99 protein-coding genes, 6 tRNA genes, 3 rRNA genes, 4 pseudogenes and 1 CRISPR repeat array (2 of these 113 cut by a window edge) are annotated in these 115,343 nt (G+C 43.2%); of the genes and pseudogenes, 37 read left to right on the top strand and 75 right to left on the bottom strand.

Features of this window, described 5'->3' with window-relative positions:
• Positions 1-706, bottom strand: the 5' portion of a protein-coding gene (locus tag J5X96_RS05750) for a DMT family transporter (RefSeq protein WP_209362194.1). The gene continues 158 nt to the left of window position 1, outside the view; only the first 706 of its 864 coding nucleotides appear in the window; its start codon is at positions 704-706; the stop codon falls past the left edge of the window.
• A gap of 9 nt (positions 707-715) precedes the next feature.
• Positions 716-1,432 carry a TIGR01621 family pseudouridine synthase gene (locus tag J5X96_RS05745; protein ID WP_209362192.1) on the bottom strand — a complete coding sequence of 239 codons (717 nt, stop codon included), beginning with the start codon at positions 1,430-1,432 and terminating at the stop codon, positions 716-718.
• A 133-nt stretch (positions 1,433-1,565) separates the two neighbouring features.
• On the opposite strand from J5X96_RS05745, the gene J5X96_RS05740 reads away from it, so the two are divergent.
• The 8 genes from J5X96_RS05740 (at position 1,566) to J5X96_RS05705 (ending at position 10,287) form a co-directional block, all read left to right on the top strand.
• A complete protein-coding gene (locus tag J5X96_RS05740) occupies positions 1,566-2,474 on the top strand; it encodes a lysine exporter LysO family protein (protein ID WP_209364779.1) in 909 nt (302 codons plus the stop codon).
• A gap of 15 nt (positions 2,475-2,489) precedes the next feature.
• The gene (gene cls / locus J5X96_RS05735; protein WP_209362190.1) at positions 2,490-3,947 is read left to right on the top strand and encodes a cardiolipin synthase; all 1,458 of its coding nucleotides are present in this window, start codon (positions 2,490-2,492) and stop codon (positions 3,945-3,947) included.
• Between the two features lie 89 nt (positions 3,948-4,036).
• Positions 4,037-4,723, top strand: coding sequence for a carbonate dehydratase (gene can / locus J5X96_RS05730; protein WP_021615355.1), 687 nt, complete (start codon positions 4,037-4,039; stop codon positions 4,721-4,723).
• A gap of 152 nt (positions 4,724-4,875) precedes the next feature.
• Positions 4,876-6,564 carry an ABC transporter substrate-binding protein gene (locus J5X96_RS05725; RefSeq protein WP_209362189.1) on the top strand — a complete coding sequence of 563 codons (1,689 nt, stop codon included), beginning with the start codon at positions 4,876-4,878 and terminating at the stop codon, positions 6,562-6,564.
• Positions 6,564-7,529 (top strand): ABC transporter permease subunit, encoded by a 966-nt coding sequence (locus J5X96_RS05720; protein WP_209362187.1) that lies wholly within the window; start codon positions 6,564-6,566, stop codon positions 7,527-7,529. Before J5X96_RS05725 ends, J5X96_RS05720 begins: the two co-directional genes overlap by 1 nt.
• Positions 7,519-8,406, top strand: coding sequence for an ABC transporter permease subunit (locus J5X96_RS05715; protein WP_209362185.1), 888 nt, complete (start codon positions 7,519-7,521; stop codon positions 8,404-8,406). Before J5X96_RS05720 ends, J5X96_RS05715 begins: the two co-directional genes overlap by 11 nt.
• A gap of 6 nt (positions 8,407-8,412) precedes the next feature.
• Complete coding sequence (locus J5X96_RS05710; protein ID WP_209362183.1) at positions 8,413-9,465, top strand: oligopeptide/dipeptide ABC transporter ATP-binding protein; 1,053 nt, start codon at positions 8,413-8,415, stop codon at positions 9,463-9,465.
• A 9-nt stretch (positions 9,466-9,474) separates the two neighbouring features.
• Positions 9,475-10,287, top strand: a complete 813-nt coding sequence (locus J5X96_RS05705) for an ATP-binding cassette domain-containing protein (protein ID WP_209362181.1) — start codon at positions 9,475-9,477, stop codon at positions 10,285-10,287.
• A 96-nt stretch (positions 10,288-10,383) separates the two neighbouring features.
• On the opposite strand, the gene rsmI is transcribed toward J5X96_RS05705, so the two are convergent.
• Positions 10,384-11,232 (bottom strand): 16S rRNA (cytidine(1402)-2'-O)-methyltransferase, encoded by an 849-nt coding sequence (gene rsmI, locus J5X96_RS05700; protein WP_209362179.1) that lies wholly within the window; start codon positions 11,230-11,232, stop codon positions 10,384-10,386.
• Between the two features lie 74 nt (positions 11,233-11,306).
• Between rsmI and J5X96_RS05695 the strand changes: the two genes are divergently transcribed.
• From J5X96_RS05695 to dolP, 4 genes are all read left to right on the top strand, one after another.
• Complete coding sequence (locus tag J5X96_RS05695) at positions 11,307-13,025, top strand: penicillin-binding protein activator (RefSeq protein ID WP_209362178.1); 1,719 nt, start codon at positions 11,307-11,309, stop codon at positions 13,023-13,025.
• 9 nt (positions 13,026-13,034) lie between these two features.
• Positions 13,035-13,394 carry a YraN family protein gene (locus J5X96_RS05690; RefSeq protein ID WP_209362177.1) on the top strand — a complete coding sequence of 120 codons (360 nt, stop codon included), beginning with the start codon at positions 13,035-13,037 and terminating at the stop codon, positions 13,392-13,394.
• Positions 13,395-13,399: 5 nt separating this feature from the next.
• Entirely contained in the window at positions 13,400-13,984 is a 585-nt protein-coding gene (locus tag J5X96_RS05685; RefSeq protein WP_021615364.1) for an SIS domain-containing protein, read from the top strand.
• A gap of 66 nt (positions 13,985-14,050) precedes the next feature.
• On the top strand, positions 14,051-14,638 hold the full coding sequence (dolP, locus tag J5X96_RS05680) for a division/outer membrane stress-associated lipid-binding lipoprotein (RefSeq protein ID WP_209362176.1): 588 nt from the start codon (positions 14,051-14,053) through the stop codon (positions 14,636-14,638).
• Between the two features lie 376 nt (positions 14,639-15,014).
• Here dolP and folK read toward each other — a convergent pair whose 3' ends face one another.
• The 3 genes from folK to dksA form a co-directional block, all read right to left on the bottom strand.
• Complete coding sequence (gene folK, locus J5X96_RS05675; RefSeq protein ID WP_209362175.1) at positions 15,015-15,521, bottom strand: 2-amino-4-hydroxy-6-hydroxymethyldihydropteridine diphosphokinase; 507 nt, start codon at positions 15,519-15,521, stop codon at positions 15,015-15,017.
• Positions 15,514-16,968, bottom strand: a complete 1,455-nt coding sequence (gene pcnB / locus J5X96_RS05670) for a polynucleotide adenylyltransferase PcnB (RefSeq protein WP_209362173.1) — start codon at positions 16,966-16,968, stop codon at positions 15,514-15,516. The genes folK and pcnB overlap by 8 nt, the downstream gene beginning before the upstream one ends.
• 110 nt (positions 16,969-17,078) lie before the next feature.
• Positions 17,079-17,516: an RNA polymerase-binding protein DksA gene (gene dksA, locus J5X96_RS05665; protein ID WP_021615370.1), complete on the bottom strand. Its 438-nt coding sequence runs from the start codon at positions 17,514-17,516 to the stop codon at positions 17,079-17,081.
• A 299-nt stretch (positions 17,517-17,815) separates the two neighbouring features.
• Between dksA and J5X96_RS05660 the strand changes: the two genes are divergently transcribed.
• From J5X96_RS05660 to J5X96_RS05625, 8 genes are all read left to right on the top strand, one after another.
• Positions 17,816-20,245: a DNA internalization-related competence protein ComEC/Rec2 gene (locus J5X96_RS05660; RefSeq protein WP_209362171.1), complete on the top strand. Its 2,430-nt coding sequence runs from the start codon at positions 17,816-17,818 to the stop codon at positions 20,243-20,245.
• A gap of 41 nt (positions 20,246-20,286) precedes the next feature.
• Complete coding sequence (gene msbA, locus J5X96_RS05655) at positions 20,287-22,038, top strand: lipid A ABC transporter ATP-binding protein/permease MsbA (protein ID WP_209364778.1); 1,752 nt, start codon at positions 20,287-20,289, stop codon at positions 22,036-22,038.
• 18 nt (positions 22,039-22,056) lie between these two features.
• The gene (gene lpxK / locus J5X96_RS05650; protein ID WP_209362169.1) at positions 22,057-23,037 is read left to right on the top strand and encodes a tetraacyldisaccharide 4'-kinase; all 981 of its coding nucleotides are present in this window, start codon (positions 22,057-22,059) and stop codon (positions 23,035-23,037) included.
• 6 nt (positions 23,038-23,043) lie between these two features.
• A complete protein-coding gene (locus tag J5X96_RS05645) occupies positions 23,044-23,223 on the top strand; it encodes a Trm112 family protein (RefSeq protein ID WP_209362168.1) in 180 nt (59 codons plus the stop codon).
• Position 23,224: 1 nt separating this feature from the next.
• On the top strand, positions 23,225-23,998 hold the full coding sequence (gene kdsB / locus J5X96_RS05640; protein WP_209362166.1) for a 3-deoxy-manno-octulosonate cytidylyltransferase: 774 nt from the start codon (positions 23,225-23,227) through the stop codon (positions 23,996-23,998).
• Between the two features lie 220 nt (positions 23,999-24,218).
• Complete coding sequence (gene uvrC / locus J5X96_RS05635; protein WP_209364777.1) at positions 24,219-26,048, top strand: excinuclease ABC subunit UvrC; 1,830 nt, start codon at positions 24,219-24,221, stop codon at positions 26,046-26,048.
• A gap of 85 nt (positions 26,049-26,133) precedes the next feature.
• Positions 26,134-26,607, top strand: coding sequence for a transcriptional regulator ArgR (argR, locus tag J5X96_RS05630; RefSeq protein ID WP_209362164.1), 474 nt, complete (start codon positions 26,134-26,136; stop codon positions 26,605-26,607).
• Between the two features lie 6 nt (positions 26,608-26,613).
• Positions 26,614-27,504 (top strand): TIGR01777 family oxidoreductase, encoded by an 891-nt coding sequence (locus tag J5X96_RS05625; protein WP_209362163.1) that lies wholly within the window; start codon positions 26,614-26,616, stop codon positions 27,502-27,504.
• 810 nt (positions 27,505-28,314) lie between these two features.
• On the opposite strand, the gene J5X96_RS05620 is transcribed toward J5X96_RS05625, so the two are convergent.
• The 5 genes from J5X96_RS05620 to greA all read right to left on the bottom strand — a co-directional run bounded on the left by J5X96_RS05620 (position 28,315) and on the right by greA (position 32,525).
• The gene (locus tag J5X96_RS05620; RefSeq protein ID WP_209362161.1) at positions 28,315-28,827 is read right to left on the bottom strand and encodes an NlpC/P60 family protein; all 513 of its coding nucleotides are present in this window, start codon (positions 28,825-28,827) and stop codon (positions 28,315-28,317) included.
• Between the two features lie 174 nt (positions 28,828-29,001).
• Entirely contained in the window at positions 29,002-29,856 is an 855-nt protein-coding gene (kdsA, locus tag J5X96_RS05615; protein ID WP_209362159.1) for a 3-deoxy-8-phosphooctulonate synthase, read from the bottom strand.
• Between the two features lie 9 nt (positions 29,857-29,865).
• Positions 29,866-30,765 (bottom strand): peptide chain release factor N(5)-glutamine methyltransferase, encoded by a 900-nt coding sequence (prmC, locus tag J5X96_RS05610; RefSeq protein ID WP_209362157.1) that lies wholly within the window; start codon positions 30,763-30,765, stop codon positions 29,866-29,868.
• 44 nt (positions 30,766-30,809) lie between these two features.
• Positions 30,810-31,892, bottom strand: a complete 1,083-nt coding sequence (gene prfA, locus J5X96_RS05605) for a peptide chain release factor 1 (RefSeq protein ID WP_209362155.1) — start codon at positions 31,890-31,892, stop codon at positions 30,810-30,812.
• A 156-nt stretch (positions 31,893-32,048) separates the two neighbouring features.
• Entirely contained in the window at positions 32,049-32,525 is a 477-nt protein-coding gene (gene greA / locus J5X96_RS05600) for a transcription elongation factor GreA (protein WP_209362153.1), read from the bottom strand.
• Between the two features lie 152 nt (positions 32,526-32,677).
• Here greA and dacB point away from each other — a divergent pair, with 152 nt between their 5' ends.
• Positions 32,678-34,120 carry a serine-type D-Ala-D-Ala carboxypeptidase gene (gene dacB / locus J5X96_RS05595; RefSeq protein ID WP_209362151.1) on the top strand — a complete coding sequence of 481 codons (1,443 nt, stop codon included), beginning with the start codon at positions 32,678-32,680 and terminating at the stop codon, positions 34,118-34,120.
• Here dacB and J5X96_RS05590 read toward each other — a convergent pair.
• Positions 34,111-34,272 (bottom strand): hypothetical protein, encoded by a 162-nt coding sequence (locus J5X96_RS05590; RefSeq protein ID WP_209362149.1) that lies wholly within the window; start codon positions 34,270-34,272, stop codon positions 34,111-34,113. The genes dacB and J5X96_RS05590 overlap by 10 nt on opposite strands.
• Before the next feature lie 81 nt (positions 34,273-34,353).
• Between J5X96_RS05590 and guaA the strand changes: the two genes are divergently transcribed.
• On the top strand, positions 34,354-35,913 hold the full coding sequence (gene guaA / locus J5X96_RS05585) for a glutamine-hydrolyzing GMP synthase (protein WP_209364776.1): 1,560 nt from the start codon (positions 34,354-34,356) through the stop codon (positions 35,911-35,913).
• A 315-nt stretch (positions 35,914-36,228) separates the two neighbouring features.
• A pseudogene (locus J5X96_RS09745) lies at positions 36,229-36,387 on the top strand (IS200/IS605 family transposase); the annotation flags it as partial.
• Positions 36,388-36,566: 179 nt separating this feature from the next.
• On the opposite strand, the gene J5X96_RS05580 reads toward J5X96_RS09745, so the two are convergent.
• Entirely contained in the window at positions 36,567-37,145 is a 579-nt protein-coding gene (locus J5X96_RS05580; RefSeq protein ID WP_209362147.1) for an NAD(P)H-dependent oxidoreductase, read from the bottom strand.
• A 151-nt stretch (positions 37,146-37,296) separates the two neighbouring features.
• Between J5X96_RS05580 and J5X96_RS05575 the strand changes: the two genes are divergently transcribed.
• Entirely contained in the window at positions 37,297-37,506 is a 210-nt protein-coding gene (locus tag J5X96_RS05575) for a hypothetical protein (protein ID WP_209362145.1), read from the top strand.
• Between the two features lie 102 nt (positions 37,507-37,608).
• On the opposite strand, the gene J5X96_RS05570 is transcribed toward J5X96_RS05575, so the two are convergent.
• The 9 genes from J5X96_RS05570 to dnaQ all read right to left on the bottom strand — a co-directional run bounded on the left by J5X96_RS05570 (position 37,609) and on the right by dnaQ (position 43,036).
• Positions 37,609-38,289, bottom strand: a complete 681-nt coding sequence (locus tag J5X96_RS05570) for a hypothetical protein (protein WP_209362143.1) — start codon at positions 38,287-38,289, stop codon at positions 37,609-37,611.
• Between the two features lie 362 nt (positions 38,290-38,651).
• Positions 38,652-39,134: a hypothetical protein gene (locus J5X96_RS05565; RefSeq protein WP_209362142.1), complete on the bottom strand. Its 483-nt coding sequence runs from the start codon at positions 39,132-39,134 to the stop codon at positions 38,652-38,654.
• Between the two features lie 7 nt (positions 39,135-39,141).
• Positions 39,142-39,393: a hypothetical protein gene (locus tag J5X96_RS05560; protein WP_209362140.1), complete on the bottom strand. Its 252-nt coding sequence runs from the start codon at positions 39,391-39,393 to the stop codon at positions 39,142-39,144.
• Positions 39,394-39,409: 16 nt separating this feature from the next.
• Complete coding sequence (locus J5X96_RS05555) at positions 39,410-39,865, bottom strand: hypothetical protein (RefSeq protein WP_209362138.1); 456 nt, start codon at positions 39,863-39,865, stop codon at positions 39,410-39,412.
• Positions 39,866-40,211: 346 nt separating this feature from the next.
• Positions 40,212-40,892, bottom strand: coding sequence for a hypothetical protein (locus tag J5X96_RS05550; RefSeq protein WP_209362136.1), 681 nt, complete (start codon positions 40,890-40,892; stop codon positions 40,212-40,214).
• A gap of 275 nt (positions 40,893-41,167) precedes the next feature.
• Entirely contained in the window at positions 41,168-41,713 is a 546-nt protein-coding gene (locus tag J5X96_RS05545; RefSeq protein WP_209362134.1) for a hypothetical protein, read from the bottom strand.
• A gap of 288 nt (positions 41,714-42,001) precedes the next feature.
• Positions 42,002-42,078: transfer RNA gene (locus tag J5X96_RS05540), tRNA-Asp, on the bottom strand.
• Between the two features lie 22 nt (positions 42,079-42,100).
• Positions 42,101-42,177 (bottom strand) — tRNA-Asp (locus J5X96_RS05535).
• A gap of 94 nt (positions 42,178-42,271) precedes the next feature.
• Positions 42,272-43,036: a DNA polymerase III subunit epsilon gene (dnaQ, locus tag J5X96_RS05530; RefSeq protein WP_209362133.1), complete on the bottom strand. Its 765-nt coding sequence runs from the start codon at positions 43,034-43,036 to the stop codon at positions 42,272-42,274.
• A 67-nt stretch (positions 43,037-43,103) separates the two neighbouring features.
• Here dnaQ and rnhA point away from each other — a divergent pair, with 67 nt between their 5' ends.
• Positions 43,104-43,580, top strand: coding sequence for a ribonuclease HI (rnhA, locus tag J5X96_RS05525; RefSeq protein WP_209362131.1), 477 nt, complete (start codon positions 43,104-43,106; stop codon positions 43,578-43,580).
• Here rnhA and uvrD read toward each other — a convergent pair.
• Complete coding sequence (uvrD, locus tag J5X96_RS05520; protein ID WP_209362129.1) at positions 43,577-45,751, bottom strand: DNA helicase II; 2,175 nt, start codon at positions 45,749-45,751, stop codon at positions 43,577-43,579. The genes rnhA and uvrD overlap by 4 nt on opposite strands.
• A 232-nt stretch (positions 45,752-45,983) precedes the next feature.
• Here uvrD and rbfA point away from each other — a divergent pair, with 232 nt between their 5' ends.
• Both rbfA and truB read left to right on the top strand, forming a co-directional pair.
• Positions 45,984-46,370, top strand: a complete 387-nt coding sequence (gene rbfA / locus J5X96_RS05515) for a 30S ribosome-binding factor RbfA (protein ID WP_005700694.1) — start codon at positions 45,984-45,986, stop codon at positions 46,368-46,370.
• Entirely contained in the window at positions 46,370-47,287 is a 918-nt protein-coding gene (truB, locus tag J5X96_RS05510; protein WP_209362127.1) for a tRNA pseudouridine(55) synthase TruB, read from the top strand. The genes rbfA and truB overlap by 1 nt, the downstream gene beginning before the upstream one ends.
• Before the next feature lie 66 nt (positions 47,288-47,353).
• On the opposite strand, the gene J5X96_RS09815 is transcribed toward truB, so the two are convergent.
• The 4 genes from J5X96_RS09815 to J5X96_RS05495 form a co-directional block, all read right to left on the bottom strand.
• On the bottom strand, positions 47,354-47,476 hold the full coding sequence (locus tag J5X96_RS09815; RefSeq protein ID WP_256436773.1) for a hypothetical protein: 123 nt from the start codon (positions 47,474-47,476) through the stop codon (positions 47,354-47,356).
• Positions 47,477-47,546: 70 nt separating this feature from the next.
• Positions 47,547-48,230: a hypothetical protein gene (locus tag J5X96_RS05505; RefSeq protein ID WP_209362125.1), complete on the bottom strand. Its 684-nt coding sequence runs from the start codon at positions 48,228-48,230 to the stop codon at positions 47,547-47,549.
• Between the two features lie 106 nt (positions 48,231-48,336).
• Entirely contained in the window at positions 48,337-49,917 is a 1,581-nt protein-coding gene (locus J5X96_RS05500; protein WP_209362123.1) for a peptide ABC transporter substrate-binding protein, read from the bottom strand.
• A gap of 29 nt (positions 49,918-49,946) precedes the next feature.
• On the bottom strand, positions 49,947-50,312 hold the full coding sequence (locus J5X96_RS05495) for a YbaN family protein (RefSeq protein WP_209362121.1): 366 nt from the start codon (positions 50,310-50,312) through the stop codon (positions 49,947-49,949).
• Between the two features lie 138 nt (positions 50,313-50,450).
• On the opposite strand from J5X96_RS05495, the gene prlC reads away from it, so the two are divergent.
• Positions 50,451-52,490 carry an oligopeptidase A gene (prlC, locus tag J5X96_RS05490; RefSeq protein WP_209362119.1) on the top strand — a complete coding sequence of 680 codons (2,040 nt, stop codon included), beginning with the start codon at positions 50,451-50,453 and terminating at the stop codon, positions 52,488-52,490.
• Positions 52,491-52,619: 129 nt separating this feature from the next.
• Here the strand turns inward: prlC and dcuC are convergent, their stop codons facing one another.
• From dcuC to wecA, 18 genes and pseudogenes are all read right to left on the bottom strand, one after another.
• Positions 52,620-53,978 carry an anaerobic C4-dicarboxylate transporter DcuC gene (gene dcuC, locus J5X96_RS05485; RefSeq protein ID WP_209362117.1) on the bottom strand — a complete coding sequence of 453 codons (1,359 nt, stop codon included), beginning with the start codon at positions 53,976-53,978 and terminating at the stop codon, positions 52,620-52,622.
• Positions 53,979-54,148: 170 nt separating this feature from the next.
• Complete coding sequence (locus J5X96_RS05480; RefSeq protein ID WP_209362115.1) at positions 54,149-55,522, bottom strand: nucleobase:cation symporter-2 family protein; 1,374 nt, start codon at positions 55,520-55,522, stop codon at positions 54,149-54,151.
• A gap of 355 nt (positions 55,523-55,877) precedes the next feature.
• Positions 55,878-57,041: a CRISPR direct-repeat array (repeat unit 16 nt; unit sequence GTTTCAACACACAGCC).
• A 190-nt stretch (positions 57,042-57,231) separates the two neighbouring features.
• Positions 57,232-57,525: a CRISPR-associated endonuclease Cas2 gene (cas2, locus tag J5X96_RS05475; RefSeq protein WP_003685729.1), complete on the bottom strand. Its 294-nt coding sequence runs from the start codon at positions 57,523-57,525 to the stop codon at positions 57,232-57,234.
• A gap of 74 nt (positions 57,526-57,599) precedes the next feature.
• Positions 57,600-58,613 carry a type I-C CRISPR-associated endonuclease Cas1c gene (gene cas1c, locus J5X96_RS05470; protein WP_209362113.1) on the bottom strand — a complete coding sequence of 338 codons (1,014 nt, stop codon included), beginning with the start codon at positions 58,611-58,613 and terminating at the stop codon, positions 57,600-57,602.
• Positions 58,614-58,910: 297 nt separating this feature from the next.
• Positions 58,911-59,690, bottom strand: coding sequence for a hypothetical protein (locus J5X96_RS05465; RefSeq protein WP_209362111.1), 780 nt, complete (start codon positions 59,688-59,690; stop codon positions 58,911-58,913).
• A 21-nt stretch (positions 59,691-59,711) separates the two neighbouring features.
• On the bottom strand, positions 59,712-60,365 hold the full coding sequence (gene cas4, locus J5X96_RS05460; protein ID WP_209362105.1) for a CRISPR-associated protein Cas4: 654 nt from the start codon (positions 60,363-60,365) through the stop codon (positions 59,712-59,714).
• Positions 60,366-60,378: 13 nt separating this feature from the next.
• Positions 60,379-61,218 (bottom strand): type I-C CRISPR-associated protein Cas7/Csd2, encoded by an 840-nt coding sequence (gene cas7c / locus J5X96_RS05455; protein ID WP_209362103.1) that lies wholly within the window; start codon positions 61,216-61,218, stop codon positions 60,379-60,381.
• A 21-nt stretch (positions 61,219-61,239) separates the two neighbouring features.
• Positions 61,240-63,273, bottom strand: a pseudogene (gene cas8c / locus J5X96_RS05450) (type I-C CRISPR-associated protein Cas8c/Csd1).
• Between the two features lie 5 nt (positions 63,274-63,278).
• Entirely contained in the window at positions 63,279-64,001 is a 723-nt protein-coding gene (cas5c, locus tag J5X96_RS05445; RefSeq protein WP_209362101.1) for a type I-C CRISPR-associated protein Cas5c, read from the bottom strand.
• Positions 64,002-64,008: 7 nt separating this feature from the next.
• On the bottom strand, positions 64,009-66,483 hold the full coding sequence (gene cas3, locus J5X96_RS05440) for a CRISPR-associated helicase Cas3' (protein WP_209362099.1): 2,475 nt from the start codon (positions 66,481-66,483) through the stop codon (positions 64,009-64,011).
• Positions 66,484-66,660: 177 nt separating this feature from the next.
• Positions 66,661-66,776: ribosomal RNA gene (rrf, locus tag J5X96_RS05435) — 5S ribosomal RNA — on the bottom strand.
• Between the two features lie 172 nt (positions 66,777-66,948).
• Positions 66,949-69,845: ribosomal RNA gene (locus J5X96_RS05430) — 23S ribosomal RNA — on the bottom strand.
• 250 nt (positions 69,846-70,095) lie between these two features.
• A tRNA-Glu gene (locus tag J5X96_RS05425) sits at positions 70,096-70,171 on the bottom strand.
• A gap of 105 nt (positions 70,172-70,276) precedes the next feature.
• A 16S ribosomal RNA gene (locus tag J5X96_RS05420) occupies positions 70,277-71,816 on the bottom strand.
• The 16S, 23S and 5S rRNA genes sit together here with 4 tRNA genes alongside, the layout of an rRNA operon.
• A gap of 186 nt (positions 71,817-72,002) precedes the next feature.
• Positions 72,003-72,079 (bottom strand) — tRNA-Pro (locus J5X96_RS05415).
• A gap of 1 nt (position 72,080) precedes the next feature.
• Positions 72,081-72,156, bottom strand: a tRNA-His gene (locus J5X96_RS05410).
• Between the two features lie 30 nt (positions 72,157-72,186).
• A tRNA-Arg gene (locus J5X96_RS05405) sits at positions 72,187-72,263 on the bottom strand.
• Positions 72,264-72,429: 166 nt separating this feature from the next.
• Positions 72,430-73,503 (bottom strand): UDP-N-acetylglucosamine--undecaprenyl-phosphate N-acetylglucosaminephosphotransferase, encoded by a 1,074-nt coding sequence (gene wecA / locus J5X96_RS05400; protein ID WP_209362097.1) that lies wholly within the window; start codon positions 73,501-73,503, stop codon positions 72,430-72,432.
• A 125-nt stretch (positions 73,504-73,628) separates the two neighbouring features.
• Between wecA and hemL the strand changes: the two genes are divergently transcribed.
• Positions 73,629-74,912, top strand: coding sequence for a glutamate-1-semialdehyde 2,1-aminomutase (gene hemL / locus J5X96_RS05395; RefSeq protein ID WP_209362095.1), 1,284 nt, complete (start codon positions 73,629-73,631; stop codon positions 74,910-74,912).
• A 134-nt stretch (positions 74,913-75,046) separates the two neighbouring features.
• Here the strand turns inward: hemL and J5X96_RS05390 are convergent, their stop codons facing one another.
• From J5X96_RS05390 to map, 6 genes and pseudogenes are all read right to left on the bottom strand, one after another.
• On the bottom strand, positions 75,047-76,966 hold the full coding sequence (locus J5X96_RS05390) for a BCCT family transporter (RefSeq protein WP_209362093.1): 1,920 nt from the start codon (positions 76,964-76,966) through the stop codon (positions 75,047-75,049).
• Positions 76,967-77,030: 64 nt separating this feature from the next.
• Complete coding sequence (locus J5X96_RS05385; RefSeq protein ID WP_209362091.1) at positions 77,031-79,058, bottom strand: BCCT family transporter; 2,028 nt, start codon at positions 79,056-79,058, stop codon at positions 77,031-77,033.
• Positions 79,059-79,323: 265 nt separating this feature from the next.
• Entirely contained in the window at positions 79,324-79,974 is a 651-nt protein-coding gene (locus tag J5X96_RS05380) for an IS3 family transposase (RefSeq protein WP_209362089.1), read from the bottom strand.
• Positions 79,964-80,322: pseudogene (locus J5X96_RS05375) on the bottom strand (transposase). The gene J5X96_RS05380 and the pseudogene J5X96_RS05375 overlap by 11 nt, the downstream one beginning before the upstream one ends.
• A gap of 61 nt (positions 80,323-80,383) precedes the next feature.
• Positions 80,384-82,975, bottom strand: coding sequence for a bifunctional uridylyltransferase/uridylyl-removing protein GlnD (gene glnD / locus J5X96_RS05370; RefSeq protein WP_209362087.1), 2,592 nt, complete (start codon positions 82,973-82,975; stop codon positions 80,384-80,386).
• A gap of 65 nt (positions 82,976-83,040) precedes the next feature.
• Positions 83,041-83,844, bottom strand: coding sequence for a type I methionyl aminopeptidase (gene map / locus J5X96_RS05365; RefSeq protein WP_111296998.1), 804 nt, complete (start codon positions 83,842-83,844; stop codon positions 83,041-83,043).
• A 136-nt stretch (positions 83,845-83,980) separates the two neighbouring features.
• Here map and erpA point away from each other — a divergent pair, with 136 nt between their 5' ends.
• The 3 genes from erpA to mrcB are packed head-to-tail and all read left to right on the top strand — an operon-like array spanning position 83,981 to position 87,074.
• On the top strand, positions 83,981-84,322 hold the full coding sequence (erpA, locus tag J5X96_RS05360) for an iron-sulfur cluster insertion protein ErpA (protein ID WP_021616501.1): 342 nt from the start codon (positions 83,981-83,983) through the stop codon (positions 84,320-84,322).
• Between the two features lies 1 nt (position 84,323).
• The gene (locus J5X96_RS05355) at positions 84,324-84,686 is read left to right on the top strand and encodes a YacL family protein (RefSeq protein ID WP_209362085.1); all 363 of its coding nucleotides are present in this window, start codon (positions 84,324-84,326) and stop codon (positions 84,684-84,686) included.
• A 30-nt stretch (positions 84,687-84,716) separates the two neighbouring features.
• Positions 84,717-87,074 carry a penicillin-binding protein 1B gene (gene mrcB / locus J5X96_RS05350; protein WP_209362083.1) on the top strand — a complete coding sequence of 786 codons (2,358 nt, stop codon included), beginning with the start codon at positions 84,717-84,719 and terminating at the stop codon, positions 87,072-87,074.
• A gap of 132 nt (positions 87,075-87,206) precedes the next feature.
• Here mrcB and J5X96_RS05345 read toward each other — a convergent pair whose 3' ends face one another.
• Positions 87,207-87,458: a YcgL domain-containing protein gene (locus tag J5X96_RS05345; RefSeq protein WP_209362081.1), complete on the bottom strand. Its 252-nt coding sequence runs from the start codon at positions 87,456-87,458 to the stop codon at positions 87,207-87,209.
• A gap of 86 nt (positions 87,459-87,544) precedes the next feature.
• On the opposite strand from J5X96_RS05345, the gene minC reads away from it, so the two are divergent.
• A complete protein-coding gene (gene minC / locus J5X96_RS05340; protein WP_209362079.1) occupies positions 87,545-88,207 on the top strand; it encodes a septum site-determining protein MinC in 663 nt (220 codons plus the stop codon).
• Here the strand turns inward: minC and J5X96_RS05335 are convergent, their stop codons facing one another.
• From J5X96_RS05335 to J5X96_RS05290, 10 genes are all read right to left on the bottom strand, one after another.
• Positions 88,208-88,771, bottom strand: a complete 564-nt coding sequence (locus J5X96_RS05335; RefSeq protein WP_209362077.1) for a molecular chaperone — start codon at positions 88,769-88,771, stop codon at positions 88,208-88,210.
• Entirely contained in the window at positions 88,750-89,382 is a 633-nt protein-coding gene (locus J5X96_RS05330; protein ID WP_209362076.1) for an NAD(P)H-dependent oxidoreductase, read from the bottom strand. Before J5X96_RS05330 ends, J5X96_RS05335 begins: the two co-directional genes overlap by 22 nt.
• A gap of 49 nt (positions 89,383-89,431) precedes the next feature.
• The gene (locus tag J5X96_RS05325; protein ID WP_021616494.1) at positions 89,432-89,695 is read right to left on the bottom strand and encodes an NfeD family protein; all 264 of its coding nucleotides are present in this window, start codon (positions 89,693-89,695) and stop codon (positions 89,432-89,434) included.
• Between the two features lie 14 nt (positions 89,696-89,709).
• The gene (locus J5X96_RS05320; protein WP_245193442.1) at positions 89,710-90,720 is read right to left on the bottom strand and encodes a CAP domain-containing protein; all 1,011 of its coding nucleotides are present in this window, start codon (positions 90,718-90,720) and stop codon (positions 89,710-89,712) included.
• 27 nt (positions 90,721-90,747) lie between these two features.
• The gene (locus J5X96_RS05315; RefSeq protein ID WP_209362074.1) at positions 90,748-91,482 is read right to left on the bottom strand and encodes an ABC transporter ATP-binding protein; all 735 of its coding nucleotides are present in this window, start codon (positions 91,480-91,482) and stop codon (positions 90,748-90,750) included.
• A gap of 4 nt (positions 91,483-91,486) precedes the next feature.
• Entirely contained in the window at positions 91,487-92,464 is a 978-nt protein-coding gene (locus J5X96_RS05310) for an iron ABC transporter permease (RefSeq protein ID WP_209362072.1), read from the bottom strand.
• Between the two features lie 259 nt (positions 92,465-92,723).
• Positions 92,724-93,530 (bottom strand): helical backbone metal receptor, encoded by an 807-nt coding sequence (locus J5X96_RS05305; protein WP_209362070.1) that lies wholly within the window; start codon positions 93,528-93,530, stop codon positions 92,724-92,726.
• Between the two features lie 66 nt (positions 93,531-93,596).
• Positions 93,597-95,525, bottom strand: coding sequence for a TonB-dependent siderophore receptor (locus tag J5X96_RS05300; protein WP_209362068.1), 1,929 nt, complete (start codon positions 95,523-95,525; stop codon positions 93,597-93,599).
• An 88-nt stretch (positions 95,526-95,613) separates the two neighbouring features.
• Positions 95,614-96,558, bottom strand: a complete 945-nt coding sequence (locus tag J5X96_RS05295; RefSeq protein ID WP_209362066.1) for a 2-hydroxyacid dehydrogenase — start codon at positions 96,556-96,558, stop codon at positions 95,614-95,616.
• A gap of 152 nt (positions 96,559-96,710) precedes the next feature.
• On the bottom strand, positions 96,711-97,277 hold the full coding sequence (locus J5X96_RS05290) for an anthranilate synthase component II (RefSeq protein ID WP_209362065.1): 567 nt from the start codon (positions 97,275-97,277) through the stop codon (positions 96,711-96,713).
• Between the two features lie 94 nt (positions 97,278-97,371).
• On the opposite strand from J5X96_RS05290, the gene J5X96_RS05285 reads away from it, so the two are divergent.
• Complete coding sequence (locus tag J5X96_RS05285; RefSeq protein WP_209362063.1) at positions 97,372-98,364, top strand: aminodeoxychorismate synthase component I; 993 nt, start codon at positions 97,372-97,374, stop codon at positions 98,362-98,364.
• A 2-nt stretch (positions 98,365-98,366) separates the two neighbouring features.
• The gene (locus J5X96_RS05280) at positions 98,367-98,954 is read left to right on the top strand and encodes an aminotransferase class IV family protein (protein ID WP_209362062.1); all 588 of its coding nucleotides are present in this window, start codon (positions 98,367-98,369) and stop codon (positions 98,952-98,954) included.
• Between the two features lie 369 nt (positions 98,955-99,323).
• On the opposite strand, the gene hldE is transcribed toward J5X96_RS05280, so the two are convergent.
• On the bottom strand, positions 99,324-100,754 hold the full coding sequence (gene hldE / locus J5X96_RS05275) for a bifunctional D-glycero-beta-D-manno-heptose-7-phosphate kinase/D-glycero-beta-D-manno-heptose 1-phosphate adenylyltransferase HldE (protein ID WP_209362061.1): 1,431 nt from the start codon (positions 100,752-100,754) through the stop codon (positions 99,324-99,326).
• 116 nt (positions 100,755-100,870) lie between these two features.
• On the opposite strand from hldE, the gene J5X96_RS05270 reads away from it, so the two are divergent.
• Positions 100,871-101,803 (top strand): Kdo(2)-lipid IV(A) acyltransferase, encoded by a 933-nt coding sequence (locus J5X96_RS05270; protein WP_209362060.1) that lies wholly within the window; start codon positions 100,871-100,873, stop codon positions 101,801-101,803.
• A gap of 95 nt (positions 101,804-101,898) precedes the next feature.
• On the opposite strand, the gene J5X96_RS05265 is transcribed toward J5X96_RS05270, so the two are convergent.
• The 3 genes from J5X96_RS05265 to fdnG are packed head-to-tail and all read right to left on the bottom strand — an operon-like array spanning position 101,899 to position 106,625.
• A complete protein-coding gene (locus tag J5X96_RS05265; RefSeq protein WP_033002614.1) occupies positions 101,899-102,615 on the bottom strand; it encodes a formate dehydrogenase subunit gamma in 717 nt (238 codons plus the stop codon).
• On the bottom strand, positions 102,608-103,540 hold the full coding sequence (gene fdxH, locus J5X96_RS05260; protein WP_021616427.1) for a formate dehydrogenase subunit beta: 933 nt from the start codon (positions 103,538-103,540) through the stop codon (positions 102,608-102,610). The genes J5X96_RS05265 and fdxH overlap by 8 nt, the downstream gene beginning before the upstream one ends.
• A 1-nt stretch (position 103,541) precedes the next feature.
• Positions 103,542-106,625, bottom strand: coding sequence for a formate dehydrogenase-N subunit alpha (gene fdnG / locus J5X96_RS05255; protein WP_245193441.1), 3,084 nt, complete (start codon positions 106,623-106,625; stop codon positions 103,542-103,544).
• A 275-nt stretch (positions 106,626-106,900) separates the two neighbouring features.
• On the opposite strand from fdnG, the gene fdhD reads away from it, so the two are divergent.
• The gene (gene fdhD, locus J5X96_RS05245; RefSeq protein WP_371812560.1) at positions 106,901-107,710 is read left to right on the top strand and encodes a formate dehydrogenase accessory sulfurtransferase FdhD; all 810 of its coding nucleotides are present in this window, start codon (positions 106,901-106,903) and stop codon (positions 107,708-107,710) included.
• Positions 107,711-107,834: 124 nt separating this feature from the next.
• Here the strand turns inward: fdhD and J5X96_RS05240 are convergent.
• From J5X96_RS05240 to ung, 9 genes and pseudogenes are all read right to left on the bottom strand, one after another.
• A pseudogene (locus J5X96_RS05240) lies at positions 107,835-107,994 on the bottom strand (IS200/IS605 family transposase); the annotation flags it as partial.
• A gap of 304 nt (positions 107,995-108,298) precedes the next feature.
• Positions 108,299-109,234 carry a malate dehydrogenase gene (gene mdh, locus J5X96_RS05235; RefSeq protein WP_021616423.1) on the bottom strand — a complete coding sequence of 312 codons (936 nt, stop codon included), beginning with the start codon at positions 109,232-109,234 and terminating at the stop codon, positions 108,299-108,301.
• Positions 109,235-109,375: 141 nt separating this feature from the next.
• On the bottom strand, positions 109,376-110,713 hold the full coding sequence (locus tag J5X96_RS05230) for a replication-associated recombination protein A (RefSeq protein WP_209362055.1): 1,338 nt from the start codon (positions 110,711-110,713) through the stop codon (positions 109,376-109,378).
• A 12-nt stretch (positions 110,714-110,725) separates the two neighbouring features.
• Complete coding sequence (lolA, locus tag J5X96_RS05225) at positions 110,726-111,343, bottom strand: outer membrane lipoprotein chaperone LolA (protein ID WP_209362053.1); 618 nt, start codon at positions 111,341-111,343, stop codon at positions 110,726-110,728.
• Positions 111,344-111,564: 221 nt separating this feature from the next.
• Positions 111,565-112,530 (bottom strand): 6-phosphofructokinase, encoded by a 966-nt coding sequence (pfkA, locus tag J5X96_RS05220; RefSeq protein WP_209362051.1) that lies wholly within the window; start codon positions 112,528-112,530, stop codon positions 111,565-111,567.
• Positions 112,531-112,580: 50 nt separating this feature from the next.
• Positions 112,581-113,501: a cation diffusion facilitator family transporter gene (locus J5X96_RS05215; RefSeq protein WP_209362048.1), complete on the bottom strand. Its 921-nt coding sequence runs from the start codon at positions 113,499-113,501 to the stop codon at positions 112,581-112,583.
• The gene (locus tag J5X96_RS05210; RefSeq protein ID WP_209364774.1) at positions 113,501-114,061 is read right to left on the bottom strand and encodes a hypothetical protein; all 561 of its coding nucleotides are present in this window, start codon (positions 114,059-114,061) and stop codon (positions 113,501-113,503) included. The genes J5X96_RS05215 and J5X96_RS05210 overlap by 1 nt, the downstream gene beginning before the upstream one ends.
• Positions 114,062-114,066: 5 nt before the next feature.
• On the bottom strand, positions 114,067-114,843 hold the full coding sequence (gene yaaA, locus J5X96_RS05205) for a peroxide stress protein YaaA (RefSeq protein WP_209362046.1): 777 nt from the start codon (positions 114,841-114,843) through the stop codon (positions 114,067-114,069).
• Between the two features lie 31 nt (positions 114,844-114,874).
• On the bottom strand, positions 114,875-115,343 hold the 3' portion of the coding sequence (gene ung, locus J5X96_RS05200) for a uracil-DNA glycosylase (protein ID WP_209362044.1). 200 nt of this gene lie beyond the right edge of the window; only the last 469 of its 669 coding nucleotides appear in the window; its start codon lies off the right edge, out of view — the gene reads right to left on this strand; the stop codon is at positions 114,875-114,877.

The following is a 115,343-nucleotide window of genomic DNA, read 5'->3' as shown; positions in this document are numbered from 1 at the left end:
CATATTTGAAAGCTCGGGTCAGCAATAATTGGAATATGAGTCCGAAACCGCCTACCAATAATAAAAACACAAACCCCTGTGTGGAAGGCATTATCCATTGTGTGGCAAAAAATAACGGTAACAAAAGAGAACCCAATAAATGAAAGTAAAACACGATATTTTTCGGCGAATTATGCTTGTTAAGCTCTTGCAGGCTGATAAATGCCATGGCGGCGAGAAATGCCGCGCCCAAGGCATAACCGATGTATTGTAGTTCAAAATGCTTGGAAGAATCCGTCAGCATGATAATGGAGACGCCCGCAAAACCAAGGAAGCTACACGCCAGCACTTTTAGCGGGGTTCTTGTTCGTAACACAAACAACAATAAAGGGACGAATAACGCCGAGGTATTCATCAATAACACGGCGATAGAAATCGGTAAGTATTTGATGGCGTAAAATGTCAGCAACATACTGGCAATACCTGCCAGGTTACGCATAACAAGAAACGGCCATTGACTGAGCTCGACCTTAAAATCACCGTCACGAATCATAAACGGCAATAAAAAAATAAAGCCGATCAAAAAGCGGGAAAATAAAATTTCGCTGGATGGCAATTCGTCGGAAGCATATTTTACAAAAACGCCCATTAAAGCGATGCTGATATAAGCCAACACCATACAAATAATGGCTTTTTGATATGAAGTGGCAGTGAGTTTTTTCGACATGAAGACGTCCTAGTGATGATGGCTTAAAAGTGCGGGCAGATTTTCAACCGTTTTTTCCTTATTGGTATGAAAAACGGTTTCGATAGTTGCCCAAAAACGTTGAAAAAACTCACCGCACTTTTGTCTCTCTTGAAATTCGGGGCTGGTACTAATTTGAACCGCCTCTCCGAAATAGTCAAATGATAATTGATAGGCGTGCAAATAGGTGCGGTCCGCCACCTCTCCGCCATATAATTCGTCACCTAAAATCGGACTCCCCAAACTTTTCATAGCAACGCGAATCTGATGGGTTTTACCGGTTTTGGGATACAGAATGAATAAACGCAAATTCGGTGCCAAGCTGTGCGACATAAAATCGGTAATGGCAGGATTTTCTTTGCTTTGACACAATTTCCACGCACCACGACGGGCTTTTTGCATATCGCCGCTGATTCTGCCCTGCTTTTTCTTCGGTTTTTGGGTGGATAGCGCTAAATAGGTTTTCTGAATCTGATGTTCGGCAAATTTACGCGACAATGTCGCTGCGGCTTTTTCATTTAATGCTAAGATCAACAAGCCGGACGTCACTTTATCCAAACGATGCACCAACCAAACTTGCGACACACCTAATTGCTGCGCCACAAGCTGAGTTAACCCCACATCGGCATGATCTTTATGTACGCTTATTCCGTTAGGTTTATTTATTACAATAAAATCAGGATGTTGGAATACGATTTGAAATGTCATGACAGAAAAACCTCAAGCAATGATGCGCTGAATTATACCATGAAAGCAACGGCGGAAACCGCCTGCAATTAGGTAAGGCCACAGAAAAGTGCTATACTTTGTGCACTATGCCTGTTTCATGCTGTCGTCAATTATGTTGGAAAGTTTGCTCATTATTTTAGTGCCGATGCTTATCGGTTACGCCTTTAAAATCAAAAATACAAAAATATTACAACAATTTGGCAAAATCACCATGCTACTGTTGTATATGATCTTGTTCATTATGGGCGTGTCCCTTGGGCAATTAGATAATTTGGCACAACAACTGCCGCAAATTGGGATTTACGCGCTAACATTTATTGTTTTTATTCAAGGGCTAACCTTTCTTGGGTTATTTCTCTATGACAAGCTGTTCCCCCAGCCTTTAGCTAAAACAACAGATAAAATGCCCTCTCGTTGGCGGATTGTGTTAGATTCGTTGAAATTATGCTTAGTGGTGCTTATTGGGTTCTTTATCGGGCTATGGGGCAAAGGTTGGGTGAGCCTGCCGTTTGGCTCCAGCACTTATGTGTTAGTCGTGTTAATTTTTTGCGTCGGCATCCAATTACGCAATAACGGTATTTCTATTCGTGCTGTCTTTTTTAATCGGCGTGGCATGATAACCGGTGCCATTTTTGTTTTCACGTCGCTCCTTGGTGGTATTATCGGCGCGCAAGTACTAAATGTGCCTGTCGTGCAAGGGCTTGCGGTTTCTTCAGGGTTAGGCTGGTATTCGCTTTCCAGTGTCACCTTAAACAACGCATGGGGACCAATTTGGGGTAGTATTGCGTTTTTTAATGATTTATCCCGTGAATTGATCAGTTTATTTATTGTGCCGTTATTTATGCAACATTATCGCTCTACCGCCATCGGCTACACCGGTGCCACCGCCATTGATTGCACGTTGCCGATCATTCAAAAAGCCGGTGGCGTGGAAGTGTTGCCATTGGCGTTTAGTTTTGGCTTTATTACCAATATTGCACCACCTGTTTTATTGGTCTTTTTTACCTCGGTTCCTTTATAGGGTTTTCATTTTTTTATGACAATTGAACAAATTCTCGCTTATATCATCCCCATTTTCGTTTGGATGATAACCATCACCATCACCTTACGCTTAGTAATAAAAAAACAATCTGTCCCGACCATGCTCTCGTGGTTGATTGTCATTTATGTGTTTCCTGTGGTGGGCATTATCGCCTATTTAATTTTTGGTGAAATCAATCTCGGCAAACATCGGGCTGCCATGTTTGAGCAACTCAAGCCTAAATACATGGATTGGTTCAAACACCTTTCTCATTGCGATAATTTGATCAATACGCAAACCAACCTGCTCTACCGCCCGATTTTTGATCTTGCCAATCAACGCCTTGGCATACCTTGCATTTTGGGCAACGAATTGCATATTTTGGATACGCCCGAAAGCATTATGCGAAGCATCATTGATGACATCAATCAGGCAGAAAAATCCATCAATATGGTGTTTTATATTTGGTCTGCTCAAGGCTTGGTGAATGAGGTCACACAGGCATTAATCAACGCTCGACAACGTGGCGTGGCTATTCATATTTTGTTGGATTCAGTAGGTAGCCGTGCTTTCTTAAAAAGCGCCGAATGTCAAGTCATGCGTGATAATGGCATTGAAGTGACGGAAACCTTGCACGTCAATTTATTCCGTATGTTCTTTAATCGTATTGATTTACGTCAGCATCGCAAAATTATTGTGATCGATAACCAAATTTCTTACACCGGCAGCATGAACATGGTGGATCCGAAATTCTTCAAAAAAGACAGCAACGTCGGTGAATGGATCGACATTATGGTGCGCATTAACGGCCCAGTATCTGCAGTATTAAACGGTTTACACGCATGGGACTGGGAAATTGAAACAGCCGCTAAACTTCCTCTGGAAGTGCCTGATTGCCCGCTTTTGCCGTTAGAACAAAACAACTCTCATGCAGTACAAATTCTCGCCACCGGTCCTTGTTTTCCTGATGATTTGATGGCGCAATCACTGTCGATTGCAATTTTCTCTGCGCGTAAAAGCATTGTGATCACTTCGCCTTATTTCGTGCCAAGCCATAATATCGCGGAAGCTTTACGCATTGCAGCGTTGCGCGGTGTGGATGTTTCTATCGTTATCCCCAAAGAAAACGACTCCCTCATGGTGCATTGGGCAAGTCGTACATTCTTCGATGATTTACTCGCTGCCGGCGTGAAGATTTATAATTTCAACAAAGGCTTACTGCATACCAAAAGTATGTTGATCGACAACCGATTGGCCTTGGTCGGTACCGTGAACATGGATATGCGCAGTTTCTTGCTGAATTTTGAAGTCACCATGGTGGTAGAAGATCCGGCATTTGCGAACGAAATTTCTTTATTACATGAAAGTTATATTAAAAACTCGGAATTAGTCGATTATGTTACATGGAGCACGCGCTCCGTTTATCAACGTATCGTCGAAAAACTCTTTTTCTTATTTAGCCCGCTTTTGTAAAACATCGCGTCCAATATCACTTTATTCCGTCACCATGCATAATCTGCGCTATACTAAGCGCCTTTTGAGAAACAGGAGAAGAAAAAAGAATGAAAAGAATAGAACAACTCTTTGCAAACAACTACCAATGGGCCACCCAAATGAAAGAGGAAAAATCCACCTACTTTCAAGAACTTGCCGAACATCAACAACCGCACTATTTATGGATTGGCTGTTCAGACAGCCGCGTGCCGGCAGAAAAATTAACCAACCTAGAACCCGGCGAACTCTTCGTACACCGCAATGTGGCAAACCAAGTCATTCACACGGATTTCAACTGCTTATCTGTTGTGCAATATGCGGTCGATGTTTTAAATATCGAGCATATCATCATTTGTGGGCATACCAATTGTGGTGGGATCCATGCGGCCATGAATGATCAAGATTTAGGATTAATTAACAACTGGTTATTACATATTCGTGACATTTGGTTTAAACACAGCCATTTACTGGGTAATTTATCACCGGAACGCCGAGCCGATATGCTCACAAAACTAAACGTGGCAGAACAAGTCTATAACCTCGGAAGAACATCCATCATTAAAAATGCGTGGAAAAGCGGGAAAAAACTGTCCTTGCACGGTTGGGTGTATGACGTAAACGATGGTTTTTTAGTGGATCAAGGCGTAATTGCCACCAGCCGAGAATCCTTAGAGATTTCCTACCGCAATGCCATTTCGCGATTACTCAAATTAAATGAAGATGAAATGCTGAAAAAGCAGCATGAACAAGAATAATCTCTGATTGGGCGGTCTTCGCGCGGCTTAAAGTGCGGTCGTTTTTCGAGGCAAATCGTGGCAAATTTCAAGAACGGGCATATTCGCTAGAATATCCCCGGAATATAGCTTAAAATTTGGTGCTTATTTTCATCTTTTAACTCATGTTTATTATGTGGTATAAAAAACTCGTTATGTCTGTTTGTTGGTTCGCGTTTATGGTGAATACGGTTGTTGCCGCACCGCGCGTACCTGAAGAACTGACGGATAACGGATTAATTTATTGCACTCACGCTTCCGGTTTTTCCTTCAATCCGCAAACCTCGGATGCCGGCACGAGCATGAATGTGGTAACTGAACAGATTTATAATAAACTTTTCGAGATATCCAATACGGCGATTCCAACGCCCATTTTGGCACAATCTTATTCGATTTCACCTGACGGCAAAATCATTACGATTTATCTGCGCAAAGGCATTAAATTTCATCATACCGATTGGTTTAAACCGACCCGCGATTTTAATGCCGATGATGTGGTGTTTTCATTAAATCGTGTGCTGGGCTATGAAACCTATTTGCCAACGCTGGAACAAAGCTCGGTGGATTATAAAAATCCGCAATATCGCATTTTTCATGAACAAGCGAAAAAAGTACGTTTTCCTTATTTTGAAAGCATTAAGTTAAATCAAAAAATTGAATCGGTGAAAGCATTAAATCCGCACACCGTGCAAATTACCTTATTTAAGCCGGATGCCTCCATTTTGTCTCACTTAGCCAGCCAATATGCCATCATTTTCTCGCAAGAATATGCTGTGCAACTTAATGCGGACGATAATTTGGTGCAACTTGATTTATTACCGGTCGGCACCGGCCCGTATAAAGTCAAAAATTATTTCCGGAATCAATATGTGCGGTTAGAAAAAAACGAGGATTATTGGAAAAAAGACGCCAAAATTAAAAATATTATTATTGATTTATCCACGGATCGTACCGGGCGCTTGGTAAAATTTTTTAATGGCGAATGCCAAATTGCATCCTATCCTGAAGTCAGCCAATTAGGTTTATTGAAGGAAAACGACAAACGCTATTATGTCAAAAGTGCGGAGGGCATGAATTTAGCCTATTTAGCCTTTAATTTTCAAAATGCTGTCATTCAAGATGAACAGGTTCGCCGTGCGATCGCTCAAGCCATTAATCGCCAACGCATTATCAAAACCATTTATCACAATACGGCAACGGTGGCGAATAACATTATTCCGAATATTTCTTGGGCATCCAGCGTAAATACGCCGGATTTTGCTTATGATTTTAATCCGAGCGAAGCCAAGAAAGTCTTACAAGATAAACAGCTCCATTTGAATATGTGGGTGTTAAATGAAGAGCAGGTTTACAATCCTGCGCCACTGAAAACTGCAGAATTGATTAAAGAAGATTTAAATAACGTTGGGGTGAACGTAACGATTCGTTCAGTGACGCGGACCTTTCTCATCGATCAGCTGAATAAAAAATCAGAAAACTATGACATGATTTTAACCGGTTGGTTAGCCGGAAACCTCGACCCTGATAGCTTTATGCGACCTATCTTAAGCTGTAATGCGGCCAGTGAAATGACGAACCTCTCCAATTGGTGTGATGAAGATTTTGATCAGTTGATGGATAAAGCATTGGACAGCCCTAATTTATGGGAGCGCGCCCACGCCTATAATCAAGCACAAGAACTGATTCTCTCCAAGCTGCCGATTGTCCCATTGGCGAATATGAAGCGGGTGCTGGTGGTAAATTCACGTGTTCGTCATATTGAAATGAATCCTTTCGGCAGTTTAAATTTCTCGACATTATCATTGCGTAAAGGAGAGAAATAATGTTGCATTCTTTTCTTCGACAAGGTGTTTTCCTGCTGTTAACGGCGTTTATGCTCTCTTTGCTAAGTTATGTGATTTTGATGCAAGATCCATTGAATGCCGAACTGGCTACGCCACACTTTTATCAGGGGTATATTCACTATTTAAACCGTCTTATGCACGGCGACCTTGGCATCAGTTATAACGGCGGTGATCCATTAAAATCCACCATTCTTACGGTGTTGCCGCCCACACTTGAGTTATGTTGTTGTGCGATTTTATTGGCCGTTATTTTTGGCATTCCCCTTGGGATACTGGGCGCTGCCTATCAAACGCATTTTATTGGAAAAACGATCCGCACTTTATCGGCTATCGGTACTGCTTTGCCGGTATTTTGGATAGCACCGATTTTATTGTATTTCTCCGCCATTAACGCTTGGCAAATTTCCGCCATCGGGCAATATAACCTCCTCTATGAAATCAAACCGCTGACCGGTTTCCCACTGATTGATGTCTGGTTTGTTGATGCTCCGTATCGCATTAAAATGATTCAAAATGTCTTACAACATTTGGCACTGCCAACATTAGTTCTCAGCATTTTACCCATGATGGAAATCGTGCGTTTGGTGCAACAACGTGCCGAAATCGTGCTTCAACAAAATTATGTCAAAATCGTCACCACTCGGGGTTGGTCAAAATTGACCATATTGCGCAAATATGTGTTGCGTAATACGTTGCCTTTACTCATTCCACAAATGACCCGCCTGTTCACGCTAGTCATCACGCAATGTATGCTGGTTGAAAATACCCTCGGCTGGCCGGGCATTGGACGTTGGCTAATTGATGCGGTCACACAACAGGATTACAACAGCATTTCTGCCGGTATTATTACTATCGGGCTTTGTATTATTTTTATCAAAATTCTTTCGGAAACGCTTATTTTCATTGCTGATCCGTTAAATAAGAAGGGATGGTATGCGAAGTAAAGATCCAAAAGACTTTCGTGAAACGGGCACACTAAAACACATTTGGTTATTGTTCCGCCAAGATCGCATTGCGCTCTTTAGTTTCTACGCACTTTTGTTATTAATTTCGACCGCACTTTTGAGCCCGTTCATTGCGCCTTATTCGGCAGAGACGCAATTTATCGGACAAGAATTAATGCCACCCTCTTGGGCGGCAAACGGAGAAATCGCCTACTTCCTCGGCACAGACGATATTGGTCGCGATGTGCTAAGCCGTATTATCATTGGGAGTACTTATACTGTGGGGGCATCACTCATTGTGGTGATCACAACGGCAATTCTTGGCGGCGGATTAGGCATTTGGGCAGGGATGTCACAAGGAATACAATCACGCATTTTAGGCCATTTATTAGATACGTTTCTTACCATTCCCGTCCTTCTCGTCGCCATTATTATTGCGACATTAATGGAACCCGGTTTGCTCAATGCGATGCTTGCCATTACCTTAGCGCTGCTGCCGTATTTTGTGCATGAAATTTACCGCAGTATTCAACTGGAATTAAAAAAAGAATATGTCTTAATGTTACGTTTAGACGGCATCTCAAAATGGGCTTTATTGAAAAGCACGATCTTGCCAAATATCGCCGTGCAATACATTCAAGAAACCTCTCGCGTCTTCACGATCGCCATTTTGGATATTAGCGCCTTAAGCTTTATCGCCTTGGGTGCTCAACGCCCGGCACCGGAATGGGGCGCAATGATCCGCGATTCTTTAGAATTGATTTATTTAGCGCCATGGACGGTACTCCTTCCCGGTTTTGCGATTATTTTCAGTATTTTAATTGGCTTGATGTTTTCTAACGGATTATGTCGCGCCATTACCAAGTATTACGAGTAGGTCATCATGGTTCTTTTGGATATTCGCAATCTTCGGATTGATATTAAAACGCCAAACGGATTAATTCGCATCGTTGATAACGTCAGTTTCACACTGAACGAAGGCGAAATTTGTGGCTTGGTGGGTGAATCCGGCTCCGGCAAAAGCTTAATTGCCAAAGTCATTTGCAATGCCTTTAAAGATTCCTGGATTGTTACCGCCGATCGTTTCCGTTTTAACGACGTTGAACTGCTCAAACTCACGCCGACCCAACGCCGCCAAATTGTGGGAAAAGAAATTTCCATGGTTTTCCAAGATCCGCTCACCTGCCTCGATCCAAGTCAAAAAATCGGCAAGCAGCTGATTCAAAACATTCCGGGATGGACGTTCAAAGGGCATTGGTGGCAACGTTTATTCGGTTGGCGAAAACGCCGCGCTATAGAATTATTGCACCGTGTCGGCATTAAAGAACACAAAGACATCATGCGCAGTTATCCCCATGAGTTAACCGAAGGGGAAGGACAAAAAGTGATGATTGCCATTGCTGTGGCAAATCAACCGCGCTTGCTCATTGCTGATGAACCGGCCAATTCCGTGGAATCCATTACGCGCGTACAAATTTTCAAACTATTATCCAGCATGAATCAAAACCAAGGCACATCCATTCTACTGGCCAGTAATGACATCAACAGCATTAGCGAATGGTGTGATGCGTTTGTGGTGCTTTACTGTGGGCAAAATTCAGAGTCCGGTCCCCGAGAAGCGATTTTAGAGAATCCTCATCATCCCTACACACAAGCGTTGCTACATTCGATCCCCGATTTTACGCAGCCGCTGCCTTTTAAGAGCCAGTTAGGCACGTTAAAAGGCTCGGTTCCGCTACTTGAAGAAATGCCGCTGGGTTGCCGCCTTGGTCCACGTTGTCCTTTTGCGCAAAAAAAATGTATTACGAAACCGACCGCACTTCGGGTGAAACAACATGAATTTTATTGCCACTTTCCGATTAATTTACGGGAAAAGAAAATAAAAGAAGCCGAAGTGCCGCAACCGTTAACGCTTAGCAATGACACGCAGGAATAAAAGAACGAAATGCACTTACTACACGTTGAAAACCTGACAAAAACCTTCAAAAAAGATCTTGACCTGTTTGGCGACGGTTACTTTCATGCCGTGGAAAATGTGAGCTTTACCTTGGATGCCGGCAAAACATTGGCCATTATCGGGCGTAACGGTTCAGGCAAATCCATGTTGGCTAAAATGATTGTCGGCATTACTGAACCCACTTCAGGCAAAATCTTATTTCAAAATCAGCCCTTGATTTTTGGTGATTATACTTACCGCGCCAAGCATATTCGTATGGTTTTCCAAGATCCTAATACCGCCTTTAATCCGCGGCTTAATGTTGGTCAAATACTCGATGCGCCGTTGCTGTTAACCACATCACTTAATGAGCAGCAACGTACTCAAAAAATTTTTGATATCTTAACCTTAGTCGGGATGCACCCTGATCACGTGACGATTAAAATCAATACGCTTTCTATTAGTCAGAAGCAGCGTATTGCCCTTGCCCGTGCGTTAATTTTGGATCCGCAAATTATCATTATTGACGATGCCCTTGGTTCATTGGATGCAACGGTCAAAACACAGCTCACCAACTTAATGTTATCGTTACAAGAAAAATTCGGACTAACCTATATTTATGTGGGGCAACATTTAGGCATCATCAAGCATATTGCCGATGAAGTGTTAGTGATGGAAGAGGGTAAGATGATTGAATATGGCGACACTTATTCTTTATTTACTTCACCGCAAAGTGATGTGACCAAGCGCCTGATCGAAAGCCATTTTGGCAAAATTTTAGACGAAACCTCTTGGGGAGAGACGTTTTTACCGATGGTCTAATCGCAAAGTGCGGTGGATTTTCACCGCACTTTCACTTGTGTCTAAGTCGTGCAATCTTGCGCAAACTTAACCTTACCAATACATCGCTTGCATGTATTAACGCAATAATTCCAAGCCAAACTGATAAAGCTGATTTTTCTTGTAGCCATACAATTCCGCCACAATGGCAGCGGCTTTTTTCAACGGCAATTCTTGGCTAATTAAGGTTAGCGCGTGCATGGCTTGCGAAGAGATCGTTTCATCATTGTCTTCTTTTGACTCGCCTTCAACAATGACCACCATTTCGCCTTTGGTACGATTCGGATCTTGCGCCAACCAAGGGATTAAATCAGCTAATTTGTCGCCATGGATTGTTTCCCATGTTTTAGTAATTTCACGCGCCAACACCACATAACGCTCGCCGCCAAAGACACTTTGCATATCCGCCAGACTGTCTAAAATGCGATGCGTGGATTCATAAAAAATCAAAGTGCGGTCTTCTTTTGCCACGTTTTTTAATTTATCCACGCGGGCTTTGCTTTTTGCCGGCAAGAAGCCTTCAAAGCAAAAACGATCGGAGGCAATCCCCGAAGCACATAACGCCGTAATCGCCGCACAGGCGCCCGGCAATGGCACGACCTGAATCCCCGCTTGTCGACATTGACGCACCACATGAAATCCGGGATCGCTAATTAATGGCGTACCGGCATCAGAAATCAACGCAATATTCACGCCTTGTAAAAGTTTTTCGACTAACGCACCGGCTTTTTGCTGTTCATTATGATCATGTAAGGCAAAAAACGGCTTTTTAATACCGTAATGGGCTAATAATAAACCGCTGTGTCGGGTATCTTCCGCCGCAATGAGATCGACTTGTTGAAACGTTTCCAGCGCACGTTGCGTAATATCTTGTAAATTGCCGATAGGCGTTGCGACGATATATAAAATTCCGTTTGAATTGCTCATTTAGACTTCTTTTATTTGCTTTTAGTTAGGGAGATAAGTAAGATCATTCCAATTGTTTAACCAATGGAGTAATTATGTCTATTCTATTACAACGCATTAATTTAAAAAATCGATTAATGCCTTTTTTGTTCACGCTAATTTTAGCTGGCTGTAATGCCAATTTTATGGGGAATAGCTTCACCAGTGAACTCAAAAAAGATGCGAATGCAAGTTCTGAATTTTATATGAATAAAATTGGGCAAACACAAAAAATCGAAGATCAACAAACCTACAAATTATTAGCCGCGCGTGTACTCGTGACGGAAAACAAAGTACCTCAAGCCCAAGCGCTATTAAACGAATTAAGCACGCTCAATCCGGATCAATTATTGGATAAATCACTTATTGAAGCGCATATCGCTGCCGTACAAGGCAATAATCAACACGCTGAAGATTTATTACGCCGTGTGGATTTAACGCAATTAAGCAGTTCCCAGGTTGGCCGTTATTATGCGGTGAAAGCGCGCATAGCTGAAAACAAAAATGCCATTATTGATGCGGTGAAAGCACGTATTCAAATGGATCAAGTGCTCACCGATGTACCTCGAAAACAAGAAAATAATGACCGCACTTGGGCGTTATTACGTCAAGCGAATCGCGGTTTATTAAATAATACGCCGGATGAAGGCAATTTAGCCTTAGCCGGCTGGTTGGCGCTCGCCCGTGCTTATAATGATAATTTAAGTCAGCCAACCCAATTAAGCCAAGCTTTGCAAAATTGGAAATCGGCTTATCCGAATCACTCTGCGTCTTATTTATTCCCAACGGAATTACAAGGCTTGTTCAATTTCCAACAAACATCACTTTCTCAAGTCGCCTTGCTTTTACCGCTAAGTGGTAATGGTCAAATTCTCGGTAACACCATCAAATCCGGTTTTGATGCAGCCAAAGGCGACAATACCGCTGTTCAAGTGCAGGTTTATGATACCGTTGCGACCCCTATCAACGATATTATTGCGCAAGCTAAACAAGCCGGTGTTCGTGCGATTATCGGACCTTTGCTAAAACAAAACGTAGATAGCGTATTAAATAATCCGTCTGCTATTCAGGGCATGGACGTTCTTGCATTGAACTCTACACCAAATGCCCGTGCTATTGGTCAAGTTTGCTATTATGGCTTATCTCCTGAAGATGAAGCCGAATCCGCCGCCAATAAAATGTGGAAAGATGGCATTCAAGCGCCAATGGTTGCGGTGCCACAAAATGATTTAGGACAACGTACTGCGACAGCATTTAACATTCGTTGGCAACAACTTTCCGGTACTGATGCGAATATTAAATATTACAACCAAACCGGTGATGTGGGTGTCGCGTTACAAGGTCAAAACGTACAAGGCCTTTATGTTGTTGCGAAAAGTGAAGAATTGGCTGATGTAAAATCCGTGATTGATAATAGCGGCAGCAATATCAAATTGTATGCCAGCTCACGCAGCAACTCCTCCAATAACGGACCGGAATACCGCTTGTTAATGAACGGACTACAATTTAGTGATATTCCGTTCTTCAAAGACACGGATTCTGCGCAATATCAAAAAATTGCCACCAATACTAATGGCGACTACTCATTAATGCGTTTATACGCCATGGGAGCTGATGCTTGGTTGTTAATCAGTCACTTCAATGAATTACGCCAAGTGCCGGGTTATCAAATTGACGGCTTAACCGGTAAATTAAGCGCAGGCCCGAACTGCAATATCGAACGTGATATGACTTGGTTCCAATATCAAAACGGTGGTATTCAGGTATTAAACTAAGTTGAACGTATGTTCTCTCTAAAACGTCAACAAGGGGCGAGATTTGAACACAAAGCTCGCCTCTTTTTAGAATCTCAAGGCTTAACTTTTCTCGCTGCCAATCAAACATTCAAATGCGGTGAACTGGATCTGGTGATGCTGGATCAAGGCACTATTGTTTTTGTCGAAGTCCGCCAACGTAAAAACGATCACTTCGGCTCTGCCATAGACAGTGTGGATTGGAAAAAACAACAGCGTTGGATGGATGCTGCCGCACTTTGGTTGGCACAGCGGAAACAAAGTTTAGAAGATACAGACTGCCGTTTTGACTTAGTCGCTTTCGGCAAAACCGACCAAGATATCCAATGGATCCCCAACTTTCTTGATTAATCACTATGCTAAATAAACTCAATGATTTATATGAGGAAAATATTAAAACTCATATTTACGCCAAAAGCCTGTTAAGTACACAAATTGTCGAGGCGGCACAACGCATGATCAGCTGTCTCTTGCAAGGCAATAAAGTGATTGTGTGCGGAGAGGGGCGTTCTTATATTAACGCCCAATGCTTAGTGGCGAATTTATTAAATCGTTACGAATTAAAACGCCCGAGCTTTCCTTCTGTTTTATTGAGCTTAGATAGTGCGGTCAGTTCTACCTTTATTTCTGATCTTGCCTTAGAAAAATTATATCAACACCAATTTAACGCCACTGCGCAAAAAGGCGATATGCTAGTGGCATTCGCGCCTTTAGGTAATGAAAAGAACGTGCTCAATATTATTACACATGCGGTCAATAAAGACATTACAACTCTTGTTTTAACCGGCAGCAGCCACGATCATATTCAAGGCATTTTGACCGAAAACGATTTACACATCGCGGTGCCAAGCGCAAAAGAAAGCCGATTGTTGGAAAATCACTTATTTATTATTAACAGTATTTGTGAACTTATTGATTTTAAACTCTTTTCTCATTCATAGCTTGACAAAAACCGTCCATTCAAGCCACACTAGCGCATAATTACCACACAGACAAAGGAGACAATGATGCTAACAAGTCCATTAAAAAAACTGCTTCTTGTGTTAACGACAGCCTGCTTACTACAAGGTTGTGTTGCCGCCGCGATTGGTGGTGCTGCTGTTGCCGGTGCGACAAAAGTTGCCACCGATCCTCGCACCATGGGAACGCAAATTGACGATGAAACGTTAGAACAACGCGTCTATTCCGCCATCAAAAAAGATCCACAAATTAAATCGGAAGCGCGTATTAGTGTCACTGCATACAGTGGTCGTATCTTATTAACCGGTCAAATACCGAATGAAAGTTTGCGCGACGTTGCCACCGGATTGGCCAAAGGCGTACAAAACGTCAACGATGTTTATAATGAAGTTCGTGTAGGAGAAAAAGTCAGTTTTACTCAAATGAGCAAAGACGCTTGGATTACCAGCCAAATTAAATCCAAAATGCTTGTTGATTCCAAAGTGAAAACCAGTGACATCAAAGTGGTAACAGAAAATAATGAAGCCTTCCTCATGGGCAATGTAACCCAAGATCAGGGCAATGCTGCCGCGGAAATTGCGCGTAATGTTTCGGGTGTGACCAAAGTTGTCAAAGTTTTTAATTACTTAAATTAACATTCAAGGCGACGCTTATACGCCACTGTTCTTATATGACAAAAAGGTGCATGACGCACCTTTTTTTATAGCCAGCCAAAGTCTGGCTATAAAAACAATACGCTATGCGTATGGAGCCAAATAGCTTAAGAGATGAGCAGAAAAAATCCTCGCGATATAATGAACAAGGCTGACAACCAAAATTCAACATATAGGAGGATTATTTACTCCTCGTAGCGTGCATCTTGATGCACGACCGAATCACGCACGGAACGTTATTTAACCCTTTCGGGCATTCACGATTTCGTGCAACAAGTTGCACGCTACAATTCTTATATGACAAAAAGGTGCATAGCGCACCTTTTTATTTGCCTTTGATTTAAGTATTTAAGTGCGGTCAATTTTCGAGGTGAATTTCATTTTTGTGTTTCACAATCACCATATGATGATCCGCAAATTTCTGCGCAAGTGTTTGGATTGATTGTCCATTTGGCAACACAAGATGCGGGGCGATCTCGACCAATGGAATAATCACAAACTCGCGCTGATGCATATCATAATGCGGCACGGTCAAGCGTTCCGACTGAATAATGTGATCTGCATAAAGCAAAATATCCAAGTCTAATGTACGTTCTCCCCAGCGGCGCAGACGAACACGCCCTTGTTCATGTTCAATACGTTGCAATTCATCCAACAATGCCAGTGGCGCAAGTGAGGTTTCCAAACAGGCAACCGCATTCACATAATCCGGCTGATCTTGTGGCCCAAGTGGCTGACTTTGATAAAAAGAACTCACCGCCGTTAATCTTGAATCAGAAAGCGCATTTAACGCCTGCAATGCGGCTGTCAGTTGCGCCTGAGGATTTGCAAGATTACTCCCTAAGGCAATATACACCTTATTCATGACTCACCTTTTTCGCAGAATGATGTCGCTTACGACGATGATATTTCCGTTTTTTAGGCTGACTCGGTAACGCTTTTACCAAATCTTGTCGTTGGCTTTCGTTGCTAAATTGGTATTCATGCCACCATGCCGCCAATTCCACCGCTTCACCACCCTCAATTTCTGCCCTCATAACCAATAAATCAAAGCTGGCACGGAATTTTGATTGCTCAATGGCACGTTGTACGGATTTTGGCGTACGTTTTAAAAACTGTAATTGCAATAACCAAATTTCACGAATAACAGCCGTATGGCGACGCGGTACGGCTAAGCTTTTACACAATTGCTCAAGTATATCATTTGAGGCTAACGCATAAGCATCGTAATTATTCAGCCCCCCTTCATTTTTTAACACCTCAACCCGTTCGCGTAAGGGATACCAAAAAAAGGCAGCAAATAAAAATGCCGGATTGATGGGGAGTTTGTCCGCCACGCGCTCATCCGTTGAAGTTAACGCACGCAAAATCATTTTTTCCGTCATGCTATCTTCATACTCGGTAAAATAGGGCGTTAATAATGGGAAAAGCGGCTCAAATAAACCGTATTGACGTAATAGCCGATAAGTTTTGACACCGTAGCCACTTTGCAATAGCTTCAAGCTTTCTTCAAATAAACGTGCCGGTGGAATATTTTTGAGTAAATGGGCAAGGGATTTAATCGGCGCATCACTGGGTTTATCCAAGAACATATCCAATTTCGCCATAAAGCGAATAGAACGCAACATACGCACCGGATCTTCCTGATAACGGGTAACCGGATCACCAATTAAACGCAACTTTCCATTTTTTAAATCATCAATACCGTTAAAGAAATCTTTTAGCATGTTGTCTTGTGGATTGTAATAGAGGGCGTTTACGCTAAAATCACGGCGTTCTGCATCTTGTTCCAAGGTGCCATACACGTTATCACGCAACAGCATGCCTTCTTCGCTTTGCTTAGCCAGCTTTTCGTTATGATGTTCTGCATGGCCGGCTCGAAACGTTGCCACCTCAATAATCTCACGTCCAAACATCACGTGTGCTAAGCGAAAACGTCGCCCCACTAAACGGCATTGACGCTGAAAAACCGCTTGAATTTGTTCCGGGCGCGCATTGGTCGCCACATCAAAATCTTTCGGTTTTTTGCCCAGTAATAAATCACGCAAACAGCCGCCGACCACATAGGCTTCATAGCCCTGACGTTGTAATTTTTCCACCACCGTTAATGCATTACGATTAAACATACGCGGTGTGATGCCATGCACGGAGGCTTTAATGCTATGTTTAACCGCTTTATGCGGTAGATTGCGTTTATTATGAGATCCCCCCTGTGCTTTATTCTTGACAGATTCAACGGCAACAGAGTTTTTTTTAGGTGAGGTTTTGACGTCATTTTGAGCAACAGGATGTTTTTTCGTTTTTTTGCTCAAAAGATTTTTAATATAGGTAAAAATAAGACATCTCCATTATTCGACAATAAAGTAAAAGTGCGGTCTAAAAATAAGGTGATTTTTGACCGCACTTTTATTATTTAGTGGCATTAGCCGACCATTTGTTTTTCACGAATTTCCGCTAAGGTTTTACAGTCAATACAAAGATCCGCTGTCGGGCGCGCTTCCAAGCGTTTAATGCCAATTTCCACGCCACAAGATTCGCAATAACCAAAATCGTCGTTATCTAATTTTTTTAAGGTACTTTCGATTTTTTTCATTAATTTACGCTCACGATCGCGAGTACGCAATTCCAAGCTAAATTCCTCTTCTTGCGTTGCTCTATCAGAGGGATCCGGAAAATTAGACGCTTCATCTTGCATATGCGCCACAGTTCGAGACGCTTCATCTCTAATTTGATCATGCCAAGCTTGAAGGATTTTTCTGAAATGCAGCACTTGCTGCTCATTCATATACTCTTCGCCTTTTTTCTCTTTGTACGGCTCAACACCGGCTAACGCTAATAAGCTCAAAGACGCTTTACTCATTTGTATCTCCTAATAAAAAACGCATCCATTTAACACGTCTAAAACGCCACTTATCTGTGTTGCTTTTACGGATTATCAAAGTAACACCAAAATTAAAACAGACCCTAGTTTTTGAAAGGCGTAATAAATAACAGAACTTCCTCAAATGATCAAATGAATTTACGTTTCATTTCATCGTTTTTACCTTAATTTTTCTAAATTTGCGATCTTGCACGCATTATTGATTCGCCGGTTTATCTCTCCCCTCGGTTTTCTTTCATATTACGCCTTGAGTTAAATAATAAAGTGCGGTTAAAAACGTGACTATTTCATTAGATAAATTCGCCGGTTGCCTGATTTTCAGCGGATTAACACTGCTCGTTTTACCGAATAATTGGCTTTTATCATGGGAAATGGGTGCCTATATCGCGTTTCCGATCTTACTGTTCACGTTACTGTGTTATCGCCTTAAATTAAGGTGTTTATCCACCTTGCTTGCCTATTTTTTACTGTGTTTAGCACAACTAGTTTATGTGCATTACCCTGCCCTGTCACTTCTTCAACAAGCGGATAATATCGCCCATCTACCGAAAACCCTTCACACCGAATTCACCGTGCAAGAAATATTACATCAACAAGATTTTCAAACGCTGGTCATTGTCGCCAAACTCGCTGAGCATTTGCCGGAACAGCGAATTTATGCGCAATGGAAAGCACCACACAAGGTAAAAATTGGTGAACGCTATGCAGGAGATTTACGTCTGCGCCCCCTCTCTTCCCGTTTAAATATGCATGGCTTTGATCGCCAACAATGGTACTTTAGTAAACGCATTACTGCGTGGGCGGACGTGAAAAGTGCGGTCAAAATCGAGCAGGTTTTTTCATGGCGGCAAAACGCACTTCATCATGCGCTCAAGCAAACAGAACCGCTCTCTCAACAAGGATTGTTATTAGCTCTAGGGTTTGGCGAACGGGCATGGCTCGAAAACGCCACCTGGCAAATTTATCAAAAAACCAATACGGCGCACTTGATTGCGATTTCAGGATTACATATCGGTCTGGCGATGATGTTAGGCTTTGCCTTCGCGCGCTTACTCCAGTTTATGTTCCCAACCCATTACATCAGCCCAACATTCCCGATTTTCTGCGGCATGATTTTAGCCCTGCTTTATAGTCAACTTGCCGGACTGTCCATCCCCACGCTACGCGCCATGATTGCTCTCGCTTTACTCTACGCTATTCAGCATTTAAGACTGCATTGGACGGTGTGGCAACTGTTATTGCGAGTGGTCTCACTACTGATTTTTATCGATCCGCTCATGTTGCTTTCCACCAGTTTTTGGCTATCCGTCGGTGCGGTTACTTGTTTGATTATTTGGTATCAATGTTTCCCGCTCTCCTTATTACACTGGCGCGGCAAACCACTCACGAGTTCCCCTTGGCGAAAAGTGCGGTACCTTTTCGGTTTATTTCATTTGCAACTTGGTTTGCTTTGGTTATTCACGCCGATTCAATTGTTCTTTTTTAACGGCATTTCCCTAAACAGTTTTATTGCCAATCTTATTGCCGTGCCACTTTATAGTTTCATTTTAGTGCCGTTGGTGCTGTTTGCTGTGCTCACCCAAGGCAGTTGGAATACATGGTGGCTTGCCAATGATCTGGCAGAAAAAATCACCGCACTTTTAGCCCCTTTACAGGATCATTGGCTGGCTATTTCTCTTCCCCACAGTTTATGGATTACGCTTGTTTTAACCTGCCTGTTTTTAGGCTTGCTGTATTACGTTTATAAACCCCAGAAACCTCTCTCTTCTACATTGGAATTAGCAAAACTCTCTCGTTTAAAGGGATTTCACCTCACCGCCGAACGCACCTTAAGTTTACCGTTACAAAAGACAATTTACGGGTTAGGTTGCGGATTGATTGTATTTTGCAGCACCACATTGGCGCACTACTCCCTTTCCCACCCAAATTGGCAATTGGATACCTTAGATGTCGGGCAAGGGTTAGCCACCTTGATCGTGAAAGATGACAAAGGCGTGCTGTACGACACCGGTTCAAGTTGGGCGGGGGGCAGCATGGCGCAGTTAGAAATTCTGCCTTATTTACAGCGACAAGGCATTCAGTTGGAATGGCTGATTTTAAGTCATGATGACAACGATCATTCAGGTGGTGCCCGTGCGATATTATCCGCTTATCCCGACATTCAACTGACCACCGCGTCACAAAAACGCTATGGCGAAAAAAACACGCCAGAAAACGACCGCACTTTTTGCCTTGCCGGCAAACAATGGACATGGCAGGGCTTACGCTTTACCGTACTCTCCCCCGATAACATCGTGCCCCGTGCGGAAAATCCCGATTCCTGCACGCTGCTCTTAACCGACGGCAAATACAATATTTTACTGACAGGCGATGCCGATCTCAGCGTGGAATACAAGATTCTACCCAAGCTAGATAAAATCCATGTGCTACAGGTGGGACACCATGGCAGCAAAACCTCGACAGGAGAGGCATTGGTACGTCACACACAGCCGGATATTGCGCTAATTTCCAGTAGCCGTTGGAATCCTTGGCATTTTCCCCATCAAACGGTCATTGATCGCTTAACGCAACACCATGCCAAACTTTATAACACGGCAGAAGACGGGCAAATCCGCGTATTATTTGAAGAGAACGACATCAAAATTCAAACAGCACGGGCGGAATTTTCGCCATGGTATCGCAGATTAATTGGCTTGACGGGCAAATAAAGGTACAATGCGCCATTATTTTTGACCCAACGACAGACATTATGACGCAAGATCACGATCTTTCTACCCTGCAAACCTTCAAACGATTATGGCCGACCATTAGCCCTTATAAAACCGGTCTTATTGCCGCCGGCATTGCATTGGTGTTAAATGCGTTAACCGATTCCGGTTTAATTTTCTTACTTAAACCCTTGTTAGATGAAGGCTTTGGCAAGGCAGACGCCTATTTCTTAAAGCAAATGTCGGTTTTTGTGGTATTACTGATCATTTTTCGTGGTATTTCCGGATTTGTTTCTAACTATTGTTTGGCGTGGGTATCCGGCAAAGTGGTGATGACCATGCGTCGCCGTTTGTTCAAACACTTAATATTTATGCCGGTAAGTTTTTTTGATAAAAATGCGACCGGCAAACTGCTCTCCCGCATCACTTATGATTCTGAAGTCATCGCCAACGCCTCTTCAGGTTCCTTGGTCACTATTGTGCGCGAAGGTGTCTATTTGATTTCCCTGTTGGGCATCATGCTTTATACCAGCTGGCAACTGTCGGTGGTGTTGCTGATTATCGGCCCGATTATCGGCGTGTTGATCAGTTTAGTCTCGAAGAAATTCCGTAATCTCAGCCGAAATATGCAAAACTCCATGGGCGATTTAACCTCTACCACAGAACAAATGTTAAAAGGGCATAAAGTGGTGTTGTCTTTCGGTGGACAAGTTATCGAGGAAGAACGCTTCAATCAAGTGAGCAACGATATGCGTCGTAAAGGCATGAAAATGGCGGCGGCCGATGCCATTGCCGATCCGGTGGTGCAAATCATTGCCTCGTTTGCTCTTGCCGCCGTGTTATACCTCGCGAGTTTCCCTTCTATCATGGATCAAAATTTAAGTGCGGGGACATTTACCGTTGTTTTCTCTTCCATGCTTGCCTTAATGCGTCCGTTAAAATCCTTAACGAACGTCAACGCCCAATTCCAACGCGGTATGGCAGCCTGTCAAACCTTGTTCGGCATTTTGGATATGGAAACGGAAAAAGATACCGGCACGCATAAAGCGGACAATGTGAAAGGCGATCTTGAATTTAAAAATGTTACCTTTCACTATGAAGGAAAAGACGAACTTGCCTTGGACAATATTTCTTTCCACATTCCTCATGGCAAAACGGTGGCATTGGTGGGGCGTTCCGGTTCCGGTAAATCTACCATCGCGAATTTAGTCACCCGCTTCTATGATGTGACTCAAGGTGAAATTCTATTAGACGGCGTGAATATTCAAGATTATCGCCTATCGGATTTACGCGAAAATTGCGCCGTTGTCTCCCAACAAGTGCACTTATTCAACGATACCATCGCCAATAACATCGCTTATGCAGCGAAAGATAAATATAGCCGTGAAGAAATCATCAACGCAGCAAAAGCGGCACACGCGATGGAGTTTATCGAACATTTAGAACATGGTTTGGATACCGTTATCGGCGAAAATGGCGCCAGCTTATCAGGCGGTCAACGCCAACGTTTAGCGATTGCTCGTGCATTATTGCGTAATTCACCGGTGCTAATTTTAGATGAAGCGACCTCGGCTTTAGATACGGAATCCGAACGTGCGATTCAAGCCGCATTGGAAGAAATTCAAAAAGATCGTACCGTTTTGGTGATCGCGCATCGTTTATCCACCATTGAAAAAGCGGACGAAATTCTTGTCCTTGAAAACGGACAAATTAAAGAACGCGGCGACCACCAAGCTCTATTGGCACAAGGCGGTGCATATAAACAATTACACGGCATGCAGTTCAGTCAATAATTAACCTAAGGAGAAAGTATGCAGTTTTGGTATTCCCGTTCGTGGATCACATGGCTACTGTGCCCTTTCTCCTTGCTATTTTGGCTAATTAGCGCTTTTCGCCGAGCTTTATTTCGCTTTCATGTCTTAACATCTTATCGAGCACCGATTCCCGTCGTGGTCGTCGGTAATTTGTCTGTAGGCGGAAACGGTAAAACACCTGCGGTGATTTGGTTAGTCGAAGAACTCCGCAAGTGCGATCTGAATGTTGGGGTAATTTCTCGAGGTTATGGTAGCCAAACGAAAACCTATCCTTTGTTGGTTACACCAACCAGTGATCCGGTGCAAGCCGGTGATGAACCGGTTTTAATTGCCACGCGTACACAAGCGCCCGTTTGCATTTCCCCTAATCGTCAACAAGCCATCGAATGTCTATTACAACATGAGCCTTGTGATGTCATCATTAGCGATGACGGCTTACAACATTACAAATTACAACGTGATATTGAAATCGTGATCATGGATGCACAACGTGGTTTAGGCAACGGTTTCTTATTGCCGGCAGGCCCGTTACGCGAGTTGCCAAGTCGTTTACACGCTGTTGATTTCATTATTACTAACGGCGCAGAAAATCAATACAGCGATGCGGTGATGCTCTTAAAACCACAATATGCCGTCAATTTAGTGACCAAAGTGCAACGTCCGTTAAATGAATTTAACTACGCAACCGCTATCGCCGGTATCGGCAATCCGCCACGCTTTTTTGCAATGTTAGAACAACAGGGAATCACCTTAAGTGAAACCCAAGCCTTCCAAGATCATCAGGCTTTTACCCCGTCTTTATTTGATAAATTCGATAAAAATCAACCGCTCTTAATGACCGAAAAAGATGCAGTGAAGTGTCTCGCCTTTGCGCAAGAAAATTGGTGGTATGTGCCGGTAACCACGGAAATCCAAGGGGCTAAAACGCAGCAACTGATTCAAAAAATCGCGCAAAAGTGCGGTCCAAAATCAAAGTAAAATACCATGAACAAACAATTATTGGATATTCTGGCTTGCCCAACCTGCCACGGGCATTTGGAATACGATGAACAACATCAACGCTTAATTTGTCGCGTTGAAAAGCTTGCCTACCCGATCAAAAACGGCATTCCGGTGCTGTTAGCAGAACAGGCAGAAACATTAAGCCAATCAGAGGAAAAGTAACATGACCCAATTCACCGTAATCATTCCTGCCCGTTACGCCTCCAGCCGTCTGCCGGGCAAACCGTTAGCAGACATTGCCGGCAAGCCGATGATTCAACATGTTTTTGAGCAAGCCAAACAATCCGGTGCGAGCCGAATTATTATTGCGACTGACAATGAACAAGTGGCTGCCGCGGCTAAAAATTTTGGTGCAGAAGTGTGCATGACGGCAGAAAGCCACAACTCCGGTACAGAACGCTTGGCAGAGGTGGTGGAAAAACTGGCGATTCCCGACAACGAAATCATCGTGAACATTCAAGGCGATGAACCGCTTATTCCGCCGGTTATTGTCAAACAAGTGGCAGAAAATCTCGCGAAATATCCTGTCAACATGGCAAGCCTTGCGGTCAATATCGACGAGCCTGAGGAATTATTTAATCCCAACGTGGTAAAAGTGCTAACGGATAAAGACGGCTATGTGCTTTATTTCTCCCGTGCAGTGATTCCTTGGGATCGCGATCAATTCGCGCAAATGGATGACGTGGCAAAATTGCAACTGAACACACAATACCTGCGCCATATTGGGATTTATGCTTATCGCGCCGGTTTCATTAAACAATATGTACAATGGCAACCGACCGCATTAGAACACATCGAAAAACTGGAACAGTTACGCGTGCTTTGGAACGGCAAAAAAATTCATGTAGAACTCGCCAAAGAAGTGCCTGCTGTGGGTGTGGATACCGCCGAAGATCTGGAAAAAGTGCGGTCGATTTTAGCGAAGAAATCGCATTAAAGAAGATACTCCCCTCTTTAGAAAAGAGGGGCCGGGGGAGATTTGACAGACGGAATTAACGAAGAAAATAATGTATTTCTCAATGCAATGAAGCAATTTATAATTCTGCCCAATAACCGCTGGCGCGCGTTTCCTAACGCGTGCCGAAAATCGATAAACATAATGACAAGCACACGCTAGGAAGCGTGCGCTATCCAAAGAGATCTTTCCAGTGCCTGATATCACTTTCGACGCCAAAAAATTCCTCGCTAACGTACCGCACTTACCGGGCGTTTATCGTATGTATGACGATAGCAACACGGTGATTTATGTGGGTAAAGCGAAAGATCTGAAAAAACGCTTATCCAGTTATTTTCGTAAGCAGTTAAACAGCAAAAAAACGGAAGCGTTAGTGGCATCAATTCATCATATTGAAACCACGATTACCACCTCGGAAACAGAAGCACTCCTGCTTGAGCACAATTACATCAAAACCTATCAACCGCGTTATAACGTGTTGCTACGGGATGATAAATCCTATCCATATATTTTATTAACCAAAGAAACGCATCCTCGTATTACGTCTTATCGTGGCTCGAAAAAAATCCAGGGGGAATATTTCGGCCCTTACCCCAATGCCGGAGCGGTGCGTGAGACCTTGTCTTTGTTGCAAAAATTGTTCCCGATTCGGCAATGTGAAAATTCTGTGTATAACAATCGCTCGCGCCCTTGTTTGCAATATCAAATCGGGCGTTGTCTTGCCCCCTGCGTGAAAGGTTATGTAACAGACGAAGCCTATACGCAGCAGGTAAATTTTGCCCGCTTGTTCTTACAGAGCAAAGATCAACAAGTGTTGGATCATTTAGTGAAACAAATGGAACAGGCAAGTCAGCAACTGAATTTTGAAGAGGCAGCGCGGATTCGCGACCAAATTCAAGCGGTGCGTGCGGTAATTGAAAAACAATTTGTCGCCAACGATCGCCATGATGATATTGATATTATCGCCATCGCCTACCAACTTGGTGTAGCTTGCGTGCAGGTGTTGTTTATCCGTCAGGGTAAGATTTTGGGTAATCGTAGCTACTTCCCGAAAGTACCAAGCAATACCAACCTGGCAGAACTCACCGAAACCTTTGTTGGGCAATTTTATTTACAGGCACACCAAGGCAGAACCATTCCGAACACCATTATCGTGGATCAAAAACTGGAAGAAAAAGCGGATTTGGAAACCTTGTTAAGCGACCAAGCAGGGCGCAAAGTTACCATTCAAGATCATGCCAAAGGTGATAAAAGCAAATACCTACAGCTGGCCCAAATGAATGCCAAAGCCGCATTAGTGACCAAGTTAAAACAATCTACCTTGCAACATGATCGCTATGCTGCCCTGCAAGAATTACTCGGCATCGATGCCATCAAACGCATGGAATGTTTTGATATCAGTCACACCATGGGCGAACAAACCATCGCTTCCTGCGTGGTGTTCAATCAAGACGGACCGCTAAAATCCGATTACCGTCGTTTTAACATCAGCGGCATCACCAAAGGCGATGACTACGCGGCTATGGAGCAAGCACTGTTAAAACGCTACGACAAAGATCTAGAAGAAGACAAAATCCCCGACATTATTTTTATAGACGGTGGCAAAGGGCAACTCAACCGTGCGTTACAAGTGTTTGAAAATCTCCAGGTAAAATGGAATAAAAACCGACCGCACTTAATTGGCGTTGCCAAAGGCGTCGATCGTCGTGCCGGCTTGGAAACCCTAATTTTAAGCAAATGGGATAAAGAATTGCATTTGCCATCGGACAGCCTCGCGCTCCATTTAATCCAACATATCCGCGATGAAAGCCACAATCACGCCATCAGCGGACACCGTAAGAAACGCCAACAACATTTTACCCAAAGCGGCTTAGAAAGCATCGAAGGCGTAGGCGCCAAACGCCGCCAAGCCCTCCTCAAATACCTCGGCGGTTTACAAGGTGTTAAAAATGCTACCCTCGATGAAATTGCCTCCGTCCCCGGCATTTCAAAAGCACTGGCAGAAAAGATTTTTGAGACGTTGCAGTATTAAGACTTGCCACGCAAAATAAAGAATGATTTGCTAAAAAGATAATTTTTATGCAAAATCCGTTTATATTTATTTTGCTGGAATTCGTATGCTTAACAAACCTAACTCGCTTCTACAGGCGTTTAAAGACTTATTGCGTCAAGAAAAATTCGGCTCGCAGAGCGAAATTGTGACTGAATTGCAAAAACTCGGATTTCATTCGATCAATCAATCGAAAGTCTCCCGAATGCTCACCAAAGTCGGGGCGGTACGCACGCGTAATACTCGCATGGAAATGGTGTATTGCCTTCCCACTGATCTCACCGTACCACAGGCCGCCAGTTCACTGAAAGATTTGGTGTTGGATATTGATCATAACAATATGCTGATTGTGATTCATACCAGCCCCGGCGCGGCACAACTCATTGCTCGTTTACTGGATTCGATCAGCAAAGCCGAAGGTATTTTAGGCAATATTGCCGGGGACGATACCATTTTTGTCACCCCAACCCGCGATACCGACATTCAGCGATTATTTGCCAAAATACAGGCATTATTTGATCATTCCAATGAATCCATTTAGACGCTTATGAGAATTCTTATTACCGGCGCAACCGGCTTTATTGGCACAGCCCTCGTGCCGCAACTTTTGGCGCGAAATCATCACCTCACCGCATTCGTGCGCGATATTTCAACTGCGCAAACCAAACTCCCCGCTTCTCCCAATATCGAATACATTAATACGCTAGATTATTTTCAACATTTAGATCAGTTTGATGCCGTCATTAATCTGGCCGGTGAACCGATTTTTCACCGTCGTTGGACGGATGAACAAAAACGCCGCCTAAAAGACAGTCGCGTTGCTTTAACGCAACAACTGGCGGACTTAATTAATCGCAGTACGACACCACCTTGTTTTATCTCCGGTTCCGCGACCGGTTATTATGGCGATGGTCAAGAGCAGGTTTTACATGAGGGAAGCGCACCGGCAATAAACTTTATCGGTGAATTATGCCAAGCTTGGGAAGCAGCGGCATTACAGGCTCGCACGCGCGTTTGTATTATGCGAACCGGCATGGTCCTTGGCAAACAAGTCGGGGCATTGGCTAAAATGCTGCCGCTCTATTCTTGTTGTCTCGGTGCGAAACTAGGTTCCGGGCAGCAATATTGGGCATGGATCGCCCTTGAGGATATGGTAAACGCGATGTTATTTTTACTCGAACAGGATGCTTGCCAAGGCGTATTTAATCTCGTTGCGCCACACGCCATTCGTCAAAAAGACTTTCACACTATGCTAGGGCGTGCGATGAAACGTCCTCAACAGCCCTTTGCCGCACCGGCATTGATGTTGAAATGTCTTCTTGGGGAACGCGCCGCGCTATTACTGGACAGCCAGCATATTCAGCCTCAACATTTACTTGCGCAAGGCTTTCAATTCCGCTATCCGACATTGTCATCTTATTTGCCTGACCTGATTTAAGCGTTGCTTTAAACGTCATGATGGATATTTATGGTCGCACAGTGGACATTATCCCATTCCGTCAGAATACGCGGATCCTATTGTAGCGTGCAACTTGTTGCACGAAATCGTGAATGCCCGAAAGGGTAAAATAACGTTCCGTGTGTGGTGTGGTCGTGCATCAAGATGCACGCTACATATGAAATCATGAATTACGCATTGAGGTTAATCATTCGTGCATCAAGATGCACGCTACGTATGAAATCGTGAATGACGTATCGAGGTTAATTATTCATGCAACAAGTTGCACGCTATGCATGAAATCATGAATGACGTATCGAGGTTAATCATTCGTGCAACAAGTTGCACCTTACGCATGAAATCGCGAATGACGCATCGAGGTTTAATCATTCGTGCAACAAGTTGCACGCTACGCACGAAATCGTGAATGCCCGAAAGGGTAAAATAACGTTCCGTGTGTGGTGTGGTCGTGCATCAAGATGCACGCTACATATGAAATCATGAATTACGCATTTAGGTTAATCATTCGTGCAACAAGTTGCACGCTACGCACGAAATCGTGAATGACGTATCGAGGTTAATCATTCGTGCAACAAGTTGCACACTACGCACTGACCTGATTTAAGCGTCGCTTTAAACGTCATGGTGGATATTTATGGTCGCACAGTGGAAATTATCCCATTCCGTCCAAAGACGCAGTTCCTATTAGCAAAAGTGCGGTGAAAAATGAATATATTTCCTACCGCACTTTGTTGCTATATATAAAAACAGCCGCTTATTATCAAAGCGGCTGTTTATGTTATCTCTAAATTAAAGAACGCGACGAGATTGCGTGTATGTTTTTGCCCAATAATTATCGCTTAAGGACTCAATAATCACACCGCGGCTCGTACTGGAATGCATAAATTTATTATTGCCGATATAAACACCCACATGGTTGTTTTTACGGAAGAAGACTAAATCGCCCACTTTTAATTCATGCTTCTGAATTTGCTTGCCAACATGGCGTTGTTCCGCAGTGGAACGTGGTAATGCTAAACCGTAGGCTTTGAGAAAGGTTGTTTGCATAAAACCGGAGCAGTCGATGCCCCCTTTGGTTAGCCCGCCTAAACGATAGCGCGTTCCTGCCCATTCTTGGTAGATTTTCGCAAGTCGTTTATCGGTAATCTCGGAATATTGACGTGGTTTATTGGTTTTTAGCGTGGTGCTAATGAGTTGATTTAATTGAGCTTCATCTTGTGCCGAGGCTGTTGAATTTTCAGATGTCGTAGAACAAGCCGTTAATACAAATAGCGGAAGAAGAATAAAAAATTTCTTAAACATAGGTAATCGTCGTTATTTTAAAAGTTATTTATACATAAAAATTCTCAGCGATCCTAGCGTAAAATAAATAAAAAATCCAGAAAAAGTGAAATTTAATTTCATAAAATTCATGTTTTATCGCCTATATCGTGCATAAAAGGAATTTTATGCACGATATATTGAATATTGAAGAGACTAGTTAGCCGTATCTAATTCTGGGAAGGATTTCACCAAATCATCTACGGCTTTCATTTGTGAAACAAAGGCTTCCAATTTATCTAACGGTAAGGCTGACGGGCCATCACATTTGGCTTTGCTCGGTTCCGGGTGCGCCTCTAGGAATAGGCCTGCCAAGCCAACCGCTAAACCGGCACGGGCAAGTTCGGTAACTTGCGCGCGACGCCCACCGGAGGCAGCGCCAAACGGGTCACGACATTGCAATGAATGGGTCACATCAAAAATCACCGGGCAACCTTTAGAGACATTTTTCATCACGCTGAAACCCAGCATATCAACAATTAAATTGTCATAGCCGAAATTCGTGCCACGATCACACAAAATCACTTTATCGTTGCCGCATTCAGCGATTTTTTCCACAATATTGCCCATTTGCCCCGGACTTAAAAATTGCGGTTTTTTCACATTAATGATCGCACCGGTGCGCGCCATCGCTTCGACTAAATCTGTTTGGCGAGCAAGAAATGCCGGTAACTGAATAATATCCGCCACCTCGGCAACCGGTTGGCATTGGTAAATTTCATGTACATCCGTAATAATTTTTACACCAAATGTTTGCTTTAACTCAGCAAAAATTTTTAATCCCTGTTCCATGCCCGGGCCGCGATAAGAATGAATGGAAGAACGGTTTGCCTTATCAAAAGAGGCTTTAAACACATAAGGCACGCCTAATTTTTGCGTCACTTCCACATATTTTTCACACACTTGCATTGCCATATCGCGGCTTTCGAGCACATTCATGCCGCCAAATAAGACAAAGGGTTTATCGTTGGCAATTTGAATATCGCCTAATTGAATGCATTTATTTTGCATATGTCTTCCTTATTTATTTTCAATTTGAGCCCAACAACCTAAGGTTACGCGCTCATTATTTCCGTAATCCCGTAAAGTTTCAATCGATGTCCAAAAATTCTCTTGGAAAATCGACCGCACTTTTTCCCCTTGTTGCCAACCGTGTTCCACCAACAGATAACCGCCTGTCCGCATAAATTTCGGCGCATTGGCGATAATATGACGTAAGTCCGCATAGCCTTCGTCTTCCGCCACTAACGCCGACAAGGGTTCAAAGCGTACATCGCCTTGGGCTAAATGTTCATCCTTTGCATCAATATAAGGCGGATTACTCACAATCAAATCAAATGTGCCTGTCACCTTGTCAAACCAATGGCTTTGTAAAAAACTGACGTCTAACTGATTTTTTTCCGCATTGGATGTCGCCAACGCCACTACATTCGGCATGACATCCACGCCGATAATTTCTAGTTGAATATGCTGTTTTTGCGCAATGGGTTTCAGTTCAGAGGCTAACGCCAAGACAATCGCGCCCGTGCCGGTACCCAAATCTAAAATACGAAAACGTTGAGAATGTTGACCGCACTTTTGTAACGCCTCTGTGGCAATCGCCACGGCTTTTTCCACCAAAATTTCGGTATCCGGACGCGGAATCAGCGTGCCTGCTGAGACATTTAACGGCAACGACCAAAATTCTTTTTCACCGAGAAGATAAGCGATAGGCTCACCTTGCAAACGGCGAGATAAAAGTGCGGTCAGTTTTTCTTGTGTTTTTTCATCCAGCTGCGTCTCACCAAAAGCCAAAATAAATGCACGCGATTTTTGTGTCACAAATTGCAATAACACTTGTGCATCAGTTTTACCATTTTCAGCGGGATTTGCTTGATTTAACGCTTGCGCGGCTTGCTGCAGCCATTGTTGGTAGTTCATGTTTGTTCAATAAAAATGAACGAGCCGTTAAGCTCGTTCTCTCGTTAATTCTGCTCGGACAATGCCGCCAACTGATCCGCCTGATATTCGGTGATAATCGGCTGAATCAAGTCGTCAATTTTACCGTTCATCACTTCATCTAAACGATAAATTGTCAGGTTAATGCGGTGATCGGTCACACGCCCTTGTGGGTAATTGTAGGTACGAATTTTGTCAGAACGGTCACCGGAACCCAAAAGGTTACGACGGGTATCCGCTTGCTCTTGCGCCAATTTTTCCTGTTCTTGTTGCACTAAACGGGAAGCCAGCACGGACAAGGCTTTGGCTTTATTTTTATGTTGTGAACGCTCATCCTGACATTCCACCACCATGCCGGTTGGAATATGCGTAATACGCACAGCGGAATCGGTTTTATTGATGTGCTGACCACCCGCACCGGAGGCACGATAGGTGTCAATACGCAAATCTGACGGGTTAATTTCCGGCATTTCCGATTCCGGCAATTCCGGCATCACCGCAACAGTACACGCCGAGGTATGAATACGCCCTTGTGACTCGGTTTTTGGTACACGTTGTACACGGTGGCCGCCTGATTCAAATTTTAATTGGCCATAGGCACCATCGCCGCTCACAAGCGCAATAATTTCTTTAAATCCGCCCTGCTCGCTTTCGTTTTCACTCAGCACTTCAATACGCCAGCGTTTGGTTTCCGCATAACGGCTATACATACGGAAAAGATCGCCGGCGAAAATCCCAGCTTCATCACCACCGGTACCGGCGCGGATCTCAAGGTAGCAGTTATATTCGTCGTTCGGATCTTTCGGTAATAAGAGAATTTGTAAATGCTGCTCAACTTGTTCCAATTCGGCTTTGGATTCTTCAATCTCCATTTGTGCCATTTCTTTCATTTCCGGATCGTCAAGCAGGAGCTGTGCTTCTTCTAAATTGGCATTGAGCTGATTCCAACGATTAAAACTTTTCACCACGTCTTCAAGTTGCGCATATTCTTTGGAATAGGCTCTGAATTTATCTTGATCACTAATGACGGAAGCATCGCCTAGCAACGCTTCAAGCTCTTCATAACGTTCTTTTAAGCTATCTAATTTATTGATAATAGAGGGTTTCATTCTTTAACCTTCGAAGGAAAATGGAAAGGGAAATAAAAAAATCGCGGCATTCTAGCACAGAATCGGCAGGTTGTTGAACTTTACATATAAAGAAAGGCGCTACTAATGAACATGTGCGCCTTCCAAAACGGATTTTAAGCCTGAATTTAGACGACTTTACACATACTCTACGTCAATAATTTCAAATTCAACCACGCCACCCGGTGTCGTGATATTCACTACATCATCTACTTCCTTGCCGACCAATCCTCGCGCAATCGGTGAATTGACGGAAATCAAGCCATTTTTAATATCCGCTTCATCATCTCCCACAATGCGGTAAGTGACTTCCTCATCTGTATTGGTATTAACTAACACCACCGTCGCACCAAAAATCACTTTGCCATTATTCGGCATTTTTGTGACATCAATAATTTGGCAGTTCGCAAGCTTGCCTTCAATTTCCTGAATTCGCCCCTCGCAGAATCCTTGCTGCTCACGGGCGGCATGATATTCCGCATTTTCTTTTAAGTCGCCGTGTTCGCGCGCTTCTGCAATGGCTTTGATGATTTCCGGGCGGCGTTCGTTCTTTAAATATTCCAGCTCTTTGCGTAAAAGTTCTGCACCTCGAACCGTCATAGGAATTTGTTGCATATAAGACTTTCCTTAATTTAGATAAAGAAAAACTGTGGGATCGTCATGATCCCCCAGTATCAATTAATCATGTTGCGAGAAAACTTTACTCTCGTCTATTGGAGTACTATTATTGTTCGTCTTATTAAAAATAGCAACCACAACTCTGAATTATGTATAAGTTTTCACCACGTCGGATCTTCTCAAAAACACTTTTATTTCTTACCTTAACCGCCTCCGTACACAGCTTCGCCAATGTTGATTTAAACCCCTATCTCAGCAACTTGCCCGAAGGCGCCAATCTGGCATTTATCGCTAAAAACCTACACCAAGATAAGATTGTCGCCGATTATCACGGGCAAACCTTCATGTTACCGGCCAGTACACAAAAAGTCTTCACCGCGTTAGCCGCAAAACTCGCCCTTGGCGATTCGTTTCAATTTCAGACCGCACTTTTAACCAACGGAGACATTCAAAACGGACAATTAAACGGCGATTTAATCGTCCGTTTCACCGGTGATCCCGATTTAACCAGTGGACAACTTTTTAATTTATTATCAGAACTGAAAAAGCAAAATATCAATAAAATTACCGGCAATCTCATTTTGGATACCTCCGTATTCACCAGCCATGATCGCGGTTCAGGCTGGATTTGGAACGATTTAACCATGTGTTTTAATGCCCCACCGGCGGCGGTAAACATTGATAATAACTGCTTTTATGTAGATATTGACGCCAACCAACCGCCCGGTGAGCCGGTGAAATTTAACGTGCCGTCACAATATCCGATACAAGTGTTCGGACAGGTTTATGTGGCAGACAAAGACGAAGCGCCTTATTGCCAATTAGATGCCTTAGTGCATGACAACAACCGCTATCAAGTAAAAGGCTGTTTAGCACGCCAAGCGAAACCCTTCGGGTTAAGTTTTGCCGTGCAAGATCCTAATGCCTTTGCGGCAGCAGTCATTCAACGCCAGCTCAAACGCCTCAACATTGAATTTAACGGACAAGTACAACAACCCTATCGCCAACAACAAGGGCAAGTATTAGCACAACACTTCTCCAAGCCGTTGCCCGATCTCATCAAAAAAATGATGAAAAAATCCGACAACCAAATCGCCGATGCCTTATTCCGCACGATTGCCTATCAGCAATACAAACGCCCGGCGTCTTTCCAGCTAGGCACATTAGCCATGAAACACGTCTTGGCACAAGTAGGCATTAAATTCGGTAACAGTATTATCGCCGACGGTTCAGGCTTATCCCGTCACAACCTCATCGCACCACAAACGATGTTACAGGTGTTAGATTACATTGCGAAAAACGAAGAAACGTTGCATCTATTAGACAGCTTCCCTGTCGCCGGTGTGGACGGCACATTAAGCGGACGTGGCTCTTTAATCAATCCGCCATTAGTCAAAAACGTCATCGCCAAAACCGGCGCACTGAAAGGTGTTTATAATCTGGCAGGTTATCTCACCAACGCGCGCGGTGAAAAAATCGCCTTCGTTCAATTTATCAACGGCTACTCCACCGGTGATCTTGAAAGCAAAACCAAACGCGCCCCTTTGGTACAATTTGAAAGCAGCCTGTATAACGCCTTATATCAAGATTGATGTTGCCAAATCGAAGCAAGAAAAACACCGCAAAAATCCACCGCACTTATCACCGTATTTGGTGCGGTGAAATCATCGCAATCGTTTACGTTAGAGGGGGGAAATGGTAGAATGCGCCACCAGTTTTGGTGCGTGATACAAGTTCTTGCCATAATGGTGCGACTGAAATTTAATCCATCCCGGCATATAGACATTTTTAAGCAAAATTCATAAATAAATTGTTAGAGAAAACCATGACCAACATCCACAATCATAAAATCCTCATCCTCGACTTTGGTTCTCAATACACCCAACTTATCGCCCGTCGTGTGCGTGAAATCGGTGTTTATTGCGAACTTTGGGCGTGGGATGTGACGGAACAACAAATCCGTGATTTTAACCCAACCGGGATTATTCTTTCCGGTGGCCCAGAAAGCACCACGGAAGAAAACAGTCCACGAGCCCCTGAATATGTTTTTAACGCGGGTGTACCGGTGCTGGGCATTTGCTACGGCATGCAAACCATGGCGATGCAGCTTGGTGGCTTAACGGAAACCTCCGATCACCGCGAGTTCGGCTATGCTTCCGTTTTAATGGAAAATCCGACCGCACTTTTCGCTGATCTCAATGACGGCGACAACAAATTGGATGTGTGGATGAGCCATGGCGATAAAGTCACCCGCTTGCCACAAAATTTCCAAATCACCGGCACCACGCCGACCTGCCCGATTGCGGCAATGTCTGATGAAAGCCGCCATTTCTACGGCGTACAATTCCACCCTGAAGTCACACACACTAAAAAAGGCTTGGAATTATTAACCAATTTCGTAGTGAACATTTGCGGTTGCGAAACCAAATGGACTGCCGAAAACATCATTGAAGACGCCGTTGCCCGCATTAAAGAGCAAATAGGCGACGACGAAGTGATTTTAGGTTTATCCGGCGGCGTGGATTCCTCTGTGGTTGCATTGTTATTACATCGCGCCATCGGCAAAAACTTACATTGCGTGTTTGTCGATAACGGTTTATTGCGTTTAAACGAAGGCGATCAAGTGATGGAAATGTTCGGCAATAAATTTGGTTTGAACATTACTCGCGTGGACGCTGAAAGCCGTTTCTTAGGCGAACTTGCCGGCGTATCTGATCCGGAAGTAAAACGTAAAATTATCGGCAAAGTGTTTGTAGACGTATTCGATGATGAATCGAAAAAATTAACAAAAGTAAAATGGTTGGCACAGGGCACCATTTACCCTGACGTTATCGAGTCTGCTGCGAGCAAAACCGGCAAAGCACATGTGATTAAATCCCACCACAATGTAGGCGGCTTGCCGGATTATATGAAACTTGGCTTAGTCGAACCGTTACGTGAATTATTCAAAGATGAAGTGCGTAAAATCGGTCTAGCTTTAGGCTTACCGGCTGAAATGATCAACCGCCACCCATTCCCAGGCCCGGGTTTAGGCGTGCGAGTACTCGGCGAAGTGAAAAAAGAATACTGCGATTTATTACGCCGTGCCGATGCCATCTTTATCGAAGAATTACGCAACAGCGGTTGGTATGAAAAAACCAGCCAAGCTTTCAGCGTGTTCTTACCGGTGAAATCTGTCGGCGTGATGGGTGACGGACGTAAATATGACTGGGTAATTTCCTTGCGCGCCGTAGAAACCATTGATTTTATGACCGCACATTGGGCTCATTTGCCTTATGATTTACTCGGCAAAGTCTCCAACCGTATCATTAACGAAGTGAACGGCATTTCCCGCGTCGTGTATGATATTAGCGGAAAACCCCCAGCAACGATCGAGTGGGAATAAAAACCTGCATTTTCAAATTTAAACGGCTTGTAACCCTGAGAAATCAGGGTTACTTTTTTTATAGCCAGCCAAAGTCTGGCTATAAAAACCATACGCTATGCGTATGGAGCCAAATAGCTTAAGCGATGAACAGAAAAAAATCCTCGCTATATAATGAACAAGGCTGACAACCAAAATTCAACATATAGGAGGGTTATTTACCCCTCGTAGCGTGCATCTTGATGCACGACCGAATCACGCACGGAACGTTATTTAACCCTTTCGGGCATTCACGATTTCGTGCAACAAGTTGCACGCTACAATTCACTAAAATAGAGATATGAAAATAGACATTTCCGAGTGAAAGGATTTTTTGTCAGCATCGTGGGCTTAAATACAAAAGTTGTGGAGAACTATATAAAGAATCAAGAAAAAGAAAACATGGTTCAAGATAATTTATCAACGAAAGAACATATTGACCCCTTTAAGGGGTAAGTCAAGGAAGTCATTAGACACGGCTGTCAGTTTTCACAAGCCCCTTGAGGGGCTTGTGAAGTATAGGCCCTTATAGGGGAGCCTAAAAACCGCACGTTTTACGTGCGGATTGTTATTATTGAGAGAGATTCTCTCATCGAACGAAAGACAGACAACAATGATCTGCCTACAAGAACTCATTAACCAAACACGTTTTCCAAGTGAGCTTGGTAGTCTGCCAAATATTTTTCTACCTGTGGATTTTTAATCACATCAGTACATAAAAATGTTGGTAAGCGACTCATACCAAGGAATTCATTGAGTTTATGGAAGTGCATATATAGCGCATCCACACCTTTGCCTTCGAAAAAGTCGCCTTCGCGAGTAAATGCTTCAAGTGGTGCATTCCAAGTGAGCGAAAGCATATGTTTTTTGCCCTGTAACAAGCCTCCGGTGCCATAGCCCTCAGTTGGGTTAACACGATGGCGACCGTCACTTTGATAGAGTTTGCCATGTCCACTGGTCAATACTTCATCAATATATTTTTTCACTGTCCATGGCTCATGCATCCACCAACCGGGCATCTGCCAAATCACGGCATCCATCCAGACAAATTTTTCAACTTCCGTTTCAATATCATATCCGGCATCAATCACCGTTTCTTTGACATGATGCCCCAGCGCAGTCAATACCTCTTTCGCCTTTTGTTGAAGCGTATGATTCAACTTGCCATGGGAATGACCAAAATCTTTTCCACCGTCTAATAACAAAATGTTCATTTTTCCTCCTATAAATACAAATGATGTCTAAAAAGGAACGCTATTATGCCCTTTTACTTTGTATTTAAAAAGCACAAAATCACAGAATACGCTTGCCATACACACATGACATCAAACTATCACTGCATCCAACGTTGTATGAATAATAAGCATGAATAAAAGGATTATTCACAAAAAGTGTAGTGGTTTTGGTGGGTATTTTTATGCGTTTAATGAATTTGGTGGGTTATATTTTCGTACATCAAGATGCACGTTACAGCCTCAACGTGGCATGCAACCTGTTGCACGAATAAAAGGCGTTAATAAAATAATTTTCTTTGAAAAGCGTGGTGGTTTTGATGGATATTTTTTATACGTTTAATGAATTTGGTGAGTTATTTTTTCGTGCATCAAGATGCACGCTAAGATCTAAAAGTGACAGTATATTTAATGTCTGACATGACTACTCTCCTTATAATAAAATTTAAGCTTTATATAACACCGGTCTAAGAGTAAAAAAGACTTCTACATCATGAAATTCAGGGATTATCTGATCATTAATAATCTCCAACTTATACAAGGTATCCTCAGCAAAATCATGGCAATATCCCTGTTTATACCCTGAGCGCCCAATAATACCCAAAGCTGACAATTCCCGATCACCAATTTTTATCTTACTACTTGATTTAAAATTTGTGAAATAGAGTTCCCGAGCTTCAAGCAACACATCATTTTGATAAATTTTCAACCAAAAATGCGGTTTTTCTTTGGCTTCTTTATAAAATTCTTCCTCGGTTAGATCGTCTATATGATAAATTGAATATTTTTTTGTATAAACTTCATCGAAATATGTTCCTATAAAAGTGTGCCCATTAAAATTGACTATCGTATTGACAAAATCTTTACCAAACATTTTATTGACATTATCGCTTAGCTGATGTCCATTAAACGAAATGACAAAACACTTACTAAATTTCACATGAGGTAAGGTTTTGTATTCAATCGTTTTTGTCCATTTTTCCGTTAATGGCGGAATCGGATAATGACGGTGATCAAACCTATCATCATCATAAATAACATAATTAAAATAATAATACCCATAAAGAAAAAGCGGCATCAGTAAAAATATAGTCAAAATATAATGCTTTCTAAAAAACTTTAACATTGGCACTCCATTAAAAAACTAAGGGCATTCTAGTATTGTGCCCAAGCACAAAAAATAGTCAATAGGAGTATTCCAAAACCGTGATCCTAATCACAACGTAGCGTTCAACTTGTTGCACGAATAAAAGGCGTTAATACACTAATTTAGTCTGAAAAGTGCGGTGGTTTTGGTGGGTATTTTTATGTGCTTAATGAATTTGGTAAGTTATATTTTCGTGCATCAAGATGCACGCTACGATCTATAATTCTTTCATTCAATCTGTTATCTACTATCTCATCTTGCCTATATAGATATCTATTTGTAATACTTTCAATTGTAGGTAAACTCATATTTTATTCCTTATTATCAGTTCGTAAATTAGCTCACCAGCTAGTTTGATCTGGATAACGCATATTTCCACAGGTGTTAATTTCTACATATTCTGTCCATTGATAAGGCTCTATATCTTTTTCCTTATAGCGCAAAGTATATATTAATTTTACATAAGCATATGCTTCTCCAGTTTTTCTAATAAAAATACTCTGCATAAACCCTTCCTCAGCTGAACGTTGCACATTGCAACAATTAGGATTTAAATTTTTAAATTCCTCAACAGATAAATAAGGTTCCACATATATTTCCTTTCCTTCAGGAGTTAATACGATGCGTGGAAGATCTTTTATTAAAAAATTAATTGCTTTATCTATTAATACATTATCTGTATATAGCTCAGAAAAGTATGCATTTTTCTCTTCACAATATCCTGCCAGTTTTTTCAATCCTATAAACTCATGATAAATAAAAAGAAAGGATACGATGATAAATAACACCCGATAATATTTTTTCATCTGAATAATCTCTAACATACATCACCTAAATTAGCAAAAATATCTTTTCTCGTGGCTCAGTTATTCCGGATGCAGCCTCCATGGTAAAAATTTTAGAGACTAGACTAAAATTCTCTGCCGTAATAAATCGTCCAGGACCTTTCATGAACTCTTTTTTATCTACTGTGATAGAAGATTCATCTCTAGATATTATTTTGTCATCTAGCCTGTTATCAATTACTTCATCTTGTTTATATAAATATCTATTCGTAATACGTTCTACTGTTGGCAATGCCATTTTTTTCTCCAATCAATTATTGACTAAAATAACTCATTTCACCACAAGTATCAAATTCTAGTATAAGACCAAATTTAGATGGTTCAACATCTTCCTCATAGTTTAAAAGATAAGCTATGTGAACATAACCATAAGACTTGCCTTGTTTTCTAATAGATAAATATTGTGTAAATCCTTCATGAGCCGTTCTCTCAACCGAACAACAATTAGGGTTTATTTTTTTGAATTCTTCAACTGTCTTATAGGGTATTATATGTAACCGTCTTCCTTCCACTGTTACTTGCGTAGAAGGAGATATAGTTAATAAAAACTTAATAGCTCTATCAATTAATTCTTGCTCTGAATATAACTGAGAAATATTCGCATCTTTCTTTTCGCAATATCCTAACACATTAACAAAGCCCTTAAATTCCATATAAAGAAAAGGCAATAACAACAACATAAAATAATATCGTTTTTTTACTTTTCTCATTTTATTGATTATTTTGATTATCATTTAAATATTTTACCCTTGCTACGTATCATTTTGGCAAATGGGAGGCTCTCTTTGATATATAAAATTTCACGGCATTCCTACCACAGAAACACTGTTAACCACGAAATTATAAACAAGCACAAAAAACAATCAATACAAAGAAACCAAAACTGTGATCCAAATCTCAACGTAGCATGCAACTTGTTGCACGAATAAAAAGCGTTAATAAACAAATTTTCTTTGAAAAGTGCGGTGGTTTTTATGCGTTTAATAAATTTGGTGAGTTATATTTTTGTGCATCAAGATGCACGCTACGCTCTCGTTTAGTTAATGATTAATGACATTATACTTTAGGTGTGAAAGGTCTGATCGTGAAAAATACCTCTACATCATGGAATTCAGGAATTATCTGATCACTAATGATCTCTAATTTATAGAGAGTATTTTCAGCAAAATCATGGCAATATCCCTGTTTATACCCTGGACGCCCAATAATACCCAAAGCGGACAGTTCTCGATCACCAATTTTTATCTTACTACTTGATTCAAAATCTGTGAAATAGAGTTCCCGAGCTTCAAGCAACACATCATTTTGATAAATTTTCAACCAAAAATGCGGTTTTTCTTTGGCTTCTTTATAAAATTGCTCCTCTGTTATATGTAATATATGGTGAAGAGAATATTTTGCTGTGTAAACTTCATCGAAATATGTTCCTATAAAAGTGTGCCCATTAAAATTGACTATCGTATTGACAAAATCTTTACCAAACATTTTATTGACATTATCGCTTAGCTGATATCCATTAAACGAAATAACAAAACACTTACTAAATTTCACGTGAGGTAAGGTTTTGTATTCAATCGTTTTTGTCCATTTTTCCGTTAATGGCGGAATCGGATAATGATGAAAATCAAATTTGTCATCATTATAGATAGCATAATTAAAATAATAATACCCATAAAGAAAAAACGGCATCAGTAAAAATATAGTCAAAATATAATGTTTTCTAAAAAACTTTAACATAGGCACTCCATTAAAAAACTAAGGGCATTCTAGTATTGTGCCCAAGCACAAAAAATAGTCAATACCAATAAACCAAAACCGTGATCCAAATCACAACGTAGCATGCAACTTGTTGCACGAATAAAAGGTGTTAATGAAATAAATTGTTTAAAAAGTGCGGTGGTTTGGGTGGGTATTTTTATGCGTTTAATGAATTTGGTGAATTATATTTCGTGCTACACAGATTTAACAAAAATAAATTTTCAATATATTATTTTTAAGATATTTTCTTTTAATCAAATTATTTGTAATACAAAATTAAACTTCACATTAGAATCAACTTTTAATGCTATTGAATTGATTATCTCAATAGTATAGGAAATGCCTTTTTCAAAATTATAACAGTCATTACCTAACCAGCTAGAATAATAGAGTGTTACATTATTACCTAAGTTATGGAGAAGTCGATTAAGGAATATTTTATTTTTATAAACTAGTCTATTACTCTGATATATATTTATCTCAAGAGGTATATTCATACTAATAAGAGAATCAATCTCTGCTCTACTTTTCTGAGAAAGTTGATTTATTCCAGATACGTCTTTTTTATAAACATCTTGCTCTGAAAGAAAATTATTAAATTCTAATGAAAAGGATTTGCAATAAGATATTTTAGACTTATAACTAAAAACAGTTGTGCTTGGTGTTGTAAGATCAATAACATAAATCGTAGCGAATTTCTCTTCTAATTTTCCAAGCAAAGGAGCAATATTTATTTTATAAGAAGAATATCCAATTGCCATTGTAAGAATAATAAATATTACCCATTTAACTTTTCTCATATCTATACCATAAGACATATAAAATATTTGGTATTATGCAAAAGAACAAAAAATAGTCAACAGGAGTATTCCAAAACCGTGATCCTAATCACAATGTAGCGTGCAACTTGTTGCACGAATAAAAGATGTTAATGAAATAATTTAGTTTAAAAAGTGCGGTGGTTTTTGTGGGTATTTTTATTAGTTTAATGAATTTGCTGAATTATATTTTCGTGCATCAAGATGCACACTATGGAGCTAAAAAACGGTTGAATAGATAATTTTTAAATTAGGGATCTATTTAAGAAATGGCGGAACGGACGGGACTCGAACCCGCGACCCCCTGCGTGACAGGCAGGTATTCTAACCAGCTGAACTACCGCTCCGAATTAGAATTAAAATAAAAATTGGCGGAATGGACGGGACTCGAACCCGCGACCCCCTGCGTGACAGGCAGGTATTCTAACCAGCTGAACTACCACTCCGCACAGGTGAGGTGCATAATAATGTTGAAGGATAGCAACGTCAACTCTTTTTTGTTTTTTTCCGTCTGTTTGTCTAATCAGTGAACGATTCTTTTTACTGCAAGGTTTCCTCTTTTGTGCGGCGATCCCACAGACAATTTTCTTTGCTTTTTTTGTTAATTAATTTGAGATATTCCAAATGGGCTTCCAGTTCTTCTTCTGTCGGTGTAAGCAAGCGTAAATGATGCGAAAAAGCCACCGCACTTTTTACCTGCTGATCCGTTACCACTTGTGGAATGACATCCGCTTCGTTTTCATCAAATAAACTGGTTTGCCCACCGGTCATGGCAAGGTAAACATCCGCTAAAATTTCCGCATCCAGTAATGCGCCGTGCAAGGTGCGCTTACTGTTATCAATGCCTAAGCGGGAACATAATGCGTCCAAATTATTCTTTTTGCCGGGATACATTTGACGCGCCATCACTAGGGTGTCGGTAACCGTGCAAATATCGTTGGTTTTTATCGGCAGATTCAGCTTACGAAATTCATAATCCATAAAGCCCACGTCGAAGGGCGCATTATGGATCAATAACTCGGCACCTTTGATGTATTCAATAAATTCATTCGCGACTTGGCTAAAATCCGGTTTGTCCGCCAACATTTCGTCAGTAATGCCATGCACTTTAATCGCCTCGGGATCGACCGGACGATCGGGTTTAATATAAATGTGGAAATTATTGCCGGTGTAACGACGGTTAATTAGTTCCACCGCACCGATTTCAATAATGCAGTGGCCTTCATAGTGAGCGCCTAATTGATTCATACCGGTGGTTTCCGTATCCAGTACGATCTGACGATTTGGATGGGGTTGAATACTCATATCTTGACTTTTTATCCGCAAAAATTTCGGGTATTATCGCCTCATTTGCAATAAATTAGTAGTCAATATGCGTAAACAAATCGAAATTTTTACCGACGGATCCTGCCTTGGGAACCCGGGCGCCGGCGGCATTGGCGTTCTTCTTCGTTATAAACAACATGAAAAAAGCCTCTCAAAAGGTTATTTCCTCACCACCAATAATCGCATGGAATTATTAGCTGTTATTGAAGCGTTAAATAGCCTCAAAGAACCTTGTGACATTCATTTATACAGCGACAGCCAATACATGAAAAACGGCATCACGCAATGGATTTTCAATTGGAAAAAAAACAATTGGAAAGCCAGTAGCGGCAAACCGGTAAAAAACCAAGATTTATGGATAGCACTAGATCAAGCTATCGCTCGTCATAAGGTTGATTGGCGCTGGGTCAAAGGACACACTGGGCACCGTGAAAATGAACTCTGTGACCAGTTGGCAAAACAAGGCGCGGAGAACCCGACATTACATGATGAAGGGTATCGGCCGGAAAACGGAGAGACTTAAAGTCTCTCCAACTTCGCCAAATGGGCAATCAGCCATTTAATTCCTTGATTCTGGAACGCAATTTGTAGGCGCAAATTATTGTCCGCACCTTCCGCATTAATCACCGTACCAAAACCGAATTTTTCATGTTTCACTTTTTGCCCCATTTTCCATTCGCTTTCATTGGCAATCGGCAAAACGCTACCTACTTTGGATTGATTTAAGGCGCGGGTAACTGTGCCGCGTAAACGAATTTCTTGTAAACATTGTTGTGGTAATTCCGAGATAAAACGAGAAGGCAAATGGCGTTCTTCTTTGCCATATAAACGACGACTTTCCGCATAAGAAATGGTGAGTTTTTGCTTAGCGCGGGTAATCCCCACATACGCCAAACGACGCTCTTCTTCCAAACGCCCGGCTTCTTCAAAGGAACGGAAACTTGGGAATAATCCTTCTTCCACACCAATCATGAAGACCCGAGGAAACTCCAAGCCTTTTGCCGAGTGCAAGGTCATCATTTCCACACAGGCTTGGTGCGGTGCCGCTTGCTCTTCGCCCGCTTCTAACGAGGCATGCGTCAAGAAAGCTGTAAGCTCTGTCATGTCTTCCGCCTCTTCAGGCTTGATAAATTCGCGTGCGGCAGAGACTAATTCTTCCAAGTTTTCAATACGCACTTCCCCTTTTTCGCCCTTTTCCTGTTTATACATTTCATACAAGCCGGAATGCTTAATGACAAAATCCGTTTGTGCAAACAACGGCATTTCTTCCGTATCCCGTTGCAAGGAATTAATTAATTCCATAAAGCGAAGCAAAGCGGTCGCGGCTCTGCCTGCCAGTTTATTTTCCTGCAATGCCAAATTGGTGGCTTGCCATAAGGTGATTTGATGTTCACGAGTCAGATTACGCAAGGTGTCCAACGTGCGATCGCCAATGCCTCGTGGTGGCGTATTAATAACGCGCTCAAAGGCGGCATCGTCTTGGCGATTGGCAATTAAGCGCAAATAGGCTAACGCATCCTTAATTTCCTGACGTTCGAAGAAGCGCATGCCACCATAAATACGATACGGAATTTGTGAACGAATCAACGCTTCTTCAATCACCCGTGATTGACTGTTACTGCGATATAAAATGGCACAATCATTGAGTTTACCGCCGTCTTCAATCCAGGTTTTAATTTGTGAAGCAACAAACAGCGCTTCATCCAATTCGTTAAAAGCGGCATAAATCCCTACCGGTTCCCCCTGATTGCCTTCCGACCACAAATTTTTTCCTAGTCGATTGTTGTTATTGGAAATCAGCTCATTCGCCGCTTGCAAAATATTCATGGTGGAACGGTAATTTTGCTCCAATCGAATGGTTTGTGCATTGGCAAACTCTTTCAAAAATAACTGAATGTTTTCGATTTTTGCACCGCGCCAGCCGTAAATCGATTGGTCGTCATCCCCCACAATCATCACTTTGCCGGTTTTGCCCGCCAACAAACGAATCCATTCATATTGAATTTTGTTGGTGTCTTGAAACTCATCCACCAAAATATGCTGAAAACGTTGTTGGTAACGTTGCAAAATCAGTGGCTTATGTAAAAACAATTCGTACGAGCGCAATAAAATTTCGGCAAAATCTACCAATCCTGCACGATCGCAAGCATCTTGATAAATCTGATAAATTCGAATCCATTCTCGTTCTTGACGATCGTGATGATCATCAATTTGATTCGTGCGCAAACCTTCATCCTTTTTATTGTTGATATACCAGGCGGCTTGTTTTGGCGGGAAACTTTTTTCGTCAAAATGATGTAATTTCATGAGGCGTTTGAGTAAACGCAATTGGTCTTCCGAATCTAAAATCTGGAAATCTTGCGGCAAATCCGCGTCAAGATGATGAGCTCGCAGAAGTCGATGAGCAATGCTGTGAAAGGTACCGACCCACATACCAAACAAACGCTGATTGCCGTCGGACAAGACGGATTCAATACGATGACGCATTTCTGCGGCAGCTTTGTTGGTGAAGGTCACCGCCATAATGCTTCCTTCGGAGACACCTTCAACGCCAATCAACCATGCGATTCGGTGCGTCAATACGCGGGTTTTACCACTCCCCGCGCCCGCCAACACCAAATAATTGCCCAACGGTGCACTTACCGCTTCCCGTTGTTTATCGTTTAAACCATCTAATAATTCTGCGAAATCCATTATTTTTACTCACAAATACTGTTTTTTTGTACAGGCGAAATTATAGCGAGTTTTGCTGAAAACTCAATGAAGGAAAGGGAAAAGAAGAAAAAGTGCGGTGGTTTTTAAATACGATTCGTTGCTTTCTCGTCTAATAACGCAAAAATCGAATTCGCATATCACATTGCTTTTTCGTGCTAATTGACATGAATTCCAGTAAAATAAGCCCCTTATATCACAAAGGGTAATCATTATGGCTCGAGAATTCAAACGTAGCGACCGTGTCGCACAAGAAATCCAAAAAGAAATCGCGGTGATTTTACAACGCGAAGTGAAAGATCCTCGTATTGGCATGGTGACGGTGTCCGACGTAGAAGTGTCCAGTGATTTGGCTTATGCAAAAGTTTTCGTCACCTTCTTATTTGATCACGATGAACAAGCGATTGCGCAGGGCATGAAAGGCTTGGAAAAAGCCGCGCCGTATATTCGCACGCTGTTAGGCAAAGCCATGCGTCTACGTATCGTGCCGGAGATTCGTTTTATTTACGATCAATCTTTGGTGGAAGGTATGCGCATGTCTAACTTGGTGACCAATGTTGTGCGCGAAGATGAGAAAAAACACGTTGAGGACAAAGACTAATGTCCAAACCGCGTAAACGTGGGCGTGATATTCATGGCGTGTTTTTGTTGGATAAACCGCAAGGTATGTCTTCCAATGACATCATGCAGAAAGTGAAACGTATTTTTCAGGCGAACAAAGCGGGGCATACCGGCGCGCTAGATCCGCTGGCTACCGGAATGTTGCCTATTTGTTTGGGCGAAGCCACCAAGTTTTCGCAGTTTTTGTTGGATGCCGATAAACGTTATTTAGTCACGGCAAAACTGGGAGAACGCACCGATACATCGGATGCGGAAGGACAGATTGTCGAAACCCGTGAAGTGAAGGTCAAAACGCCTGAAATTTTGACCGCACTTGAGCAATTCCGTGGTGATATTTTACAAGTGCCGACCATGTTTTCCGCGTTGAAACACAATGGCAAACCGCTTTATGAATACGCCCGTCAAGGCATTACGGTGGAGCGGGAAGCGCGTCCCATTACGATCTTTGAACTGAACTTCATCGAATACAATGCGCCTTATTTAACCCTTGAGGTACATTGTTCCAAAGGCACGTACATTCGCACTTTGGTGGATGATTTAGGAGAGACGTTGGGCTGTGGCGCCCATGTAACGATGTTGCGTCGCACAGCAGTGGCAGATTACCCGACAGAAAAAATGTTGGATTGGAATGCTTTGCAAGCTTTGGCAGAACCACAAGATTTGAGTTTGTTAGATACCTTATTATTGCCGATGGATACTGCCGTGGCAAAATTGCCGGCGTTAACCTTAAATGAAACCCAAACACAAGGTATCGGATTTGGTCAACGTATAAAATTCGATAACCCCAACAGGCTACAAGGTCAAGTGCGGTTGTTTTCTCACGAGAATCGCTTTCTTGGTGTGGCGGTGATTGATGAAAATAACGTGATTCGTCCACAGCGATTAGTGGTGTATTGATAAACCCTTAAACGTTAAAAGCATTGCAATGAGCAATGCTTTTAGCTTGACTGATTGATTCAAGAATTAAAATCGTATACCGGTTCCCACGCCAATGCCTACACCATTTGATCCGCCACCGGCGCCCACGCCGAATGAACAGGCGGTCAAGCTCAGGCATAACAGACCAATCATGAGCCCTCTTTTCATATTAGACTTCCTTCATTTATTAAGCCCAATAACGGCATTATTGGGCATTCATGTATTGTGTATTTATCCTTTATTTTTTACTTAAACTTAATTTTGCAACACGATTACCGCTTAACTGACAATCCATTTTATAAAATTGATTACCGTTTAAACGCACATCTGCAATTAAGCGAGAATCACTTTTCGCCATATTTGCCGAACTACGGAATACTCGTTGCGTTTGAGCCACTTGTTGCAGTTTAGTAATACATAAATAATTTAATTTTGCATCGCTGCCGGTTTTAATATTCTCAGCATTTTTATCTGCACTATTTAAACCCAATATTTTTTGTAATTTCGCCCCTTCTTGAACAAGCGATGGCGGAATATTTTTATCCTCTGCACGATAACGTTGTTGTTGATGTTCAACTAACGTAAGCGCACCATTTTTATAGGCAAACGTCGTCATTTCATTGCCTTTATTGACTTTAATGAGTTCCGGTTGTGGATTCAAAAATACCGTATATTCCGTATCCAGTAAAATATACTCAAAGCGCGGTAAGTTTTCTGCCTGTTTTATGGCATTTTGTGATTCAGTCATTTCCGCTTTTGGCGATTTCGCTTTAAGGGATTCACCCTGCGTCTGCGGAGCTGTTGCAGCAGGTTTTGGTGAGTCATCACCGATCATGGAATTCCATGCAGACTCTAATGATGAACATCCGGTAAATAAAAATACCGAAGAAAATAAAACGGCTTTCGTAATAGATGAATGCATCATAACTCCTTATTCATAATCAAATTTGGCATAGTTTACCGATTTTTTCTATTTTCACAATATGACGGCACGGGGTTTATTATGCGCATAATCTTTCGTGCTATGGTTAGAAATTTCTACGAAATAAATCTTTACTATAAATGACCTCAGTAGGATTGGATAAATCATAGCCGTTTAGGGTAGGATGAAGATAAATGGGGATCGTAGTTTGATATAAAGGCAATACCACATTTTCTTGTTGCAGAATTTGTTCGATTCGACTGTAAAGTGCGGTGCGTTCTGACGATGGAATCCGTTGCAAACTTTGCTCAAATAAGCGATCTACCTCTTCATTGTGGTAACCACTTATATTGTCCGGGCTGTGGCTGTAAAACAAACTTAAAAATGCCGAAGGATCGTGATAATCAGCGCACCAGCCGGCACGAGCAATCTGAAAATCGCCTTTTGCCATCTTCTCTAATAATTGTTGTTTCGGCAGTGCTTCTCCGCTGACCCGAATCATATCCGATTGTGCCCACATACGCATTAATGACTGCGCCATTTGATGTTGAAATTCGGTTTGATCATAACTTAACGTGACCTTTAACGGTGATTTCTCATTAATATCACTTTGAATTAACAACTGCTCCATTGGCGTTTGCTCCCAATGGCTTTCTATTGTTTGCATCGATATCGGCAAGAAATTATCACTTAAATAAATAAAATTTTTGCCACTCAGATTCACGTGACGGGAAGAGGCCATAATAGATAACGCTTTTCTGACCGAACTTTGCGCCAATTTCGGGTGTTTCATATTAAAGGCGTAGAAATAAGTACAAAGTTGCGGAAAGTATTGCGCTTGCTCGGCTTGCGTAGGATTAATCACCACATCTAAGTCGCCAAGCGCTTGTTGCGTCGTCATTTTTTGGTAATCCACCTGTTTAAAAGACACCTTTTCTTGCGCCCAATAATGGGGATTTTTTGCTAAGTGAATCACATTATTTTCTTGCCCTGTCACATAATAAGCGCCATTTGTAATAATCTCTTTTTGTTCAGATGAATACTGAGGTAATAAACTGATATGCGCTAACATTTGTGGCAAATAAGGCGTCACTTTATCTAAACTAATAAGCAAAGTGCGGTCATTTTCTGCTGCGATTCCAAGCCGTTCGGCAGGCAATTCGCCCTTTAATACCGCATCGGCATTGGCTAAATTCATGTATGCCAAATACGATTTTAATGGACTCGCCGAAGTGGCTAAAGCTTGCCAACTTGCCACAAACTGTTGCGCCGTTACCGGTTCACCATTCGACCATTTAGTCTCTTGTCGCAAGATAAATGTCCATGTTTTGTTATCTTTCGTTTGCCAGCTTTCCGCCACCGCTGGAATCACATTGCCACGCGGATCGTAAATCACCAATCCTTCAAATAAATCTCGCAAAAGCGCCACTTGTGTGACATCTTCGGCTTGAGCGGGATTCAACACAAAATCCGTATATCCTGCGCGAATCAACAAATACCGATTGCTCTTTGACGGCGTTGATGGCAACGTTGACTGCGGCTGTGCGGATTCCGTTGGGAGAGAAGAGACAACAGGTTCGTTTGGCTTTTCATCACAAGCACTCAAAGCAAAAACGCAACAAAAAAGCACCGCACTTTTTAATGGAAGAAGACGAAAAGGCGCGCGAAAAAAGTGAACTCTACGCATGGCAATCATTTCATGAAAACAAAACTACCCTATTCTTCTTCCACGGTTTTAATCCAGAAAAAGAAGAACCAATATTTAATTAATAATACCGCAATAATAATACTTTTGCCGACCATGCTTGGCGTAAAATAAAATCCAAGCATCAACATCGATGTGGAGAACATGAGAATGGTCATTTTCGCTTTTTTCGTTAATGCCCGCCGTTCATGGAAATCTTTCAGATGATTTTGATAAATCTTCGTACCGATAAACCAATTATGTACACGTTCGGAGCCTTTTGCGAAAAAGAAAACGGTTAACAATAAAAATGGCGTAGTAGGCAAAATCGGCACCACAATACCGATCAAACCAAGAATAAGAAAAAGAAAACCTAACGTGATATAAAAATACTTCATAGATACCTCAAAACAAAAATTATTCGCAATTATCCCTGAATGGCTGGATTTTTCAACCTTGAAATCATAAAATCCTCCCCAATTTATTTAACGTTTAGTCGTTATTTCCATCCGTTTTTTCTTTTTAAGGAAGTCTTTATGTCAAATCCACTACTTACACCAACCGATTTACCTGCTTTTAGTAAAATTGAACCGCAATACATTGAATCCGCTATCAAACAACTTATTCAAGAAAACCGCGAAACGGTAGAACGCGTTGTAAATCAACCGCACTTTACTTGGGAAAATTTCATTCTACCGTTAACCGAAGCCGGTGATCGTTTAAGCAAAGTATGGTCTCCAATCTCTCATTTAAACTCGGTGAAAAATAGCCCCGAATTACGTGAAGCCTATCAAGCCTGCTTGCCATTATTGGCCGAATACAGTACTTGGGTCGGACAACATCAAGGGTTATATAAAGCCTATTTACAATTAAAAAATAGCCCTGAATTTGCCGGTTATACTCAAGCGCAAAAGAAAGCCATTGAAAACAGCTTACGCGATTTCAAATTATCGGGCATTTCTTTGCCGGTAGAAAAACAAAAACGCTATGGCGAAATTGCTGCCCGCTTGTCCGAACTCAACTCACAGTTTAGCAATAACGTGTTAGACGCCACCATGGGCTGGGAAAAGATCGTTGAAGATGTCAGTCAGCTCAAAGGCTTGCCGGAATCAGCACTGGAAGCAGCCAAACAATCCGCGGAAAGCAAAGGGGTCAGTGGCTATCGCTTCACTTTGGAATACCCAAGCTATATTCCGGTCATGACCTATTGCGAAAACCGTGAATTACGCGAAGAAATGTATCGTGCCTTTGCGACCCGAGCTTCCGATCAAGGGCCGAACGCCGGTAAATGGGATAACTCGGCGATTATGCAGGAGATCCTCAGCCTACGCGTGGAATTAGCCAAATTATTGGATTTCAACACCTACACCGAATTATCCCTTGCCACCAAAATGGCGGAAAATCCGCAACAAGTGTTGGATTTCTTAGAAAATCTCGCCACACGTTCTAAAGCCCAAGGCGAACGTGAATTGCAAGAATTAAAAGACTTCTGCAAAACACACTATAATTTGACCGCACTTGAACTTTGGGATCTGTCTTTTTATAGCGAAAAACAAAAGCAACATTTATATGCCATCAACGATGAAGAATTGCGTCCATATTTTCCGGAAGATCGCGTATTGAGCGGTTTATTTGAATTAATTAAACGCATTTTCAACATTCGCGCGGTAGAACGTCATGGCGTTGAGACTTGGCATAAAGATGTCCGTTTCTTCGATTTGCTTGATGAAAAAGACGAGGTACGCGGCAGTTTCTATCTAGATCTATACGCTCGTGAACATAAACGCGGTGGCGCTTGGATGGATGATTGTATAGGTCGTCGTAAAAAGATTGACGGCAGCCTACAAAAACCGGTGGCGTACTTAACTTGTAACTTCAACCGCCCACTTGGCGACCAACCTGCCTTATTCACGCACGATGAGGTCACTACTCTATTCCATGAATTCGGCCATGGCTTACATCATATGTTGACAAAAATTGATGTGGCGGATGTTGCCGGTATTAATGGTGTGCCTTGGGATGCCGTGGAATTGCCAAGCCAATTTATGGAAAACTGGTGCTGGGAAGAAGAGGCGCTACAGTTCATTTCCGGTCATTATCAAACCGGAGAGCCATTACCAAAAGAGAAACTCAGCCAATTACTCAAAGCCAAAAACTTCCAAGCGGCAATGTTCGTGTTGCGTCAGTTAGAGTTTGCGCTGTTTGATTTCCGCTTGCACCACACATTTGATCCGAGCAAGCAAAATCAAGTGCTGGATATGTTGCATGAAGTGAAACGCCAAGTTGCCGTCATCCCTGGCGCAGAATGGGGAAGAATGCCGCACAGCTTCAGCCATATTTTTGCCGGTGGCTATGCGGCAGGCTATTACAGCTATTTATGGGCGGAAGTCTTATCGGCAGATGCCTACTCGCGTTTTGAAGAGGAAGGGATTTTCAATCCACAAACAGGTCAATCCTTCCTAGATGAAATTCTTACCAAAGGCGGCTCTGAAGAACCGATGACCTTGTTCAAAAACTTCCGTGGCCGTGAGCCGCAATTAGATGCGTTATTACGTCATAAAGGCATTGCCTCATAATCGGTATGACGAACTAAAAAACGGCGCACTGTTTAATGCCGTGCGCCGTTTTCTTTTCTTTAAATAAGTAATCACGCCTTTCTCAATCTCAAAATACGGTGAAAACTCACCGCACTTTAAGTCAGAAAATTACGCGCCCGAAATAAAAAATTCGGTGGCGATAATCACGCAAATGAAACCGACTGCCATTGGTACGGACATCCGTTTGACAATTTCAAATGGGGAAATTCTTGCCATACCGGATACGGCAACCACAACACCGGATACCGGGGATAAGCCGCGACCTAAGTTGGAGGCTTGTAACATTGGCACAGTTAAATAGGCAGGATTTGCGCCCATTTGGGTAGCAAGTTTTGGAATTAATTCGGCGAAGGCATAGAATGCCGCATTGCCCGAACCGGTCGCCATGGTGGCTAGAATCGTAATCACTGCTAAAACCAACATCATAAATAATCCGCTACCGCCGAAGGATTGGGCAGAATTAATCAGATTGGTGATAAAGCCAATGGTGCTTAAACTTTGTGCGAATACGCCGGCGGCAACCAATAACATCACCACACCGGCAAAGGCATCTGCCATGCCACGATAGGCAATCACTAAATTGTCGAAGGTTTTTTTCGCACTGAAATTACGGATAAAGTCGATGACTGCGGTGATCACAAAGCAAAGAATAATGACGGTGACGATGTGTAATTCAGGTAAGTTAAACCATTTACCGTCAAACAGGATTACACCGATGATCGGTAATAATGGCAAAATGGCGTAAAAGGTCGGTACATCGGTTCTGATTTCCGACATATCGATCGGTTTTGCATTGACTTTTTCTTTGCGATCCAAATAACGTTGCCAGAAGAAATGAGCCGCACCAATGCCACAAATCGCCACAATGGACACCGGCAAGCTGGTGGAAAAGGCGAATTCGCTTAGTGATTGTTTGGAAATCTCCGCCGACAACACCACGTCTCCTGAGGTTGGCGATAAGATAATAGAAATCGGCGATGCACAAATGGCGGCGGCTGCACCACGAGAAATGCCCATATTAACCATGACAGGGAATAAAGTTGCCATTAATAACACACCCAAGCCTGTTGCAGAAGCAACCGCAAAAGACATCAAACAAGCAAGAAAATACGCCAATACCATCAGCACGTAAGGGGAGCGAATATTTTTTAACGGCATGGAAACGATTTTTACCACCATGTCGTTGGCGCCTAAGTGAGTCATGTAGGCGGAGAAACCGCATAAGATCATGATCATTAAGCCTAACCCACCACTGCGGTTGGAAAGCAAATATTTCACGTATTCAAGAATATCGAAATAGGCTGAGCCGGTACTTTTGACGTTTTCCGGCAAAATGGAATGCCCCATTAACACCGAAATCAATAACAAGACTAAACCGCCGAACATGAGCACGCCCGTCGCGGAATAGCCTTTCACGATATAGTAAGCGACCAGAATAATCGCCACTAAGCCAATGATTAAATCCATAATCTCTCCTTAGGTTTAAAATCAGTTACGAGGGAAAATTTAGCGAAAAAATAGCAAGTTTGTAAACGACCTTATGTGGAAAACTTGAAATAGATCATAGAAAAAGTGCGGTGATAAATCGTAACGTTTTTTTAGACGCTTTTATCACCGCACTTTTATCGTGCATTCGTTTATTTTTCCGTCAAATAAATGCTTTTATCCTGCTCATCTCGTGGCAGAATTAAATTTAACACCACTGCCGTAATTCCGCCTGCCGCAATGGCATTTCGGAAAACTTCCGGCAACATTTTGAACACTTCCGGCTCAAAAGCGACGCCCAATCCCACGCCGACGGCTGTTGCAGCAATAACCGCTTCACGCCGATTGATGCCATGAGTCATGATAATCCGTACACCGGCAATGGCAATTAATCCGAACATCAATACCATAGCGCCGCCAAGTACCGGGCTTGGAATGGTGGTGAAAGCGCGACCGACAATCGGGAATAAACCAAATAACACCAAAATAGCCGCGATAAATTTCCCCACATGACGGGAAGCCACGCCCGTCATTTGAATGACACCGTTATTTTGGGCAAAGGTGGTCAGCGGTAGAGAACCTAGCGCAGTGGCAATCACAGACACTAATCCATCGGCAAACACCCCGCCGCGTAAACGTTGGCGAAATGCTTCGCCTTCATAAGGCTGACCGGAAACCATCGCCGTTGCGGTTAAATCACCAACGGCTTCAAATACGCTTAATAAATAGATGATGGCCGCAACCCAAAAGGCTGACCAATCAAACGCAAAACCATATTTAAAGGGCATCGGGATGGTGAAAAAGTCCACGTCTTTTAACGGTGAAAAATCAACCATGCCTAAGGTTAATGCTACGATGTAGCCTGCAATGAGTCCTACGGCAATGCCACTCATGCGTAAAAACGGATTGCGCATACAGTTAAAAATGAGCACAACAACCAAGACTAAGGAAGCTAAACCGATATTTTGTAACGAGCCAAACGCCTCCGTGCCTTTGGCGCCAAACCCGCCGCCAAAATCGGTGATACCGATGTCAATCAAACTCAAGCCGATTAATAACACGACCACACCACTGACGGTTGGGGTGATGACACGTTTTAAATAAGGCAGCACCCAAGCGGCAGCGCACACAAGAAACGCCCCGACAAACGACACGCCAAGCAAGGTGGAAATCATGGTGTTTTCGTCAATGCCATTTCCTTTCATGCTGAGCCCAACGGCAATCATTACGCTGACGAAAGAGAAGTTTACCGATTGAATGGAAAGCATACCGGAGCCGATAAAACCGAAACGATGTACTTGAATATAAGTGCCGATACCGGACGCAACCATCGCCATGGAGACCAAATAAGCCGTCATGTGGACCGGTAAACCAAGCGCACCACCTACGATAAGCGCAGGCGTGACCATGGGGACGAAAATCGCCAATAGATGTGTAATGGCACTGATTAAAGCATTAAAAAAAGGCGGTTTGTCTTCTAAACAATAGACCAAATCCGCTTCCGCAGTTTGTTGTTCATGTTCCATGAGAGGATCCTTAGAAAGGGAAAGTGATAAGAGAATAATAGGGTCGAAATTTTAGTGGATTTTCAGCACTTGCGCAAACGATTGCTTTTTATTTTTTAAAGACAATTTTAAAAAGGACACATGAAAAAGTGCGGTGGATTGTTACTATAAATTTTTGTTGCTAGAAATTTTGAATACGAAGGATAAAAAATAATACAAAAAATGACCGCACTTTACTCTCCCCTCCACTCATTTCACAAAAATATAATACCTTAATGCACCATCCCCGTAGCGTGCAACTTGTTGCACGAAAACCACTCACAGCCGTACAGAGGCAGCTATAGGCAGCTTTCAGCACCTCGGCAAGATACTCGTAGTTTCAACACACAGCCACCCGAAGGTGTCTGCTTTTTTCTATAATGACCCATTTTTTATCGACCGCTTGTTTCAACACACAGCCGCGCGAAGGCGGCTGCGCGATTCCCAACTCGCAAAAAATATCGAATTACTGTTTCAACACACAGCCGCCCAAAGGTGGCTGCCATCGTAATGGTAACAATATCACTATCACCCCACATTTCAACACACAGCCACCCGAAGGTGGCTGCCGATTCGTTGGCAAAATCCAACCAATTAATACGAGTTTCAACACACAGCCACCCGAAGGTGGCTGCGCCGGAAGAATTAGAGACGATCAAAAACGAGGTGGTTTCAACACACAGCCACCCGAAGGTGGCTGCAATCACGACATAGTGATCGGCATTCTGGACAAGATGGTTTCAACACACAGCCGCGCGAAGGCGGCTGCCTTCTGTAAGGCGTTATACGATCACGAGTTTACGTTTCAACACACAGCCGCCCGAAGGCGGCTGCGAAAAATCACATATTGACGAATATCAGTCTTTAAGCTTCAACACACACCCGCATGAAGGCGGCTGCAAAAGGCACAAAAAGAATCTAAAAAGTTAGAAACGGTTTCAACACACAGCCGCGTGAAGGCGGCTGCTTTAAGAACGGTTAAGTTAGACATAATGTCTCTCCTGTTTCAACACACAGCCGCCCGAAGGCGGCTGCCCAAAGTCACCTAAACCAACGCGTTTAGCTGGGCGGTTTCAACACACAGCCGCGCGAAGGCGGCTGCGGAAATTAAATTATGAAAACAATCACTTTTTCAGTTTCAACACACAGCCGCACGAAGGCGGCTGCAATCGCAAAGCAACACGGTTTAAAATTAAAACTTGTTTCAACACACAGCCGCACGAAGGCGGCTGCATGATTTTGTGGGTGATTTATCTCCGGAAGCAAGAGTTTCAACGCACAGCCGCGCGAAAGCGGCTGCCCTTAAAACAGCGACCATCAGCCACAAAGTGGTAAAAGTTTCAACACGCAGCCGCCTGAAGGCGGCTTTTTAGGTTGCGTTAGAAAAATTTCTGACGCTCCGACGTTTCAACACGCAGCCGCCTGAAGGCGGCTGGGACGGGCGGGGAGTTGTGGGGCGCGTTAGTGTATGTTTCAACACGCAGCCGCCTGAAGGCGGCTGAGCCTCTCTCAAAAAGCCTTGCTCCATCAGGTTTCGCAGCCCCGATTTCACTAAGCTCCCAAGAAAAGCGCGAGCACGAGTATAACACAGCCTTTTCTGTTACACCCAAATTCGCAATATCCTGATTGTTAAAGAACAATCCCAATTCGCCAACCCTGCTACGTTTTCATGAGAATCGTAGGTTAGCGATTCACACAATCAACGTATCCTTAAACACATCCACCGCCGGTTTCGCGCCGTGGTGTTCCACTTTGCGCCGCCATTTGCTACCCAGATGGTAAAAGCGCAAGCTGTCGGTCTCGGGGTTGTAGGTTTTCAAAAGTTTGTCTTTTAAAACAACCCACTGGTCAGGCGCGATGTCGCATTCGAACACCGAATACTGCACGCGCACGCCGTAGTCCAGACACAATTTCGCCACGCGTCGCAGCCTTGCCTGTCCTTCCGCGTCTTCCAGCGAAATATCGTAAGTAATCAACATCAGCATTTTGTATTCCCATGTGCAGGCTACTTTAGAGGTCGTCTGAAAACGTCCGACCTGTTTTCAGACGACCTGCAAACCTATCTCATTAAAAACGGCGGGTATTCCGCCAAATCTCCGCGCAAGTGCCGTGCCAACAGCATTGCCTGTATATACGGCAGCAAGCCAATTTCTACTTCCTCACCCAAAAACGGATGTACGATTTTCTCCTGCTTTTTCGCCTGCAAGGCTTGGAACAACAGCTTACGCGCCTCGGCTTTCAGACTCACCGCGCCGCTTGCCTCGGTAACAAAATCCTGAGGTTTGATTTGCCCGCGATTAATCAGCGACAACACCAGCCTGTACGCCCACCATGCGCGGAATTCTTCCAAAATATCCTGCGCCAAACTGTCGCGTCCCGGTCGGTCGGCGTGCAAAAAGCCCACCTGCGGGTCCAGCCCCACGCCTTGCAGCGCGCCGCTGATGTCCTTGCCCAACAGACTGTACACAAACGACAACAGCGCATTCACCCCGTCTCTGGGCGGGCGGCGGTTGCGCCCGTCAAAAGAAAAGCCGCTTTTTTTGCTCAAAAGCTGCCCGAACACGCCGAAATAACGCGCCGCCGCATCGCCTTCAATGCCGCGTACCACGTCCAGCTCCGCCGCGCTCTTCAACTGCCGCAGCGAAATATTCAAAGCATCGACCGCACTTTGAATCGCCGCATTATCCCCATAATTGCGAATCTGCCGCTGAAGCACTCGTTTACCCGCCTGAATCTTTGCCGCGATGATATTGCGCGCAATCGGCACGGGGGTTTGTTCCGACACCCGATACTGCGCCCGACGCAACAGCACATTGCCGCTCTGCCGCCCCTGAAGCCGCCCCAAGAAACGCCCGTTTTCGGTAAAAAACGCCAAATTCACATTATTTTCGCCGCAAAACCCCAACAAAAACGGCGATACCAGCACATTCCCAAAACAGAAAATATGCCCGATGGAATGCACCGGCAACTGCACCACCTTCTTACGCTCCTGCTCCACCACCAGCGTCTCCCGCTCCTTGTGCAGATAACTGCCTTGGGTGGTGATGTAGAGCGTGTTTTGCAGTTTGCGCATGGGGAACTCCTTGAGGTTTTGAACGCAGTTTGGGAACATTTGACAGGGTAGGGCTACCTGAGAATCGGGTAGGTCGGATTCTTAAATCCGACATTTTCAAAATTACCGAAACAATTTTAAATTACATAAATATCAGATAGCTGTCGGATACAAGTATCCGCCCTACACAGACTACACTTTGGGGATTGATTAAGTTGGGCTACCTGAAAATGGTACTAACTCATACTTATTTCCATCCCATAACTTAAACTCTAAAAATTTTGGCTTGCCCTCTTCTGTTAAATCAAACTTAGTAACTTAAATAGAAACAAAATTTTTATTATTTTTTAATAATTCATTTGTTAAATTAAAAATGCTTTTAGCAATTTTCTGCATTTCCATTGTATAAAATATACTAAATCCTGCCAGTGATTGTCCTAATTTAAAAGGCATATAGGTACTACCATCGTCTAGTGTTATGGCACTATTGATATTTGAATTCCTATAAGACTTTATATCTTTTGTATCTGAAATAATTGGAGATATGCCAATCATATTCTCTACTTTACAGTGCTTAATGAGATCAGGTTTTTCCTTGTGAATAATTTCTAAAACATCTTTTTCATACCAAATATCTCCATATCCTTTCCCGTGTTGTTTACTAACAACAAAAAACACCTCACTATCCGTTACAAGCCCCAAAGCAATCTCGCCAGTCCTCTTAATAAAATCATTTTTTACTATTTCTCCAAGGTGGAAATGCTTAATACCAAAATTATCTAACATCCCATCAACTGAATTAGCAATGATTGATGACTTACTCAAATAAGCATTAACATCTTCTCCATTAATTAATTTTTCTTTTAATTTATCAAAGCCTTTTTTATTTTCGGGAGAAATAGAAAATTGCTTAGATAAAATAACATTTCTGGGTTTGGCAATTACTAATTTCGAACGATAATTAAGATATTGTATAAAATATGGAACTTCTCCAGATTCATCATAATCAATATTCTCTTTTATAAATTTATCTTTTGCCCAATTATTTACTATTAAAAGAGCATCATCATAAGTAAATTTCATTGATTTTTTGTGCATAATTTAAAATCCTATATTGTGTTAATATTCCACAAACAACCTCGCCACATACTCCACACTCCTATCCCGTTTCCCCAGCAACTCAGGCTGGCAAATCTCCACCAGAGAGCAGGCTTTGCAGCGTTTGCCGTAGTCGGGCGGTGGGGTTTGGCCGCTGTTTAGGAGTTCGCGCACGGCGGCGATGGTGGCAAGTGTTTGGGCACGCAGGTCGTCTGAAAACGTGATGGGGACGCGATGGCGGGTTTGCATATACCACAGCGCGCCTTCGTTAACGGTTTGCCCTGTCATTTCTTCCAAGCACAAGCCTTGGGCGCAAAGCTGAATTTCGTCCATCGGGTCGGGTTTGGGCTTGCCGCGTTTGTATTCCACGGGTTTCAAACGGCCTGTTTTCGTGTCCACTTCCACCAAATCCAACACGCCACTGATACCCAGTTTCTCCGCCGATACATGCACCGTCCGCTCAAAACGCACACCCTTGCGCGTTTCTGGCTCGCCCGAATCCACCCGCTCATGCAGCGCTCTGCCCTGCGCGGTCAAATAGTTCTCTGCCCACGCCTGCTCGTTGTGAATCAACGCGCATTGACGCGGACAGAAAGCGTAGTGTTGTAGTGCGGAAAGGGGAATCAGGCGCGTGTCCTGATTTCCCCCTTGGGTTTCGGTTGAAAGTGCGGTCATCTTTTTGAATATTTTAGAAGCCGCCGATTTCCTGCGGAACTAAACTATCAAGGTTTTCCAGTTCATAGCTGCCGTCAGCATTCACTTTCAGGCTGCCGTGCACTTTGGCGGAAGAGTATAGCCCTGCTTTGCTGTTGTGTTCCCACCAGATAAGTTTCAACACCTGCATGCTGCCTTCGGGGCGGGCGGATGATGCGTCTCCTTCAAAGAGTTTGGTAAGTACGGTTTTGATTTTTTCGGCATCGTCGTCTGAAAAGCCGGTGCGCTCGGCAAGCTGCGGCGACATCGCGCCGAAGGCGACATACACGCCGTTATCGACGCGGTGTTTCATGCCCATGGTGTCGGAAGATTTTTTCGTGCCATCACCTTCGCCGCTGACGCTTTTGGTGATCTGGGTGCTGGTGATGTTAATCGGCTCGACGCTAAATGCGGATTGAATAGTAACGGGGCCGCACACAGCGATGGATATGCCGCTGCTGCCGTCGCCGCTGAATGCGAAGACTTGTCCGAAGCTGCGTACATCCAGCCATTTTTCGCAGGCTTTTTTGGCGGTGTCGTCTTTGTTGGCTTTTTTGGCGTTAAAGGCATCCGCACCCAAGCCGACATCTTTGTCTTTGGCGCGGTTGGCCAGGCTGGTCATGCCGTCGGTTTTCTTTTCGTCCGATTGTACGAAGATGCTCTCGCCACTGTCTTGCAGGCGGTCGCGGATTTTGCGTTTCAGGCACACATCGGTCATTTCGCCGAAACCTTGGAAATCAGCACGCGGGCGGTTGCCGTTTAAAGGGTCGCCGTTAGGGTTGGCGTTGGTTACTTTCAGGATTAAGGCAAAGTCGATTTTTTTGGTTAAGCTCATTTTTGTTTTCCTTTAAATGGGTTATTCGTGGGTTTCGGTTGCTTCTTGCTCGGGTTGGTTGGATTTGTTGCGATACGCCATTTTTTGGCTGTGGTATCCTAACAGGAATTCCGGTTCCAAAGGTTTGTCTAAATCGCATCCTTCCTGTTTCAAATCATCCAGCACGCATATAAGCTGATTAATTTCGTTTTCTCGATTACTAAAAAAGCCTATCGGACTGGTTAGAACAAATTTTTCCGAAATCCTAATTGGGTAGTCTTTACGCAATCGATCTTTATACGGTTTCAGATTGGTTTCAAGCTGCTCCCATGTATGAAACGGACGTATAACAAAACGCTGCATATAGTTTTCCGCATTGGTTGCACGGGTTTCGTTGGCTATTCTCAATGCGGTGCGTTCTAAATGTTCGGCAACTGCTAGTAATCTGCCAAATATATAATCGCGCGAGCAGTTTTGGGTATCCAAACTCATAAGGTAAGTTCTCCGTTGTGATAAATCGTGATGACGGGCGCGCCAGCCTTTGTATAGGGCGCAGGCGACGCCGATGTTTCTTTGCCACTCCCAGTTTTCGCAGCCGTTCGGGTTGCAGGCTGCCTGAAAACTCTTTTGCACCAAATCTTCAGGAATCGGCACGGATGTTCCGCCTGCAATAACGGGCAGAAGTCGAGCGTAAAGCTGTTTTTTGAGCGTGTCGGACAGGGATTTGCCGTACACGGTATCGGCAATGCTGTAAGGCGACGGCGGGACGAAGCGCCATTGGGTGCGCTTGTCGTTTTTTTTGCCGTTTGGGACTTCAATGCTGTAACGCTGATACCAAGAAAAATCGTCAATCCACGCGTCTAAATTGGCGAAATAGTCAGCAGGCAGAAATTCTTGGTAATAAGTTAATGCCATGCGCCCCGGCGTGGCAGAATCGAGCATAATCAGGGATATTTGTTCGTACTCTTTCAATTCCGCCTGATAGCCGTGCAGTTTCTTTTTGATGATTTGCGCAGCAGCGCGCCCGATATTTACAGACCAATCAAGGGATGGCTGTTCAGACGATGCTTGCGACGAAAATTCATCAGGATTTTCAACCGCACTTATGTCCAAATTATCCCAATCAATTTCGCTGTAAATGTCTTTCATCGGAGATGGTACGGGTTTGCCGCTGATTGCCCAAGCGACGGTAACTTGATCTCCGTTTCGGATGCCTTGACGGGAAATCAGCCAACGCAGCGCGCTGTGTGCCTTGGCGGACACATCTGCCGATACGCTGGCGGCTTCTTCGGCGGTAGCAAAACGCCCGCGAAAGGTGTAGCCCGCCGTATCGTTGGAAGAAATCAGTTTGGCTTTATCGCCCGTGTGGCGCAGTTTGGCGGGATGCATGGTGGAAATGACGGCTTCTTTGCCCTGCACTAGGCAAAAGCCTTTTTCGGCTTTTTCCGAAGCAACGTAATCCGCCCAAGATTGTTGTATGGTTTTGTCCATCCACGTTTGGCTGTGTACGTCGCCCGCAATTTCCACTTGCTAGCAAACCAATGCCGAGCCGAATTCGATTTCACCTTTAGTTTTGGGCAGCACGGAGAAAATCGGCGGCGCATCGCCTTCGGCTTCCCATTTGTTCAGCACTTTGTTACCGGAATCGAACTGAAATATGCCTGCTTCCACCAAATCGGCAACTAGCCGCCCTTTGGAAACATAGTTCAACACAGCCTGCACTTTGGGATGAGCAAAAGGCGATTCGCACCATGCTTTGAGTTGTTTCAGGTAGCCATCAAAATAGGCTTTCTTTTCGCCGCCGTAATCGACGTAATCCTTGGCGACATATTGAATTTTGTCGGCAAGTGGATGCGGAGCTTCGCCGCTGGTGCGGTTTTCAGACGACTCGGTGGCAGGCAGCAGAATCGCCGTTTTTGGCGGCATAACGCGTGCCGTCTGAAAATTGCCTTGTCCGTCAATCACGATGACGATGTGCGCGTTTTGGATGGTATGCCCGACCGGCGTCAGCGGCTCGGCATCATCGGTAACACCCTGTTCCAGAATGCTTTCATACGTCCGATAAAGTTTCTGCATCCAGCTCATAATTCCAGCTCCTTGGCTTCATCTTCCACAGGCTTGACGTTTTCGCTGCATTTGAACGGTTTTTCAGGTTGCATTTTGCGGATAAACCGGGTTTTCAGGCAACCTGCACTTTCGTTTACACTGGGAAACTCAATCACGCCGTTTTGCATGTTCGCCATCCAAAAACGACTGACCAATTCGGGCTTTCCGGTTTCTTCGGGATAGCCGAAGCTGTGGAACATCAGACCGAAATCCAAATTACCGTATCCATTGTAAAAGCCTTCACCTTCGCCAAATTCACAAGGCTCAACATAGCCTTGGCAATCGCGCGTGCCGAGAAAAATATCCTGTCGCCCGCCGCGTTCCAACATTCTTCTGGCAATGGCGATATGTTTGCCGAAATTGCGGTCGCCTGCCAATTCTTCCCAATGTTCGTTCCATTCAAAATGTGCCTCCACTTGGTATTCCACGTCCTGCAAAAAGGTGTAAATCGCCAAAGTGTTGCCGCCGTTCCAGTCCAGCGGTTTGGTGGACTTGCTTTGGGTGCGGATGGGTTTCATCACGCGGATGCGGTCGATATGCCAAATCAGCGTGGGCTTCCAGTAAATGCTTTTGACAATGCCTTTAATAGCTTCGTATGTCGGCACTTGGTAGCTGAATTTTTCGCCGCCAATTTTGGTAACAGGGTCGGTAAACAAGGCTTGCCGCCCCCATACGTGGAAACTGATTTTGCTGTCCATATTGCTCCTATAAGTCGTAAAAAGTCATTTCGCTTGTTTCATCTAAAGACAAGCCGAATTCATCGTTGTAATGGCGTTCATCCAAATAATAAATGCCCGAACCTTCGATGGTTTCATGCAGGACGTTTTCTTTTTGTAATTTATCCCAAACGTTGGGGAAGACATTCACGCTGTAACGCTGGGCTTTTTGCAAAGTGCGGTGCATTTCTTTCGGATTCCATTCGCCGCAGAGTTTGGCAATGAGTTCCGTACCTTCGTCGCCATACGGCACAATCACGGCGCGTGTCGGCGCGTCTATGGCTTGGAAAGCGCGCCCTGCACTTTTGAAGGATTGCATCAGCAACGGCAACGGTTTGCTTCTTTTACTATTTTTTTCACCATAAGGATTCAGCGCGTTATCGCTCAACCAATCCAGCAGTGAACCCGTTGCGCTGTTTTTGACGGAATACGCCATTTCATCGCTGCGCTGGTAAAAATAGTATTCAAAATAACGCTCCATCGCGGCAGGCTGCAAAATATCCTGCCCAGCAAAATCGCGAAACACACGTTCGGCATGGATTTTGCCTGCCTGAATATCGGGTAATATCCGCGTAAAATCTTGCTCTTGCAAATTCAACACCCAAACCTGCCCTTTGCCTTCTTTCTCGCCGTGCCGGTTGCAGCGCCCTGCTGCTTGGGCAATACTGTCCAGCCCACCCAAAGCTCGAATCACACAAGCCATGGAAATATCCACACCTGCTTCTATGAGTTGAGTGCTGATGCAGATAACGGGTTCTTTGTTTTTTAGACGAGCTTTGATGGTGTCAAAAATCGCTTTGCGGTGCGCCGCGCATTGGTTGGTACTTAAATGAAACAAGGCCTCAGGCGGCACGTTCTGCCTTTGGCAATATTGATAAAGCTCCTGCGCCCATTTTTTAGTATTGACGATAAATAGGCAGCTTGGGGTCGTCTGAAACTGTTCCAGCAAAAACACGCCCGCTTCTTGCACATTCCAGCCGCCTGCTTTTTCGTTGAATCGAATTTCCACGCGCGATAAATCGGCAAATAATTTGTCTAAATCCTGATGCTCGCCCATGATTTCGGCATGTGCAGGCTGCTTTAACAAACCTCGTGCGGCAATGCTTTCCCTTTTATCTTTTGGGAAATTCTGCAAACCCGATTCACCGAGTAAAGGTTGCGTCGCTGTACACAAAACCGCCGTGCTTTTGCCAAATGCCGTCAACCAGTTCAGCACATTGCAAAACAAATGTACGCATTTCACAGGCAGGGTTTGGATTTCGTCAAAAATCAGCACTGCATTGGTTATCGGATGGATATGGCGTGCGCCGCGGGTACCGCAGCCGAGCCAAGCATCCAAGAACTGCACCATCGTGGTAAATACAATGGGCTTATCCCAGTTTTCGGATAATAGCTTGTCCTGCCAGCTTTGTTTTTCGGGTTCTAAATTGGAATGATGTTCAAGCACCCAATCTTCGCCAAGAATTTCGCGCACGGCTTGGGCATTTTGGTCGATGATGGAAGTATAGGGAATGATGTAGATAATACGGTCGAGATTGTGCTTTTGCGCATGATGGAGGGCATAGCGCAGACTGGCCAATGTTTTACCGCCACCGGTCGGCACGGTCAGCGTATAAATACCTTGAGAATCGACCGCTCTTTTTAGGCAGTCGTCTGAAATTCGACGGCGGATTTCGTCAATGGGATAACGGTTTTCAAAACCTGCTAATTTGGCTTCCAATTTATCAATCGCCGGTTGCCAATCTGGTTTTTCAGTCAAGCGGCGTACTTCTTTTTGCGCTTCCCGCTCAAAATCCGAGCTGTTGATACGGTCGGCATCAATCAGGCAACTGAATAGGAAACGTGTCAGACAGCCGAGATAAAATTCTTTGATTTTGTTATTGGTGGCTTGGTCAGAGAGAATCGGTTTCACTGCATTTAGCAGGCTGCGAATTAGGTTTTCACCGGTCAGTTCTTTCGCTTTTTGCAGAACAGCTTCATCGGCATTTTGCTCGCATTCCGCCAAATGCGTCAGTTCATCAGTTTTATTAAACCGCTCAATCCATTTTGGATTACCTTCTTCATCCAAACAGTCAATCAAGCCTTCGCCGTGGTGTGATGCAATGCACAAACCCAGCATTTGTCCGAACAATTCGCCGATGCCCTGCTCTGCACCAAATTTTCTTAATTCGCGGTAAACCCATTGTGCACCGGCGGTGGAGTGGTCAACTTTACTGCCGTTCGGCGTACTTTCTTCATCATCCAAATCGGGATTAAAAAAACCGGTTTCATCATGGAGATATTTTTGGAATTTGCGGGAATATTTACCGAAATCGTGCATGAGGCCAAGTAATTCACCAACAAAACCTAAATTCAGTTTTGCGGCAAGCTGCCCAGAGATAGTAGAGGTTTCTAGTAGGTGATCAATAAGTAATTGCTGTAATCCATCAAGTTTACGTACATGAGCAATTGCATCTTTAGGCATTAAGAATCTCCTTTTGCTCAAAATAATATCAAAATCTTGAAGAAGGGTATCAAAAATTTTTTACGTAACCAAATACATAAACTTTATTCTGAGATATTCATCACATTTTACTTTTATGGGCTAACAGCCAAAAGCAAAAACCCCCGATGCTCTCACATCAGGGGTTCATGCGAATAAACTTGGCGGTGACCTACTCTCACATGGGAACATCCCACACTACCATCGGCATAACAGCGTTTCACTTCTGAGTTCGGTATGGAATCAGGTGGGTCCACCGCATTATCGCCGCCAAAAATCGGTCGATGATATTCTTCTCTTTCTCTCTTATCTCTTTCTTTTTATTTCTCTGTCTTCTTCAAACTAAAACAAGCTGACTCTCCACTTTCTCTTCTTCGTCTCGTCTCTTAACTGTTACCTTCTACTTCGCTCCATGCTCCAGGTCTCCCCAAAACACTTGAGCGTTGTATGGCTAAGCCTCTCGGGCAATTAGTATGCGTTAGCTCAATGTATCACTACACTTACACACCGCACCTATCTACGTCTTAGTCTTAAACAACCCTTACACACTTGATGTGTGGGAGAACTCATCTCTTGGCAAGTTTCGTGCTTAGATGCTTTCAGCACTTATCTCTTCCGCATGTAGCTACCCGGCAATGCGTCTGGCGACACAACCGGAACACCAGTGATGCGTCCACTCCGGTCCTCTCGTACTAGGAGCAGCCCCAATCAATTCTCCAACGCCCACGGCAGATAGGGACCGAACTGTCTCACGACGTTCTAAACCCAGCTCGCGTACCACTTTAAATGGCGAACAGCCATACCCTTGGGACCTACTTCAGCCCCAGGATGTGATGAGCCGACATCGAGGTGCCAAACACCGCCGTCGATATGAACTCTTGGGCGGTATCAGCCTGTTATCCCCGGAGTACCTTTTATCCGTTGAGCGATGGCCCTTCCATGCAGAACCACCGGATCACTATGACCTACTTTCGTACCTGCTCGACTTGTCTGTCTCGCAGTTAAGCTTGCTTATACCATTGCACTAACCTCACGATGTCCGACCGTGATTAGCAAACCTTCGTGCTCCTCCGTTACGCTTTGGGAGGAGACCGCCCCAGTCAAACTACCCACCAGACACTGTCCGAGACCACGTTTCGCAATCTTCGTTAGAACATCAAACGTTAAAGGGTGGTATTTCAAGGACGACTCCATAATCACTGGCGTGACTACTTCAAAGTCTCCCACCTATCCTACACATCAAAATTCAATGTTCAGTGTCAAGCTATAGTAAAGGTTCACGGGGTCTTTCCGTCTAGCCGCGGGTACACCGCATCTTCACGGCGATTTCAATTTCACTGAGTCTCGGGTGGAGACAGCCTGGCCATCATTATGCCATTCGTGCAGGTCGGAACTTACCCGACAAGGAATTTCGCTACCTTAGGACCGTTATAGTTACGGCCGCCGTTTACTGGGGCTTCGATCAGGAGCTTCTCTTTCGATTACACCATCAATTAACCTTCCAGCACCGGGCAGGCATCACACCCTATACGTCCACTTTCGTGTTTGCAGAGTGCTGTGTTTTTAATAAACAGTTGCAGCCAGCTGGTATCTTCGACCGGTTCAACCTTCGCCCGCAAGGGACTACAATCTACGCCGGCGCACCTTCTCCCGAAGTTACGGTGCTATTTTGCCTAGTTCCTTCACCCGAGTTCTCTCAAGCGCCTGAGTATTCTCTACCTGACCACCTGTGTCGGTTTTCAGTACGGTTTAGTAAAGCCTTTCGCTTAGTGGCTTTTCCTGGAAGTGTGGTATCAGTTACTTCAGCTCCGTAGAGCCTCGTCATCATCTCTCAGTGTTAAGGAAGTCCGGATTTGCCTAAACTTCCCACCTACCAACTTAAACGTACATATCCAACAGTACGCTAACCTAACCTGCTCCGTCCCCACATCGCAGCTTTACCAAGTACGGGAATATTAACCCGTTTCCCATCGACTACGCTTTTCAGCCTCGCCTTAGGGGCCGACTCACCCTGCCCCGATTAACGTTGGACAGGAACCCTTGGTCTTCCGGCGAACGGGTTTTTCACCCGTTTTATCGTTACTTATGTCAGCATTCGCACTTGTGATACGTCCAACAGCCCTCTCGAACCATCTTCATCCGCTTACACAACGCTCCCCTACCCAACAGACTTTCGTCTGATGCCGCAGCTTCGGTGCTATATTTGAGCCCCGTTACATCTTCCGCGCAGGCCGACTCGACTAGTGAGCTATTACGCTTTCTTTAAATGATGGCTGCTTCTAAGCCAACATCCTAGCTGTCTAAGCCTTCCCACTTCGTTTCCCACTTAATATAGACTTTGGGACCTTAGCTGGCGGTCTGGGTTGTTTCCCTCTCCACGACGGACGTTAGCACCCGCCGTGTGTCTCCTGAGTATCACTCTTCGGTATTCGTAGTTTGCATCGGGTTGGTAATCCGGGATGGACCCCTAGCCGAAACAGTGCTCTACCCCCGAAGGTGTCCGCTCAAGGCTCTACCTAAATAGATTTCGGGGAGAACCAGCTATCTCCCGGTTTGATTGGCCTTTCACCCCCAGCCACAAGTCATCCGCTAATTTTTCAACATTAGTCGGTTCGGTCCTCCAGTTAGTGTTACCCAACCTTCAACCTGCCCATGGCTAGATCACCGGGTTTCGGGTCTATACCTTGCAACTCAACGCCCAGTTAAGACTCGGTTTCCCTTCGGCTCCCCTATTCGGTTAACCTCGCTACAAAATATAAGTCGCTGACCCATTATACAAAAGGTACGCAGTCACCCTTGCGGGCTCCCACTGCTTGTACGTACAAGGTTTCAGGTTCTATTTCACTCCCCTCACCGGGGTTCTTTTCGCCTTTCCTTCACAGTACTGGTTCACTATCGGTCAATCAGGAGTATTTAGCCTTGGAGGATGGTCCCCCCATCTTCAAACAGGATATCACGTGTCCCGCCCTACTTCTCGTTAGCTTAGTACCACGACCTGGACTTCGAGTACGGGGCTATCACCCTGTGTCGCCAAGCTTCCCAGCTTGTTCCTCTGTCTCTATCGCTATCACTAACAGGCTCTTTCGCTTTCGCTCGCCGCTACTCACAAAATCTCGGTTGATTTCTTTTCCTCGGGGTACTTAGATGTTTCAGTTCTCCCGGTTCGCCTCACTTACCTATGAATTCAGTAAGTGATAGTAGATTCTTCATCTACTGGGTTTCCCCATTCGGACATCTTGGATTAAACGCCTCTTATCGACTCATCCAAGCTTTTCGCAGATTAGCACGTCCTTCTTCGCCTCTGATTGCCAAGGCATCCACCTTGTACGCTTTGTCACTTAGCCATACAACCTCAAGTATTCTTAGGATGAACAATCTGATGAAGATAAAATGGAATTTAAAGTTAAAATTCACTTTACATCATAGATTGATGCTAAAAACACGTTAGGTTTGTCAGCCGTAACAGTTAATTTATTCAGAATCATTGCCTTTTATCAATGACCCTTACTCAGACTTTCTTGAAAGTCTCGTTTTCAGCTTGTTTCCAGTTTGTTAAAGAACAGTTTATTAAGAAGACAAAAAATCATCTTTAAATGGCGTCCCCACGGGGATTCGAACCCCGGTTACCGCCGTGAAAGGGCGATGTCCTAGGCCTCTAGACGATGGGGACAACATGTAAAGATATTCTTCACATCTTGCTTTATTTGTTTATTCTTCTTTTGTTTACAATCATCAGCCAAACTGTGTGGACACTTAAAGTCAATTCTATCTTTGGTAAGGAGGTGATCCAACCGCAGGTTCCCCTACGGTTACCTTGTTACGACTTCACCCCAGTCATGAATCATACCGTGGTAAACGCCCTCCCGAAGGTTAAGCTATCTACTTCTGGTACAACCCACTCCCATGGTGTGACGGGCGGTGTGTACAAGGCCCGGGAACGTATTCACCGCGACATTCTGATTCGCGATTACTAGCGATTCCGACTTCATGGAGTCGAGTTGCAGACTCCAATCCGGACTTAGACGTACTTTCTGAGATTCACTCCACCTCGCGGCTTCGTCACCCTCTGTATACGCCATTGTAGCACGTGTGTAGCCCTACTCGTAAGGGCCATGATGACTTGACGTCATCCCCACCTTCCTCCGGTTTATCACCGGCAGTCTCCTTTGAGTTCCCGACCGAATCGCTGGCAACAAAGGATAAGGGTTGCGCTCGTTGCGGGACTTAACCCAACATTTCACAACACGAGCTGACGACAGCCATGCAGCACCTGTCTCATGGTTCCCGAAGGCACTCCCGTATCTCTACAAGATTCCATGGATGTCAAGAGTAGGTAAGGTTCTTCGCGTTGCATCGAATTAAACCACATGCTCCACCGCTTGTGCGGGCCCCCGTCAATTCATTTGAGTTTTAACCTTGCGGCCGTACTCCCCAGGCGGTCGATTTATCACGTTAGCTACGGGCACCAAGCTTAAAGCTCAATCCCCAAATCGACAGCGTTTACAGCGTGGACTACCAGGGTATCTAATCCTGTTTGCTCCCCACGCTTTCGCACATGAGCGTCAGTACATTCCCAAGGGGCTGCCTTCGCCTTCGGTATTCCTCCACATCTCTACGCATTTCACCGCTACACGTGGAATTCTACCCCTCCCTAAAGTACTCTAGCTACCCAGTCTGAAATGCAATTCCCAGGTTAAGCCCGGGGATTTCACACCTCACTTAAATAGCCGCCTGCGTGCCCTTTACGCCCAGTTATTCCGATTAACGCTCGCACCCTCCGTATTACCGCGGCTGCTGGCACGGAGTTAGCCGGTGCTTCTTCTGTGATTAACGTCAATTTGTTGCGCTATTAACACAACAACCTTCCTCGTCACCGAAAGAACTTTACAACCCGAAGGCCTTCTTCATTCACGCGGCATGGCTGCGTCAGGGTTGCCCCCATTGCGCAATATTCCCCACTGCTGCCTCCCGTAGGAGTCCGGGCCGTGTCTCAGTCCCGGTGTGGCTGGTCATCCTCTCAGACCAGCTAGAGATCGTCGGCTTGGTAGGCCTTTACCCCACCAACTACCTAATCCCACTTGGGCTCATCTCATGGCATGTGGCCTTGCGGTCCCACACTTTCATCTCTCGATTCTACGCGGTATTAGCGACAGTTTCCCGTCGTTATCCCCCTCCATAAGCCAGATTCCCAAGCATTACTCACCCGTCCGCCACTCGTCAGCAAGAAAGCAAGCTTTCTCCTGTTACCGTTCGACTTGCATGTGTTAAGCCTGCCGCCAGCGTTCAATCTGAGCCATGATCAAACTCTTCAATTCAAAAAGTTTAATCGCTCAATACTGCTGACTTAATTAATCATCTATATAAATAAACGAATCTTCGTAGCACTATTCAGTTCAATTTTAAAATTCTTTAATGATAAAAACGAATCTTCAAGTGCCCACACAGTTTGTCTGATTGATTGTTAAAGAACAAAAAATTCTGAGAAACCTCAGAATTTAAATTGGTCGGCGAGATAGGATTTGAACCTACGACCCACTGGTCCCAAACCAGTTGCGCTACCAAACTGCGCTACTCGCCGATGGGGTGGCTAATGGGACTTGAACCCACGACAACCGGAATCACAATCCGGGGCTCTACCAACTGAGCTATAGCCACCATATTTAATAAGTTGAACTTGCATGACCTTGGCGCGCTCGACAGGATTTGAACCTGCGACCTTTGGCTCCGGAGGCCAACGCTCTATCCAACTGAGCTACGAGCGCTAGAAGCGTCGTTGCGGGGCGTATATTAAAAGTTTAGAAAGTGCTTGTCTAGCTTTTTTTTGTAAAATTTTATCACCAGCTATTTTTTTAACCAAAATGAATATAATTTATAAAATTTCTGGTTATTTTTTATTTAACTCTAACTTTTTAGTGAAAAATTTAACATCTATTTAGTTTTCGCCCGTTTAGCCGCTCGGCGTTTCAGACGACGTATCCAACGGGTAATCTTCCAAGCTTTCGTAATAGAATAAGAATAAAGGAAAAAGAGAATAATAAATGCGATGAACATGATCCATTCATTAATATAGTAAATTTCCCCTAAAATCCCAAAGCAGGCACACAATGCCGCGACAAAGGTAATTAACAAAAACGCCTGACGGGAAGTTAAACCTGCACGTACCATCAAATGATGGACATGTAAGCGGTCCGGACGGAATGGGCTCTTCCCTTTTCTTAAACGACGATAAATAATCGCCACCATATCTACCAACGGAATAGCAATCACCCAAAGTGCGGTCACCGGATTCATCGGATGACCTTTGCCTTGCGTACTTAGCAATAAAATCCAAATAATCGTAAAACCGATCAGCGTACTGCCGGCATCGCCCATAAAGACTTTAAATTTCGGTCCCAACGGAATCCCCAGATTCATCATTAAATAAGGAATCGTTGCAATAATTAAGCCAAAACTCCAATACGCCAAATCCATTTGCCCATCACGATACATCAAAATACCGATTGCAGCGAAAGAAACACAAGACAAGCCGCCCAGTAAACCGTCAATACCATCGATCATATTAAAAGCATTAATAATGCCGATGGTCGCTAAAACAGTAATAATCAAGCCGATAGATCCTAACGTAAGCTGAAATGGCCCTAAAATTTGCCCTAAATGATCGAGGTAAACATTCCCCATATCGATCATGAGAATAGCTAAAAATGCCTGAACGCCTGCACGCAAGAAAGGACTAATGTCATAACGGTCATCAATAATGCCCATTAATAGCAAGACTAAAATACTGAATAAATAAAGATAAGGTAAACGCGTTTGATCCCACTGCATGAGATAAAAACAAAGATTCCCCATAAACAATGAAATGCCGCCAATTAACGGAATTGCGCCTTGATGGCGTTTACGATAGTTAGGTTTATCCACCAAACCGATTTTAATCGCAACGGGGCGCATCACAAGTAAAGTTAAAAGTGCCCCAAGAAATGTAACAAATAACGTCAATAGCATAGGTTTTCCAATGAAAATAAAATGCGCAAAGGATATCACAAAGGCAAAAGGCTACATAAATATTTTTACTCACCTTCCTTTTTTTCAGTACAATAAAGCACTTTTTGTATATAAGGATAAAAACGATGGCAAATTCAACCGCACTTTTCTCCCGCGCTCAACATGTTATTCCGGGCGGCGTTAATTCACCGGTTCGCGCTTTTAACGGTGTCGGCGGCACACCGGTCTTTATTGAAAAAGCGCAAGGCGCTTATATTTATGACACAGACGGTAAACAATATATCGACTACGTAGGGTCTTGGGGCCCAATGATTTTAGGACACAATCACCCCACTATTTTAAATGCCGTGATGAAAACCGCACAAAATGGCTTGAGTTTCGGCGCACCGACACCGTTGGAAATCGAACTCGCCGAATTAGTGTGTGAACTTATCCCTTCAATTGAAATGGTCAGAATGGTGAGCTCCGGCACCGAAGCTACGATGTCAGCCATTCGCCTAGCCCGTGGCTATACAAATCGAGATAAAATTATCAAATTCGAAGGTTGCTATCATGGTCATGCGGATTCCTTATTAGTCAAAGCCGGTTCCGGCGCATTAACATTGGGACAACCTAACTCACCGGGTGTGCCGGCAGATTTTGCCAAACACACGCTCACCTGTACCTATAACGACATCGACTCTGTCAAACAAGCCTTCGAGCAATATCCTGACGACATCGCTTGCGTGATTGTTGAACCGGTCGCGGGCAACATGAACTGTGTTCCACCAAAAAATGATTTTCTGCAAGGGTTACGTAAACTTTGCGATCAATATGGCGCCGTATTCATCATTGATGAAGTAATGACCGGTTTCCGTGTGGCGCTTGGCGGTGCACAACGTTACTACAATGTCACACCGGATTTAACCTGTTTAGGCAAGGTGATCGGCGGTGGTATGCCGGTGGGTGCCTTTGGCGGTAAGAAAGAAATTATGCAATACATTGCCCCAACTGGCCCGGTTTACCAAGCAGGCACCTTATCCGGCAACCCGATTGCCATGGCAGCCGGTATCGCTTGCTTAACAGAATTGAAAAAAGCCGGTAATGAGCAAAAACTGGCGCAACAAACCGAAAAATTAGCAAAAGGCTTGCAACAGTTTGCCGATAAGCATCAAGTGCCGTTTACCGTCAATTATGTCGGTGGCATGTTCGGCATTTTCTTTACTGATAAAAAAGAAGTGACTTGTTATCAGGACGTGATGACGTGCGATACCGAAAAATTTAAACGCTTTTTCCACAAAATGTTAGATTTAGGCGTTTATCTGGCGCCGTCTGCATTTGAGGCGGGCTTTATGTCTCTTGCGCATTCTGATGAAGACATCAAGCGCACGCTAGCGGCAGCAGATATTGCTTTTGCTGAATTGGCATAATGCATAAAACGCAAAGTGCGGTCAGTTTTACAAACGTTTTTAAATCTGACCGCACTTTAGTCTTATTATTCAGCCAGTTCTGTGCTCATCAGACATTAACTCTCGTCCATCATGCTGAACTTATGAGACAGGAATTATGAAATAACAAAATCCAGTTCTTTCATGTATCGCTCATAACATTGCAAGATGTCCACGATCAAATCCTCTTCCTTTGTGATATTCAAAGGATAGCCTTCCAATTGCATATTTGTTGAAACCATTAATGCATGATGAACTTGTGCTGTTTCAGATACAGCCTTCTCAAACAAGGTAATTTGGTAAAAAAAATCTTCTGCTAGTCCATTTTCAATAAAAAGAACCAGTTGATTATTATCGCTACCAAAATGTTGCTGTAATGTCACATTTAAACCATAGGTACCAATGAGTAGCTGGCGTAACTCTCTCATTGCTAAAAGTGAAGTTGTTTTTAAATGGAAAATGGCGTCATCTTGCTTCGATTCAATCATTAACTGTCTTAAACGGCTACGCCAGTTTGCACCTGTCCACAAATCTGAAACCTCTGTGGAATAATATTGACGTTCAAATCGTAAACCTTTTAACAAACTCCATACTATCACTGACATCAACAGAGCAAAAGGTAAAGAGAAAAACAACATCGTTGATTGGAGTATTTCAATACCACCAAAAAGATAAAGAACAAACGTAACCGCTGACAATAAACCACCCCAAAATATAGATTGCCAACGAGGTGAAACCTGGCTTTTGTCTTCAATCACGATATTATTAAGCGTATAAATACCAAAGTTAATGGTGACGATAAAAAAGAGCGTGATAATAAATAAAGCTAACGTTTTAGTTAAGCCGGAATAGGGTAAATAACTCAAAAAATCAAAAAGAAGTGATCCCACATTATTTACAGCTTGACCTAATGCCCCCTTAGCAAGATGCTCATTCACCCAAATTGCTCCATTACCAAATACTGTGAACCACAAAACGAAGAATAAACTAGGTACCATTAATACGCCGAAAATAAACTCCCGCAAAGTTCGTCCGCGAGAAATCCGTGCGATAAAAATCCCAAAACCGGGCGCCCACGAAAACCACCATGCCCAGTAAAAAACTGTCCAATCCATAAACCAGTCTAGATGTTCTACATCATAGGCATAAGCCTTGAAGCCAACTCTAATTAAGCCGCTTAAGTAGGTACCAATATTTTCCGTAAAAGCAGAAATTAAATATATTGTCGGACCGAATAGCAAAACCAATAGCATAAAGAGAAATGTAACGCCTAGATTTAGCTCACTAAGAATTCGGAACCCGTTGGCGATACCCTGCAGTGAAATTAAGATAGCAATGATAAAAACACTCACTAAAATAAGGGGAACCAAATAGGGTGAGTTATCCAATAAATGCATTGAATGGAATGCGGCAACCAACCGAATCGCACTGTAACCTAAGGTTGCGACTACACCAAATAAGGTGGTACAAATCCCAAGAATATCAATGACATCTCCTACTTCTCCATTAATCTTTTCTTTCAGTAAGGGATAAAAACAAGAGCGTAAAGAAAAGGGTAATTTATAGCGAAATCCAAAGTAAGCAATCGTAAGTGCAATTAATCCATAAATAGCCCAAGCACTGATACTCCAATGAAAAATACTAAAAAATAATGCCGTTCGAACTTTCTCATATTCACCTATTGGTGAAAGAAAATGTGAAAGCGGTTCAGCAACGCCAAGGAAAACAATGCCAATACCAATTCCAGAGGTAAAGAGTAATGCAATCCAAGAGCTTAATTTAAACTCTGGCTCCTCCTCATCGCTCCCCAGCTTAATATCGCCATACCGCCCTAATGCCAAGAAGAGTAAAAAGAATAGAAAAAATGCACTCAGTAAAATATAAAACCAACTAAACTGAGAGAAAATAAATGCTTTCGCCGCAGCAAGATAAGATATCGTTTGCTGCGTATCAAATAAAAGGGCTGCAATAATCGCTAAACTAAAACCTAAACTACCCCAAATAACATTTGCTTTGAAAGTATTTCGTATCTTCATATCTGTTTTAAAACAAAAAGCGCGGTTAAAAATTTAGAGGATTTTCAACCGCACTTTAGTCTTATTATTCAGCCAGTTCTGTTTGCTCGTGTGCCATCAATTCTTGACCAACATCATCTAGCAAACTTAAATAACGTTCATAATGTTTCAACATATCGGCAATTAATTCATCTTGATCCATATATTGCACATCATAACCCACTCGTCCATCAAAGAAATAGGTGTATGGCTCATAAGTCATACTATGCTGGATATGTGGCAAGTTATCATCATTAATTAATTGCTCTGACACCTCACGACCGATAGATTTCACCCCATACATAAAGTCTCGCATCGATTCTTTTTGAATGACCAATTCCACTGCAGGCTCATCTTGTTCAAATAACGTGTTAATTTGTACACTCAATTCATATTTACCAATTAATTCTTGGCGTAGCTCACGCATAGCCGGTAATACCGTATGTTTAAGGAAGCGTAAAATATCTTTTTCTTGCGTTTGGTTCATCATTTGTTCCAAACGTTCTTTCCACTTATCCCCCGTCCAGAAAATACTGGTTGGATTAACTTTGGTATCAAAATATTTTTTATCCGCATTCAAGCCTTTCCATAAACTAAAACACATCAACAACATCAACATGGCGAAAGGTAACGCCACTAATAGTGTCATTGCCTGTAGATTAGCCAAACCGCCTGATTGCATCAAAACAATGGCGACAACTGACATTAATATGCCCCACATCACGGCCTGCCAACGAGGTGCTGCAAGGCTTTTATCGCGTGATGCAATGTTATTTAATACATAAATACCGGAGTCTGCTGAGGTGATAAAGAATAAAGAAATCACCACCAAGCTCACTAAGCCCGTCACGCCAGAAAGCGGTAAATAATCTAAGAACTTAAAGAGCAACGTTTCAGGCGAAGAAATCATTTGCCCTAACGTACCTGCAGCTTCACCATCATTCAACCAAATGGCTGTATTACCAAATACGGTAAACCACAAGATACCGAACATGCTAGGAATCACCAACACGCCGAAAATAAATTCACGAATTGTACGCCCTTTCGAAATACGAGCAATAAATAAACCGACAAATGGCGCCCAAGAACACCACCATGCCCAATACAGAATTGTCCAACCGCTAAACCAGCCAGTATGTTCTTGTTCATAAACATAGGTTTTGAAGCTTAATTGTACCAAGTTGCTGAGGTAGGTTCCGATGTTGTCGCTAAAAGCGGATAACAAATAAAGTGTTGGCCCCGTCACTAAGACGAAAATCAACAAACAGAAAGCGAGTGTTAAATTCAGCTCACTTAAGATTTTTACCCCTTTCCCTACACCGGAAATCGCGGAAAATATCGCTAAACTCATTACCACGGCAATTACGACAACTTGCAAGCTGAAGCTATTTTCACTAATCCAGCCTAATTGATGTAAGCCTGCACCCAATTGTGATGCACCAAAACCTAATGTCGTGATAACACCAAATAAGGTGGCAAGTAACGCCATAATGTCGATAAGATCACCTAACTTGCCATTAATACGCTCTTTCAATAACGGATAGAAACAAGAACGTAATGCCAAAGGTAATTTGTAACGGAATCCAAAGTAAGCTAATGCCAACGCAATCGTGCCATACACCGCCCAGGCATGAATTCCCCAATGGAATAAGGTGTGTAACAAGGCTTCTTGTTGTTTATGCTCTGCTGTGCCCGTAGTAATGTCAGATAAGTAATGTGTTAAGGGCTCTGCCACACCAAAAAACATCAACCCCACCCCCATACCGGCAGCAAATAACATCGCTAACCAAGAGAGAAAACCGAATTCAGGCTCTTCTTCATCATTACCCAGTTTGATATTACCTAGGCTACTGACCGATAAAATGACTAAAAAGCCCAAAAATACTGAGAATGCTAAGACGTAAAACCAACTAAAGTTGGCAAAAATACCCGATTTGGCGGCATTTAATAAAGTTTGTGTTTGTTCCGGTGCGATTAAAATCATCGCAACAAGTAACACCACAAAAAATAACGTTGCACCAATCACTAAAGGATTGAACGACGTTTGTTTTTCTATAAATTTAGATAAAGACAAGCTTTCTCCTTAAAAATCAAGTGAATAAAAATAAATCAGATTAAATAAAATAAGGTCTTAAGACCAAAATGAGCGATGGAACCATCGCAAATGACAGCACGGAGAAGTGCGATTTTGAAGGAAACGCTCAGTAGGATTTAAGTGAACTGTTTCCAAATGCGAAATTTATACTAACAAAATATCATCATTTTTTCAAATTGACGAAAATTGAAATACGATAGAATAAAAAATGATCTGCCTCCCCAAAAAAAGTTGGACAGGTTAGTTAACTTAAATATTGAGCTCGGTATTGCACCGGGCTCAATCCTTTGAAAGCAAGTTTAATGCGTTTTTGGTTGTAAGACACTAAATATTCTTCAATTTCAGCCTGTAATTCAGCAATTGAATGATAAGTCCGAGAGTAAAAACATTCTGATTTTAGTATCGCAAAAAAATTTTCAATCACCGCATTATTATCGCAATTTCCTCGGTGGCTCATACTTTGAACCGCTTTACCTTCCAACATCTTTACCCATTCCGCCGAGCCATACAATACGCCTTGGCCGCTATGAATAATCGGGCATTCTGTCGGTTTAAGCCGACTAAGCCCTTGTTCTAACATCTTTTTTACCAATGAAAACTTCGGGCGTGTTGCAAAGTTATAGGCAATAACTTCTCGGTTAGCCAGATCCATCAACGGTGAAAAATAAAGCTTTTCTTGCCCAACCTGAAATTCCGTTACATTCGTTACCCATTTTTGATTGAGTGCCGTTGCTGTAAAATCACGATTCAGCAAATTCGGGGCAATATGCGATGTTTTTCCTCGTTTTCCATGTCTTTTTTTGCGTAAAATGGAATGAATACCTAACTCGTTCATCAGCTTTAACATCGTTTTATGATTCAAATGAAAACCCATTTGGCGTAATTTAAACGTCATAGAGCAATAGACGGTCGAGCTTCTCCAACTCCTTTAGGTAAACAATCTCCGCACGAGCCAAGGCGAGTTCTCGCTGTAACTTTTTAAACGCTTTAGGTGAAATGTCTGTAGTTTCCGGGATTTCAATGTCTTTCTTTTTTATTTTATCTTTGGCTTCACTATTTTCGGGGTTTGAAGGTTTGTATGAGGCGATTTTACGCCATAAAGCCCTCTTTCTCAAAATGCTTCTAGCCAATAAATGACGAGAGCATGGGAAATTTGATGAAGTTTAGCCACCTCACGGATACCATAATCCTGTTCGGTGACGAGTTTGATAATTTCTAAACGAAATTGATAAGAGTAAGACATAATCTGCACCTCAAATTAGGTGTCCAGGTTTTGGGGTGCAGATCACTTTTATGTTTAAACGCTAATTTAAAATTTGCAACAAACGCGTCAATAACGCCGCTCTCTCCGACTCGTCCAAGGCACGTCCGAATTTATTCGTCAAAATAAAGAAATCTTCTGCTTTTTCACCAATGGTGGTGATTTTTGCATTAAGTAAATTCAGCTCTAAGTCGCAGAACACAGCACTCACATCCGCCAACAAACCGGCCTGATCCAGCGCAAACAATTCCATTTCAGTTTGATCGATCTTCTCAAGATTCAAAAAACGCACGTCGGTTTTCACATGAAAGTGAGCCAAATGGTGTTTTTCGCGCAGGCGTTGTTTATTCACCGTTTCTGACGTTAGGCTTTTCGTCAACGCGTCTTCCAACATACGACGACGATTAAATGGCAACTCAGCGCCATCCAGTTCCGTCACAATAAAACTGTCTAACACATAGCCGTCTTGCGTAGTAATAATTTGCGCATCATGAATGCTGAGTTTTTTCGCGCCGATGGTACTTACCACTTTATTAAACAGGTTCGGGCGGTCGTTGGTATAAATAAAAATTTCCGTACCGCCGGCGGAAAACCGATTGCTCACTTTTACCAACACATCACCGGTAAATTCAGCAAGCAGTTGTGTATGCCAGCTGATTTGCTGTGGTGAATTACGTAAAAAATAATCCAATGGACAACGTTGCCATAGCTTTTCAATTTGCGGCTCAGAAAGTGCGGTGTTTTTTTCACGTATTTCTAACAACGCCAAGTGGCGATGCTCTTCGGCTTTTGCCTGATTATCCAACAAGGTTGCCAGCCCTTGGGCAAATTGTTGCGTGGTGTAATCGTATAAGGTCGCTAATAAAGAACGCTTCCAGCTGTTCCATAAGGTTTCATTGGTTGCCACAATGTCGGAAATGGTGAGGCACGTTAAATAATCTAAGCGCACTTGATTACGCACCCGCTCGGCAAAACTCAACACGATTTCCGGATCATGAATATCCCGTCGTTGTGCCGTCACCGACATCAACAAATGCTGTTCCACCAGCCATGCCATGGTTTCCGTTTCGCGTTGGTCGAAGCCATGCAGTACGGCAAACTCGCGTATATCTTCCGCCCCCAGTAATTCATGCGCGCCACCACGCCCTTTCGCGATGTCGTGAAATAAGGCGGCAATATACAATAAAGTGCGGTCGGAAATTTGATGCATTATTTGATGGCAAATCGGGTGATTTTGCGCCGACGTTTCCGCTAAAAAACTTTCCAGTTTTAACATCACGCGCAGAATATGTTCATCCACGGTGTAACAATGGAACAAATCAAACTGCATTAAGCCGACAATATTGCCCCATTGCGGTAAATAGGCGGTCAGCACACCATATTGGTGCATGGGGAAAAATGCCCGTTGGATGGCATTAGGCTGATTAAACAACCGAATAAATTTTTCTCGAGCCATCGGTAAATCGCATAAATAGCCTTGCCGTTGCTCTAGCGCCAAATACAGCTCACGTAATACGGAGGAATGGATCTCCGCTTGCGGATATTGCGTTAAATAATAGAAAAGATCGAGGATGCTTTCCGGCTGTTGTTCAAAGCATTGGCGATGGCGCAAACAAATGGATTGATTTATCAAGCTGAAATTCACATCCAGGACTTGCTCATTCACCACTTCATGTGGGGTTAAAAAATGCTCCTGATAATGCTTGACCAGCAATTCGCTCAGCAATGAAATGGAATGTAGCGCCTGAAAAAATTGCTTCATCATGGCTTCCACGCCTTGATTGCCCTCGCCTTGGAATCCCAATAATTCGCTGACTTTTAATTGACGATCAAATAATAGGCGGTTGTCATAACGCTTCAAGATTAAATGCAATGCATACCGCACTTTAAACAGAAATTGTTGGCTTTTCAGCAACAAAGCATACTCCGCCGGATGAATAAATCCCGCTTGCAAAATTTCCTGCAAATTTTTTGCCCCGTTGTGGCGAAGGGCAATCCAATACAACAAATGCAAATCCCGCAAGCCGCCCGGACTGTATTTAATGTCGGGTTCAAGATTGTAAGACGTATTGTTATAACGTTGATAACGCTCATTTTTTTCTTGAATCTTTGCCTGACAGAAATCAGTTTTTGACCAAAAAGTCGGTTGTTGTACCAATGCGACCAACTGACTGAATAATGCTTGATTACCGCATAAATAACGCGCCTCCAACAAATTTGTTGCCACCGTGATATCCGCCATGCCCTCCGCTTCACATTCAGCAAGGGTACGGATGCTCTGCCCAACGTTAAAACCGCAATCCCATAAAAATTGCACAAATTGACCGAGCGTTTCTTGTAACGCCTCGCTTGGAACGTGCTCGGTTAAAATCAAAATATCCAAATCGGAAAGCGGGAACATTTCCTGCCGCCCGTAACCGCCCACGGCAATCAGACTTAATGTGGGATTGTCGGCAAATTGAAAATGGCGCCACAAGTGCAAAAGGAATTGATCATAAAACGCCGTACGATTGGCAACCAGTTGATCAATGGCTATTTTGTCAAAATTCGCCAGTTCAAACTGTTTTAAATTTTCTCTCTGAATTTTGACCGCACTTGGTGTGAGCTCGGCTTGGGTATCGTAAGGAAAAAGCATAGGTTGTCTTGCAAAAACGGGAAATAGAAAAATCCGCCACGGGAAACGTAGCGGATTTCAGTTAATTAAACGTTCACCATAACACGTTGGATACGCCCTTCGGCAATCTCTTCGTCACGGATGGTCATCACTTCACAGCCGTTTTCCGTCACCACAATTTGGTGCTCAAATTGGGCGGAATGGCTACGATCTTTGGTTTTCACCGTCCACCCATCGCCCATTAAACGCACTTCTTTTTTACCGGCGTTAATCATTGGCTCAATGGTGAATACCATGCCCGGTTTTAACACCACGCCGCCATCGTCTGCGTAATAATGCAAAACCTGTGGTTCGCAGTGGAATTCCGTCCCAATGCCATGGCCACAATATTCGCGCACCACACTAAACGTTTGAGATTCCGTATATTTTTGTACGGCTCTACCGATTTCATTTAAACGAATGCCCGGTTTAACCGTACGCAGACCAACATAAAGGGCTTCTTGTGCGGCTTCCACCAGTTTTTTACTGCGTAAATTGGTTTCGCCAACGATATACATTTTCGAGTTATCACCAAAATAACCGTCTTTTATCACCGTGACATCAATATTCACAATATCGCCATTTTTCAGATGCTTATCAAAACTTGGGATGCCATGACAAACCACTTCGTTAATGGAAATGCAAGTCGCTTTCGGGAAACCATGATAATTCAAGCAAGCGGGAATAACTTTTTGCACGTTCACCATATAATCGTGACAAATGCGATCCAATTCTCCGGTGGTAACGCCTTCTTTTACATAAGGCTCGATCATCACCAACACATCGGACGCCAGTTTGCAGGCTTCACGTAATTTAACAATTTCCTCTTCCGTTCTTAATGGAATACTCATGTTTATCTCCCTATTTAAAAAATTGATGGGCGGAATTATAGCACTGTGACAGAGAAAAATCCTTGATAAATTCTTGAATGGACTAGTCGGTTATTAGATAATACGCGCTCAAATAAATCGTGGGGAATTATACAATATGACAGAGATATCCGTTCCGTTAACCTTTACTGATGCTGCGGCACAAAAAGTGAAGTCTTTAATTACCGAAGAAGAAAACCCGGCACTTAAATTACGCGTCTATATTACCGGCGGCGGTTGTAGCGGCTTCCAATACGGCTTTACCTTTGACGAAAAAGTCAATGAAGGCGACTTAACCGTAGAAAATGCCGGTGTGCAATTAGTTATCGATCCGATGAGCCTACAATATTTAATCGGCGGCACCATTGACTATACCGAAGGCTTGGAAGGTTCACGTTTTGTGGTGAATAACCCGAATGCCTCATCCACTTGCGGTTGCGGATCCTCTTTCAGCATCTAATATGGATTTTCAATTTACCTCCCATCAAGGCAACACTGTCGCGAAATGTTCTATGGAGCACGAAGCCTTTGCCAACTGGTTTAACATCGAAGTGCGGTCAAATCCACAACTCATTTCTACCGCACTTTTTCATTTACAAAACTTGCCTGCGTCCCATGCGGCGGATGTCGTGTTAACCGGTGCCGAATACAGCTTATACATTAACGCGGATGAGGTGATGGCGAAGGCAAATAATCTCGCCATTGAGAATCCAGACGCATTGGAAGACGGTTTTTATTATTACGATGATGAAAGTATCGCCTTTTGTGGCATTGAAGATTTTGCCCATTTTTTACACTCTTACTTGGATTTTATCCGCGCCTAATCCCAACATTCAGCCCAAACGGTAACGCACATGGCAACAACAAAAGAGCAACAGACTTCGACTGAACAGCCACCGATAAAATCCAGAAGATCTTGGACAATTCAGCTGTTAAAAATCGCATTCACTTTTTTTTGTATGCTATTTTCTTATTCTGCTTATTTGGATTGGCAAATTCGCAGCAAAATGGACGGACAAATTTGGCGTTTGCCGGCAGAAGTGTATAGCCGAATTGAAAGCATTCGGGTGAGTGATCAACTCAGTTTTGAGCAAATCAAGCAACTTCTCTTAGAAAATGAATATCGCCAAACAACCATGATTGCCGCACCGGGCGATTTTAAAATTGAAAATAACACGATCGTCTTATTGCGTCGTGCGTTCCCTTTTCCCGACACACCAGAAGCGCAACGGGTTTTTCGCCTGCGTTTTGAAAACGATAAACTGGCAGTCATTGAAGATCTGATTAATGTTAAAGCCATTGATGAATTTCGTTTGGCGCCGAAGTTGATCGCCATTTTGCAATCAGACAAAGAAGAACGCCTTGCGATTTCTTTGCAACAATACCCGCGCTTACTCATTGATGCCTTATTACTGACGGAAGATCGTCGTTTCTTTCAACATGATGGTATCAGCCCACTGGGTATTTTGCGTGCCATGATCACCAATATCCAAGCAGGGCAAACGGTACAAGGCGGCAGTACGCTAACCCAACAACTGGTGAAAAACTTATTTTTAAGCAACGAGCGCACCCTCACCCGTAAAATTAACGAAGCCTTGATGGCGTTAATTCTCGATTGGCGTTATGACAAAAACCGTATCTTAGAAACCTACTTAAACGAAATTTACCTCGGGCAGAACGGCGACAACCAAATTCATGGTTTTGAATTGGCCAGCCAGTTTTATTTCGGACGTTCCGTGCGGGAAATCAGTTTGGATCAAATTGCGTTATTAGTGGGGATGGTCAAAGGCCCTTCCCTCTATAACCCATGGCGAAATCCCAATTACGCCCTTGAACGCCGCAATGTGGTGTTGCATTTGATGTTGGAACACAAAATCATCGGCGATGAACTCTATCAACTATTAAGCCAACGCCCGCTCGGCGTGCAAGAAAAAGGAAAAATCAGCCGTAAATACCCGGCGTTTATTCAAACCTTACAAACCGAATTACGCCACCAACTTGGTGAAGGGAAAACTGAAAATTTACTGGGTGCGCGCATTTTTTCTACGTTAGACATCAAACAACAAGATCAGGCTGAACAAGCAGTAATCAGTGCCGTATCCGATTTACAGCTCAAACATAAGAATCCGTTTTTGGAATCCGCCATGGTGGTTGCCGATTATCAAACCGGTGAAGTGCGCGCCATTGTGGGTGGGCTGCAAACACAATTTGCCGGGTTCAACCGCGCTTTATCAGCCAAACGCCAAATCGGCTCGTTGGTAAAACCGTCCATTTATTTGACCGCACTTATGTATCCGGACCAATTTCGGTTGAACACACCGATTAACAACCAGCCGATAACGATCAATGTGAAAGGCAGTCCACCTTGGCAACCGCGCAATTACGACCGCCGATACAGCGGTTCCGTCATGCTGATGGATGCATTAGTACGCTCGTTGAATATCCCAACGGTCAATATTGGTATGAAGCTGGGATTAACCAAAGTGATTTCCATGCAACAAGCCATGGGTTGGGATAAAGTCACGATTCCAAAAGTACCTTCCATGCTGCTGGGTTCCTATGCCATTTCACCTTATGACGTGACCAAGCTTTATCAAACTATCGCCAACGAAGGCGCCAGCATTCCGCTCAGCACGATCAGTAGTATTGCGGATAGACAAGGCAATGTGATTTATGAGCATGATCTCGAACCCAAACAAGTTGCGCCACCTGAAGCCGCATTCCAAACCCTCTTTGCTATGCAACAAGTGGTTGATCGTGGCACCGCTCACAGCTTGCAACCGGATTACGCCCATTTACACTTAGCCGGCAAAACCGGTACGACTAACGATGCGCGCGATACTTGGTTCGTAGGAATTGATGGCGAAAACGTTACCACCATTTGGCTTGGACGAGATGACAACGGTGAAACCAAACTCACCGGTGCCAGCGGTGCGTTACAAGTCTATAAGGCCTATTTACAACGTGCGGCTATTCGCCCATTAAAATTAAACAAACCACAAGGCATCAAGTGGATCGGAATTAATGCCTACGGTGGCTGGGATTGTAGCAGCTCACGCACGATCCCTGTTTGGGCAGACAGAAATCAATCATTCTGCCAACAAAGCCCACTCGCACAAACCGGCTCCATGATCAGCAATACAGCAACGCAAGCACCGACAACCCCGGTAAAACAAGAAAGCGTATGGGATGTGCTAAAAGAAGGTGAATAAAAAATGGACGGCTACACGCAGAATAAAAACACCTAACAAAACGACCGCACTTGAGGAGATAAGTGCGGTCATTTTTTATGGTGTTTTTTTACTATTCATCAATAGAATGAAAAACTCACTAAACTCAAACCGTTATAGACGAAACAACCAATCATCTTTTTTCGGCGTTTGTAAGTAAAAGCCTTTTTCTTTAATGTGCTGCAACACTTCTGTTTTATCGGCATTGACCAACGGTTTTGTACCAGCAAGATTAAACAACATCACAAAAATCGGTTTGCCAAAAGCCGTTAACAATGCGTCAGGTAGCGCGTCAAATTGATCGCGTTTTTCAATATAAAGATATATGCCCGGTTCTTTTGGGCTTTTATAAATGGCACAGAGCATAAATTGGATTCCTTAATTAGGTTGAAGTTGCCGATTTTGCAATAATTCATTATCATTAAGCAACTCTTTTCATTGGAATTTTGCTTATGGCTCAAGATATTATCGAACTACGAACAGGTCAATTTTCTGCGCTGTTTATCAGTATTAATAGTTCAAGCTTGACTGCCATTAAGCGTGCATTGGCAAAGAAAAGCAAAACCTCGCCATCATTATTTAAAAATATTGAGGTGATTTTGCAGTTCAACCCGATGCTGGAAAAAGTTAATCTTATCGCATTAAAAGACTTATTGGCAGAATATCAAATTCGTCTTATTGGCGTGGCAAATTGGCAAAATCATCTGCAAAGAGAACTCATTCTTGCCGCTAACCTCTCCATTCTTGGCAATATTAATAACCTCTCTGAAATCCTTCCGGAACCACGCGATTTACCCACAAAAATTGTGCCGCATAATGTTATCGATAAACAGGTTATTTATGCGAAAAACAGTGATTTGATTATTCATGGCGATGTGGAACAAGGTGCTGAAGTCGCTGCAGATGGCAATATCCATATTTATGGCGAATTATTAGGACGTGCCATGGCAGGTGTCAACAGCAGTTCCGGTGCGATTTATACACAATATTTAGATGCGGAATTTATCGCCGTCAACAGCCGTTTTCTCTATAAAGAAAAAATCCCAACGGAATTTTTATATCGTTCCGTCAGGATTTTTGCCGAAAAGGATCAGTTGAGTTTTCATCCTTTCTAATTACAAGTCAACAGACTCCAATTCATCTGCCATAGCGGACAATATCTCGCGTGTAAGATACGCTAACGCACGATAAAATGGCAGTCCTGCCGATTGTTCCACCTTGTTTAAAAACTTCGCTGCACAAGGCAATAAAAACTGTTCAAACAAGTCTTGTTGCGCGGATAATGAATCGGCATTGTCTTCCAACCATGAGGCCGTTAAAAGCAACATGGCAAAATGATCAAGGTTATCACTTGGCGGTAAATTACGTTCTTGACGAAAGTTTTCAAAATCCGCCACTGAAATATCATAAGCAGAAATTTGCGTTGCCACTGCGCCTTTCTCACCCAATAACTTTTGGTATTCTTTCTCCAAAAGCGTTAAATCTATCGGCATTTGTAATGCGTCTAAAGCTTGCTGACTTTCTGCATCTTCCGTTAATGGCCACACTTCAGATAATTGCTGTTGTTGTAACCATATAAATACGCCAGAAAGAATATTGTCTGTTGGCTGGCGATAAAATAAATTTCCAAATAATCGGCTAATTAAAGAAAAATGATTTAATTGGATTTTTTCTTGCATGAATTTTTGCCCTTCTCTGATAAAAGTGCGGTGAGATTTTCTTGTGTTTTTTCAAATGCCGCGGTTAACACAGATCGATAGCCCGAATCATCTAATAAATGAATATTACCAAAAAGATGATGTTGAATATCCGTTATGCCACAAAAATTAAATAATCCCTCTACTAAACAAGATTGCAAAGCTTTATCAAAAGCCAGTTGTTGATATTTTTCTATGCTATTTCCCATGGTAATAAAATGCTGTACTTTTTTATTTCCCAGCAAACCAACAGACGCACCATTTTCATTTTGGTAGGCAAAGCCGTAACTTAACACACGATCTAAATACCCCTTTAATATTGCCGGGAATCCCATCCACCAAAGTGGGTAGATAAAGGTAATTAATTCGGCTTCTGCAATCAATTTTTGCTCAAACTTAATCTCAGCCGGCACAATGCCATCCATTGTTGCACTCAATTCAGACCAAGATAACACCGGATTAAAATCTAATGTATACAGATCACGAATCACTGCTTCCACACCGATTTGCCGGGTCGCTTTTATGACTTCCTCCACTAAAGTGCGGTTAAAACTCTGTGAGTTTGGGTGAGCAAAAATAATCAAATGTTTCATTTTATTCCTTAAATTTTATCGCATTCAATAAAACTGGCTGAACAATGCGTTATTTTAAAACAAGAATGATCGCAATATAAATTGACACAAGAACAAAAAGAGGAATCGGTAAAATCAATTTCATCACCCCGGCAATCACCGCTACCGCAAGTCCCCACCATAATAAAAACATCCCGGGCACGGCAATTTCTGCGACAAGTAAAACACTACCTAACATAAACCAATGCCACTCATTCCAATGAATCAGGTAGCGTAAAATATCCCAGTGAATAAGCCAGGAAAAAAACTTGAAACTAATTAACCATTCAATCATAAATACTCTCTAAATTAATCTGTGATATTAAACCAATACTCATAATCTTTTGCTGTTCCATTGATCATCACATTCTTAATTTTAACAGAATATTTTTTATTTTTTTGAAGACCATCAACACGCCATTGAATATGATTCCCTAACCCCATATAGTCTTTATCTTTATTAGGATCTGTATATTTTATGCTATGCACACGCATCGTTCTTCCATCTGCCGATCTGACAGAAACACTCGCATTGGCATAATTTACCGAAGTAATATTCTTTTCTCTGGAAGATTTATCTGCAATGACTGAAAAATGAAGAAACCAATCTAAAGTAAACCAATTTGAAGGATAGTTTTTATCCGGATAAGCAATATAATCGACTTTGGTATTTATAATATTTTGTCTTGTATTGCTAATATAAATACTTACCGCATCGGCCACACGCTGATGATTATCCACATGAGTAACACGTCCATAAGAAATATCCCCTAAAAAAGGATCTAAAAACCATAATCGGTGACCTAATGAAAACACATTATCGTCAATAATTAATTCATCAATGACTTTTTCGGCAAAATTCTCCGGTAGAAACACAATATAATCAGAAGTTAAATGCATATTGCTATGGCGACTTCCTTCATATCCATCTTTCGAATAACATTTCAAGCGAGAGGAAGGATAATGATCCAACAACCGATTCGCCGATGAAATTAATGCCGAGGCCGTGGTAAAACGGTCTTTTGTCTCATCATAACCTACAGCTTCCAAACCGTGAGCTTGACGAATTAAATTGAGTTCTTTCAATGCCCGTTTTTTCTCTAATTCTGTCACCTTGCCGGCATAACAGTTATCCACATCCGGAAAACGTTGATAGCTTTTTTGTAACATTTTTAATGCTTGGCTTTCGGCTTTCTCTTTTTCGCCTTCATTTCGGTAAGTAAATTCACTGGAACGAAGTGAATAGGTTTTCCCAACTTCAGCAGACACGAAAGCCGAAATAAAAGAAAAATATAAAAGAATAAATAAAAATTTCATCATCTCTCTCTTGTCTTAAAAAGCACGCTATTATACTAATTTAGTGATGTTATCCAATACTTTGTTTTCTTGATTAATATCCGCATGAATATGAAACGCGTTTGCCAAATTCTCGGCGGTTAATACGCCTGTTGTTTCTCCGCTCGCAATGATTTGTCCTTGATTCAATAAAATCACTTCATCACAAAATTTATAAGCTAAAGAAAGATGATGGATTGCGACCACGCAGGTGTGGCTGGGCGTAAGAGATTTCAGTTGTTCCATCATATCGATTTGATAAAACGGATCGAGGGCGGCAATGGGTTCGTCAGCAAGCAATAAAGGGGCGTTTTTGATACAACAACGGGCAAGTTGTACACGGGCTTTTTCGCCTCCGGAAAGTTGGCGAAAAGATTTTTCCAATAAATGTGAAACAGAAAACGTTTCTGAAATCGACCGCACTTTTTCTTGTTCTTTAGCTCGATTAAGCGGATTCGGTAACCCCAACGCGATAACATCATACACAGATAAATCCCAGTGAATCTCGGTATTTTGTGCAAGGTAAGCCAACTGTTGGCTTTTTTGTTCCGCAGTCATTGTGGTTAATTTGTGATTGTCGAACCAAATCTCACCGCTTTTGATAGGAAAAATACCGGCAATGGTTTTCAGCAACGTCGATTTACCCGCACCATTCGCGCCCATAATGCCGACCAATTTGCCCGTTGGGATAGTGCAGTGAACGCCTTTTAAGCCATAAGGCTGGGAGAGATTCTCGATTTTAATCATAAAGTTACCTTGCTAATCTCCGTTGTTCCGTCAATAAAATCCAAATCAAACATGGCGCACCAATCATTGCCGTGAGTGTGCCGATGTAAATATGAGAGAAAAACGGCACATATTGCACACAAAGATCCGCAATTAACAGCAATAAAGCCCCAAATAAGGCACTTGTTATGTAAAGTTGTGATGGGCGTTGCTTTAATAAAATTCGTGCAAAGTGCGGTGCGATTAAACCGATAAAACCGATGGCACCCGTTTGTGGAATGGTTGCGCCGACGAGCAACGCAACGCCAAAGGTGGTGATAAAAAAACTTCGTTTCGGATCGATCCCCATGGTGCCCGCGGTCTCTTCACCGAAACTGAGTAAATCCACATAACGACGTTCGCGGTATAAACAAACTAAACCAAACAGAACGATCAGCAGTGAAATCACCAAAGTGTCAAGCTTCGCCCACACTAATGAGCCTTGTAACCAACGATAAAGCTCTGCTAGCGCCCAAGGGCTTTCGGCGTTAGATAACAACAACGCAATGGCGGCGCCAAGCAACATATTCACCGCCAAACCGCTGAGGAGCATCATGGTCGTGCCATGATTTTTGGCAATGGCATACACCAATAAAAAACTCGCTAATGCCCCTGCAACACCGCCGAACAGCAATACCGTAAATGGCACAGAAAAATAATAAAGAATAAGCACACTGGCAGCAGTTGCCCCGGCGCTACTGCCGAGCAAACCCGGGCTTGCCAATGGATTTTGAAAAATACCCTGCATGGCATTCCCTGCAAGAGCAAGACAGGCGCCGGTTAAAATCGCTAAACCAATGCGCGGCACACGAACATCCCACAATACAAGCGAACGCATATCAGTGAGCACCCCATCCGCATTTTTGAGATGCGCAAAATCGCCAAGTTGATGATAAAGGGCAATGCCTGTTATCAACAGCAAGAATGAAAAAAGTGCGGTATTTAATTTTTGTGTTTTTGTCAAGGCGCTATTTCCTGTGTAATGTAAAATATCATTGGGTATGTTATTCGTTTTAGTGTTATCAAATTTCTTCCTATTAATTTAACAAATCTCCCCTAGCCCCTCTTTACTAAAGAGGGGAATTTCATTATTGAATGAACCCTAGATGGCATATTTACCGTTTTTGTATATGAATGATTAAAATAAAAACATCAGAATGATAAGTTATCGATACAATAGTCCCCCTCTTTAGTAAAGAGGGGTTAGGGGAGATTTGTCTCATTCAAGGGAGATTTGTCGAATTCCATGACTTAGATTGTTGATAAATCATCTCTGCCCCCTGCCACACGCCATGATCAAGGCAATAAGTATATTTCATCGGAATGCGAAAGTGCGGTCGATTTTCAAAGTATTTTTTTAACAGCGGATGGTCAAGCAATTCCGTCTGTTCGTTATAGCTTTGCTGGTCAGTGATTTCGATTAACCCGTTAGGTTGGGCGAGCAACACTTTTTCCAATGAAAAATTTTGCGGAGTCAATGGGTATTTTAACGGTGTTAAACCAAGCAATGTTAATAGCACGTTATATTGCGGGAAAATGGGTTCCACCACGCCGGTTTCCGATAACATTAGTGTATCGGTCAAGGACACATTCAGTTTGGTCTTTTGTGATGTTAATTTTGCCACCAACTGTTCCGCATGGGCTTCATTACCGGTGATTTTCCCAAGTTGCAACAGGAGTTCAAATAATTCTTCAGCGGTTTGTGGGCTGTCGTTAATCAGCACAATTTTTACGCCAAGGCGCTTTAAATCAGCGACCAATTGCGGATAAAAGGTTTCATTAATCAACAGGGTTTTATCCAAATAAGGCAACAATGCGGTAAGTTGCGGTTCAAGGATAGGTTTATCTCGATTAATTTTATCCAGCATCATGCGCGGGTTTTGAGAGTAAGGCGACATTGCCGCGATTTGTTCCGGACGGGCAATTTCCGCAAGCAGTCGGTCGCTGCACAAGGTGAGCGAAACAAATTCCTCAGCGTGTGCAGAAAAGGAAAGAAAAAGTGCGGTGAAAATAACGGATGTTTTTTTCATATAACGAAGGCGGGTTTTCAGCCCGCCACAATAAAAAAATTCGGCGGACCAAAGCCCGCCTTACAATTAGAACGATCCTCTCAAGCCAACGTAAACATTACGCCCTTCTTGGCCGTAACCAAGAACGTTTTCGTATTTTTTATTGAATACGTTGTTGAGGTTTGCGTAAACCGTCAAACTCTCCGCCACTTTGTAATTCACGCCTACGTTTGCCAAGGTATAAGATGGCAATTTCACTTTATGTGTACTGTAGCTTGGTGAATAGTAGGTATCCATGCGTTTGCCGGTGTAAGACAAATTCACATCTGCGCCCAATTTTTCAGTAATCTGATAGGCTAAGCCTGTGTTGGCTAAATGTTTCGGACGGCGTGCCAATTCAATCCCTTTGCTGTCTCGGGTTTGGGTATATGTATAGTTCGCATAAGCGGTTAATACATCTGTGATTTTACCATTATAAGCCACTTCAAGACCTTTAACCTTGCTCTTCCCATCAAGATTGACGGCACGGCTTGCATAGGTGACGGAATTAATCACTTCGCTACTAATCGCATTTTTCACGTTACGCGTGAAATAAGTGATATCAACGCTATGGCGGTGATCATCTGTTTCAAATAAGAAACCAACATCGCCCCCTACGCTTTTTTCCGGTTGTAAATTTGGGTTGCCGATATAGCGTGCGTTATAGCCGTAATATTCCGTAATTGTCGGATTTTGAATTGCTGAACCAATGCTTGCATGTGCTTTCACATTGTTATGTAAGCGATAAGCCCCGGCAATACGGCCTGTCCATGAATTTTCGTATTCAGAGCTATCAGTGTAACGACCACTCACATTCAAACTATGATCCGCATCGTGTAATAGGCGATATTCTGCTGCGACGCTTTTCTCAATAAGCTTTTTATTACCCGCATTATTGAAATAAGACGAATTAAAATCTGTTTTTTGATAGTCCGTTAAGAAACTTAAACCTTGTGTGATGGAGCCTTCACGATCGAAATTCACATCTAATTGATAGTTCGCATTGAGTTTTTTCGCATCGTAAGCTGAGGCATAGCCAACCGTATCGCTGTCGGTTTTGATATGACTTACGCCAACTTTATGTTTAAGCAATTCATCGCCATTACCTAAGAAACCACTTAATTTAAATAAGGTATCACGTGTGCGAGTGTAATGACCTTTTTCATCTGTTGCACTGTTATCAAAGTTAGCTGTTTGACTGCTATGAGAGGTTAAGAAATCAAAGCCTTTTTGGTTATCGTCATAGCCAAAACGAAGAGAGGTATTATCACGGTGGAATTTATCACGCTCACTTGCTCCACCGGTACTGACCGCTGTACCATCTTGTGCCGTGTAGTTAAAACGGTCTTTGCTGAGTGCTGAAATACCTTTGGTGTGGTGGCTGTCACCATGTAAAGCATAATAGAAATTGTTGTTTGAGCCTGAAAGGGTTAATGAACCATCAACAGTGCGGTGAGATCCTGTGCCAAAATCATAGTCAACATTGAAAGTTTTGCCTTTTTCTAGGCCCTTTTTGGTGGTGATATAAATCACACCGCCCATTGCATCACTTCCCCAAAGCGCAGATTGCTCACCGCGTAAGACTTCGATGCGTTCGATGTTGCTTAAAGCTAATCCACCGAAATCAAAACCGTAGCCGGAAACCGGATTGGCTTTTACACCATCAATAATCACGGCAGTGTGGTTTGCATCCGCACCACGTAAAAAGACGTTGGTCAATGTACCACGACCGCCTGAAGTGCTTACGGCAAGGCTTGGCACGGTTTTCAACACATCACTCACATAAGTCGCGTTACGCTCGGCAAAATCTTTTTCAGTGAGAACGGTAACAGAGGAAGCGGTTTGATCTTGGTTTACCGGTGTGGCGTACGCAGAATAAACGACAATCGGAGCTAATTCGTTTTTTGTGTTTTCACCGGCAAAGGCGATCGTTGGAAGCGCAAATAACATTGCAGTTGTGATGAGATTTTTTTTCATGGTTAGGTTTCTTTAAGTTAGAAAATGTGATTTGCCATCAAAAATGGCGCCTTTTTTAGGCGCCGCATAATACCACATGAAATAAGAATTACCTACCGTGCATCACAAAATCTTCGATATTTTGTGCCACTTTATTGACTAACGTAGTGACCGCTGAATCACTCGCCCACGCAATATGCGGCGTGATTAATAAATTCGGCAAACGTTTTGCCGCTTGAATTAATGGGTTGTTCTTTTCCGGTGGTTCTTTGACCAACACATCCAAGGCAGCACCGGCAATTTTGCCGTTTTCTAGCGCATCTAATAATGCAGCTTCATCCACCAATGGGCCTCGCCCGGTATTGATGAGATAAGCGGTCTGTTTCATTAATGCCAACGTTTCCGCATTGATTAAATTTTTTGTGGTGTCGGTTAATGGGCAATGCAGCGTAACAATATCCGCTTGTTTCAATACGGTTTCAAATTCAGTGTAGCCTTCACGAATATGACTTGCGCCTTTGTGTTCCGCATACAACACGTTCATGCCCAATAATTGCGCCAAACGCCCCACTTCTGTGCCTAAACAACCTTTACCAAATACACCTAACGTCGCGCCACGCACATCCGTTATCGGGTAATCGGTGTAGCAGAACTGTCCGCAGGTGGCCCAACGATCAGAGGTCACTTGATCGCGATGATACCCAATAAGGCTATGTTTTAATGAGAAAATCATGCCCAATACATGCTCCGGCACGGCCACACTGGAATAACCGGGCACATTTTTTACGGCAATGCCGAGGTCTTTCGCAGCGTCTAAATCAATGTTGTTGGTACCGGTCGCCGTAATGGCGATGAGTTTTAATTTTGGTAATCGGCTTAATAATTCTCGGTCAAACACCACTTTGTTGGTCACCACAATATCGGCGTCTTTGGTGCGTTCAAAGGTTTCCTCCGGCAAAGTGCGGTCATATTCCGTCCAAGTGTGTGGAAAGCTTGGGCGTGGAATATCATGGCTTGCGGGAATACTGGTACGATCGAGAAAAACAATGTTCATCAAAAACTCCTTTAGTTTCACAACGTTTGAATATAGCGTCTAACCTTAAAGAAGCCCTTGCGCAAAAACAAGGGAGAGAAAGGATTTTTGTGATTTGTGTGATCCCGATCTAAAAAACGTAGCGAAAAAGCACCGCACTTTGATGGCGATTCTTAAGATTCCTGCAACCAATTTCGCAAAATTTGCTCACCATATTCCGAAATATAGGATTCTGGGTGAAATTGCACCCCGTAAATCGGCAACGTTTTATGCTGCATAGCCATAATGATGTTGTCATCACAACGGGCGGTAATTTGCAATGCGCTTGGGAAATTCTGCTCATTTACCGCCCAAGAATGATATAAGCCAATTTGAAAGGCCTGAGGCATATCTTTAAAGAGAAGGGATTCCGCCACACACTGCAACCGCTTGGCTTGCCCATGACGTGGGAACGGAAGATTATGTAATTCTGCGCCAAAAAATTCGCATAACATTTGATGCCCTAAACACACGCCCAAAATAGATTTGCTGTGCTGATAACGTGCCAGCAAGTCAAATAATATTGGATAAGCGCGTGGTACATCCGGGCCGGGAGAAATCAATAAATGAGAGAAATCGCCCACGGCATCTAAATCTAAGTCTTCGATATTGACCACTTGAAATGGCACATCCAAACGACGGATGAGATCCACTAAGTTGAACGTAAAAGAATCGTGATTATTGATGATCAGTAACGACATAACATCTTTCTCTGAGGGCTAAGTAGGCGGTGAAGTATATAATTTTATGGCAATTTAAGCTAAAATTTTCGCCGATTTTTCACGAGATAATGTTATGTGGCAAGATTTTATTCAACAAGTAAACAGATTTGGCGAAGCGAAAACGCCCTTCTTCTTTTTAATCGATTTTGAGCAACAAAAACCGATATTGTGTCCGTTAAATGAAATGGCTGAACAAGGGATTTTCGTCCAATTTCCAGACTATACCAACGTGAATTGGCGGGAAGATTTGCCGCATAAAACATCGCCGATGCCACCTTTTTATTTACATAAACAGCCAATGGATTTTGCCGCCTATCAAAAAGGCTTTGATTTGGTACAACAGGAACAGCACTTCGGCAATTCCTATTTGCTGAATCTGACCTACCCGACACCGATTGAAACCCATTATTCACTACGCCAATTATTCCAACAGAGTCAAGCGAAGTATAAATTGTTGTTCAAAGATCAATTTGTGTGTTTTTCACCGGAATGTTTTGTCAATTTATACGACAACCAGATTTTCACTTATCCGATGAAAGGCACCATTGATGCCACGCTACCCCATGCCCAAGCCACCTTGCTCAACAATCAAAAAGAGCAGCGAGAACATTACACCATCGTGGATTTAATGCGCAATGATTTAGCCACCGTCGCTGAAAACATTCAAGTGACTCGCTTTCGTTATGTGGAAGAAATCCAAACCGAACGTAGTGCCATTTTGCAAACCAGTTCTGAAATTCGTGGTGAATTGGCAGAAAACTGGCAGAAAGAAATCGGCTCTCTTCTTGCCAAACTGTTACCCGCCGGATCGATCAGTGGCGCCCCAAAAGAAAAAACCGTACAAATTATTCAACAGGCCGAACAACAACCTCGTGGCTATTACACCGGTATATTCGGTATTTTTGACGGTGAAAAATTACAAAGTGCGGTGGCAATTCGTTTTATTGAAGACACAGAAAAAGGCTTTGTTTTCCGCAGTGGCGGTGGCATTACCATTCAAAGTGACGCACAAGAAGAATATCAAGAATTGATTCAAAAAGTGTATGTGCCGTTACAGAGGGCTTAACCATGGAATTTCCTTTATTTGAAACCCTTGCCATCGAACAAGGCAAAATCCGCAATATCGCACTCCATCAACAACGCTACGAACGCAGTTTACAGGCGTTTTATGGCAAACAAAGTGCGGTCGTTTTTCCTCGCATTTTTCAGCTTACCGAACATATTCGTGTACCACTCGAACTGGCTACCGAACCGCTGATTCGCTGCCGAATCGATTACAACGCCGAGCAGATTCAATGCCGTTATTTTCCTTACCAGCGTAAACATTATCGCACCTTTAAACCGGTTATCTGCGACCACATTGACTACGGCTTGAAATTCACTGACCGCACTTTATTAAACGAATTACTCGCGCAAAAAGGCGATTGCGATGAAATCATGATCATCAAAAACGGGCATGTCACCGATTGCACTATCGGCAACCTTATTTTCCGCCAAGGCACACAATGGTTCACGCCCGACACGCCACTCCTTGAGGGCACCCAACGGGCGACATTATTAGCCCAAGACCGTATAAAAGTGCGGTCGATTTTAGCCACGGATTTGAGTTTGTTTGAAGAAATCAGGTTGCTCAATGCGTTGAATGGATTGGAATAGCAATCCGCACGTAAAACGTGCGGTTTTTAGGCTCCCCTATAAGGGTCTATACTTCACAAGCCCCTCAAGAGGCTTGTGAAAACTGGTCACCGTGTTTATTTTCATATCACTATTTTAGTGAATCGTAGCGTGCAACTTGTTGCACGAAATCATGAATACCCGAAAGAGTTAAATAACGTTCCGTGCGTAATTTGGTCGTGCATCAAGATGCACGCTACGCATGAAATCGTGAATTACGCATCGAGGTTAATTATTCGTGCAACAAGTTGCACGCTACGAGGGGTTAAATAAAAAAATCTGCATCTTAATTCGTTGGAAGTGACTCCGACTTTTGGGGTGCAGATTGTAAATTACGCTTTTTTGTTTGTGTTATTTTTCCAAATGCTTAATTTTCTTGATCACGTTCGATGTGGAAAAACCATTTTCAAAATTCAGCACTTTCACCTCGCCACCGTTTGCCCAAACTTCTTGACTACCGGCAATGTCTTCTGGTTTATAGTCACCGCCTTTCACCAATAAATCCGGCAAGATTTCACCAATTAAACGTTGCGGCGTATCTTCATCAAAGGCAACCAGCCAATCCACAGAAGAAAGACCGGCAAGCACTGCCATTCTCGACGCTAAAGGATTAATTGGTCGTTCTTCCCCTTTTAAGCGTTTTACCGATTCATCCGTATTCACAGCCACAATTAAACGGTCGCCTAGCTTACGGGCATTTTCTAAATAAGACACGTGACCAGGATGCAAAATATCAAAGCACCCGTTTGTCATCACGATTTTCTCGCCACGATCTTTTGCCAATTTAACGGCTTGTTTCAATTCAGCCTCGGTCATCACACCAAAACCGGTTGTCGTTCGCCCATGAATCGCATTTTCCAACTCGACGGTTGAAACGGTTGATGTGCCCAATTTACCCACCACAATACCGGCGGCCACATTGGATAAATAACAGGCCTCTTCAAAACTACGACCATCCGCTAACGCGATTGCAAGCACACTGATCACCGTATCGCCTGCCCCTGTCACATCAAAGACTTCTTTAGCCTCTGTCGGCAAATGAAATGCCGGTTGATTTGGACGCAATAAGGTCATGCCTTTTTCAGAACGTGTCACCAAAAGTGCGGTGAGATTGATGTCTGAAATGAGTTTCAGCCCCTTGTCGATAATCTCTTGTTCAGAATGACATTTCCCCACGACTGCTTCAAATTCCGACATATTCGGTGTTAGCAAGGTTGCACCGCGATAACGTTCAAAATCCGTCCCTTTCGGATCGATCAATACCGGCACATTGGTATTGCGCGCAATCTGAATCATTTTTTGTACATCATTTAAGGTGCCTTTGCCGTAATCCGAAAGCACTAAAGCACCGTAATTTTTGACCGCACTTTCTAATTTTTGTAATAACGCTTCACTGGTTACATTTTGAAAATCTTCTTCAAAATCAAGACGTAAAAGCTGTTGATGACGAGATAAAATACGTAACTTGGTAATCGTTGGATGGGTGGATAATTGGACAAAGTTACAATCGATTTTTTGTTGTTGCAATAATGCCGTCAATGCTGCCCCAGCCTCATCCTGACCGGTCAAACCAAGTAACTGTACCGGCACATTTAATGACGCAATGTTCATCGCCACGTTTGCTGCACCGCCTGCACGTTCTTCATGTTTCTGAACGCGTACCACCGGCACCGGTGCTTCCGGCGAAATTCGATTGGTCGCACCAAACCAATAGCGATCTAACATCACATCGCCTAATACCAAAACTTTTGCCTGATTAAATTGTGCAGAATATTGAGCCATTTGATTTTCTCTTAACTGATTGAAATAAAAATTTCGCTAATATTACCACAGCAAAAATGCTATTTCCCCAAAATTCCGTTAAACTAAAAACCTATTGAAGTCACCCTGTAATCCTTATGGCAAAATCTGTTCTTCCGACATTTAAAATTGAATTTCTCCATCCCAAACACTGGGGCTTTTGGCTCGCACTCGGCATTTTCCGCTTAATTCTACTTCTGCCCTACCCTATTTTATGCAAAATTGGCAATGGATTAGGTTGGCTCTTTACGAAAACCGGTGTGGGCAAACGTCGCGCTAAGATCGCGAAACGCAATCTGGAGCTTTGCTTTCCTGACTGGTCTGAACAACACATTTATCAGATTTTACACGCCAACTTACGCGCCACCGGAATGGCGATTATTGAAACAGGTATGGCGTGGTTTTGGTCTGATCGTCGTATAAAAAAATGGTCTAAAATTGAAGGAGTTGAGTATTTAAAAGACAATCTGGCAGACGGCATTATTTTCGTTGGCGTACATTTCTTAACGCTGGAATTGGGCGCTCGCATTGTCGGTATTCATCAACCGGGGATTGGGGTTTATCGCCCTAACGACAATCCATTATTTGATTGGCTTCAAACACAAGGGCGACTACGTTCCAATAAATCGATGCTGGATCGTAAAGATCTCCGTGGCATGATTAAGGCGATACGAAATGGCGATATTATTTGGTATGCACCGGACCACGACTATGGTCGAAAAAATGCCGTTTTCGTGCCGTTCTTTGCGGTTCCTCATGCTGCAACAACAACCGGCAGTTATTACTTATTAAAGTCTTCTCCAAACAGTAAAGTGATTCCTTTCGCGCCACTTAGAAACGCAGATAATTCCGGTTATACGGTCACCATCTCTCCGCCTGTGGATTTTTCTGATTTGCATGATGAAACTGAAATTGCAGCAAGAATGAATCAAGTGATTGAAAAAGAGATTATGAAGGGGGTTGAACAATATATGTGGTTACATCGTCGTTTTAAGACACAACCGAATGAAGAAAACCTCTATAGTGAATAAACTTTAACAATATTTCTCATAAAAAAAGTGCGGTTAAAATCCATTTTGTTTTTTAACCGCACTTTGTTTTATGTGTTGATTGATGTCTGTTCTAGTTAGCCATTAATGCCTTTGAACAATGCTTTGGCTTTCACTTGCTTACCTTCAGCTTCATTTTTCAGGTCTTCTTCAAGTTTAGAAAGCACTTCTTCACGATACCATTTCGGGTGGTGTTTTTTCGCCCAGCGAACAGTTACCCAACCCTCAACAATGCCACGAATGGAACCTTTCACCCAAAATGCCATATACATATGCACTAAGATACCGGTGAACAACATGAATGCACTCGCAGAGTGAAGAAGAATCGCAATTCTCAATACTGGGATAGAGAAATAATGCGAGAAATATTGACGCCACATAATAATGCCGGTCACAAGCAAGGTTACCATTGCCAAATTTAATGTCCAGAATAACATTTTTTGACCCAGGTTATACTTGCCGTTATCAGCAACAGCGTGCTCATTTCCCTTTAAGACTTCCAACATCCCTTTTGCCCAACGAATATCGTTCTTCTCCGGAATATTATGATCCCAGTAAAGATAGCCAAGATAAATAAAGGCAAAGAACATTAAGATACCGGTGAACGGGTGGATTGCCCGAGCTAATTGCGGTGTCCCTAAAATCTCAGTTAGCCACGCAAAGTCTGGGAAGAAAAATGCCACACCGGTGAACATCGTCATAAAGAAGCAAATAACAAGTAGCCAGTGGCTTAAACGCGCAGGCGTTCTATGACGAATGATTCGAGTATCATTGCTAATCTCAATCTTACTCATCTTTGCCTCCTTTGTCTGCTTCTTCAAATTCATGGTGATGATCTTCCACATCTTCTTCTACGTTTGGACCCACCGTTAAGTAGTGACCAATTTCAGCCAAGGCTAGACCGCCCATGGCAACCGCAGCAACCGGTTTCAAGATATCTTTCCATAAAGTAATACTTGGGTCGATTTGCGGATCTTTCGGAAGACCGGAATACAATTCAGGTTTATCCGCATGATGTAACACATACATCACGTGTGTGCCACCCACGCCTTCCGGATCGTAAAGACCGGCATTTTCATAGCCACGTGCTTTAAGATCAGCGATGCGTTTTTCCGCATAGACTTTCATTTCTTCTTTAGAGCCGAAACGAATTGCACCGGTCGGACAGGTTTTCACACAAGCCGGTTCTTGTCCCACAGAAACACGGTCAACACAAAGGGTACATTTGTACACACGATTGTCTTCCGGATTCATACGTGGAATGTTGAACGGACAGCCTGCGATACAGTAACCACAACCAATACATTTATCAGATTGGAAATCCACAATACCGTTTGCATATTGGATAATTGCACCCGGTGCCGGACAGGCTTTTAAGCAGCCCGGCTCTTGGCAGTGCATACAGCCATCTTTACGAATTAACCATTCTAAACGATCGTTTTCTTCTACTTCGTTAAAGCGCATCACTGTCCATGCTTTTGCATTGAGATCTACCGGGTTATCGTAGATCCCCACACATTGTGCATTAACGTCAGAACGAATATCATTCCATTCTGAACAACCCACTTGACAAGCTTTACAACCAATACAGGTTGTTACGTCAATGAGTTTTGCCACTTCAACTTTATGATCACGCGCACGCGGTGCCGGCGTTAAACCGGACGTTGCGGAGATCTTAATAATATCTTGCGTTTGAACGCCTTGAGCAGTTCCTGCCATATTATGCCTCCGCCTTTTCGATATTTACCAAGAATGTTTTGTATTCCGGTGTTTGCGTGATTGCCTCACCCCAAGATGGTGTTAAGGTATTAGTAGAGAATCCACGGTTACCTTTACCATTTAAGGCTTTCATATTCCAGTGAATTGGAAGGCCTACATGGTGTACGGTACGTCCATCGATTTCTAAATCTTTCAAACGTTTCGTTACTACTGCAACAGCTTTAATATAGCCACGGCGAGAAGTAATTTTCACCATATCACCTTTTTGGATGCCTTTTTCTGCCGCCAATTTTTCACCGATTTCCACAAATTGTTGTGGTTGTGCAATGATATTTAACGCAGATTGTGCCGTCCAACTGTGGAAATGCTCGGTTAAACGGTAAGTGGTTGCCACATATGGGAAATCTTTATTTGAGCCGATAAATTCACGGTCTTCTTTATAAATACGAACAGTCGGATCAGAGACCACTTTCGGGTGCAATGGGTTCGTATCAATCGGACTTTCGATCGGTTCATAATGCTCAGGCATTGGACCATTTGCAATTTTATCTACCGCAAATAAACGCCCTACACCTTCTGCGGACATAATAAATGGACCGGTGTCGGAACCTGGTGGTTGTGTGCCATAGTCGGCGACATCAAACCAGTTCCAGTTTTTACCATTCCATTTAATTAATTGACGGTGTTTATCCCAAGGATTACCGTTAATATCCAATGAAGCACGGTTATAAAGAACACGGCGGTTTGCCGGCCATGCAAAGCCCCAGCCTAAAGTACAGCCTAAACCGGATGGGTCAGAGTTATCACGGTTTGCAGTTTGGTTACCTTTTTCTGTCCACTGACCGGTATATAACCAGTTACCGGCAGAGGTTGTACCGTCATCACGCAAGTGTGCAAAGCCACTGAGTAATTGACCTTTTTTGTACATTAAATTGCCGTTAGCATCATACAGATCTTCAAGTGCATAACCATTTAATTCTTTGGCTAATTCTTCCGCACTTGGTGAATGAGGAATACCATAATTCCATGTCATGGCTTCAAAAGATTCAATACCGCGACCGCCTTCTTTCTTATAGAGCTCGTGCATTTCTTCACGAATCATCGAAAGAATATCCACATCCGGTAATGCTTCGCCCGGTTGGTCGCAAGATTTTTCATGCCATTGCGCCCAACGACCAGAGTTGACAATAGAACCGTCTTCTTCTGCGAAACAAGTGGTTGGCAAGCGGAACACTTCTGTTTGGATTTCAGCAGAATTCACGTTATTTGATTCGCCAAAGTTTTTCCAGAATTCAGAAGACTCAGTTTGAAGCGGATCCATCACGATTAAGTATTTTAATTTGCTCATACCGGCAACGGTTTTGTTCTTGTTCGGTAATGAGTTTAATACATTGAAACCTTGTAAGATCCAACCGTTTAACTTGCCATCATTCATTAACTTAACATTCGTGATAGGGTCGTATAAGCGGTCTGCTTTTGGCAAGAAATCGAAACCCCAACCGTTTTCTTTGGTGGCTTTATCACCATAGAACGTTTTCATCATACTCACGAAGAATTTCGAGGTATTACGATAATAGTTTACTTGGTTTGGTACGATATCTTTCGGTGTAATCGCATTGATATACTGCTCATAAGAGGTATCTTTGTCGTTTGGTAAACGCATATAACCCGGTAAAGACATCGGCAATAAGCCCATATCCGTTGTACCTTGTACGTTGGAATGTCCACGTAATGCATTAATACCACCACCCGGCATACCCATATTACCTAGGAGCAATTGGATCATCGCCATAGAACGAATATTTTGCGTACCGATTGTGTGCTCGGTAAAGCCTAACGCATATAAGTGCGTCATGGTTTTATTCGGTGCAGAGGTTTTACCAATTTCTTCACAGATTTGTAAGAAGGTTTTTTGTTTCACACCGGTAATACGTTCAACCATTTCCGGCGTATAGCGAGAAACGTGATCTTTCAAGATATTAATCACACAGCGTGGATCTTGTAAGGTCATATCACGTTTAGCATGGCCATTTTCGTCGAATTGGTAGTTCCATTTAGATTTATCGTAAGCGTGTTTTTCTTCATCGAAGCCCACAAATAAACCATCTTCAAATTTGAAACCTTCATCCACTAAGAAGGACGCATTGGTGTAGTGTTTAACGTATTCGTGTTGAATTTGATTGGTTTCCAATAAGTAACGGATCACACCCATTAAGAATGCAATATCAGAACCGGAACGAATTGGTGCATGAAAGTCAGCAACAGAAGCTGTACGGTTAAAGCGTGGATCAACCACGATGATTTTCGCACCGTTTTTCTTCGCTTCAATTGCCCAACGGAAGCCAACAGGGTGGGCTTCAGCAGGGTTACCCCCTTGAACAAGAATAAGATTGGCATTTTTGATGTCAACCCAGTTATTTGTCATGGCACCGCGACCAAATGATGGAGCAAGACTTGCTACCGTTGGTCCGTGTCAAGTATTCGCTTGGTTACACATCGGCACCATGCCCAACATCCGCACCCATTTATGAGTCAGTAGTGCGGCCTCGTTGCTCATGGCGGAGGCGGTCATAATCCCTGTGGTTGTCCAACGGTTAACCGTTTTGCCACTCGCATCTTTTTCAACGAAGTTGGCATCACGGTCATCTTTCATTAGACGGGCAATGCGTTTAATTGCATCTTGCCAAGAAATGCGTTCCCATTTATCGGAACCCGGTGCACGATATTCAGGGTATAACGCACGGCTTTCACTATTGATATAGTCTAATGCACCGGCACCCTTCGGACATAATGCCCCACGGCTGACCGGATGATCAGGGTCACCTTCGATATGGAACAATTTAGAGCGGGTATTGGTTGAGGTATGACCGCTTAATGTATTAGATGGAATACCTGTACTATACATCAACATACCGCAGCTTACGGCACAATATGTACAGGTTTGACGCGATTCTTTCGCACGCAATAGTTTGTATTCGCGTGGTGCAGCTAAGGCTGTGGACGGTGCAAAACCTAACATCGCAACGGATGTTCCGGCCATACCGCCAGCACAGACCTTGAAGAATTTTCTTCTTGAGATCTGCATAAATACTCCCCACAATCAACAAAACTTGTTGTTGATCTTTGTTTAATGTTTAATAGTTATAAATCACATTTGAGTAGATAACTTAGTCATCGATTTTGTTAAAATAGTATTACAATTAAACGCCACCGAGACTAAACCTAACGTAACAAGAGATACGACCTATCTATTCGTTAGCGTGCGCTAGAATACCTATTTTTCAAACATAAATCTATAATCACTAATAATTAAAAGGACAAAAAAAATTGAGTTGGATCACAAAAAGAACAATTAATTTTATCAAAAATTTAACAAATCCGGCGACATCGGACAGTGACATCATCGTCACCGAAAGGCAGGATACCTTGGCGAAAGAAGTGCCTGTTGCTCTCGTGTATAACGACATCGCCCATACCGTCATGATGTGTTCACCACGAGATTTAGAGGATTTTGCCATGGGCTTTTCCCTCACAGAAGGCATTATCGACAAGCCGGCGGATATTTATGGCATTGATATCGAGGAAGTGTGTAACGGTATGGAAGCCAGAATTGAACTGGCAACCCGCTGCTTTGTGGCATTGAAAGACCATCGGCGTACTTTAACCGGACGCACCGGTTGTGGCATTTGTGGTGCGGAACAAATCCAACAGGTTTACAAAAACATCAAAAAATTAGACCGCACTTTAACGGTGAATGCCAACCAATTAGATGGGTGCTTGCAACAATTATATGAGGCACAAGAACTCGGCAAGCAAACCGGTTCCACACATGCCGCGGCATTTTTTTCTGCAGAAGGGAAAATACTCGCCATTCGTGAAGATGTCGGTCGCCATGTGGCATTAGATAAATTATTGGGATGGCACGCTAAAGCTGACAAGCCACGGGGTTTTATCGTTGTCACCAGTCGCGCCAGTTATGAAATGGTGCAAAAAACCGTTTCTTGTGGTATTGAAATGCTTGTTGCGATTTCTGCCGCAACGGATTTAGCCGTACAAATGGCAGAACAATATAATCTAACCCTTGTTGGGTTCGCCCGAGAAGGTAGAGCAACGATCTATAGTGGCAAAGAAAGATTGCTGACGCCCCTTCCCTCCTCTGTTCACGCATAAAATTTATCAATAACAATCCGCACGTAAAACGTGCGGTTTTTAGGCTCCCCTATAAGGGCCTATACTTCACAAGCCCCTCAAGGGGCTTGTGAAAACTGACAGCCGTGTCTAATTACTTCCTTGACTACCCCTTAAAGGGGTCAATATGTTCTTTCGTTGATAAATTATCTTGAACCATATCTTCTTTTTCTTGATTCCTTAATATAGATCTTCACAACTTTTGTATTTAAGCCCACGATGCTGACAAAAAATCCTTTCACTCGGAAATGTCTATTTTCATATCTCTATTTTAGTGAATTGTAGCGTGCAACTTGTTGCACGAAATCGTGAATGCCCGAAAGGGTTAAATAACGTTCCGTGCGTGATTCGGTCGTGCATCAAGATGCACGCTACGAGGGGTAAATAATCCTCCTATATGTTGAATTTTGGTTGTCAGCCTTGTTCATTATATAGCGAGGATTTTTTTGTTCATCGCTTAAGCTATTTGTCTCCATACGCATAGCGTATGGTTTTTATAGCCAGACTTTGCCTGGCTATAAAAAAATCCCCCGCACTTTTCAGCTTGGGGGATGTTTGTTTTTGACCAAATTATGAATTCACGAATTTTTCGCCTAATTCAATATCTGCACGTAATGTCGGCAACATCGCATCTAACGCTTGTTGCTCAAATGCGCTGAGTTTACCAATTGGCAGAATTTCTTCTACACCTTCTTTACCGAAACGAACCGGTTGAGCAAAGAAGCGAGCATATTTGCCATCGCCTTCCACATAGCTACATTCAACCACCGTTTCGCCTTGTAATCCGCGTACTACCGCATTGGCAAAACGTGCCGCAGCTTGAGCCATGGATAAGGTTGCAGAACCGCCACCGGCTTTAGCATTCACCACTTCAGTACCAGCATTTTGAATACGTTTGGTTAATGGTTCAATTTCTTCCTCTTTCCATTCTGCGTATGGCACTTGAGATAACAAAGGAAGAATGGTCACGCCGGAGTGTCCGCCAATCACCGGCACGGTTGTACGATAAACGTTTAAGCCTTTTAATTCGGCAACAAAGGTTTCAGAACGAAGCACGTCTAATGTGGTCACGCCAAATAATTTACGTTTGTCATAAACTCCGGCTTTTTTCAAGACTTCTGCTGCAATCGCAACGGTAGTATTTACCGGGTTGGTAATGATCCCAATGCACGCTTTCGGACAGGTCACTGCGACTTTTTCAATTAAGTTGCGTACGATGCCTGCGTTAATGTTGAATAGATCTGAGCGATCCATTCCCGGTTTACGTGCTACGCCGGCAGAAATTAGCACGACATCCGCGCCTTTTAATGCAGGTGTCGGATCTTCACCGGCAAAACCTTCCACTTTAACCGCGGTCGGAATGTGGCTGACATCCACAGCAACGCCCGGAGTTACCGGTGCAATATCATAAAGTGATAGCTCGGAACCTGCCGGCAACTGTAGTTTCAGCAATAATGCTAATGCTTGACCGATACCGCCTGCGGCACCTAAAACTGCAACTTTCATTTCATTCTCCTCATGTCGTAAGAAATAGATAGTTAAAAATTTGTAAAAATTGTACGCTCCCCTATTTTTAAATTCAAACAGGCAAATGCAAATCTGTGAGCAAATTCAAATTTTTTCTGCAAATACAAAGAGGAAAACCGCTTAATAACGTTTTTGCTGACTCCGCACATCCTGTTCCAGCAACCAGTCCAACTTCTCCTTAATCTTAATTTCCATCCCTCTTGTCGTCGGAAAATAAAATTGCGTGTCTTTAAGTTCTGGCGGGAAGTAATTTTCACCGGCAGCGTAGGCGTTGGGTTCATCGTGGGCATAGCGATATTCAGCACCGAAACCGAGGTCTTTCATGAGATTGGTTGGGGCATTGCGGAGGTGTTCCGGCACATCAAAATCAGCCGATTCAGTCGCCAGTTTTTTCGCGGCTTTAAAAGCAAGGTAAACCGCATTGCTTTTTGGTGCAACGGCTAAATACACGATAGCTTGCGCAATGGCGCGCTCACCTTCAGCGGCACCGACACGGGTAAAACAATCCCAGGCGGCAAGGGCGACTTGCATCGCACGCGGATCGGCATTGCCCACATCTTCCGAGGCAATCGCCAACAAACGGCGTGCCACATAAAGGGGATCACCTCCGGCAGTGATAATGCGGGCATACCAATAGAGTGCCGCATCCGGTGCGGATCCGCGAATGGATTTATGTAGCGCAGAAATGAAATCGTAGAATCGGTCGCCTTGTTTGTCGAAGCGTGCTTGGCGTTCACCTAAGATTTCCGTGAGTAAAGTGCGGTCTAACATTTTGCCGTTTTTCGATTCGGCCGCCATGTCCACCATCATTTCCAAACAGTTCAATGCAAGGCGCGCATCACCGTTGACATATTCTGCCAAAAGCGACAACAAATTTTCCTGCAAATCTAACCGCACTTTGCCCAAGCCGTTTTCCGAATCGTCGATCGCTTGTTGCAACACACGCTCAATTTCCTGCGTGGAAAGCGGTTTGAGAATATAAACCCGTGCGCGGGAAAGCAGTGCGTTATTTAATTCAAAGGAAGGATTTTCTGTGGTGGCACCGATAAAAATAATGGTGCCATCTTCAATATGAGGTAGGAACGCATCTTGCTGGCTTTTATTGAAACGGTGAACTTCATCCACAAACAAAATGGTGCGCAAACCCGCCAATTTATTTTGTTTGGCTTTTTCGATAGCTTCGCGAATTTCTTTAATGCCGCTGGTGACGGCGGAAATACGCTCCACTTCAGCCTGAATGCGTTGCGCGATAATTTCGGCCAACGTGGTCTTGCCGGTGCCGGGTGGCCCCCAGAAAATCATGGAATGAACATAGCCTGCCTCAATCGCTTTACGCAACGGTTTCCCCTCGCCCAACAAATGAGACTGGCCACAATATTGCGCCAACGTAGTTGGGCGCATTCTGGCGGCTAAAGGGCGAAAGTCATTTTCGTTAAAATCAAAGCTAAAGTTAGACATGGTTCAATTCGCTTATTTTTTACGTTGGTCGTCTAATTCTATGCCCTTTGGAACGGTGAATTTAAACAAACTGCCATCTAAATTTTGGTTGGTAATATTACGCAAAATATATTGATTAGACTGTCCATCTTTTTCAATGGTACTAAACCCTTTTAATACGCCGTTTTGATCGATACGAATATCAAATTGCTTGATATTGCTGTTTTTGGCTTTCGGTTTTAACACGAACGTGTCATCTTTTTGTTCTACCGAATATTGCGCCCAATGGCTTTTATCATTGCTGGTGAGCAACACGAACGGTGTATTATTCACGGCATCTTTTACCCAATTGGCCGTCACTTGTTCCACAAACGGGTCATAAAACCAAAGGGTTTTCCCATCGGCAATAATTTGGGTTTCTTGCGGTGATTTGGTGTCCATGCGGAACAAATTCGGACGTTTGATTCGTAATTTGCCGTTGCCTTGTTGTACGTTGCTGCCGTTTGCCGACATCACCGTTTGGGCAAAATCCGCACTCAATACACTCACTTTATTTAAGCGATTCTGTAACTCAATATCGGCATTTGCCCAAGCCATAGATGCCATCGCAAAAAGAGAAAGTGCGGTGAGTTTTTGGCGTATTTTTTTCATAACATAATTCCTTTTTAACACAATGCGTCAGGAAGACGGAATTACCGCCAACGCAGTTTTACACGTGGCGCATTATAGCCAGAACACCTGACGAAATGCAAAATCAGCAATGCACTTCTTGTGCGTTCACACAGATTCAGATTGACATAAAACAAAAAGTGCGGTCAAAAAACACCATGAATTTTAACCGCACTTTGACGTTCTCAAATACGCGATTGAGCTTAGTCTAAACGTTTGAACATTTTTAACCAATCTGCTTTAAATTCACGGCGCATATTATTGATCGCATCGATAATATCGTGGTGAACCAGCTGTTCATTTTGAATCCCAACGCAATAGCCGCCTTTACCTTGCAGCAACAAGTCAATCGCATAAACGCCCATGCGGGAGCCGAGGATACGGTCGAAGGCACAAGGCGAACCGCCACGTTGGATATGACCTAAAATGGTGGCGCGGGTTTCATGGTGAACGCGTTCTTCAATTTCTTTTGCTAACTCATTCACATCACAAATTAACTCGGTAATCGCAATAATCGCATGGCGTTTACCTTTAATGATGCTGCGTTCAATTTGGCGAATCAGTTCTTCGCGGTTAAATTCCACTTCGGAAGCCACGATATATTCACAACCGCCGGCAATCCCTGCGGAGATCGTCAAGTCGCTACAGTGGCGGCCCATGATTTCTACGATGGAAATACGTTGGTGGGAACTGGAGGTATCGCGTAAACGGTCGATCGCTTCAACTGCTGTTTCTAAGGCAGTTTGGTAGCCGATGGTATAGTCGGTGCCGGCAACGTCGTTATCGATTGTCCCCGGAATCCCAACGCATGGGAAACCGTGTTCTTCGGTCAATAATTTCGCCCCCATGTAGGAACCGTCCCCGCCGATAACAACGAGAGCATCAATGCCGTGAGAACGTAAAATATCGGCGCATTTGGCGCGGACCTCAGGATTTTTAAATTCCGGAAAACGGGCAGAACCTAAACAGGTGCCGCCGCGGTTGATAATGTCAGATACGCTATAACGGGTTAATTGCTTAATGTTGTTGTGGTATAAGCCATAATAGCCGTCATAGATACCATAAACTTCTAACCCTTCAGACAACCCTGCTCGAACCACTGCGCGAATTGCCGCGTTCATGCCCGGAGCGTCGCCGCCACTTGTTAGTACTGCAATTTTTTTGATCATGCGTTATTCCTATTAAAATATAAAAGAATGAATGTTAAAAACTGTATAAATTATATCACTTTTTTATCTAACTGCATTTCCTGTTGCACAACAAATGTGGGTTCCGGATGAATCACAATATCACTGCGCGGAAATGCCTTACATAGGCAACGTTCCAAATGTTCGGTGATATCATGGGCTTCAATAAAAGACAGTTCATCAGCTAATTCTAAGTGAAATTGAATAAAGCGAATGGCACCGGAACGACGGGTGCGTAGCGCATGGAAACCGAGCATTCTTGAATCTTGAGCAATTTCTTGATTAAGTACGGCGTGAATTTGTTCAATTTCCTCCGGCGGCAACATTTGATCAAGCAATAACTGTGTTGAACTAAACAGCATTTTGGCTGCATTTAATAAAATATAAAGGGAGATTAAAATCGCAAAAACTGCATCTGCCCATAAAATACCGTGCACACTTAAGCCTAAGGAAATCAAAATGGCAAAGTTCATCAGCAAATCTGTTTGATAATGCAACCGATCCGCTTTAATTGCCGGGCTATCTGTTTGTTCAATTACGCGTCCTTGATACCACACTAATAATAGTGTTGCAAAAATGGAAAATACAGTGACCAACATACCCAGTATTGTATTGTTCAAGGGTTGCGGTGAATTAAAACGGTGTATGCCTTGCAGTAACAGGAAAATCGCCGAACCGGAAATAAACGCACTTTGCACCAAAGAAGCCAGGGATTCCGCCTTACCGTGCCCAAAAGAGTGATTATGATCCGCAGGCATTAAAGCGAAACGCAAAATCAGCATGTTCATGAACGAAGCCAATAAATCCAACATGGAATCGGTAATCGAGGCCAACATACTCACCGAACCCGTTTGCCACCAAGCGATGCCTTTCGCGATAATCAAAATTAACGCCGTGATAATGGCAAAATTGGCCGCTTTTTTGACTTGCGCGGAATATTCTACAGCAGACATTAAGCTTTACACGATAACAGCCAATCGGCTTTCATTAACTGTTTCATTTCTTTTTCCACCACATATTTTTTCAGGTGGTTAATAACCCGTTTTCCGTTCATATTCATCATCTTATGATTTTTAGGAATCTTTAATGAATATTGATATTGCACAAAGCCACAAAACGGCAGCTCTTTGCCTTTCGCCACATCAATTTGCCAATCTTTATTTTCTACAGAAGGCTCATAAATCACATAAGCATAAAGCGTATTATCCTGAGCATAGAGGTGGAAATTTTTTATCCCGGTGTTGGTATAAATCCGTTTACGCCAGTCAATACGTTCCTGTAAAGTGCGTTTTTGTTTATTACGATCTAACAAAATTTCCACCGCACTTTGCCAATCCTGTGCGCTTTCGTTCGGTAAGACATAAAAATAACGAACGACCGACTCCAGATCCTGTTTTGTGGCTAAATGGTAGGTTTTCTTGTTGTGCTCTACCGTTTCAGGCGCATTAAGTTGCGGTGGGCTAACACAGGCCGATAAAAAAAGTGCGGTCAAAATAACAAGTGTTTTTTTCATCATGTTTATTCCGCCAAATCCCGTTTAAAGACAAATTCCGTTTTAGTAGATGCCGCGCTGTCAAACCAGTAGCCACCAAGGTCGAATTCCTTGAGCTGTTCTACCTCGCTAAGGCGATTTTGAATGAGGTAACGACACATTAAGCCGCGTGCCTTTTTAGCATAGAAGCTAATCACTTTATACTTGCCATTTTTGTTATCTAAAAATACCGGTTTAATGATGTTAGCTTTGAGGTTGTGTTCTTGTACCGATTTGTAATATTCATCAGATGCCAAGTTAATGAGTGTACCGTTTTGTTGATCGATCGCTTGTTGCAATACCGGCGTAATGACATTGTGCCAGAACGCATATAAATCCTTGCCTTTCGGGTTGGCTAGTTTTGTCCCCATTTCCAAACGGTATGGCTGGATTAAATCTAATGGTGTTAATAAGCCATATAAGCCGGATAAAATACGCAAGTGTTGCTGGGCAAATAACACGTCTTCTTCGTTGAGGGATTCAATCTCTAATCCGGTGTAAACATCGCCTTTAAACGCATAAACCGCGGCTTTGGAATTGTGTTCGTTATGGTTTTGTTGCCATTCGGCAAAACGGGCTGCATTAAGTCCCGCGAGTTTATCGCTAATTGACATTAATGAACCGATGTCTGCCGGTGTCAGCTCACGGCAAATATTAATCAGTTGCTGGCTTTGCGCTAAAAAGTGCGGTTGAAAATGCGGGAGTTTTTTAGGGACTCCGCTTTCAAAATCTAATGTCTTCGCAGGTGAAATAATGGCTAACATAAACAATCCTGTAATGGTTCTGATAACAACGCTAAAGCGCGCTTAATTGCCAATTAATCGGGGCAATACCCTGTTGTTGTAAATAGGCGTTGGCTTTCGAAAAATGGCGGCAGCCGAAAAAGCCACGATGGGCAGACAGTGGCGACGGATGCACGCTGGTTAAAACACAATGCTTGTGGCGATCAATGAATTGCCCTTTTTTCTGTGCCGGGCTACCCCATAATAGAAAGACCAGATTTTCGCGATGTTGATTCAAGGCTTCAATCACTTTATCGGTGAAAATTTCCCACCCCCAATTGGCGTGGGAATGGGCTAAACCCTGCTCTACGGTTAAAACCGAGTTAAGCAATAACACGCCTTGCTGTGCCCATTCCACTAAATAACCGTGATTCGGCACCTGAAAGCCTTCAATGTCATCGGACAATTCTTTATACATATTTAACAAGGACGGTGGCGGTTTGATACCGGGTTTAACGGAGAAAGACAAGCCATGCGCCTGA

Origin of the sequence: Aggregatibacter sp. 2125159857 (genome assembly GCF_017798005.1) — a bacterium.
In the GTDB taxonomy this organism is placed as follows: domain Bacteria; phylum Pseudomonadota; class Gammaproteobacteria; order Enterobacterales; family Pasteurellaceae; genus Aggregatibacter.
Note: the sequence above shows the minus strand (reverse complement) of the source record. Positions and strands in the feature narration are given on the sequence as shown.

Coding starts and splice junctions, on each gene's coding strand:
- J5X96_RS05745 (WP_209362192.1), bottom strand. CDS start 1,432: ATGACATTTCAAATCGTATTCCAACATCCTGATTTTATTGTAATAAAT.
- J5X96_RS05740 (WP_209364779.1), top strand. CDS start 1,566: ATGTTGGAAAGTTTGCTCATTATTTTAGTGCCGATGCTTATCGGTTAC.
- cls (WP_209362190.1), top strand. CDS start 2,490: ATGACAATTGAACAAATTCTCGCTTATATCATCCCCATTTTCGTTTGG.
- can (WP_021615355.1), top strand. CDS start 4,037: ATGAAAAGAATAGAACAACTCTTTGCAAACAACTACCAATGGGCCACC.
- J5X96_RS05725 (WP_209362189.1), top strand. CDS start 4,876: ATGTGGTATAAAAAACTCGTTATGTCTGTTTGTTGGTTCGCGTTTATG.
- J5X96_RS05720 (WP_209362187.1), top strand. CDS start 6,564: ATGTTGCATTCTTTTCTTCGACAAGGTGTTTTCCTGCTGTTAACGGCG.
- J5X96_RS05715 (WP_209362185.1), top strand. CDS start 7,519: ATGCGAAGTAAAGATCCAAAAGACTTTCGTGAAACGGGCACACTAAAA.
- J5X96_RS05710 (WP_209362183.1), top strand. CDS start 8,413: ATGGTTCTTTTGGATATTCGCAATCTTCGGATTGATATTAAAACGCCA.
- J5X96_RS05705 (WP_209362181.1), top strand. CDS start 9,475: ATGCACTTACTACACGTTGAAAACCTGACAAAAACCTTCAAAAAAGAT.
- rsmI (WP_209362179.1), bottom strand. CDS start 11,232: ATGAGCAATTCAAACGGAATTTTATATATCGTCGCAACGCCTATCGGC.
- J5X96_RS05695 (WP_209362178.1), top strand. CDS start 11,307: ATGTCTATTCTATTACAACGCATTAATTTAAAAAATCGATTAATGCCT.
- J5X96_RS05690 (WP_209362177.1), top strand. CDS start 13,035: ATGTTCTCTCTAAAACGTCAACAAGGGGCGAGATTTGAACACAAAGCT.
- J5X96_RS05685 (WP_021615364.1), top strand. CDS start 13,400: ATGCTAAATAAACTCAATGATTTATATGAGGAAAATATTAAAACTCAT.
- dolP (WP_209362176.1), top strand. CDS start 14,051: ATGCTAACAAGTCCATTAAAAAAACTGCTTCTTGTGTTAACGACAGCC.
- folK (WP_209362175.1), bottom strand. CDS start 15,521: ATGAATAAGGTGTATATTGCCTTAGGGAGTAATCTTGCAAATCCTCAG.
- dksA (WP_021615370.1), bottom strand. CDS start 17,516: ATGAGTAAAGCGTCTTTGAGCTTATTAGCGTTAGCCGGTGTTGAGCCG.
- msbA (WP_209364778.1), top strand. CDS start 20,287: ATGACGCAAGATCACGATCTTTCTACCCTGCAAACCTTCAAACGATTA.
- lpxK (WP_209362169.1), top strand. CDS start 22,057: ATGCAGTTTTGGTATTCCCGTTCGTGGATCACATGGCTACTGTGCCCT.
- J5X96_RS05645 (WP_209362168.1), top strand. CDS start 23,044: ATGAACAAACAATTATTGGATATTCTGGCTTGCCCAACCTGCCACGGG.
- kdsB (WP_209362166.1), top strand. CDS start 23,225: ATGACCCAATTCACCGTAATCATTCCTGCCCGTTACGCCTCCAGCCGT.
- argR (WP_209362164.1), top strand. CDS start 26,134: ATGCTTAACAAACCTAACTCGCTTCTACAGGCGTTTAAAGACTTATTG.
- J5X96_RS05625 (WP_209362163.1), top strand. CDS start 26,614: ATGAGAATTCTTATTACCGGCGCAACCGGCTTTATTGGCACAGCCCTC.
- J5X96_RS05620 (WP_209362161.1), bottom strand. CDS start 28,827: ATGTTTAAGAAATTTTTTATTCTTCTTCCGCTATTTGTATTAACGGCT.
- kdsA (WP_209362159.1), bottom strand. CDS start 29,856: ATGCAAAATAAATGCATTCAATTAGGCGATATTCAAATTGCCAACGAT.
- prmC (WP_209362157.1), bottom strand. CDS start 30,765: ATGAACTACCAACAATGGCTGCAGCAAGCCGCGCAAGCGTTAAATCAA.
- prfA (WP_209362155.1), bottom strand. CDS start 31,892: ATGAAACCCTCTATTATCAATAAATTAGATAGCTTAAAAGAACGTTAT.
- greA (WP_209362153.1), bottom strand. CDS start 32,525: ATGCAACAAATTCCTATGACGGTTCGAGGTGCAGAACTTTTACGCAAA.
- dacB (WP_209362151.1), top strand. CDS start 32,678: ATGTATAAGTTTTCACCACGTCGGATCTTCTCAAAAACACTTTTATTT.
- J5X96_RS05590 (WP_209362149.1), bottom strand. CDS start 34,272: ATGGCAAGAACTTGTATCACGCACCAAAACTGGTGGCGCATTCTACCA.
- guaA (WP_209364776.1), top strand. CDS start 34,354: ATGACCAACATCCACAATCATAAAATCCTCATCCTCGACTTTGGTTCT.
- J5X96_RS05580 (WP_209362147.1), bottom strand. CDS start 37,145: ATGAACATTTTGTTATTAGACGGTGGAAAAGATTTTGGTCATTCCCAT.
- J5X96_RS05575 (WP_209362145.1), top strand. CDS start 37,297: ATGAATAAAAGGATTATTCACAAAAAGTGTAGTGGTTTTGGTGGGTAT.
- J5X96_RS05570 (WP_209362143.1), bottom strand. CDS start 38,289: ATGTTAAAGTTTTTTAGAAAGCATTATATTTTGACTATATTTTTACTG.
- J5X96_RS05565 (WP_209362142.1), bottom strand. CDS start 39,134: ATGTTAGAGATTATTCAGATGAAAAAATATTATCGGGTGTTATTTATC.
- J5X96_RS05560 (WP_209362140.1), bottom strand. CDS start 39,393: ATGGCATTGCCAACAGTAGAACGTATTACGAATAGATATTTATATAAA.
- J5X96_RS05555 (WP_209362138.1), bottom strand. CDS start 39,865: ATGAGAAAAGTAAAAAAACGATATTATTTTATGTTGTTGTTATTGCCT.
- J5X96_RS05550 (WP_209362136.1), bottom strand. CDS start 40,892: ATGTTAAAGTTTTTTAGAAAACATTATATTTTGACTATATTTTTACTG.
- J5X96_RS05545 (WP_209362134.1), bottom strand. CDS start 41,713: ATGAGAAAAGTTAAATGGGTAATATTTATTATTCTTACAATGGCAATT.
- dnaQ (WP_209362133.1), bottom strand. CDS start 43,036: ATGAGTATTCAACCCCATCCAAATCGTCAGATCGTACTGGATACGGAA.
- rnhA (WP_209362131.1), top strand. CDS start 43,104: ATGCGTAAACAAATCGAAATTTTTACCGACGGATCCTGCCTTGGGAAC.
- uvrD (WP_209362129.1), bottom strand. CDS start 45,751: ATGGATTTCGCAGAATTATTAGATGGTTTAAACGATAAACAACGGGAA.
- rbfA (WP_005700694.1), top strand. CDS start 45,984: ATGGCTCGAGAATTCAAACGTAGCGACCGTGTCGCACAAGAAATCCAA.
- truB (WP_209362127.1), top strand. CDS start 46,370: ATGTCCAAACCGCGTAAACGTGGGCGTGATATTCATGGCGTGTTTTTG.
- J5X96_RS09815 (WP_256436773.1), bottom strand. CDS start 47,476: ATGAAAAGAGGGCTCATGATTGGTCTGTTATGCCTGAGCTTGACCGCC.
- J5X96_RS05505 (WP_209362125.1), bottom strand. CDS start 48,230: ATGCATTCATCTATTACGAAAGCCGTTTTATTTTCTTCGGTATTTTTA.
- J5X96_RS05500 (WP_209362123.1), bottom strand. CDS start 49,917: ATGCGTAGAGTTCACTTTTTTCGCGCGCCTTTTCGTCTTCTTCCATTA.
- J5X96_RS05495 (WP_209362121.1), bottom strand. CDS start 50,312: ATGAAGTATTTTTATATCACGTTAGGTTTTCTTTTTCTTATTCTTGGT.
- prlC (WP_209362119.1), top strand. CDS start 50,451: ATGTCAAATCCACTACTTACACCAACCGATTTACCTGCTTTTAGTAAA.
- dcuC (WP_209362117.1), bottom strand. CDS start 53,978: ATGGATTTAATCATTGGCTTAGTGGCGATTATTCTGGTCGCTTACTAT.
- J5X96_RS05480 (WP_209362115.1), bottom strand. CDS start 55,522: ATGGAACATGAACAACAAACTGCGGAAGCGGATTTGGTCTATTGTTTA.
- cas2 (WP_003685729.1), bottom strand. CDS start 57,525: ATGCTGATGTTGATTACTTACGATATTTCGCTGGAAGACGCGGAAGGA.
- cas1c (WP_209362113.1), bottom strand. CDS start 58,613: ATGCGCAAACTGCAAAACACGCTCTACATCACCACCCAAGGCAGTTAT.
- J5X96_RS05465 (WP_209362111.1), bottom strand. CDS start 59,690: ATGCACAAAAAATCAATGAAATTTACTTATGATGATGCTCTTTTAATA.
- cas4 (WP_209362105.1), bottom strand. CDS start 60,365: ATGACCGCACTTTCAACCGAAACCCAAGGGGGAAATCAGGACACGCGC.
- cas7c (WP_209362103.1), bottom strand. CDS start 61,218: ATGAGCTTAACCAAAAAAATCGACTTTGCCTTAATCCTGAAAGTAACC.
- cas5c (WP_209362101.1), bottom strand. CDS start 64,001: ATGGACAGCAAAATCAGTTTCCACGTATGGGGGCGGCAAGCCTTGTTT.
- cas3 (WP_209362099.1), bottom strand. CDS start 66,483: ATGCCTAAAGATGCAATTGCTCATGTACGTAAACTTGATGGATTACAG.
- wecA (WP_209362097.1), bottom strand. CDS start 73,503: ATGCTATTGACGTTATTTGTTACATTTCTTGGGGCACTTTTAACTTTA.
- hemL (WP_209362095.1), top strand. CDS start 73,629: ATGGCAAATTCAACCGCACTTTTCTCCCGCGCTCAACATGTTATTCCG.
- J5X96_RS05390 (WP_209362093.1), bottom strand. CDS start 76,966: ATGAAGATACGAAATACTTTCAAAGCAAATGTTATTTGGGGTAGTTTA.
- J5X96_RS05380 (WP_209362089.1), bottom strand. CDS start 79,974: ATGACGTTTAAATTACGCCAAATGGGTTTTCATTTGAATCATAAAACG.
- glnD (WP_209362087.1), bottom strand. CDS start 82,975: ATGCTTTTTCCTTACGATACCCAAGCCGAGCTCACACCAAGTGCGGTC.
- map (WP_111296998.1), bottom strand. CDS start 83,844: ATGAGTATTCCATTAAGAACGGAAGAGGAAATTGTTAAATTACGTGAA.
- erpA (WP_021616501.1), top strand. CDS start 83,981: ATGACAGAGATATCCGTTCCGTTAACCTTTACTGATGCTGCGGCACAA.
- J5X96_RS05355 (WP_209362085.1), top strand. CDS start 84,324: ATGGATTTTCAATTTACCTCCCATCAAGGCAACACTGTCGCGAAATGT.
- mrcB (WP_209362083.1), top strand. CDS start 84,717: ATGGCAACAACAAAAGAGCAACAGACTTCGACTGAACAGCCACCGATA.
- J5X96_RS05345 (WP_209362081.1), bottom strand. CDS start 87,458: ATGCTCTGTGCCATTTATAAAAGCCCAAAAGAACCGGGCATATATCTT.
- minC (WP_209362079.1), top strand. CDS start 87,545: ATGGCTCAAGATATTATCGAACTACGAACAGGTCAATTTTCTGCGCTG.
- J5X96_RS05335 (WP_209362077.1), bottom strand. CDS start 88,771: ATGCAAGAAAAAATCCAATTAAATCATTTTTCTTTAATTAGCCGATTA.
- J5X96_RS05330 (WP_209362076.1), bottom strand. CDS start 89,382: ATGAAACATTTGATTATTTTTGCTCACCCAAACTCACAGAGTTTTAAC.
- J5X96_RS05325 (WP_021616494.1), bottom strand. CDS start 89,695: ATGATTGAATGGTTAATTAGTTTCAAGTTTTTTTCCTGGCTTATTCAC.
- J5X96_RS05320 (WP_245193442.1), bottom strand. CDS start 90,720: ATGATGAAATTTTTATTTATTCTTTTATATTTTTCTTTTATTTCGGCT.
- J5X96_RS05315 (WP_209362074.1), bottom strand. CDS start 91,482: ATGATTAAAATCGAGAATCTCTCCCAGCCTTATGGCTTAAAAGGCGTT.
- J5X96_RS05305 (WP_209362070.1), bottom strand. CDS start 93,530: ATGAAAAAAACATCCGTTATTTTCACCGCACTTTTTCTTTCCTTTTCT.
- J5X96_RS05300 (WP_209362068.1), bottom strand. CDS start 95,525: ATGAAAAAAAATCTCATCACAACTGCAATGTTATTTGCGCTTCCAACG.
- J5X96_RS05295 (WP_209362066.1), bottom strand. CDS start 96,558: ATGAACATTGTTTTTCTCGATCGTACCAGTATTCCCGCAAGCCATGAT.
- J5X96_RS05290 (WP_209362065.1), bottom strand. CDS start 97,277: ATGTCGTTACTGATCATCAATAATCACGATTCTTTTACGTTCAACTTA.
- J5X96_RS05285 (WP_209362063.1), top strand. CDS start 97,372: ATGTGGCAAGATTTTATTCAACAAGTAAACAGATTTGGCGAAGCGAAA.
- J5X96_RS05280 (WP_209362062.1), top strand. CDS start 98,367: ATGGAATTTCCTTTATTTGAAACCCTTGCCATCGAACAAGGCAAAATC.
- hldE (WP_209362061.1), bottom strand. CDS start 100,754: ATGGCTCAATATTCTGCACAATTTAATCAGGCAAAAGTTTTGGTATTA.
- J5X96_RS05270 (WP_209362060.1), top strand. CDS start 100,871: ATGGCAAAATCTGTTCTTCCGACATTTAAAATTGAATTTCTCCATCCC.
- J5X96_RS05265 (WP_033002614.1), bottom strand. CDS start 102,615: ATGAGTAAGATTGAGATTAGCAATGATACTCGAATCATTCGTCATAGA.
- fdxH (WP_021616427.1), bottom strand. CDS start 103,540: ATGGCAGGAACTGCTCAAGGCGTTCAAACGCAAGATATTATTAAGATC.
- mdh (WP_021616423.1), bottom strand. CDS start 109,234: ATGAAAGTTGCAGTTTTAGGTGCCGCAGGCGGTATCGGTCAAGCATTA.
- J5X96_RS05230 (WP_209362055.1), bottom strand. CDS start 110,713: ATGTCTAACTTTAGCTTTGATTTTAACGAAAATGACTTTCGCCCTTTA.
- lolA (WP_209362053.1), bottom strand. CDS start 111,343: ATGAAAAAAATACGCCAAAAACTCACCGCACTTTCTCTTTTTGCGATG.
- pfkA (WP_209362051.1), bottom strand. CDS start 112,530: ATGATCAAAAAAATTGCAGTACTAACAAGTGGCGGCGACGCTCCGGGC.
- J5X96_RS05215 (WP_209362048.1), bottom strand. CDS start 113,501: ATGTCTGCTGTAGAATATTCCGCGCAAGTCAAAAAAGCGGCCAATTTT.
- J5X96_RS05210 (WP_209364774.1), bottom strand. CDS start 114,061: ATGAAAAAAACACTTGTTATTTTGACCGCACTTTTTTTATCGGCCTGT.
- yaaA (WP_209362046.1), bottom strand. CDS start 114,843: ATGTTAGCCATTATTTCACCTGCGAAGACATTAGATTTTGAAAGCGGA.